Here is a 113,604-nt window from a genome sequence, read left to right on the forward strand (position 1 = left end):
GACGTCGTTCAACAAGTGCCTGGCGTGCCACGCCATCGGCGAAGGCGCCAAGAACAAGGTCGGCCCCGAGCTCAACGGCCTCAACGGCCGCAAATCGGGAACCGCGCCGGACTACAGCTATTCGGATGCGAACAAGAATTCCGGCATCACCTGGGACGAAGCGACCTTCAAGGAATACATCAAGGACCCCAAGGCCAAGATCCCCGGCACCAAGATGGCATTCGCGGGCATCAAGAACGAGACCGAGATCAACAATCTCTGGACCTTCATCGCGCAGTACGACAAGGACGGGAAGATCAAGCAGTAAGCGCGCGAACGGCGACCGCCGGAGCTTCGGTTCTGATCGAATCAGAACCGAAGCTCCGGCTTTTTGTTTTGGCAGGTTTCTTCACGCGAACCGGTATCCCCTTCGCTCGAAAACGCTTTAATCGGCGACGGCCTGCGCCGGGACGATGTTTCCGATCATCGTCTCGATCTCCGCCTTCACCAAATCCGGCACGGCGTTCTGCACCATGTGGCCGAGATCAGGCAGCACGATCAGCTTGGCGTTCGGCACCAATGCTGCGAAGGGGCGCGCGTGGATCTCGGTTTTCACAGTCTTGTCGGGCTCGCCCGCGATGATCGTGACCGGCGCCTTGATCTCGCCATAGCGCGCGACTTGCGCGGCGACCGACTCCTTCAGCGTCACCAGATCATAGGCATTGGCGACGAATTCGCGCGGGCGCAGCAATAGCGGCGTCGCGGAATCCTGCACGAAACCATCCGGCATAACTTGCGGCAAGAACACGTTGCGCGCGCCGGACTCAGTGACGAAATAGCCGAGCGGCAGCGTGATGGTGTAGGCGAGCAGCGGGCCGATCACCGGCGTTGCGATGATCTCGTTGTAGCGCCCGACGCCGCCGCGCCAGGGATGGGTGACGGGCGCCAGCATCACGAGGCCGGCGACACGGGCCGGATGATCGAGTGCGATCCGCGCGCCGAGCGCGCCGCTCCAGGAATGCACGACGAAGACCGCGCGCTCGATTCCGAGCTTTTGAAGCGCCTCGTCGATCATCCGCGCCTGAACCTGCGGCGTCGAATCCTGCCGCCGCGCGCGCGTGCTCCAGCCGTGGCCGGGACGGTCGACCAGGATGACGCGATGGTTTTTCGCGAGCAGATCGCCGAGCGGACGCCGCATCGCTTCGAGATTGGAGCTCGCGCCATGCAGCATCACGATCGGCAGGCCAGCCTCGTGCGGGCCGATGTCGACGACGTGAAGCACTGCGCCGTCGACCTCGATCATGCGGCCCTGCGGCGGAAAGGCGCGCTGCACGGCGACGACACCGGCTTGCGTGACCAGCGCCAGCAGGACCAGCGCCGTCACGACTGACATCACGATCATGGAGAGAATCCGGGCGATCCAGGGCACTTCACAATTACGAGCGTGGCACGTGGCAGTTTCGCCCCGGGCCCTTCGGCACTTCCACAGAAATTAAGGGGCTGTGGATATGTCCACAATTGCCAAACATAAAAAAACAAATGGAATCAATGTTGTTGCCCTGCGACACGCGAGCTTCGGACCAGCTTCATGCGACCGTCATCGCGGCTTCCATATAATCGCCACGGTCGGTTCCGCCATTTAGGCGCGGGTGGGCGCCGATCCTCCTCGCAGCCACGGAGCTGCGGGAAAGACCGGCAGGATTTTGTCCTGGTTTGAACCGGAGGATTTTCGATGAGCTTCAGATCGAACGATACTGCGATCGACGAGATCGTGGCGAGCTGCAACGGCGACCTGCGCGGTGCCGTGCGGGCGCTGCTCCTGATCAACGAGCATCTCGAGGCGGAGCTTGCCAAGGCCTACGCCGCGGCGGCCGATCGCGGCCTCGCCGAGCGCGGCGGCAGCGTCCTGCATTAGCCCTGGTTCGTACCGTCCTCGGCCTTTTCCTCGTCGGGGGCGAGCGCCGGACAGGCGCGAATCGTCGAGCGGGCAAGCTTGGCATCGGCCCTGGACTTGTAGGGACCGTCGCCGAACCAGATATCGCCGATGATGACCGGATTGCTGGTCACGATGTCGCATCTGCCGGTGGCGCGATTGCCGACCACCCAGAACAGTCCGTCGGCGAGACTCATCGTTCCCGACGCGAGCAGCAAGCTACCCGCAAAGATCAAACGCTTCATGGCTTTGCTCCTGCGATGCAGGTAAGCCTGTGGCCGTGCCGGCAATAGACCTCAAAACGCCGCGCATGCGATCTTGGTTAATCCGGAGACGCCGCGATCCCTCAAGAAATGATCGAGTTCTCGGCTAGATGTCGCGACCTTCGACCTTCTCGGTCAGCGCCTTGACCTGATCGGGGATCTTCTCGAGGTGCGGATTGACGGCGAGCGCCTTGCGGTAGGCCTCCAGCGCACGCTTCTCGTCGCCGACCTCCTGCATGATCATACCGAGCCCTGCGAGCGCGCCGAAATGGCGGGGCTCGCGGATCAGCACCTCGCGGATGTCGGCGAGCGAGCGTCCGTAATCGTTCTGCATGTAATGGAGCGTGGCGCGGCGGTTCCAGGCCTCGATGTAATCGGGCCTGAGCTTAATCACCGAATCCAGCAGCTTGATCGCGATCTCGATCTTCTGCGCATCGACCGCGGTCTTGGCCCGCGACATCAAGAGCGCCGCGGTGTCGCTCGGGGTCTGCAGCCAGATCGCCCAGATCCGCGCCTCGACATGCTTGGCGCTGGCCTCATCAGGCGCCGCCTTCAGCGCGCCGAACAGGAAATCGAGATTCTTGCTGCGGTCGACCTTGGGCAGCTTGGGCGGCGCCTCCGGCAGCTTCTTCTGCTTGCCGGGCGGGGGCGGCGGCTCAATCTGCTGTGCCAGGGCCGGAGCGAGGCCCGTGGCGCCCAGAACCAGAGCCAGGCACAGCGTGCGCACGAAAGGGAATCTCACTGCCATGGTGAAAGTCTAAACGCGCAAAGCCGCCCTTGCAAAGCAAAGGCGGCGTCAAACTCGTGTGAGACCGTGGTCTTGCGGGGCGCGCGAAGGCGACCGCGAGGGCAATCAGCCGCTCAGCTCAGCCCTGGCGAGCCTTGAAGCGGCGCTGCACCTTGTTGATCACATAGACCCGGCCCTTGCGGCGGACCAGGCGGTTGGCGCGATGGCGACCGCGCAGCGATTTCAGCGAGTTACGGACCTTCATGGCAGAATCCTGAACGTTCGAAAGGCCGTGTTCGGCACTACCGTTTCGGCACGCGCGAATGTGGCAAAATGAGATCTTTCCCGCTGGCGGACCGACCGCCCGGGACGGGGCGGTTCTTAAGGCATGGCGGGAGGTCATGTCAATGTTAACTGCCCGGTTCCGAACCGGCAATTTCGCGAAAACAACCCCATGCACAGTAGAAGCGGCCGGATCGGCCCGATCTCCTCCTCAGAGGCCAGGCACAACAACGACTTTTGCTGGCTGCGGTTTTGCCTCCAGCGACGCCTTGCCAAATTCGTTATATCATATAATCAATTTGGCAACCCTCGGGAGGAAACCAATGCCGAAGCTGAAGCTGCCTGACATCGACAAAGTCGTCGCCATCGACATCCACACCCATGCCGAGGAGCCCTGCGGCTGTCATCCCGATGACGGCTATGACGACTTCCAGGCGCAGATGGCGGAATACTTCAAGTCGCCGAACAAGCATCCGCCGACCGTGCCGGAGACCGCGGCCTATTATCGCTCCAAGAACATCGCCGCGGTGATCTTCCCGGTCGACGCCGAGCGCGAGACCGGCTTCCGCCGCTACAACAATTACGAGATGATCGAGGCCGCCTCCGACCATCTCGACGTCCTCATCCCGTTCGTCTCGATCGATCCGCACAAGGGCAAGCTGGGGGCGCGCGAAGCACGCAAGCTGATCGAGGAATACGGCGTGCGCGGCTTCAAATTCCATCCGACCATGCAGGGCTTCTACGCCAACGACCGCATGGCCTATCCGCTCTACGAAGAGATCAACAATGGCGGCGCGATCGCGCTGTTTCACACCGGCCAGACCGGCGTCGGCTCGGGCATGCCGGGCGGCATGGGCATGCGGCTGAAATATTCCAACCCGATGTACATGGACGACGTCGCGGCTGACTTCCCCGACCTCAAGATCATCCTCGCCCATCCCTCCTTCCCCTGGCAGGAAGAGGCGCTGTCGGTCGCGACGCACAAGCCGAACGTCTACATCGACCTCTCGGGCTGGTCGCCGAAATACTTCCCGCCGATCCTGGTGCGCTACATCAACTCGATCCTGCAGGACAAGATGCTGTTCGGCTCGGACTGGCCGGTGATCACGCCGGACCGCTGGCTGTCGGATTTTGCCAAGATCGACATCCGCGACGAGATCCGGCCGAAGGTGCTCAAGGCCAACGCGCGCAAGCTGCTGGGGATCTAGGCGCGCCTTCGACGCTGCGCATCGAGGGCTTCGATCCCAATGACCGAAGCCCTCACGCTCACTCAGACTTGCTGCGCCCAGCCGCGGGCCAGATTTGAGACGACGCCGGCTGCTCGCTATCGCAGCTTGCCGAGCCACAGCGCAGCGAGCGCCGACCGGTTGCTCACGCCGAACTTGGCGTAGATCGCCTTGACATGGAAATGCGTGGTGTTCGGACTTTGGTCGAGCTTCTGGGCGATGTGCTTTTCCGTGTGCCCGTCGAGCAGCGCGAGCAGCACCTTGCGTTCAGCAGGCGTCAGGGGGGCGTTGGCGATGAGCAGGCCATGGCTGAGCAGTTGCTCCCGGTGAAACCATCGCAAGGCGCGCATCGCGAAACCCAGACGCTGAGCGTCCTGCGGCGTGAAGCGCGGCGACTGCCCGTCGCGAAATACGAACAGGCGAATCCTCACGTCGGCGTTGAGTGCGATCCGCACGGAAATGCTGTCGGCGAAGCCGACGTCCAGATAGTGCCGGCGATAGTGCTCGCCCGCGAACCATTCCGGCGGCAGTGCTTCGAACAGCAGACGGACGCGGAACGGCTCATCTCCCGACATCGACAGGATCTGAGACAGGTCGACCTTGTTGGACCAGAGCGTCTCGTACTGCTTCTGCACCGAAGCTGCCACCACCGGAATCGGGTCTAGCACGCGGACCAGGCGCGGACGCCAGCCGAGCAAGGGATCGGCCCGCTTCGGCGAGGGCAATCGCACGAGCACACCCCACAGCACATTGCGTGCCGACAACATGGTGCGCAGTGCGGACAGCAGGTGCGTCAGTGCGGCGTCACTGTCGCCAACGGAGAAGTCGGCCAGCTGATCCCAGAGTGCGTAAACTTCTTGATTTTGCGGATCGGTGAGATCCGTGACGAGATGCATGTTTGCCCCGAAGCGTGCGATCCGCCCGAGCATGCATAAAGGACAGCAAGCCACCTTTCCAGGTAGTTTTCAGCTTCATCAACTGGCGCGATATTCACCGCCGGTGCTGGGGAAGACTGGCCTTCTCACTGTCACGATATTCGGAGATTGACGATGCGCACAGCAACGGGCGCGCGCCGACTAGACACGTCCGACGACGACCGAACGGAGGGGCGATGGCGGCTCGGCTTCTTCATTGTCCTCTCATGCGCCGCTTTGATTGCGCTCGTGGCATTCGCGGAAGAGCCCCCCTTCGAAGCGGTGATCCGGCCCTCTGGCCCGCTACCCGCGGTCAACATTCCCTGATCGGATCGCTTGCTGCAGCCAAGATTTTATTTGCATTGGAAATTGTGTGATCCAGACCGCTAGCGAGCAGGCATTTTTGCCCATGCTGATTTCCGGTTGCCTTGGAGCCTGCTTCGTGTGGGCTCTCTGGGAGATCGAAGAAGCCCGCCGTCGCCGAGAGCAGAACCGCGAGCTCGAGCGTGAAGCACGACGCTCGCTCACCCCAAGTCATTAGCCAAATCCGCGAGTTCATCATGCGACCCACTGTCGCTGCAGCGATTGCAGACGCTTTCGTCCGGGTATTCCCCGCATCGTCATCGCGGGCAAACGTCCTCAAGCAGACCGCGTTGTTCTGTGGCGCTGCCCTTCTGGTGTGGCTGCTGTCGCTGACTTATGGGCTGGATCTCAGTGCCGGATTTTTCTAACCGATCAATCAATTTCCACTGCGGGCCAGAAGCCGACCTCGCGATTGGCTTATGGGCCCGGCATCATCATGGTCGGCGTTTCCAGCAGGGAAAAGTCATAGCCCTCGCAGCTAACATTCGGGTTGGTGGGCGCAAACATGCCGAGCGGGTTGTCCTTGAACAACCAGGCATGCAGATCATAATGCACAAACTCCTTTGGAATGAGCGGCTCATGTCCTTCCATCGGGCCCATAAAGGGTTGGTCGAAGAGAGAGGGATGCTGCTTGGTATCTGGCGTTAGAGGCACCAGCCACTCAACAGCTACGAGCTTCAATTCCTTGCCCACGGGCTCGTAGATCAGGACGTTGGGCTTCATCGGATCGGGAGCGCCTCGCACCGTGAGATTGACAAAGTGCACCCCCATAGCGCCTTTGGCATACTCCATGTGGTGGGGTATTTTCTCACCAGAATAATGCACGCAGCCCACCGTCGACAGGTAGCGGTCGCGCACGGCTACCTTGTAGTCCTGGTATTTCTCCAGCGATTTGCGCAACGTGTCGAGTTGAGCCTTGTAAGGCTCTTCTGCCGCAATTGGTCCGAGTGCTGCACCGATAAAGGCAAGCCCTAGCGCGGCGACGAAGGTACCACGAACAGATTTGCGCATGTTCCCTCCCAGCTTTTCATCAATGCTGTGTCGGAATGAGCTGACCTAACCAAGGATGAGCGCTTTTGCCTTTTCCAACAAGGCGGTAACAACCTCGTGGCCCACCAATCGCGATGGAAAAATCGTGGTACTCCGTCTTGGGCGTACATGGGCCTTTGATCGCTCAGCCGACGGACCGCGTTTTTCATCGCCCGACTGTCAAGAGGATGTCTTAATCGGGTCACAAGCCGCCGATCACACTTGCAGTGGCACACTTCCGCTGTGCTTTGGTAAGCTGACGATGATGCGCACTCCCCAATCGGAGTTCTTGCGACCACAACGACCTGGAAGGACAGCCAATGAGCATCAAAGCCGTCGTCTTCGACGCCTACGGAACGCTCTACGACATCCAGTCGGTCGCCGACGTCACCGAGGATGCGTTTCCGGGCTACGGCGAGATCATCACGCAAATCTGGCGCATCAAGCAGCTCGAATACACCTGGCTGCGCTCGCTGATGCAGCGCTACCAGGATTTTTCCGTCGTCACGCGCGAGGCGCTCGCCTATACGCTGCGTGTGCTCGGGCTCGCCCATGACAGCGAGGCCTTCGAGCGCGTGATCGAAAAATATCTGCATCTCGATCTCTATCCGGATGCAACAAGCGCGCTTGCAGCACTTAAGCCGCGACAACTCGCCATCCTCTCCAACGGCAGTCCGGACATGCTGAACGCGCTCGCGCGCAACACCGGGCTCGACCGCCTGCTCGATGCCACCATCAGCGTCGATGCAAAGAAGATCTTCAAGCCGAGCCCGGCGGCCTATGAGCTGATCGGCGAGGTGCTCGGCACCGCACCGGACGAGGTTCTGTTCGTCTCCTCCAATCCCTGGGACGTGGCGGGCGCAAAGTCCTTCGGCCTGAACGTCGCCTGGATCGAACGGGTGACGCCCGAGGCGATGGCACTGGCTTGCGTCGAGAACGAACTCGTGGCACCGCTGACCATGTTTAGGGCGATCCGCACCCAGATGGACGAGCTTGGGTTTGTGCCGGATTATCGTGTCCGCGCACTGTCCGAGCTGCCAGGGATCGCCTGAGGATCGCCGCCCGCCCGTGAGAAGTAAATGAGCCTGGAATCCGTTCGCGCCTTCTTCGCCGAGAAAGCCCCCGACATCTCCGTCATCGAATCCCCGATCAGCTCTGCCACCGTGACGCTGGCGGCGGAGGCCTATGGGGTCGAGCCCGGGCGGATCGCCAAGACGCTGTCCTTGCGGATCGGCGAGCGCGTCATCCTGATCGTCGCCGCGGGCACCTCGCGCATGGACAACAAGAAGGTGAAGGCGCAGTTTGGCGGCAAGCCGAAGATGCTGGGACTGGAAGAGGTCGCCGACATCACCGGCCACGAGGTCGGCGGCGTCTGCCCGTTCGCCAGTCTATTGCGACGTGTCGCTGAAGGCGTTCGACGTGGTGGTGCCGGCCGCGGGCTCGACCCACAGTGCCGTGCGCATCACGCCCGACCGCATGGCCGAGCTGACCGCGGCTGAATGGGTGGATGTTTGCGAGCACAGGCCGTAAGGCGGCTAAAGCGCGATGAGATTTGGATGAATCGTCATCGCGCTTTAGTTTGTTGTTTACGCATGATCTTTTCGGAAAACCGCTTCGCACTTTTCCGGATCATGCTTTAAGGCGCGTCGTCACCGACCGCGGCGCGCAGATCGAGCGCATTTGATGCCTGCCATGGCCCCGACTGCCTGATGCATTTGCCGGTCAGGGAGGCTACCATGGGGGCCATGACCGCGACAAGGTGAAACGACGACTGACCACCGTCCTGTGCGCTGATGTGCACGGCTATTCTCGCCTCATGGAAGCGGACGAGACCGGAACGCTGGAGACGCTCCGCCGCTACCGCACTGCCATTGCGGGATTGGTGGAACGTCATGACGGCCGCATCGTGAATACCTGGGGCGATGCCGTCATCGCCGAGTTCGCCAGCGTCGTCGAGGCCGTGCAATGTGCGGTCGAAATTCAGCAGGAAATTTCCAGCCAGGATTCGGACCCACCACCTCACGCGCCTCCGATGCGGTTTCGCATCGGCATCAACCTCGGCGATGTCATGGTGGACGGCACAGACATCTATGGCGACGGGGTCAACATCGCATCTCGGCTGCAAGAACTCGCGGAGCCCGGCGGCGTCGTGATCTCGAGCTCCGTCTACGATCAGGTGCACAACAAATTATCCGTTGGCTTCGACTGTCTCGGCCAGCGGCCAATGAAGAACGTTGCGCCCATGACCAGTTATCGGGTGACCATGAGCGGCCGGACCGGCCAGGGACGGAGCGTCGCAGTCGACGAAAGCCCAACTCGCCGGGAGGAAGCCGGTCACCTCCAGGTTGGCGACAGGTGCGAGCCATCCTCGTGGATGCATGCCGTCTTGGATGGGCTGGCAAGGCTGCCCCGCCCGGTTGCAGCGGCCCTCACAGTGTCGGCCTTTCTGATTCTGATCAATGTCTTCACCGGCATGCACAAGATCTGGTTCCATTGGCCAGTCGCAGCACTGCTCTTCGCAGTTGTCCTGCGGACAGCGCTCCGACATCGACCTCAGTCGGACAGCAAGGGGGAGCGCTGAACGAAGCGGTGACCGCATCGTCGCGCCTGCTGCTGCGCGCTTTTCCGGATCATGCTTCAGTCGTCGTCATAAGGCCGCGGCGGAGGCGGCGGAGTATTGTAGCGCGGGGGCGGCACAACGCGATTGCGCGGCACCTGCTGCGGCTGCATCTGGTTGTTGGACTGGAACACGGCGCGACAGCCGCTTGAGAGCAGCGGCGTGTTCTGCTGCAAGCAGGCCGTGATGCGGCTCACGTCCGGAATCTGGTCGCTGCACAGGCGCCATACATCCGGTGTGCAGGCCATCTGCTGTTCCATTGTTCCGCGATATTCCTGGGCGGAGGCAGCGCTGTGCGCGACGATGCCGCCGATCGCAAGCGCCACACCCAGCGCAATCCGCTCTGTTCGCATCTTTCGATTCCTTCCCGAGTCTCTCGAATTCTCATCAAACAATGAGACGCGGGGAGGTTCAGAACCAACAACAAAATGTGAAGGCGGAGCTGGAACCTACTCCACCTTGCCGATCTTCTTCACCGCCGCGATCAGCCGCGTGCTGTCGGCGACGACGAATTCGGAGAAGGCCGGCGCGTCCTGATAGGCGACGAGACTGCCTGATGTCTCGAAGGCCTTGAGCACGTCGGGACTCGTCATCACCTGCGCCATGGCCTCGCGCAGGCGCGTCGCAATCGGCGCGGGAAGAGAGCTCTGCGCAAAGAGGCCGGCCCAGATGTACATCTCGACATCCTTGTAGCCGAGCTCCTGGAAGGTCGGCACGTCAGGAAAGCTCGCGATGCGCTTGGCGCCGCAATTGCCGAGCACGCGCAGCTTGCCGTCGTCGACCTGCGGCTTCAGCGTCCCTGGAGCTGCGGCGATCGCCTGCACGGTGCCGCTGAGCAACGCGGTCAGCGCAGGTCCGGCGCCGCGGAACGGCACATGGAGCAGCTTGATGCCGGCGCTGCTGGCGAACATCTCCATCGCCACATGCAGCGTGCCGTAAGGACCGGACGAGCCGTAGGTGATCTGGCCCGGCCGCTTCTTCGCATCCTCGATGAAATCCTGCGCCGTCTTCCACGGCGCCGAGGCCGGCACCGCGAGCAGCGTGGGATCGGCCAGCACGCGCGCGATCGGCATGAACTGCGAGACCTCGTAGGCGACGGGACGGTCGAACAGCCGGTCGGCCTCCGGCAGCACCGCGAGCGAGGACAGCGTCATCAGCAGCGTGTAGCCGTCGGGCTCGGCGCGCGCCGCGGCGGCATTGCCGACCGATCCACCGCCGCCGCCGGCACGATTGTCGACGATGACGGGCTTGCCGAGGATCCGCTCCAGCGCCATGGCCACCGGGCGCGCCGCGAGATCGGCCTGGCCGCCGGCCGGGAACGGTACGATCATGGTGATGTTGCGCGCCGGATAGGCCTGCGCGAAGGCCTTGTCCGGCCAGGCCGCCCGCAGCAGCGGCAATGAAGCAGCGGCGCGCAAGAGATCGCGTCGATCCATGGTGGAGCCTCCCCCTGATTTTCTTTGTTTCTCCGGCCAGCCTAGCTTGGCCGCCGGCAAGAACAAGTCGTTTACGAAGCCTTAACCATGTCCGGCCGGGTGCGGAACGCATCGGCGGACCTGCGGGTTGCCCTTCCCGGGAGGGAGTGATGCACAATCTTCGGACTATCGACGTCGCTCTGGACGAGATGCTGGTCAATCTCGCCGCGATCGTCTTGCGGCTTTCGGAGCCGGACGTGACGCGAACGCCGGAAGCGCGGCGGGCCCTGGCGAAATCCGTCCATCAATACGCGGTTTGCGCAGCCCACTCGACCGACCCGCGTGTCCACGAACTGAAGACACGGCTGGAGGGAACGCTGAAGCCGAGCCTGCGCATCGTCGCGATCAACGGCGTGAAGGTGTCGTAGTCGGGCCCTCGGGCAAAACGCGTGGGCACGCTTCGCTTTGCCCACCCTACGAGAGCTTGCGCGATCGATAGACGAGCGAGATGCCGTAGGGTGGGCAAAGGCGCGAAGCGCCGTGCCCACGATCACTCTCCGAAATGCCCCGGGACGTCGCGCAAATCCCCTCCCCAATCCAACGGAAGGGCCCCCTGCTCCACATAACGATGGAAGCTGCTGAGAGACCAATCGCGCACCCGGGTGACGAGCCCATGCTTCACGGGATTGAAATGTATGTAGTCAACGTGCCGCTCCAAATCCGCGTCATCGCGAATGGCGTGCTCCCAGTAGCGGCGCTGCCAGATGCCCTTCTCGCGCTTGAGCAACTTACTTGCGGAGCGCTCCTGCGGTTCTAATCCTCGCGAAAAGCCGCCTTTGATCAGATTCCAACGCGATGAAAAATCGACGTCTTGGTCCGGAAGCGACCAAATGGCATGGAGATGCTCGGGCAGGATACAAATAGCGACCGTCTCGAATGGCTGGCGCTCAAAGACGGTTCGGTAGATTCGTCTCAGGCGATCAGCTTGATCGACGAGCAGCGTGCTCGACCGATCAGCGAGCACAACGGTGAAGAAGAACATCCTGCCCTGTGCGCGCCGATATCGAGACACTTGGTATCCCCTCAGGCGAAGACGTGGGCACGCTTCGCTTTGCCCACCCTACGATAGCTGCGTTTAGGATAGACTAGCGAGGTCTCGTAGGGTGGGCAAAGGCGCTCTTGCGCCGTGCCCACCAAACATAGTCATGACATCTTCAAACCCTTCTTCGGCCGCCGCTTGCAGGTGCCCGGCAGCTTTGCCGCGAGGAAATCGCCGAGCGCTTCGACGCGTGCGGGACGCGGGCCGCCGGGCGGGGTCACCAGATGCACGGCGCCTTCGGCCTGCTTCCAGTCCTTCAGGATCACTTCGACGGCGCCGGAGGAGATCGCCTCGCCGACGATGAATTCGGGCAGCTCTGCGATGCCGAGGCCGGCGATCAATGACGGCATCACCGCTTCGCCATTGTTGACACGAAGCGGGCCACCCGGACGCACGCTCGCCTGCTCGCCGGCCGAATTGGTGTAGTGCCAGATGTTGGGCGTCGACATGTAGGCGTAGCTGAAGCATCTGTGCTCGGCCAGATGCATCGGATGCGTCGGGCGGCCGTGACGCTTGAGATAGGACGGCGCGGCCACCGTGAAGCGCGGCATGGTGAACAGCCGGCGCGCGATCAGCGAGGAGTCCGGCAGCCGCGCGATCCGCACCGCCATGTCAAAACCCTCGCCGATCAGATCCACGGTCGCATCGCTCAGATGCAGATCGACCGAGACTTCCGGATAGGCCTCGAAGAACTCCGGCAGCAGCGGCGCCACGGCCTTGATGCCGAATGTCATGGGCACGGCGAGCCGCACCAGGCCGCGCGGCGCCACCGACTGCGCCAGCGCCTCGTTCTCGGCCGCCTCGCCGTCGGCGAGCAGGCGCGTCGCGCGGTCGGCAAGCTTGTGGCCGGCATCGGTCAGCGCGAGGCGGCGCGAGGTGCGGTTGAACAGGCGGGCGCCGAGCCGCTCCTCCAGCCGCGTCACCGCTTTCGACACCGTCGCCTTGGACATCGTCAGCTCGCTCGCGGCCCCCGCAAACGACCGTAATTCCACGACTTTTGCGAAGATCGCGAGCGCCTCGAAATCGGGGAGTTTTGCCATGAGAGCCGATCCAATCGGGGTATTTAAGGAAACAATGCGTTTCAACAGTTTCTATTTCTATACCACAGGCGGAGGCTTATCCAAGGGTCAATCACAAACCCACGGAATGGAGAAATCCAATGACCAAGAAGCTCTCAGGCAAGGTTGACCTCGTCACCGGCGGCTCGCGCGGCATCGGCGCGGCCTCCGCCCGCGCACTCGCCGATCAAGGCGCGGATGTCGCGATCAGCTATGTCGCCTCGCCCGACAAGGCGGAGGCCGTCGTCGCCGAACTGAAGGCGAAGGGCGTGAGGGCGCGCGCGTTTAGGGCTGACCAGGCTTCGGCAAAGGATGTGACGCAGCTCGTCAACGATGTCGCCAGGGAATTCGGCCATCTCGACATCCTCGTCAACAATGCCGGCGTCGCCGCCGGCGGCGCGACCGACGATGCCAATGCAGATACAGACGCGCTGGCGCGCCAGGACCAGGTCAACGTGCATGGCGTGATCGCGGCGATCCGCGCGGCCTCGCAGTTGATGGGTGAAGGCGGCCGCATCGTCACCGTCGGCTCGATGCTCGCAGACCGCGCCTCGTTCCCGGGCCTTGCCGACTACGTCGCCACCAAGGCGGCCGTCGTCGGCTACACCAAGGGTGCGGCACGCGACCTCGGACCGCGCGGCATCACGGTCAACGTGGTGCAGCCCGGCTCGATCAACACCGACATGAACCCGGACGACGACCGCGACTTCGCGGAAGCCCAGCGCAAGCAGCACGCGCTGCAGCGCTTCGGCCGCCCCGAGGAAGTCGCCGCAGGCGTGGTCTTCCTCGCAAGCCCGGAAGCCTCCTTCGTCACCGGCACCGTGCTCAATGTCGACGGCGGGTTCGGCGCCTGAACAAGGCGCCACTCGTCCAACCCAGGGAATCACGAAGATGATCGAACTCAGACCTTTCGCAAAGCTCGGCGGCGCCGACCACGGCTGGCTCAAAGCCAAGCACCATTTCTCCTTCGCAAGCCATTATGACCCGAACAACATGGGTCATGGCGCCTTGCGGGTGTGGAACGACGACGAGATCGCTCCGAACACCGGCTTTCCCGCCCATCCCCACGCCAACATGGAGATCATCACCTATGTGCGCGAGGGCGCGATCACCCACCAGGACAGCCTCGGCAATGAGGGGCGGACTGAAGCGGGCGACGTGCAGGTGATGAGCGCCGGCAGCGGCATCCGCCACTCCGAGTACAATCTCGAGCCGACCCAGACGCGGATCTTCCAGATCTGGATCGAGCCGACCACGCGCGGGGGCCAGCCGACGTGGGGCTCAAAGCCTTTCCCGAGGGCCGACCGCTCCGGCAAGCTCGTCACCATCGCGAGCGGCATCGAAGGCGACACCGACGCACTGCCGATCCGCGCCGACGCGCGGGTGCTCGCCACCACGCTGAAGGCGGGCGAGAGCGCGGAGTACGAGCCGCAGAAGTCGCGGCACCTTTATCTGGTGCCCGCGGCGGGTGCCGTCGAGATCAACGGCGTGCGCATCAACGCCCGCGATGGCGCTGCGATCCGCGACGAGGATCGGCTGAAGATCACCGCGCTCGAAGACTCCGAGCTCGTGCTCGTCGACGCGGCTTAACGATCCAAACGACCAATCACCTTAGCAATCCCAACGGAAACCACACATGACCAAAGTTCTCGTCCTCTATTATTCCGCTTATGGCCACATCGAGGCGATGGCCAATGCCGTCGCCGAAGGCGCGCGCGAGGCCGGCGTCACCGTCGACATCAAGCGCGTGCCCGAGCTGGTGCCGGCCGAGGTCGCGAAAGCCTCCTACTACAAAGTCGACCAGACAGCGCCGGTCGCCAAGGTCGAGGACCTCGCCAATTACGACGCGATCATCGTCGGCACCGGCACCCGCTTCGGCCGCATGTCCTCGCAGATGGCGAACTTCTTGGACCAGGCCGGCGGGCTCTGGGCCAAGGGCGCGCTGCACGGCAAGGTCGGCGGCGCCTTCACCTCCAGCGCGACCCAGCATGGCGGCCAGGAGACGACGTTGTTCTCGATCATCACCAACCTGCTGCATTTCGGCATGGTCGTGGTCGGCCTGAACTACGGCTTTGCCGGCCAGATGAAGCTCGACGAGGTTACGGGCGGTGCGCCCTACGGCGCCACCACGATCACCGGCGGCGACGGCAGCCGCCAGCCCAGCGCCAACGAGCTCGCCGGCGCGCGCTATCAGGGGCGGCAGATCGCGGAGACCGCCAGGAAACTTCATGGCTGAGCTGCATGGCTGATGCGACACGGGCGGCATTCTCATTCGGGAATGCCGCCCCATCTTTCGTGCAAGGAATATTTCACCTGAAGCGATACGAATGGCTTTCGAACTCTTGTTGATCGCGCAGATGATCCGCAAGCCCGCACAGGCACTGGCGCGACGATGGTATTGCCGCAGCCTGTTTCGTGCCTCGCGCGGCCGGTTTCACTGCGCCGGGTGCACGGGATCGTGAGACGCGATCCCCATTACACTTGCGTGATGTCGGCGTGAGGCTGAACTAGCCCCGTCGGCATGGGCGCCGGCGCCGTCGACAGCCACCAGCCCCCGCCGGCAAACCAGCATGTCTCGTCGGGAGCGCCGTCTCGCCGCAGCGACTGCACGCTTTCCCATCCCTTTGCGAACGCCTCGGCCAGTCGCCGGGCTGCATCCTCATCCTGCAATCCCGCACAGCCGATGAACTGGGCTCGGCTGAGGAATTTCGCAGGCCAGATCGCGCCGTCATCCGGGCGCGTGATCATCAACATGCCGCCGAGCGTGCCTTCGGGCGCGAGCGGAAACACCAGCCGTCCGCCGGGCCGCAGCGCCTCGAGCCATTCCGCAGCCGGCTGCGCCGCGCCCGCGCAAACATAGATCACATCCGCAGCCGGCAGATCGGAGGCGATGCCCGAACGGTCGCGCACGTCAACATGAGCGATATCCTTGAGATTGTCGCGCGCAAGTCCCGCCAGGCGTTCGTCGATCTCGTAGGCATGAACGCGGCCCCCGGGGCCGACAAGATGCGCGAGGATCGCGGTGTAGTAGCCGCTGCCCGCGCCGATCTGGATCACGATCTCACCTTCCCTGACGGCGCAGCCGGTGAGCCAATAAGCATGTGCACTTGGCATGCCTATATTGAGGCCGCGCGCCGGATCCAGCGCGAGCAGCGCGTTCTGATAGAGGAAGGCGGGATCATCGTCAGGCGTGACCACATAGGGATGACCGCCGAGACAAATCGACCACGGCCCAGGCCCGACGAAAGGTTCGCGCCTGACGGTCCGGAAGGCCTCCTCAAGACGCGGATCCGCAGCTTTCGCCGCGGTGCAGATCAACTGCGCAAAGAATGCGCGATACTTTGCCGAACGATCTTCCATGTCGCCTCCGGGAAACCAAGGCGACGATAACACAACGTGCGCGACAACCGGAAACTACGCAATCGCGGGCATTGTGACGGCGCGGTGAGGTGGCCTCGCCTCAACTGCGCTCGATTTTCCTCCTGACGAGGTCTTTGCCGATCGGCCGCGCCGGTTCGCTCCGCAGCACCAGCGAGGTCGTGACCGCGCCAAAGCCAGCGATGCGATCCACGATCGTCTCGAGGTCCTCCGGGGCAGGAACGAGCACCTTGAGCACGAAGCAGTCGTCGCCGGTGACGCGATGGACTTCGATGATGTGAGGAATCTCGCTGAACCGTTTGAGGCAGGTCTTGATGTGCTCGTGCGAGGTGCGCAGGCGCACCAGCGCCATCAGGCCCAGCCCGAGGGCGCGCGGATTGATCCGGGCGCCGTAGCCTTCGATGATGCCGGCTTCCTCGAGCCGCTTGACGCGTTCGGACACAGCCGGCTGGGACAATCCGACGGAGCGGCCGAGCTCGGACAGCGGCACGCGCGCATTGGCCTGCAGCGCCTCGAGGATCTTCAGATCCTTGGCATCGATGCTTCCGAAGCGATCCAACAAAACTCTCCCTTCCGCCTTGAGATCATCGGCAGATGGTCGATTCCGCCGATGACTTGCCATGTGATGCAGGACCGCGATCGGTCACACTGCGACGTCACCTCAGATATCACGGGACGTTCATGCACGACATCATCACATTGCCCGGGCTCGGCGGCTCGGGAGACACCCATTGGCAGACGCTGTGGGAGCGCACTGATGCGCGCTTCACGCGCTTCCAGCCGGCGAGCTGGGACCAGCCGGATCTCGACGACTGGGAGCAGGCCCTGGAGCGCGCGGTCGCGCGCTGCGCGAAGCCGCCTGTCCTGGTCGCCCATAGCCTCGCCTGCCTGCTGGTGGCGCATTGGGCCGCGCGCTTCCCGTCCGCGATTGCCGGCGCCTTTCTGGTCGCCCTGCCCGATCCGGATGGCGGCAATTTTCCCGCGGAGGCCGTGGCGTTCAAGCCGGTGCCGGACCATCCACTGCGCTTTCCCTCGCTGATCGTCGCGAGCACGAATGATCCCTATGGAGCGCTCGAGGTGACACGGCGGCGAGCGCAGGCCTGGCAGTCCGGCCTGATCGTGGCGGGCGCCCTCGGCCACATCAATGCCGCGAGCGCGCTCGGCGACTGGCCGCAAGGACGCGCGTTGCTCGACGCCTTTCGCGTGGGCCTTTCGAAGTAACGGCGAAACGGGCGACGCCCGTCAGCGCGCCCCCTTGCCCATCGCCCGCGCCGCAAGAGCGGCGAGCCTGGGGTGACGGCGCAGGCCCTGCGCAGCGTGATCGCGCCAGGCAAAGGGTCGTCCGCGCCAGGACAGCGCCACGCTGGCATCGGTCAACGGCACCTGCTCGGCGCCAAGCCGGCGCTTGTAGTCCTGATTGCCGACGCTGAGATCGAAGCGGCGCACGCCCTGCGCATGCAGCGCTGCCATGGTGCGCTCGGTCACGAGCAGCCCCGGAGAAAAGTTCGCCCAGGTTTTGCCGGTATGACTGATGCGCAGCAGGAAATAGGTCGCGCCATGGCGGACGCCGAGCGTGGTCGCCGCGATGCCCTTGTCACAGACCAGGGCCGAGATGACGGCGTAGCCTTCAGCGACACCCCGGCGTGCCACCTCGCGATAGAATCGGGCGTGAACATCGTCGTTCAGGACGAACGGCGAGCCAAGCTGTCTCATCCGCTCCGCCTGCTGCACGTCCATCACATCGAGGAATTCGCGCGCACGCCCGGCATCCGTGGCGATCTCGAACCGCGCATTGCCAAGGCGGCTGAAGACGCGCCAGCACCGCGGCATTTGCAGACGCCTGATCGAGGCCCGATAGGCTTCATAGTCGTCGCCGATGAGCACGAGGTTGCCGTTGACCGAGCAGGATCCGGCGCGGCCGAGCGACACCAGCGGGTTCGGCCTGCCGCCGACCTGCGCCGGCATCTTCTTCAGCCGCAGCAGGTCGAAGCCGTCGGGCAAGGCGCGCAACGCCTCGACCAGCGCCCTGCCGATCGTATCCATCGGCGCCGCATCGAGCGCCAGGATCGGCGCGTTGTTGTCGGAGACACCGAGATCGGCGAATTCGACGATGCGGATGCCACGCCTGACATGGCTGATCATCGGCACGACCGCGAGGTCCTTGCCGGTCGCGACATCGGAGATCACGGCGATCAGCGGCGCGACGTCACCAAACGCTTCGTACCAGGCACCGAGCCAGTAACCATGCTGGAAAGCGGTGCGATGGCCGGCACTCAGGCGCGATGCGGCCTGCCGCCAGTCACGCACGAAATCGACTGCGATTCCCGACGTGCTGGACACAAGACCATCTGGTTGCTCGACGCTGAGAAACGTCATCCCGAGAACATATGATTACTGAATGTTTCGAGATAGATTATGTTTTGCCGCAGACCACAAGTGACGTCGCTGCTTATCGTTAAGCACGTGCAACCACGGCGCCGCGACTGCGACAAGCTGTCAGCACTGGGGTTCCGTCTGGTCAACGCACTGGAACCTGGCGAGGAAGTGCAGGCCGGCGACCGCGAGGGCGAACATGAACCAGATCGGATTCTGCCGTTCGAGCAGGAAGGTCTCGGTGGCGCCGTAGTACAGGCCGAACAGCCAGACGGTCAGGAACAGCTTTGCCAGCGCGCCGCTGCGATTGTGAGCCTGGGCCGACTGGAAATTGCCGAGCGGTGCAAGCACGAAGACGAGGATCACCAGCGCCAGCCCCGGAAGGCCGATGGTGACCGCGAGGTCGAGATAGGAGTTGTGGCTGTGCGCCGCTGACGTCGCCCATTCGGAGCCCTGGGCGGTCTGCCGCGCGGAGACGTCGTCCCAGAACGCCGCATAGCCGTGGCCGATGATCGGCTTTTCGGCGACCGCCGCGAGCGCGAACTCCCAGATGGCGGAACGGCCGGTGAAGGTGGGATCGAGCGGAAGCAGCCGCGTCATCGCTCCGAGCGCCGGGCTCAGCACGCTGCCGACCGTCAGCAGGTTCATCACGATCAGCGGCACGAAGCAGATGAGCCGCTTCAGCCACAGGCTTCGCGTGACATAGACCAGCGACGCCAGCGCGTAGATCGCAAGACACAGCACCGAGGAGGTCTTGCCGCCGGTGAAGATCAGGAAGATGCCGGCGAGTGCGGCGATCGCCGGCCCCATCACGAACGAGCCGACGGCGGACAGGTAAATGCCGACATAGACCAGGATGGTCATGACAGGCGAAGCCACGTTCTTGTGGCCGAAGCTGCCGCGCCAGTCGCCGGCGAGTTGCGGCTCGCTGACGTCGAGCGCGGTGTGGATCGAATATTGCGGGGCGAGGACAACGCCGAGATAGCACAGCGCGAGCAGTGCGAGTGCGGCGGCGCCGAGACATAAATTGAAGCTGCGCTGCGTCGGCGGCAGGAGCGGCAGCAGCACGGCGAGCGAGGTCACGCTGGCCGCGAGCACAAAACGCTGGATCGAGACGCCGCGGCTCTCGGAGAAGACGATGTTGATCATCAACCAGCCGACCAGACACACATGCAGCGGCGTCACCAAGCTCTTCAGCGCGGGTGCATCCGTGACCGCGACGAGCAGCACCGCGACCGAAGCCAGCAGGCCCCAGGCGACGTAGGTGAGCGCCATGCGTCCGCCGACGACGGTCGCCGCGTCCTCGCTGCGCAGATCGGGAAACGGATCGAACGTCACCAGGATGAGAAGCAGGGCCGCGATCGCGACGAGACAGCGCGCCGCCCGCATGGCATTCAGCCCGGCAAGGCCGTCGCGCACGATGTGGCCGAGCGATGGGGCCTCGACGTCGGTCGTGTCAGCGGCGCTGCGATCCATGGCTCAAGGCAGGTGGTGAAGCCGAAGCTTCAGCTCCTAGCTCATCCCCGTTAACCGTCCGTCAACCAGCACGCAGCTCTGCGGCCGCGTGGCCCTGTCGCACTCCTCCATATTTCTGCAGGCTCGACGCCGACGACTTAACGTTACTCGACGAAACCCGCACCGCGCAGGCCTTGTCGGCAACGATTCGCCGGTAATGCGGGTATCATCCGCCGCCAAGTTTGCGATCGCTGAGCACTGGCAGCTCGCCAGATGCGCCCCGGTTAACAGATCATTAAAGACGAGCCGCCGCTTGATTATCGCCGAAGACGTTCTCGAATTGCCGGCCAGCTCACGCGTGGCGGTGGCGCCGCGTCTCCCGCTGCAACCCGGCTCGCCCGGGTCGGTATCCGTCGTCATTCCCGCCAAGAACGTCGCCGCCTATATCGGCGAAACCCTCGCCAGCGCGCTGACGCAGGCGGAGGTGACCGAGGTGATCGTCGTCGACGACGGCTCGATCGACGAGACCGTCGCGATCGTTCACGCCATCCGTGACCCGCGACTGCACCTGATGAGCAACGACTCCGCCGGCGTGTCGGCGGCGCGCAATCTCGGCGCGCGACATGCGAGCGGCGAGTGGCTGCTGTTCCTCGACGCCGACGACCGCCTGCGCCCCGGCGCGGTAGCGGCACTGCTCGCAACGGCGCGCGACGCTCCGCGCGCGGTCCTCGTCTACGGCGACTACAACACCATCGACAGCGAGGGACGGCAGATCGGCCGGCGGGGCCTGCTGAAAGGACGCCGCAAGCCCTCCGGCGACGTGCTGGCACGGCTCGCCAGCGGCAACTTCATCGTCAATGGCGGCATCGCGCTCGCACGTGCCGAGGCCTTCCGCGCCATCGGCGGCTTCGACACCTCGCTCAGGTATTGCGAGGACTGGCATTGCTGGTGCCGCCTCGCCGCGATCGGCGAGTTCGAGTTCGCGCCGAAGCTGCTGCTTGATTATCGCCTGCACACGGCCAACACCATGAACGCGGCAGTGCGGACGCCGAAGGATTTCTTCCCGGCGATCGCGCGTGTCTTCGACGACGGCCTGATCCTGGCGAGATTGCCCGAAGGCACGGCAGCCGGGCTGCGCCTTGCCGCGGAGATTCATCTCGTCACCTATTCAGCGATGCAGGCGGTCCGTTTCGGCAGATATCGCGACGCTCTCGGCTATCTCGCAATGGTTGGCAGGCGCTCGCTCAAGGCGCTGCCGCGCGCCGCGGCCAGGACAGCTCTCGCCCGCTTCGGCATCTAACTCTGCTCTGCAGCGTCAGGATACGATCTTCGAGGCCTTATAGGGCTTCGGCTCGATGCCGAATGCTGCCAGCATGGAACCGAACGCGACCAGCGCAGGATGCATGGCGACGACCGCCTTCGACGTCGCCAGCAGACGCGCCGTACGCAGAAGCGACAGTGGCAGGCGACCGAGCATCTGCGCGAACACACGCAGCCGCGCCGCCACGCTCTGCGCGGCCTTGTACTGCACACGATAATTGATCGCACCGATGCGCAAGCCCCGCTTGGCGATCCAACCGAGGCTGGTGCGGCTCTGCGGTACGGTCTCGGTGATGACCGCTTCCGCCGTCCAGTGAAACAGCATGCCGGCGTCGCGGCACCGCACGAAGAAATCGCAATCGCCGCCGCCGAGGAAGTTGAAGCGCAGATCGAACGCGGGCTTGTCGAACCGCTCGAACGCCGCCCGGGTGATCAGGCAATTGCCGCAGCCATAGATCAGCGGCACTGCGCCGCTGTAATCATAGGCCGGGCAAAAGGCGGGATGACGCGCGAGCCACGGCTTGCTGTCGTCGTCGAAGACCGGCAGCACCGGGCCGCCGACCACGTCGGCGCCGGTCGCTTCCGCGGTGCGGACCATCAGCTCGAGCCAGTCGGGCGAGGCGATCTCGTCGTCGTCGATCATCAGGAAGCGGGTCGCGGCGGGAAACAGCGCCTGCGCCGTCTCGAACGCGGCGTTGATCGCCTGGCAGTTGCCCTGCCGCTGCTCGACGAGGCAGATGCCCTGGAGCCTGCCGTCGGCGAGATATTCCGCGGCGACCGGCGCGCTCTCGCGCTTTGCCGCGTCATTCTCGACCATGACGACGGCAAAGGAACGCGGGGTGCGCTGGTTCACGAGCGAGTCCAGCGTCAGCCGCAGATGCTGCGGGCGGCGGAAGCAGGGAATGCAGACGACGATGCCGACCGACAGGTCGATGACGCGGGAGCTCGCCGCGATCTCCCGATTGGGATCGCGCACGGCATCCGAGATCCGGCTGGCGGAAAGGTCTGTCGGGATCAGCGTCATGACGTTCTAGATGTCCGAGATTTATTGAAAAAGCCCTGCATCAACCGCGCGGATCAGCGTTGTTCTGTGACGGCACATCACCGCGGGACAGATGCGTCCCAAAATGAGCGACCGGCCTGGAAGCGTAGGACGGCAACAAGTCGCCGATCAGCCCGGATACATGCACTTAACCGCTTTCGCGCGTTTCTCCTGTAAATCCTCGCGAACATGATAGTGCAATTCGCAGTCCACTACGCTGCGAACGGGCCAACATGGACAATGCCGTAGTTAACGCCCATCCGCATTAACCCGGCCGTAAGCACCGCGACCGGTGAAACGGCGCGGCATCGGATTTGCTCTTCGGGCATGCGGGATTTTTCCTGTAAATTTGAATAGAACAAGCGCGGTCAGAAAATATGAACAAGCCAGCCACGATCGATTTCGCGACAGCCACGGCGATCGACGCCCCCGCGACTACACTCGTCCAAGCGCTGCATGATCTGGTCCCCGGCGAAGCCCGCGACAGCCTGCTCGCCGTTCACGACCTGCTGCGCCGCGAGCTGCCACAGGGCCGGCTCGCCATCTATGAAGCGGGCGGCGGCTCGTGCAGCGTTCTGCCGCCGGAATTGCTGAGCCGCAGCAAGGTCAGCGTCGTCGACATCGACGAGGACCAGGTCCGCAACAACACCTACGCAGACGAGGCCATCCTCGGCGATGTGCAGACCTACAGCTTCGGGAGCGAAACCTTCGATCTCGTCATCTGCTACAACGTGATCGAACATCTGCCCCATGTCGATGCGGCGCTCCTGAACTTCCGCGATGCGCTCAAGCGCGGCGGGATGATCCTGATCGGCGCGCCCAATCCGCGCTCGCTGTCCGGCGTCGTCACCAAATATTCGCCGCACTGGTTCCACGTCTGGTTCTACCGGCACATCCGCGGCATCAAGGACGCCGGCCTGCCTGGCGAGCCGCCGTTCCCCACCTTCTTTCATCCGCTGGTGACGCTGCCGCGGCTCGAAGCATTCGCGGCCGCCAACGGCCTCGAGATGATCTATCGCCGTGAGGTCGAGAGTCCGCGCTATCCCGAGATGCGCCGGCGCAAGCCTCTGTTCGCCGCGCTCGTCGATGCCGGCGCCGCCGTGCTGAACGCCGTGCTCCCGCGCGGCACCGACGTCCGCCGTGGCGATTATCACGTCATCCTGCGGAAAAGCTGACGACCATGCGCGCGCAATGCACCGCGGGCAACGCGCAGTCTCGCGGCCTCGTTGCGCGCGGTAACGAACCGTTAATCTCTGAGGGACCTCGGCGTCACTGCGACGCGTCAAACGGCGGCCTGCGCTTAAACGCTTTGTTTGCCATTTCGGTGAATAGTCCCTCAATGAGTATGGTTAATTTTCCCTGTTGCGTTGATTGGGCACCTATATCCCGGGTGCGTGGCGTAAAGCGAAGAGTAACCCCTCAGCCCGCGGCCGTTGGAATGAAAGCTGGGGACCATGCTGGACTATAACCAGCCGATCAATCGGGCGAGACCAGAGGCCCCGCAACAGATATCCCAGACCGGCTTCAACGTGCTGGAGCTGGTCAACCTGCTTTGGCGGCGCAAGGTCGCGATTGCGGCGGCCGCCCTGCTCGGCGCGACGCTCGCGGTCACGGTCGGCAAGAGCCTGACACCCCGCTACACCGCCACTGCCCAGCTCTATGTCGACCCGCGCGAACTCCAGCTCGTCGATCGCGAGCTCACGCCCCGCGCGCAGGACGTCTCCGGCATGTCCATGGTGGTGGAGAGCCAGGCGCGCCTGATCACCTCCAACAGCGTGCTGCTCCATGTGATCCAGCAGGCGGGTCTCGACAAGGATCCCGAATTCGGCGGCGGCGACGGCAAGAGCCTGATGTCGTCGCTGCTCGGCCTGATCGGCCTCCAGCCCCGCGCGCCCTCCGCCGCCGAGACGAAGGAAGTGCAGCTTGCAGCGCTCGACGCGCTGAACCGGCACATCACGATCCGCAAGACCGAGAAGAGCTTCATCGTCGACATCGAAGTGTGGTCGACCGATCCGGCGAAGGCGGCGATGCTCGCCAACACGCTGACCAACGCGTACCTCACGGAGTCCCGCAACTCGCAGGCTTCGGCCGCGCGGCGCGCTACCAACGATCTCTCCGGCCGGCTGAAGGAGCTGCGCGAGCGGCTGCGCAATGCCGAGACCGCGCTTGCCACCTACAAGGCGCAGAACAATTTCGTCGGTACCCAGGACTCGCTGATCTCCGACCAGCAGCTCTCCGCCAGCAACCAGCGGCTTTCCGCAGCCCGCGCGGCGACCATGGATGCGCAGGCCCGGCTCGACCAGATCGAGGCAAGCCGCCGCACGGCGGCCGATGCCGGCGCAATTCCCGAAGCGCTGCAATCGCCGACCATCGCCAATCTGCGCGCGCAATATGCCGATGCCCGCAAGAAATATGCGGAGCAGGCCGGCGAGCTCGGCCCGCGCCATCCGGCGCTGCGCCAGACCGAGAAGCAGGTCGAGGATCTCAAGCGCACCATCAGCGAGGAGATCGATCGCTTCGCCCAGTCGGCCAAGAACGATCTGACGCGGGCCCGGGATTACGAGGCGTCGCTGAACCGGGCGCTGGAAGCGCAGAAGCGGCAGAGCGTCCAGCTCAGCCAGGCGGCTGTCCGCCTGCGCGAGCTCGAGCGCGAGGCCGATGCCAGCCGCGACGTCTATCAATCCTTCCTCAAGCGCTCGCGCGAGACCGAGGAGCAGGAGACGCTGAACACCTCGGCCGCCCGCGTCATCGGCGAGGCCACCGTGCCGCAGCGGCGTTCGTTCCCGCCGGCCATGAGCCTGTTCGCCATGATCGGCTTCATCTTCGGCGCCATCGCTGCGTCGGGCTGGTTCGTCGCGGCCGAGCTGTTGTTCGCCGGCGCGACCGCACCGGCGCCGGCTCCGGCCCGCCCCCAGCGCACGCCGGCCCCGGATCCTGCGCGAGCGCCGCAGGTGGCACGAACTCCAGAGACCGAGCAGCCGCAGCAGGTCTCGCGAGCTCCGGAGGTTGCGCAGGCTCCGCCGGAAGTCGCTGCGCCACCGCTGCAACCTTCAATGGTCGAAAGACCCCTGATCGAAAAGCCGCTGATCGCGCGCCTCCAGGAGGCCGACGTCATCCACACGCTCGGTGCCATTCTCGCCACCGGCGGCGGCGTCGACCTGACACGGCTGGGCTGGCCGACGCTGCGCCCCGGCTTCCCCCTGACGAGCCTGCTCAACGCCTGGCGCGACATGCGCGCGGCGGTGGCCCGACGCGCCGAAGGCAAGGCGCTGCCGGTGGTCGCGTTGCTCGGTCCCGGCGAGACCACCGGACGCAGCGTGACCGCGCTGAATTTCGCGCTCGCAGCCGCGCGCGACGGCGCCCGCGTGCTGATGATCGACGCCGACCATCTGGCGCATTCGCTCTCGAACAAGGTCAACCGTAACGGCAAGAGCGAACCGAGCAAGCTCGGCTGGCTCTCGAACGGCAGCAAGGCCGCACGCGAGATCAAGACGGTCAACGGCATCTCGGTGCTGCCTGCCGCTGAAGGTGATGCCGGCAAGGCAACGGAGGCCATCCGCAAGGCGATCGCGCAGGCGCGGTCCGCCGGCGGCTACGACCTCGTGATCCTCGACGGGCCGGTGACTCCGCTCGCGAGCGCGGGCCGCAAGCTGCTCGATGACGTCGATGCGCTGGTGGCGGTGCTGCCGACCAGCATGGACATCAACGACGGCCTCGAAGAGATCCTGAGCACGCTCGGCCGCGCCGAGCGCAAGCTCGTCGGCGTCGTGCTCGACGAGCTCACCCCCGCAACCCAAGCGCGCCAGCGAGGCAGACAATATGCTTGAGCGCCGCGTCAACCTGGACGGACGGGCCGCAACCGCCGAGGTGCCGCGGATCACCGTCGGCGGCCTTCGCATGGCCGCGCTCGACCTGGAAGCGACCGCCGATTTCATGATCGAGGCCACCGATCCCGACAATCGCATCGGCCGTCCGCTGTACCTGACCTCGGCCAATGGCGAGGTGCTGGCGCGCTGCTCGACCGAGCCGCAGACCGAGCGCCTGTTCCGCGCGGCCGACATGATCAATGCCGACGGCCAGCCGCTGGTGGCGGCTTCAAGGCTGCAATCCTGGTTCCCGCTGCCCGAACGCGTCGCGACCACGGACCTGTTCCACGTCGTCGCGCGCAAGGCCGAAGCGATCGGCCGCACCTTCTACATGTTCGGCGCCAGCGAGGCCGAGAACGCCACGGCGGTCGCGAACGTCCGCAGCCTGTATCCGAACCTGAAGATCGTCGGACACAGCCACGGCTATCTGCGCGGCGAAGCCCTGCGCGCGAAAGTCGAGGAGATCAACGCGCTCGCCCCCGATTATCTCTGGGTCGCGCTCGGCGTGCCCAACGAGCAGGCATTCGTCGAGGAATACACGCCGCTGCTCACCAATGTTGGCGTTATCAAGACATCCGGCGGCTTATTCAACTTTTTGTCGGGCAGCCGGTCCCGCGCGCCGCAATGGATGCAGAAATTCGGACTCGAATGGGCCTGGCGCACATGGCTCGAGCCACGCCGCCTGTTCTGGCGCTATTTGACCACCAACCCCCGCGCGCTCTATCTTCTCTTCAGCCGCAAACGGCCCTTCAATCGCTGAGAGAAGAGTAGCATACGACATGACCGATCGACCGACTGTCCTCGTCACAGGAGGCGCAGGCTATATTGGCTCGCATGCCTGCCGCGCACTGACCGCCGCCGGCTATCAGCCCGTCGTTTATGACAATCTCTCGACAGGTCACCGCAGCTTCGTCGCCGGGCCGCTCGTGACGGGCGATCTGCTCGACGGCGCGGCGCTGGCGCGCGCCTTCGCCGAGCACAAGGTCGGCGCCGTGATGCATTTCGCGGCCGCCAGCCTCGTCGGCGAATCCATGACCGACCCGCAGAAATATTACATCAACAACGTACAGGGCACGTTGTCACTGCTGCAGGCGATGCGCAACGCCGGCTGCCATCGCATCGTGTTCTCCTCGACCGGCGCCGTCTACGGCAATGCCGATTCCAAGGAACTCCCGGAAGATTTCCCCTGCGCGCCGATCAACCCCTACGGCGCATCGAAATGGATGATCGAGCGCATGCTCGCCGATTATCGTGCGGCCTATGGCTTCGGTGCCTTCTGCCTGCGCTATTTCAACGCCAGCGGTGCCGATCCCGCCGGCGGCATCGGCGAATTGCGCGACAACGAGACCCATCTCATTCCGCGCGCGATGATGGCGCTGCAGGGCCATGTCGACTTCGCCGTGTTCGGCGACGATTACGACACGCCCGACGGCACCGCGATCCGCGACTACATCCATGTCACCGACCTTGCCGCCGCGCATGTCGCGGCGCTGAAGCTTCTGGAAACCGGACATGCCGGCGGCAGCTTCAACCTCGGCACCGGCGCGGGCTTCTCGGTGCGCCAGATCCTCGACGCGATCAGGCAGGAGACCGGGCGCGAGGTGCCGCACACCGTCAAGCCGCGCCGCGCCGGCGATCCCACCTACCTGGTCGCCGATCCCTCCGCCGCGCGAAAAGTTCTTAACTTCGTGCCGCGGCACTCCGACCTGCCGACGGTGATCCGCACCGCCTGGGCCTGGCACCAGAAGGCCCATCCGCTTAAGGCGCGTTAAGCAACCGTAACATCCGTACCTTGCCTGCCGTGCCTCCAAACGGCTAGAATGGAGGCACGCTGCCGCCGTTGGCGTATCGCCGACGGCCGCATTTTTGGGCATCACCGACGATGAGGTCGGGATGCATGGCTCCCGCCTGTTGCGCGAGCCGATTTTTCCTGATGTCAGGACCACAATCGGATCTGCGTGACGGCCTGTCATCAGGCGCGGATTCAAAGGAGTATCGATCCAATGCATCAGGCTGCACGCCTGGAGTTCGAGCGCGTGATGGATGAGTTCGTCCGCTGGCATGTCGTGCCCGCGGACGAGCGCTCGCCTGCGCCGGCCTGGTGGTGGGGGCCTGCGATGGCGGTGGTCGACGATCAGGAGCCGATGAGCCGCGCATGGTGCGCCGAGCTCGGCTTGCACGAGGGCGCGGGCTTCGCCGACGGCGCGCGCACGATTCTGGCGCTGTTCGTCGAGCAGACCTCGCTGACGGGACCGCAGGACTTTCCGAGCATTGCCGAGGGCGCCGATCACGAGGTCCGCGAGCTGCACCCGCAGCCGTCAGACGACAGCGCGTTTCAGCCGTAGCGCCGCAGCCGCGGTGGCAACCGGATCCGGCTCGGGCTGGAGCGGCGGGGCGACAGGCAGGACCATCGGCCGCAACAGCTCGGCCATCTGCTTCGCCGGCAGCGGCTTCGAGATCAGGAAGCCCTGCATCTCGTCGCAGCCATGGCTGCGCAGGAACGCCTCCTGCTCGGCGTTCTCGACGCCTTCGGCAACGACGGTCATGCCGAGCGCCTTGCCCATGCTGATGATCGCCTGCGCGATCGCCTGGTCCTCCGAATCCTGCGGCAGGTCGCGCACGAAGGAGCGGTCGATCTTGATGGTGTCGATCGGGAAGTGCTTCATCAGCGACATCGACGAATAACCGGTGCCGAAATCATCGATCGCAAGGCGGATGCCGCGGCTCTGGATGGCGTCGAGCACCTTGAGCGCGCGTCCGACATTGCGCATCATCATGCTCTCGGTGACCTCCAGCTGGAGCAGAACCGGCGACATGCCGGACGCCGCCAGCGCCTCGTCGACATCCTGCAGCAGATGCTCGTCGGCGAACTGCCGCGGCGACAGGTTGACCGCCATCGACAGCGGCAGCAGGCCGCGGCGCTGCCAGGCCATGGCCTGCGCGCAGGCCTCGTTCAGCACCCAGCGGCCGATCGGCACGATCAGCCCGGTTTCCTCCGCGAGCGGAATGAACTGGGCGGGCGAGACGCTGCCGAGATCGGGATGGGTCCAGCGCAGCAGCGCTTCCACGCCGGTGATCTGGCCGGTCTCCATGTCCACCTTGGGCTGATAGTTCAGCGAGAACTGCTCGCGCTCCAGCGCCCGGCGCAGCGCGCTTTCCAGCGACAGCCGCTCGATCGACTGGGTCTTCACCTCCTTGGAGAAGAAGCGGTAGCCGTTCTTGCCGTCCTCCTTGGCGAGATACATCGCCATGTCGGCGTTCTTGGTCAGCGTCTGCGCGTCGGAGCCGTTGGCCGGATAGATCGCGATGCCGATCGAGGCCGTGGTGTGGCACTCGTGCCCGGCGAGCTCCATGGGCTCGGCGAGCGCCGTGAGCAGCCCGGTCGCGATGCGCTGGACGTCGTCGATCTCGCCGCACTGGTCGAGAATGACCACGAACTCGTCGCCGCCGAGCCGCGCCACCACGTCGCTTGCCCGCAGCGCGCCGCGCAGGCGGTTCGCCACCTCGAGCAGGAGCAGGTCGCCGGCCTCGTGCCCCAGCGAATCGTTGATGACCTTGAAGCGGTCGAGATCGATGAACAGGACCGCAAAGCGGTGGTCGTGGCGCTGCGCGGTGTCGATCGCCGCGCGCAGCAGCCCGTTGAAGGTCTCGCGGCTCGGCAGGTCGGTCAGGCTGTCGTGCGAGGCGAGATACTCGATCCGCTCGTCCGCCTGGTTCTTCTCGTCGGCCCGATCGAAATTCTCCATCGCGAAGGAGACGTTGTCGGCCAGACGCTGCAACAGCTCGACGAACTCTTCCGTGAAGGCTTCGGGCTCGGTCGACATGTAGATCATGACGCCGACGGCACGGTCGTGCGCGATGAGCGGAAACGCCGCGCCCGACCGCGCGCCGTCGCCGCGCACGATGGCATGGAAGACCCGGACGCGATCGTCGTTGAGATAGTCGTTGCTGATGCAGGGCTGGCGCGTGCGGAACGCCGTGCCGCTCATGCCGCGCCCCTCGGGGCGCTCGGGGTCGATGGAAAGACGGACGTTGCGCGTGGTATCCGCGGACGGTCCGGCCGCCGCCACGATCTCGAGCTGATCGCTGCCTTCCGTTGCCAGCGCGATCGTCGTCGAGGTGAATTTCGCGCCATTCGACGCGGCGAGGCAGACGAGGTCGAAAAGCTCGGCGCGCGACTTGGCCCGCATGATCGCCTCGTTGGTGGCGCTCAGCGCCGCGAACATGCGCGTCAGGCGTTCCTTCTGCGCCTCGGTGCGGGCCTTTTCCTCGGCCCGGTCGAAATTGTCGAGCGCGAACGAGACGTTCTCGGCAAGCCGCCCCAGCAGCTGGATGAGATCCTGGGTGAAGGCGCCCTCGTCCGGCGAGAGGAACAGCAACACGCCGACGGCCTCGCCGCCGTTGCTGAGCAACGGGAAGCAGGCACCCGATTTCGTCCCTTGCGTGCGTGCGATCCGGTGCCAGTGCGCAGTGCGGATGTCGGTGAGAAGATCGTTGGCGATGCAGGGCGTGCGCGTACGGAAGGAGGTGCCGGTGAGCCCGCGTCCCTCCGGGTCATCGGCCGAGGTCGAGAAGCGCCATTCCTTGACGAGGCCGCAGCTCTCGCCCTTGGTCATGGCAATGTCGAGATAGTGTCTCGTTGCATCCACCATGGCGATGGTCGCGGAGGAGAAGGTACCGCCGAGCACCGCCGCCTCGCAGACCACCTCGAACAATTCGGCGCGGGTCTTCACCCGCATGATCGCCTCGTTGGTCGCGCTCAGCGCCTCGAGCATGCCCCTGAGGCGATTGCGCTGCATCTCGGCCTTGGCCTTCGCCTCGGCACGGTCGAAATTCTCCAGCGCAAAGGAGACGTTGGCCTGGAGCTTGCACAGCAGCTCGACGAGTTCGGGCGTGAAGGTGCCGCACTCCGGAGAGTTGAACAGGAATACGCCCTCGACCCGGTCGCCGTTGAACAGCGGCAGCGCCGCGGAGGCCGCGATGCCGTTGCGGCGGGCGCTGGCCTGCCAGGGCACGATGCGGTCGTCGGCGAGCACGTCGTTGCTGACGGCAGGCTGGCGCGTGCGGAACGCGGTGCCGGTCAGCCCGCGTCCTTCCGCCACCTGCTCGGAGATCGAGAACTTGAAGTTGCGAACCTGGTCGGCATTCGGTCCGTAGCTCGCCACCACGCGCAGCAGCTCGGCGCGCTGGTCGACCAGCGCGATGCTGGCCGAGGTGAACTTGGCGCCTTTGGCCGTCGCCTCGCAGACGAGGTCGAACAGCTCGGAGCGCGACCGCGCGCGCAGGATCGCTTCGTTGGTGGCGCTGAGCGCCGCATACATGCGCGCCAGGCGCTCTTCCTCCGCCGCGATCCTGGCCTTCTCGGCCTCGCGGCCGAAATTCTCGATCGCGAACGAGACGTTCTCGGCCATGCGCAGCAGCAGCGCGACGATCTCCTCGTCCTTGGCCCAGGAGCGGCTGATGAAGAACAGGAGCACGCCGACGCTTTCGCCGCGCTTGATCAGCGGCGCGACCACGCAGGCGGCGACGCCGGTGTTGACGTTGGCCTGCTCCCACGGCGAGCCCTTGGTGCGGCTGGCGAGATCGTCCTCGACGATGGCTTTCTGCGTCCGGAACACCTCGCCGGAGATGCCCTTGCCGTAGGGATTTTCCGGGTCGACCGAGTAGCGCGCCTGGGTCACGAGCTCGAGGTTCTGCCCGGTGGCCGCGACAGGCTTCATCCAGTGCGAATCCGCTTCGCGGAGCAGCACGATGGTCGCCAGCGACTTGCCGCTGTGCACGGAGGCGTCGCAGACGAGCTGGTACAGCTCCTGCTCGGTCTTGGCCCGCAGGATCGCTTCGTTGGTGGCGCTGATGGCGCCGAACATGCGGTTGAGCCGGCGTGTCGCCCGTTCGCTGGTCTGCCGCGCGGTCTCGCGCGCGAAATTGTCCAGCGCGTAGGAGATGTTCGCCGACATGCGCTCGAACAGCGATACCATCTGCTCGTTCAGCGAATTGGCTTCGCTCCGCGTCACGTACAGCACGCCGACGCTCTTGCCGTTGCAGAGCAGCGGCAACGCCGCCGCCGCGCCGATATGCGCCTTGGTGGCTCCCTCACGCCACGCCAGCGAGCGCGGATCGTTCAGATAGTCGTTGCTGACGCACAGCTTCTGATCGCGAAATGCCTCGCCGCCGACGCCCGATCCTTCCGGCGTGCCGGCGTCCGTCGTGATCTCGATCGAGCGCAGCCGCGGGATATCGTCGCCACAGCCGGCCGCAAAGCGCAGCCGCCGGCCATCCGGGCCCACCAGGAACACGGCCACGGCCAAAAAGTCCCCGCTCGAAAATCCGGCGTCGCAGACCTTCTGGTACAGCTCGTCCGGCGATCTCGCGTAGAGGATCGCTTCATTGATGGCGCTCAGCGCCGCAAATGTGCGCGCGAGTGTCGTCGGCACGATCTCAGCTCCCGGGCATTTCTGCCTATTTCTCCCGGTGCCTTTATGAACGGCGATCGCCTAAGTGGTCGTTATTCCGCCGGGCAAACCGTCGATCAAAGTGAACGAGCTGCGAACGGCCTCCGCAAAACTGTCGGGAATACCGCCGCACGGGACGAAGCTTCGACGAAAGGCGTGTTCCGTTTACGAATTTGCAGCCCTGTATTGGTTTACGGGAGATTGATATCGCGGCTCTGCTTTGAGACGATGGCCCCCAAGCTGCCTGTTAAGGGCACCAAGCCGGGGAAACGCCATGCCGCTCGTCAGGGCCGACCGCCTCACGCGCATCAGCGCCGCGCTGCTCCAGGCGGCCGGGGCTTCCGAGGAGGAAGCCGACGCCGTCGCGACCGGCTGCGTCAACGCCAATCTCGCCGGCCACGACTCCCACGGCGTGATCGCCGTTCCCACCTATATCGACCGCATCAAGGCAGGGCACATCGTGCCCGGCGCGAAATGGACCATCGTCCAGGAATCTCCGACCACGACCGTGATCGACGGCCATTGGGGGTTTGGCTTCCACGTCAACGCCAAGGCGATGGCGCTGACCATCGAGAAGGCGAAGACGGCGAACGTCGCCGCCTGCACCGTGTTCCGGCAGAGCCATGTCGGCCGCCTCGCCGCCTATCCCTTGATGGCGATGCGCGAAGGCATGATCGGGATTGCGACGGCGGATTCCGGCCGCTCGCCGAAGCACGTGGCGCCGTTCGGCGGCAAGGAGGCGAGGCTCGGCACCAACCCGATCTCGATCGCGGTGCCGTCCGACCTCGATGCGCCGTTCTATCTGGACATGGCGACCTCGGCGGTCGCTGCCGGCAAGATCCAGCTCGCCGTCGCGCGTAGCGAGGAGATCCCGACCGGCTGGATCATCGATGCCGAAGGACGGCACACCACCGATCCGACCCAATATCGCAAGGGCGGCGCGCTGCTGCCGCTCGGCGGCACCGAGGGCTACAAGGGCAGCGGCCTCGCCGCCATGGTCGAGGTGCTGTGCGGCCTGCTCACCGGTCTCGGTTTCGGCGTCGAGCCCACGGGGCGGCACAATGACGGCTGCTTCATGGCCGTGTTCAACGTCGCCGCGTTCCGCCCGCTCGAGGAGTTCAGGCGCGAGGTCGCCGAATTCGCGCGCTATCTGAAGTCGACCCCGCCGTCCGAGGGCAGCGCAGGCGTCTACTATCCCGGCGAGATCGAGGGCGTGCGCGAGCAGCAGCGCCTGCGCGACGGCATCGAGGTCGAGGATGCGACCTGGGAGAAGCTGTGCGCGCTGGCGCGCGACTACCGGCTCGACACCGTCCTTGGCCTCGCCTGACGCTATCAGGAGAACAGCAGCATGAATCGGCAGATGGTATTGGTCGGCTTCCTCCAGGCGCAAAACTGCACCAACTTGCCGAGCTCCTGGCGGCATCCGGACTCGCGCGACGACTCCATGTCCGCGGATTACTATCAGGAGATCGCAAAGATCCTCGAAGCCGGCAAGTTTCACATGGCCTTCTTCGACGATCGCCTGGCGATGCCGGACCGCTACGGCAACGACCACGCCCACACCGTCGAATACGGCATCCGCTGCGTGAAGATGGACCCGCTGATCGTGCTGACGACGATGGGCATGGTCACCGAGAGGCTCGGCCTCGGCGCAACCTGCTCGACCACCTACTACGAGCCCTTCGACGTCGCCCGCCGCTTCGCGACGCTCGATCTGATGTCGGGCGGGCGCGCGGGGTGGAACGTCGTGACCTCGCTCAATGATGGCGAGGCGCTCAACATGGGACGCGACTCCCATCCCGAACATGATTCCCGCTACGACAAGGCCGACGAGTTCATGGAGGTCGTGCTCGGCCATTGGGACACCTGGGAGGACGGCGCGATCATCATGGACAAGACAAGCGGCCGCTTTGCCGATCCCAGCAAGGTGAAGCGGCTCGATCACAAAGGAGCGTCCTTCAAGTCCCGCGGGCCGTTCACCGTGCCGCGGTCGCAACAGGGCCATCCCGTCATCATCCAGGCCGGCGCATCGGGTCGCGGCCAGCGCTTTGCCGGGCGATGGGGCGAGGTGATCTTCACCGCCGCGCGCAACCTCGCCGCCGCCAAGGAAGGCTATGCGGCCGTGCGCAATGAGGCCGCCAAGGCCGGCCGCGATCCCGACCAGATGTTTCTCTGCAATCTGACGACGCCGGTCTGCGCCGCAACCAAGGCGGAGGCCGAGGACAAGATGGCGCTGATCAACAAGCTGCCGCTGCAGATCGACGCGCTGTCGCTGCTCGCCGAAGCGCTCAACTACGACTTCGCCTCCAAGGATCTCGACGAGCCCCTGACGACGGAGGACTTGAAGAGCATGCAAGGCATTCTGGGCATTCGCGACGGCGTGCTGAAGAATTCTGGCAAGAGCAATCCGAGCGCGCGCGACTTCGTCACCTTCTCCGGCCGCGGCCAGGTGCAGGACGCCATGGTCGGCGGGCCGAAGGAGATCGCCGACAAGCTGGAGGAAATGTTCGTCGAGCGCGGCTGTGACGGCTTCGTCATCGCCGCGACCTATGTGCCCGGGTCCTATGCCGACTTCGTGCAGCACGTCGTGCCGGAATTGCAGCGTCGCGGCCTGTTCCAGAAGGACTACCGCGGCAAGACGCTGCGCGAAAATCTCGGGCTCAAGCGGCCGGCCGCCGGGGCCTGGAAGGTGCAGCCGCGCGACGCCGCGGAGTAACGACGAGGACACACTATGCGCTGGCTGAAATTCACCGCCGCGGGCAAGACCTCCTGGGGGATCATTGAGGGCGATCAGGTCATCGCGATCGACGGCGATCCCTTTGGCGAATGGCAACGCAGCTCGCGCACGCATCCGCTTGGCGACGTCAAGATCGAGCTGCCGCTGATCCCGCGCACCTTCTATTGTGTCGGCCTGAATTACCTCAAGCACCTGAAGGAAGCCGCCGACAAGCGCGGCGAGGTGCCGGCCGTGCCTGATAGGCCCGAGATCGGCTACCGCGCGCAGAACGCGCTGATCGCCCATGATGAGGAGGTCGTGATCCCGTCCCTGGCGACGGACAAGATCCACTATGAAGGCGAGCTCGTCGTCGTCATCGGCAAGAAGGTGAAGCATCTCACCAAAGAAAACGCGATGGATTGCGTGTTCGGCTACACCATCGGCAACGACGTCAGCGAACGCAGCTGGCAGAAGGCAGATCGCAGCCTGTGGCGCTCGAAAAACGCCGACACCTTCAAGCCGATGGGCCCGTGGATCGAGACCGAGGCGAATCTTGCCAGGATGGAGACCATCGTCCGGGTCAACGGCAAGGAGACCAACCGCTTCTACACCAACGACATGATCTTCGGCGTGGTGCCGTTCCTGGTCGAGTTGACCAAATATTTCACGCTATGGCCCGGCGACGTGATCTGGATGGGCACCGATGGTGCCTCGCCCGACATCAAGCACGGCGATGTCGTGGAGATCGAGATCACCGGTGTCGGCACGTTGCGGAACAGGTTCGTGCGGGAGCAGCGGTGACAAAAGTGCCGTAGGGTGGGCAAAGCGTAGCGTGCCCACCAACCTTCGCAGATCGAGCGAGATGGTGGACACGGCGCAAGAGCGCCTTTGCCCACCATCTTTCCGACGTCGTGAAAGAAATCGTGGGCACGCTTCGCTTTGCCCACCCTACGAGAGCGGTGCGAGCACACGGCACTTCCCGTGCCTCAAAACGGCAGCGCCACGCTCGTCTTGATCTCCTTCAGCACCACGTTGCTGCGGACGTAGCGGATGCCGGGAATGCGGAACATGAACTCGTCGAGGAAGCGGTTGTAGGCCGCCATGTCCTGCACCACGACGCGCAAATGATAGTCGGCATCGCCCGTGGTCGCGAAACATTCCAGCACCTCGCGGCGCGTCGTGACCCTGGCCACGAATTCGTCGACGAACTTCGCATCGTGCCGCTCCAGCGAGACGTGGAGGATGGCCGACATCGTAAATCCCGCCTGCTCGCGCGCGACCAGCGCCGCGTAGCCCTGGATGACACCGCTCTCCTCCAGCGCCCGCACCCGGCGCCAGCAGGCCGAGGTGGACATGCCGACCTCGTCTGCGAGTTGCTGGTTGGTGGCGCGGCCGTCCTTCTGGAGGTGGGCGAGAATCCGCGTGTCCTGCTCTTCGATCATGGAAGCCTCCCAAGTCGGGAATCTCTACCAGATTTGATCGCCCTGCGCAAAATTCTACCGAATTCGTGATCATGACGGGATAAATAGGTAAGACCTACCAGCCTCCCAGGCATAACCTTCCATCATTAGGGCAGGATGCCGCGCGAGGTCCGCCATGGACGTCATTCCGTCACTCGACACTTACGATCTCTCCGATCGCTATGATCGCGAGGAGGGCCGCGTGTTCCTCACGGGCACGCAGGCCATCGTCCGCATCGCGCTCGACCAGGCGAGGCGCGACCGGGCGAACGGACTCAACACCGCGGGCTTCATCTCCGGCTATCGCGGCTCGCCGCTCGGCGGCGTCGATCTCGAGCTGTGGCGCATCCAGGAGCGGTTGAAGCGGGACCGCATCGAATTCCTCCCCGCAGTGAACGAGGACCTCGCGGCCACGGCGGTGCTCGGCTCGCAGCAGGTCGAAACGCAAGCCGACCGCGAGGCCGATGGCGTGTTCGGTCTCTGGTATGGCAAGGGCCCCGGCGTCGATCGTTCCGGCGACGCGCTCAAGCACGGCAATGCCTACGGCTCCTCGCCGCATGGCGGCGTGCTGGTGGTCGCCGGCGACGACCACGGCTGCGTGTCATCGTCGATGCCGCACCAGTCCGACGTCGCCTTCATGAGCTGGTTCATGCCGACGCTGCACCCGGCCGATGTCGGCGAATATCTGGCGTTCGGCGAATATGGCTACGCGCTGAGCCGCTTCTCCGGCATGTGGGTCGGCTTCAAGGCGATCTCGGAGATTGTGGAATCGGGCGCATCCGTCGCGCTGCGCCCGCCACGCCCCTTCCGCGCGCCCGACTTCACGCCGCCGCCGGGCGGCCTGCATTATCGCTGGCCCGATTTGCCGGGTCCGCAGATCGAGGAGCGGCTGGAAGCGAAGAAGCACGCGGTCTATGCCTTTGCAAAGGCCAACCCGATCGATCGCCACATCTACGACATCCCCGGCGCGACCTACGGCATCGTCACGACAGGCAAGGCGCATCTCGATTTGATGGAAGCGCTGCGGCTGATGGGCCTCGATGAAACGACCTGCCGCAGCATCGGCATCGACGTCTACAAGGTCGGCATGGTCTGGCCGCTGGCGTTGCATGACGCCATGGACTTCGTGAAGGGCAAGCGCGAGATCCTCGTGGTCGAGGAGAAGCGCGGCATCATCGAGAGCCAGTTCAAGGAATATTTTTACGATTATCCCGGCAGCAAGCCGGAGCGCATGGTGGGCAAGCATGACGAAACCGGCGCTAGGCTGATCTCCTGGATCGGCGAATTGTCGCCGCGCGCGCTGGCGAGCGTGCTGGCGCGCAGGCTTGATCCGATGTTTCCGGGACTCAATCTTGCCGCCCGCGCAGCCGCCTTGATGCCGGAGGCCGCGCGCACGATCAACGTCGCGGGCGCAACGCGCACGCCCTATTTCTGCTCCGGTTGTCCGCACAACACCTCGACAAAGGTGCCGGAGGGATCGAAGGCGCTGGCCGGCATCGGCTGCCATTTCATGGCGAGCTGGATGGACCGCGAGACCTCGTCGCTGATCCAGATGGGCGGCGAGGGCGTGAACTGGGCGGCGTCATCACGCTTCACCGGCCACAAGCATGTTTTCCAGAATCTCGGCGAAGGCACCTATTATCATTCGGGCTCGATGGCGATCCGGCAGGCGATCGCCGCCAAGGCCAACATCACCTACAAGATCCTGTTCAACGACGCCGTCGCGATGACCGGCGGCCAGCCGGTCGACGGTCCCGTCAGCGTGCACGCCATCGCGCACAGCGTCCGCGCCGAAGGCGTTGAGCGCATCGCGCTCGTCTCGGACGATCCCGCGCATTTCAACCCGACGGACCTGCCCGGCGGCGTCACCATCCACCCCCGCGAGGAGATGGATGCCGTGCAGCGCGAGCTGCGCGACATCCCCGGCGTTTCGGTGCTGATCTACCAGCAGACCTGCGCCACCGAGAAGCGACGCCGGCGCAAGCGCGGCCAGATGACTGACCCGAAACGCTTTGCCTACATCAACGACCTCGTCTGCGAGGGCTGCGGCGACTGCTCGGTGGAATCCAACTGCCTCAGCGTCGAGCCGAAGGAGACGCCGTTCGGCCGCAAGCGGCAGATCAACCTGTCGGCGTGCAACAAGGATTTTTCCTGCCTCAACGGCTTTTGCCCGAGTTTCGTGACGGTCGAAGGCGCGACGCGGCGAAAGAAGAGCGCGAGCCAGATCGATGCGGCCGGCCGCGCCGCCACGCTTCCGTTGCCCACGCCCGCCACGCTTGACCGGCCTTACGACCTGCTGGTGACCGGCGTCGGCGGCACCGGCGTGATCACGGTCGGCGCGCTGATCGGCATGGCCGCGCATCTCGAACGCTTTGGCGTCTCGGTGCTGGACTTTACGGGCTTCGCGCAGAAGTTTGGGCCTGTGCTGAGCTATATTCGCCTCGCCGCGAGCCCTGAAGCGCTGCATCAGGTCCGCATCGACCAGGGCGCGGCCGACGCGCTGATCGGCTGCGATCTCGTCGTCAGCTCCTCGCCAAAGGCGTCCGGCACCTATCGCCGCAGCACGCGTGCCGCCGTCAACACCGCGGAGATGCCGACCGGCGACGTCGTTCGCTTCCGTGACGCCGATCTCGCTTCGCCAGCCCGCCTGCGCGCGATCCGGCAGGTGATTGGCGACGGCAACCTCGACACCATCAACGCCAACGCGCTGGCCGAACGGCTGCTGGGCGACGCCGTCTATGCCAACATCATCATGCTGGGTTTTGCCTGGCAGCACGGACTGGTTCCGGTCTCGCTGTTGGCGCTGCTACGTGCGATCGAGCTCAATGGCGTCGCGGTCGAACGCAACAAGCAGGCCTTTGCCTGGGGCCGGATCGCCGCCGCCGATCCGGACTTTCTGCCGAAGGCGGACGATGCGCCGGAAGCCGAGACGCTCGACCAGCTCATTGCCCGGCGCGGCGAGTTCCTCACGGCCTATCAGAACGAGGCCTATGCGACGCGTTACCGGGCGATGGTCGCAAGAGTCCGCAATGCCGAAGCCGGCCTGAACAGCGAGGCGCTGACCGAAGCGGTTGCCCGCGCGCTGTTCAAGCTGATGGCCTACAAGGACGAGTACGAGGTGGCGCGTCTGCACATGCGAAGCGGTTTTCTCGACGCGTTGAAGCGCGAGTTCGAGGACGGCTTCAGCGTCCAATATCACCTTGCCCCACCGTTCCTGTCCTCGCGACGCGACGCTCGCGGCCGGCCGCGCAAGCGCGCCTTCGGCCAGTGGATCCAGATGCCGCTCGCCGCGCTCTCGCGATTGAAGGGATTGCGCGGGACGCCGTTCGATCCGTTCGGCTACACCGCGGAACGGCGCGCCGAGCGAGAGCTGATTGCTTGGTATGAGGGCCTGATCGAACGGATGCTGCGGAACCTCGACGCGACGCATCTGCCAAATCTCGTGGCGATTGCCAAAGGTCCGATGGATATCCGGGGCTATGGCCCGGTCAAAGATGCCGCGATCGTGAAGGTGAAGAGCGAGGTCGAACGGCAGTTCGCTGAACTCGACACACCCTCGCCGGCAAGGATGCACGCCTACGGTTGACGTGGCGTCGCCGAGGCTTCAGCCTCTGAACCCAAGGGGGCGCCCTGATGGCGCCCTTGCAATCGCGGGTGACGCATCATGGATTTCGACCAGTTGACGCTGACCGAGGCCGCGGCCGGCCTCAGCGCCGGGACAATCACGAGCACCGCGCTCACCCGGGAAGCCCTGGCCCGCGCCAAGGCCAACGCCGAGCTCAATGCCTTCGTCACCCTGGACGAGGCCGGTGCCTTGAAGGCGGCAGCGGCGTTCGACGCGACGGGTGATAAGACAAAACCGCTCGGCGGTGTGCCGATCGTGATCAAGGACAATATCGAGGTCGCGGGACTGCCATGCAGCGCCGGCACCCCGGCGCTGAAGGATTACATCCCGAAGGCCGATGCGCCTGTTGTGGCCAAGCTGCGCGCCGCGGGCGCCGTCATCATCGGCAAGACCAGCATGCACGAGCTGGCCTTCGGCATCTCCGGCTACAACACCGCATTCAAGAGCGGTGCCGAATACGGCGTGCGCAACGCCTATGATCGCGCCCTGATCGCCGGCGGCTCCTCGTCAGGCACGGGCGCGGCGATCGGCGCGCGGATCGTCGCGGGCGGGCTCGGCACCGACACCGGCGGATCGGTGCGGGTCCCCGCCGCCCTGAACGGATGCGCCTCGCTGCGTCCGACCGTCGGCCGCTATCCGCAAGAGGGGATCGCGCCGATCTCGCACACCCGCGATACCGCAGGTCCGATGGCCGCGACCATGGCCGACGTCGCCCTGCTCGATCGCGTGATCGCGGGTGGCGATGCGCTTGCGCCGGCCGATCTGAGGCAGGTTCGCGTCGGCATCGTGAAATCGATGCTGGTCAATCTCGATGCCGACACCGAGGCCGCGTTTCAGGCGGCAGTCGCAAAAATGAAGGCGCAAGGCGTCACGGTCATCGAGATCGAGATGCCACGGCTGGCCGAGCTCGACGGCCAGGCCAGCTTTCCCATCGCGCTGTACGAAGCCCATGACGATCTGGTCGCCTATCTCAAGCACACCGGCACCGGCCTCACCATCGAGGCAGTGGCGGAGAAGATTGCCAGCGCCGACGTCAAGGGCACCTATGATGGCCTGGTGATCCCGCGCAAACTGCCCGCGCCCGATAGCTCGCTGGTTGACGCCAAGCCGATCTATGATGCCGCGATCAAGACCGTTCGGCCCGCGCTGCAGGCGTTGTACGCAAGGAGCTTTGCCGACAACCGGCTCGATGCGATCGCCTTCCCGACCACGCCGCGCGTCGCCATTCCCTCCGACCCCGAGTCCAGCAGCCTCGAGAATTTCGGCCTGTTCATCCAGAACACCGATCCAGGCAGCAATGCCGGCATTCCCGGCATCCAGATCCCGATCGCGCTCGGTGCCAGCAGCAGATTGCCGATCGGGCTCGAGCTGGATGGCCCCGCGGGCAGTGATCGCCGGCTGCTCGCGATCGGAATGGCGCTCGACGGAGTGTTTGGACGGCTGCCGCCGCCGCGACTGATGAGATCGTAGGGTGGATTAGCCGAAGGCGTAATCCACCTCTTCTGCTTCCGCGGAGAGAGGCAGTGGTGGGTTACGCCCTGCGGTCTGCGCTTCGCGCAGTTCGCAAGGCTAACCCACCCTACGGCTCTGCCGCCGCGTCGCTCACGAATACGGGTTGATCAGTTTCTGCTGCTCGGCGCTGTGGTGCGCGAGCATGTCGATGAAGGTCCTGACCTTCGCCGACAGATGATGGCGGTGCGGATAGACCGCATTCATGGACAGCTCGACCGTCCGATATTCCGGCAACAGGCGCACGAGGCGGCCGGCTTCGAGGTCGTCCTGAATGAGAAACCCCGCCATCAGGCACACCGCCGCCCCCTCCAGCGCGACCTTCCGCAGCGCTTCACCGCTGTTGGTGACGAAGCTGCCGGAGATGCGTACCGAAGCCGGCGCGCCCTTGCGATCGAGGAAACGCCATTCGTCGCCAAACGGATAGTTCAGGTGACGACCGCAATTATGCGCGGTGAGCTCGTCGAGCTTCTGCACCCGGCCGTGCTTCTCGATGTAATCATGGGAGCAGCACAGCACGTGACGCCAGGTGGCGAGGCTCCGCACGATCAGGCTCGAATCCGGCGGCGGCGTCATGCGCAGGGCAACATCGTAGCCTTCCTCGATGAGATCGACATCGGCCTCGCCCATGCGCAGATCGATCTTGAGCTCCGGATAGGCCGACAGCAGTTTCGCCACCACCGGCGCCACGAACGGCACCATGTGGGTGGCAACGTGAATGCACAGCGTGCCTCGGGGCACCGACTGCAACTCGCTCGCGATGTCGTCGGCCTGTTCGAGATCGGCGAGGATCTGGACGCAGCGATCGTAATAGGCCTTGCCGATTTCGGTCAGGTTGACCTTGCGCGTGGTGCGGTGAAGCAGCCTGACCCCGAGCCGGTCTTCCAGCGCCTGAACGTGATTGCTCACCATGGTGGTCGACATGTTGAGCTTGCGGGCTGCTGCGGAGAAGCCGCCGGTCTCGACCACCCGGCTGAACACTTCGAGGCTCGTCAATCGATCCATGGCCGCCTGATTATCCGCTTCGGATCGATAATCGCGAGAATTCCTCCCGGATCATCAGTTCACACACATGGCGCGTCCCCGCTTGCAGCTTGGCCTGGCAGAGGACGCACGTCTCGGCAGCAATCGCGCGACAGAGGCGGCAATCGCTCTGGGGCAGCCGCGGCCTCGGCCCGGTAGACATCACAAACCAAAGTGACGGCTCCGATTATCCACCCCCAATGGATAATCCTTCCAGAATTTAGCCAATTATCACTGGAGCCGGCAAGACCGATAGTCTCAGCGAGCCGACAGGAGACCGCAATGTCCGAGATGCCCCGCACCGAGACCTTCCAGCAAGCAACTGAAATCACTCGCGATTACGCCAAGGCGCCGGCTGTCCCGGCCCGGAACATGGTCCGGCGCGCGGCCCTGGTGCTCGCCCTCCTCGCAGGCACGGCCACCATGGTCTACTACGGCCACGATTACTGGACCTACGGCCGCTACCTTGAGACCACCGACGACGCCTATGTGAAGGCGGACTCCACGATCATCGCGCCAAAAGTCTCCGGCTACATCGCCAAAGTGCTGGTCGGCGACAACGAGAAGGTCAGGGCGGGCCAGCTCCTCGCCAGGATCGACGACCGCGACTTCAAGGCGGCGCTGGATCAGGCTCGCGCCGACGTCGCCGCCGGCGAAGCCTCGGTGCGTAACATCGATGCCCAGCTCGAACTGCAGCAACCGATCATCGAACAAAGCACGGCCGACGTCGCGGCTGCGGACGCCAATCTGAAATTCGCGCAGGAGGAGCGCGCCCGCTACGACGACCTCATGAAGTCGGGCTCCGGCACGATCCAGCGCGCGCAGCAGACCGATGCGGCGCTGCGCGCCAGCAACGCGCAATTGCAGCACGCGAAATCTGGCCTCGTGGCCGCGCAGCGCAAGGTCGACGTGCTCACCACCCAGCGCGCCCAGGCCACCGCCCAGCTCGAACGCGCCCGCGCGGTCGCGCAGCAGGCGGCACTGAACCTGTCCTATACCGAAATCACCGCGCCGGTGGACGGCACGGTCGGCGCCCGCTCCTTGCGCGTCGGCCAATATGTGCAGGCCGGCACGCAGTTGATGGCGGTGGTGCCGCTCGATGCGGTCTATGTCGTCGCCAACTTCAAGGAGACGCAGCTGACCCATGTGCGTCCCGGCCAGCCGGTCGAGCTGCACGTCGACAGTTTTCGCAACCAGACCCTGCGCGGCCATGTCGACAGCCTGTCGCCGGCCAGCGGACTTGAATTCGCACTGCTGCCGCCGGACAACGCCACCGGCAACTTCACCAAGATCGTGCAGCGCGTGCCCGTGAAGATCGTGCTCGACGATCACAGCCTCACCGGCTTGCTGCGGCCCGGCATGTCCGCGGTGCCGACGGTCGACACGAAGGCGACGGTGCTGGCCGAACGCGAGACGGCCAAGCGTCTCGCCGACAATACGACGCGCCCGAACGGCGGCTGAGGCCGGGAAGCCTCCGCCGGGATTATCAAATCCTGCCGGATGATCTTTCCAGGACTTTCTCGATTATCGAAACCACCCGCCTAACGCATCCTGTCTCCGTACCCGAGACGAGGCTTCCATGAGCACGCTTCAACCAGCCTTCAACGCCGCCGCCACCATCCCCGCCCCTGCCGCTCCCGCGACTCCGGCGGTGCCCGCCAAAACCTGGATCGCGGTGATCGGCGCGACGCTCGGCGCCTTCATGGCGGTGCTGAACATCCAGATCGTCAACGCCTCGCTCGCGGACATCCAGGGCGCGATCGGCGCCGGCATCGACGACGGCGGCTGGATCTCGACGTCCTACCTGATCGCGGAGATCGTGGTGATCCCGCTCTCGGGCTGGCTGGCGCAGGTGTTCTCGATCCGCATCTATCTGCTGACCAATGCGGTCCTGTTCCTGCTTCTGTCCGCGGCCTGCGCGCTGGCGCAAGACCTGCCGCAGATGATCGTGCTGCGCGCCGTGCAGGGTTTTACCGGCGGCGTGCTGATCCCGATGGCCTTCACGCTGATCATCACGCTGCTGCCGCGCGGCAAGCAGCCGGTCGGACTTGCGCTGTTCGCTCTGTCGGCAACGTTCGCGCCGGCGATCGGCCCGACCATCGGCGGCTATCTCACCGAGAATTTCGGCTGGCAGTACATCTTCTACGTCAACCTCGTGCCCGGCGCGATCATGGTCGGCATGCTCTGGTACGCGCTCGAAGCCAGGGAAGCTTTCGCTGCTGCGCGAGGGCGACTGGGCCGGCATCATCACCATGGCGATCGGGCTCTCCGCGCTGCAGACCGTGCTGGAGGAAGGCAACAAGGACGACTGGTTCGGCTCGCCCTTCATCGTCAAGCTCTCGATCATCGCAGCCGTGACGCTGACCGCCTTCCTGGTCATCGAGCTCACGGTGAAGAAGCCGCTGCTCAATCTGCGCCTGCTGGTCCGCCGCAATTTCGGCTTCGGCATGCTCGCGAACTTCCTGCTCGGCATCGCGCTGTACGGCTCGGTGTTCATCCTGCCGCAATATCTGGCGCGCATCCAGGGCTACAATGCCGAGCAGATCGGCATGGTGCTGGCCTGGACCGGACTGCCGCAGCTCCTGCTGATCCCGCTGGTGCCGCGCCTGATGCAGAAATTCGACGCGCGGATCATCATCGGCATCGGCTTCGTGCTGTTCGCGGCCTCGAACTTCATGAACATCTACATGACCAACGACTACGCCGCAGACCAGCTGTTGTGGCCCAACGTCGTTCGCGCCATCGGCCAGGCGCTTGTGATGGCACCATTGTCGGCGGTCGCAACCGCCGGCATCGAGGCGGAGAATGCCGGCTCGGCCTCCGGCCTGTTCAACATGATGCGCAATCTCGGCGGCGCCGTCGGCATCGCGCTGTTGCAGACGCTGCTGACCAAGCGCGAGCAATATCACTCCAACGTGCTGATGCAGTCGGTCTCGGTGTTCGAGCAGGCCACCCGCACGCGGCTCGAGCAGCTCACGCAATATTTCATCAATCACGGCATCCTCGACCGTGCGGACGCGTCGCATCGCGCCTATGTTGCGATCGGCCACATCGTGCAGAAGCAGGCCTATATCTTCGCCTTCAGCGACACTTTCTATCTGCTCGGCATGGCACTGATCGTCGCTCTGATCGCCGTATTCTTTCTGATGAAGCCCGGCCAGGTCTCGGCCGGCGGAGCCCACTGATCCCAACCGGAGAAAAGGAGAACGACCATGAAGCCCCGCATGAATTTCTACCAAGCCGCTCCCGACACCATGAAGGCGCTGATGGCGCTGGAAGAGCAGATCCAGTCGACGGGCCTCGAGAAATCGCTGATCGAGCTGGTCAAGATCCGGGCCTCACAGATCAACGGCTGCGCCTTCTGCATCAACATGCACACCGAGGACGCCCGCAAGCGCGGCGAGACCGAGCAGCGCATTTACCTGCTCAACGCCTGGCGCGAATCCCCGCTCTATTCCGACCGCGAGCGCGCTGCGCTGGCCTGGACGGAAGCCGTGACGCTGATCTCTGAGACGCATGCGCCCGATGACGTCTACGAACAGGTCCGCGCGCAATTCTCCGACGCGGACACGGTGAACCTGACCATGCTGATCGGCGCCATCAATGCCTGGAACAGGATCGCGATTGCGTTCCGCGCGGTGCATCCGGTGAAGGTGAAGGCATCGGTGGCGTAGGCCACAGTATCGCCTTACGCACAGCCTCGTAGGGTGGGCAAAGGCGCACTTGCGCCGTGCCCACGTCTTCTCACGCATTCGCTGAAGGAATGGTGGGCACGCTTCGCTTTGCCCACCCTACGATAGCGGAGTATGACGCTCAGACCGCCGTCGCCTTGGCGAACTCCACATAAATCTCGCGCAGCCGCGTCGCCATCGGGCCGGGCTTGCCGTCGCCGATCTTCTTGCCGTCGAGCGCGACCACCGGCTGCACGAACGAAGATGCGCTGGTGATGAACGCTTCCTTGGCGGAAAGCGCTTCGGCGACGGTGAAGGAACGCTCCTCGACGCGGAGCTGGCGTTCCTCCGCGAGCGCGATCACGGCTTTGCGGGTGCAGCCCGGCAGGATCGCGTTGGAGTTCTGGCGGGTGACGATGACATCGTCCTTGGTCAGGATGAACGCCGTGGACGAGCCGCCTTCGGTCACATAGCCATCCTGCAGCATCCAAGCTTCGCCGGCTCCGGCTTCGGCCGCGGCCTGCTTCGCCAGCACCTGCGCCAGCAGCGCGACGCTCTTGATGTCGCGCCGCTCCCAGCGGATGTCGGGCACCGTAATCACGTTGATGCCGGTCTTTGCCACGGGGGCGTTGATGATGTCCTTCTCCGAGGTGAACATCACCAGGCTCGACTTGACGTCACACTTGGGGAACGGGAAGTCGCGGCCCTTGTCGGCGCCACGCGTGACCTGGAGGTAGACGAGGCCGCTTCCGACCTTGTTGCGCGCGATCAGCTCCTTCTGGATCTCGGTGATGCGCTCGATCGTCTCCGGCAGCTTCAGGCTGATCTCGCCGACCGACCGCTCCAGCCGCGCCAGGTGCGAGGCGTTGTCGACCAGCTTGCCGTCCAGCACGGCCGAGACCTCGTAGATGCCGTCGGCGAACAGGAAACCGCGGTCGAGGACCGAGATCTTGGCTTCCGAGAGCGGGACGAATGAGCCGTTGACATAGGCGAGCGGGTCCAAGGCAGGTCTCCTGGGAGGGGATGGGGATTTGCGCGTGTATACGCCAGTTGGGGGCGCCGATCACCCCTCGTTTCGTCATTCCGGGGCATTCGCAAAGCGAATGAGCCCGGAATCTCGAGATTCTCAGGTGCGCAATTGCGCACCATAGTTCGCCTCTACGAGGCGCCCCGGAATGACGGCGGAGGTCAGTGCGACAGGATCTTCGACAAGAACTTCTGCGCGCGGTCGCTGCGGGGCTTGCCGAAGAAGTCGTCCTTCGGGGCGTCCTCGACGATCTCGCCGCGGTCCATGAAGATGACGCGGTTGGCGACCTTGCGGGCGAAGCCCATCTCGTGGGTGACGACCATCATGGTCATGCCTTCACGGGCGAGGTCGACCATGACGTCCAGCACCTCGCTGACCATTTCGGGATCGAGCGCCGAGGTCGGCTCGTCGAACAGCATGACGATCGGATCCATCGCCAGCGCGCGTGCAATCGCAACGCGCTGCTGCTGGCCGCCGGAGAGCTGCGCCGGAAATTTCTGCGCCTGCTCCTTCAGGCCGACGCGCTCCAGCAGCTGCATGCCCTTGGTGACCGATTTGTCGTGCCCACGGCCCAGCACCTTCTCCTGCGCGAGGCAGAGATTGTCGATGATCTTGAGGTGCGGAAACAGCTCGAAATGCTGGAACACCATGCCGACGCGCGAGCGCAGCTTCGGCAGATTGGTCTTGGGATCGTTGACCTTGGTGCCGTCGACCGAGATGTCGCCGCTCTGGAACGGCTCCAGCGCGTTGACGCATTTGATCAGCGTCGACTTGCCCGAGCCCGAGGGGCCGCAAACGACGACGACCTCGCCCTTGGTGACGCTGGTGGTACAGTCGGTCAGCACCTGGAAGGTCGGGCTGTACCATTTGTTGACGTGGCTGATTTCGATCATGACCGACACGCTCTAGCGAATGATGGCGATGCGCGACTGCAGGCGACGAACGCCGAAAGACGCGATACAGGAAATGGTGAAGTAGACGACGGCGGCGAACAGATACATTTCGACGAGACGCCCGTCGCGCTGCGCGACCTTGCTGGCCGCGCCCAGGAAATCCGGGATCGACAGCACGTAGACCAGCGAGGTGTCCTGGAACAGCACGATGGTCTGGGTCAGCAGCACGGGGAGCATGTTGCGAAACGCCTGCGGCAGCACGACGTAGCGCATGGTCTGGGCGTAGCTCAATCCCAGCGCGCTCGCCGCGGCCGGCTGGCCGCGCGAGATCGACTGGATGCCGGCGCGCATGATCTCGGAGAAATACGCCGCCTCGAACATGATGAAGGTGATGAGCGAGGAGGCGAACGCGCCGACGCTGATCGGACGCGAGGCGCCGGTCACCCACTGCCCGATATAGGGCACCAGGAAGTAGAACCAGAAGATCACCAGCACCAGCGGCAGCGAGCGCATGAAGTCGACATAGAGGCCGGCGATGCGCCCGAGGGTCTTGTAGCCGGACAGCCGCATCAGGGCGATCGCCGTGCCAAAGATCAGGCCGCCGAGCGCGGCGAGCGCGGTCAGCGTCAGCGTGAAGGTCATGCCCTCGTAGAACAGGTAGGGCAGCGACCTGCGGATGACGTCGAAATCGAAACTCCCGAGCATGGCGCTATTTCCCCGTGATGTAGCCGGGGATCGCGACGTAGCGCTCGAGATAGCGCATCGCGGTCACGACGACGGCGTTGACGAGGAGATAGAGGAGCGTCGCGGCCGTGAAGGCCTCGAACACCTGGAACGAGAATTCCTGCATCGAGCGCGCCTGTCCGGTCAGCTCGATCAGGCCGATGGTGATGGCGACCGCCGTGTTCTTGATGGTGTTGAGGAACTCGGAGGTCAGCGGCGGCAGGATGATGCGGAACGCCATCGGCAGCAGCACGTAGCGGTAGCCCTGCACGGTGGTGAGCCCGAGCGCGGTCGCGGCCATCTTCTGCCCGCGCGGCAGCGAACCGATGCCCGCCTGCAATTGCACCGCGACGCGCGCCGACATGAAGAAGCCGACGCCGATCGCCGCCGTCCAGAACGGCGCGTTCGGCAATTGCTTCAGCCACAGGCCGGCGGCCTTCGGCAGCAGTTCCGGCAGCACGAAGAACCACAGGAAGAGCTGCACCAGCAGCGGCATGTTGCGGAAGAACTCGACCCAGCAGAAGCCGAACCAGTAGGAGCCCCGCGACGGCAACGTGCGCATGACGCCGACGATCGAGCCGAAGATCAGCGCGATCACCCAGGCGAGCAGCGCCGTCTTGATGGTCAGCGCCAGGCCCGACAGCAGCATGTCGAGATAGGTGCCGGTCCCCATCGGGTTCGGCTCGAAGAAAATTCCCCAGTTCCAGTGGTAGTTCACGTGTCCCCCGCGCGAACGCGCCCATATTGTCCCGGGCGCCTATGCAAATGTCCGGCCACTCCCTCCAGAATGGCTGGAATTCTTCCCTCTCCCCGCAAGCGGGGAGAGGGAACAGCATATCTTACTTGTAGTCGTCCGGATTCGGCGAATCCGTCGGCTTGGCGAACTCGTTCTTCAGCTCGGCCGAGATCGGCGTGTTCAGGTTCAGTCCCTTCGGCGGGATCTTGGTCGTGAACCACTTGGCGTAGATCTTCTCGCCCTCGCCGGAGGTATAGACCGCAGCGGTCGCAGCATCGACCACCTTCTTGAACGGCGCATCGTCCTTGCGCAGCATGATGCCGTAGGGCTCGGGCTTGGAGAACGCGTCCTTGGAGATCGCATAGTCATCCGGCGACTTCGAGCCGGCGACGAGGCTGGCGAGCAGGATGTCGTCCATGACGAAGGCGACCGCGCGGTCGGTCTCGACCATCAGGAAGGCTTCGGCGTGGTCCTTGGCCGGGATGATGTTGGCGCCGAGACCCTTCGCGACATTAGCTTCGGTGAGCTGCTTGATGTTGGTGGTGCCGGCGGTCGAGACCACCGTCTTGCCCTTGAGGTCGTCGATCGACTTCAGGCCGCTCGACTTCTTGAAGACGTAGCGGCTGGCGGTCAGGAAGTGGGTGTTGGTGAAGGCGACCTGCTTCTGGCGCTCGGCATTGTTGGTGGTCGAGCCGCATTCGAGATCGATCGTGCCATTGGCCATCAGCGGGATGCGCGTCGCGGAGGTCACCGGGTTGAGCTTCACCTCGAGCTTGTCGAGCTTGAGCTCCTTCTTCACGGCGTCGACGATCTTGTAGCAGATGTCCATCGCGAACCCGACCGGCTTCTGGTTGTCGTCCAGATAGGAGAACGGGATCGAGGAGTCGCGGAAGCCCAGCGTGATGGCGCCGGTGTCCTTGATGTTCTTCAGCGTCCCGGTCAGCTCCTGGGCCCCGGCCTGGCTGACGGCGAAGGTCGCGACAAGCGCGAGCCCGATGTGACGGAAATGTTTCACTTTTTTCTTCCCCTTTCAGGATGATGCGGCCGAATGCAAGCACAAATCGGGCCGGATTAGAATGTGACTTTCGGCTGGATGGCGGCTCCAGGTTAACGGCTCAGGCCAGTGGCTTTGGCAATTCCCCGAGATCCCAGAACAGCCCGGCCATCACCGTCAAGGCCTCTTCGGTCAATGGCAGCAGGATGTGCTCATTGGGCGCATGCTGGGAGCAGCCGGGATAGGAGTGCGGGACCCAGATCGTCGGCAGGCCCAGGATCTCGGAAAAGACGTCGTTGGGCAGTGAGCCGCCGAAATTCGGCAAAACAGCCGGCGCCTTGCCGGTGGTCTCCTGCACCGAATCCGCGGCCCATTTGATCCAGGGGCTGTCGAAATCGGTGCGTGAGGCGGCAAAGCTCTGGGCCGCCCGAACCTCGACCATCGGAAAGCCGCGTCCCACCAGATGCGCACGGATGGCGTCGATCAGGCCGTCGATCTTGGTGCCGACCACGAAACGCAGTTGCAGCACGGCATTGGCATGGCCGGGAATGGCGTTGGCCGGCTTCTCGATATTGCCCGAGGACATCGCCAGCACTTCGAGCGTGTTCCAGGCATAGAGCCGCTCGGCCGCCGACAAGCCCTCCTCGCCCCAGTTCTCGGCCAGCGCCGGCTCGTCCGCGGTCGGCACCACCTCGACGTCCGCAAGATAGCTGCGGATCTGGTTGGTGAGCCGCGGTGGCTTCAGGGCCTCGAGCTGGAGGCGGCCGTGACCGTCGACCAGCGTCGAGATCGCGTTGACCAGGATGGTCGCGGGGTTGGCGAGCACGCCGCCCCAATTGCCGGAATGATGGCCGCCATCGCGCAGGTTCACGTCGAGGTGGATGCGGATGCCGCCGCGGCAGCCGAGGAAGAGTGTGGGGCGATCTGCGGACAAGCGCGGGCCGTCGGAGGCCATGAACAGGTCGGCCTTGAGCGCGTCGCGATTGAGATCGCAGACCTTGCCGAGATCGGGCGAGCCGATCTCCTCACCCATCTCGACGATGAACTTGGCATTGAAGCCGAGCTTGCCGCCGCGCGCGTCGCGTACCGCACGCAGCGCTGCCATGTTGATGCTGTGCTGGCCCTTGTTGTCGGCGGTGCCGCGACCATAGAGCCGCGTGCCCGCAACCGTCGTGCGCCAGGGATCGCGGCCGTCGCGCCACTCGCCTTCCATGCCATCGACGACGTCGCCATGGCCGTAGACCAGCACGGTCGGCGCGGACGCACTTTCGTGGTACTCGGCGAACAGGAACGGTGCCTTGCCGCTCGGGGATTCGACGATGCGGCTGGTGAAGTCGAGCGCAGCGAAAGCCGGCTGCATCTCCTGTTCCAGATAGGCGCGCAGCTCGGGGCCACGCGAGGGATTCTGGCTCTCGGTCTTGTAGGCGACGCGACGGTCGAGTTCAGCGAGGAACGCGCCGGATTTGAAATCGTCGCGGGCGCGGGCGATGGCGTCGGCTCTGGTCATTGCTTTCATTTTCAAGGTTTCGACGCGGGCGAACGTAGCGGGCTACATAGGCCGTCGAAAGTGGCGGGGAGTTGGATCGTTCTTGGGTAGTTCTTGTGATTTCGTTCTTGCTCTCTTGAGATTGGCTTGCCAAGCGCGGCAGCACCGCTGATTTTGACCTTGCCAATATCCCAACATATGCAAGAACTTCGCCAGATTGGGGCGCACATCTATCATTCGAAGAGCGCTCAGTACAGGGCGCCGAGGGACCAGCATGGCCAAAGAGATCAGGCTCAACGCCTTTGCGATGAATTGCGTCGCACACCAGTCACCGGGCCTTTGGACCCATCCTCGCGACCGCACAGCCGAATATAACCGCCTGCCCTACTGGATCGATCTGGCCAGGACGCTGGAGCGCGGCCGCTTCGACGGGTTGTTCCTGGCCGACGTGCTCGGCGTCTACGACGTCTATGGCAACAGCCCTGACGCAGCCTTGCGCAATGCAGCACAGACGCCGTCGAACGAGCCGCTGCTGCTGCTGTCGGCAATGGCCGCGGTGACGAAAAATCTCGGCTTCGGCGTCACCAGCAATCTGTCGTTCGAGCCGCCCTACCCGTTCGCGCGGCGGATGTCGACGCTGGATCATCTCACCGAGGGGCGGATCGGCTGGAACGTCGTCACCGGCTATCTCGACAGCGCCGCGCGCGGCGCCGGCAAGGACAAGCAGACCGGACATGACGATCGCTACGACATCGCCGACGAATATATGGAGGTCGTCTACAAGCTCTGGGAAGGCAGCTGGGAAGACGACGCCGCGCTGCGCGACCGCAAACGCGGCATCTTCACCGATCCCGCAAAAGTCCATCGCGTCAATCATGAGGGCGCGAACTACCGCATCAACAACACCATTCACCTCAGCGAGCCGTCGCCGCAGCGCACGCCCGTGCTGTACCAGGCCGGCACCTCGCCGCGCGGCCGGCAGTTCGCCGCGCGCCACGCCGAATGCGTGTTCATGTCGGGCCCATCGGCCAAGGTGATCGCGCCGCGCGTCTCCGCGATCCGCCAGGAGGCTGCCGCGCTCGGCCGCAACCCGGCCGAGATCCTGATGTTCTCGATGATGACGATCATCCTCGGACGGACGGAAGACGAGGCGAAGGAAAAATACGCCGACTATCGCCGCCATATCAGCGCTGAAGGGGCGCTGGCGCTGATGTCGGGTTGGACCGGCGTCGACTTCTCCGGCTACGACCTCGACCAGCAGGTGCGTCACGTCCAGAACGATGCCGGCCGCAGCGCGATGGACAACGTCACCCGCGCGGACCCCGATCGGGTCTGGACCGTGCGCGACGTCATCGAGCATGTCGGCATCGGCGGCGCCGGTCCTGTCGTGGTCGGCACGCCCGAGATGGTCGCGGACAAGATCGAGCAATGGTTCGAGGCCACCGACGTCGACGGCCTCAACGTCGCCTTCGCGATCTCGCCCGGCGATTTCGAGGACATCGCCGACATGCTGGTGCCGGAGCTGACCAAGCGCGGACGGTATAAGCCGGAATATGCGAAGGGCACGCTGCGGGAGAAGCTGTTCGGCGGCGGACGCGCGCGGCTCGATGCGCCGCATCCGGCGGCGGGGTATCGCGTGGGGAAGACGGGGTAGCTGCTGCTTGCCGCTTTTCCGGATCGTCGCTGCGAGCTGCGCTTCATTGCGCGATCTGCCGAACTGCACCCGCGGACACCGCTGCGTTCCCTCCCCCCTTGCGGGGGAGGGTTAGGGAGAGGGGTGCCACACGGGGACTCTCTCTGCAGCGCACGACCTGTTCTCGACGACGGCGACACCGCCTCCTGGGCTACCCCTCTCCCCCGCCCTCCCCCACAAGGGGGGAGGGAGCAGAGCGGAGCGCGCGGCGCCCTACACCTTCCCGTCCACCATCACCTCGATCAGCTTCGTCCCCGGCCGATTGAACGCCGATGACAGCGTCGCCTTCAGCTCGCGGGGATCACTCACCTTGATTGCCTCGCAGCCGAGCGCCCTGGCGACGCCCGCAAAATCCACGGGCGGATCGACAAAGTCCATGCCGACGTAATTGTCATCGCCATGGAAGGCGAGGAGGCGCTGCTTGATGATGCGGTAGCCGCCATTGTTGGCAATGACGGCGTTGAGCGGCAGCTTGTGATGCGCCGCGGTCCACAGCGACTGGATCGAATACATCGCGCTGCCGTCGCCGGAGAAGCACACCACGGGACGATCCGGATTGGCGATGCTGGCACCGACGGAGGCCGCCAGGCCCCAGCCGATGCCGCCGGAAGCAAGCCCGTGATAGCCGTAGCGATCACGGTGCGGACGTAGCGCCGTGACCTGGCGGCTGGAGGTGAGTCCTTCATCGACGAGGATGGCATGGTCGGGCATGGCCTCGACCATTTGCAGCACCAGAAAGTCGGGATCGATGGGGTTGCGGCCCGCACTCTTGCCGATCTGCTCGACCAGTGCGGCGCGGCGCGCGCTCCAGTTCTTCGGCGCAAGCTCGGCGAGACGCTGTTTCGCGCGGCTCGTAAGTGTTGTGCCGCCCATCTCCTTCAGCACCGGAATCAATGCGCGCAGCGTTTCCTTAACGTCAGCCTTCAGCGCGATCTCGGCGCCGTAATTCTTGGCGATCTCCCAATCGACGAGGCCGATCTGCACGATGCCGAGACCGTCAGGCAGCGCATCGACCTCGCTATAGACCGACATCCGCAAGGGATCGCCACCCAGCGCGATCAGGAGATCGTAAGGCGCGAGCGTATCGCGCGCCGCCTTCTGCACGCGCGCCAGCGTGCCGACGAAGCTCGGGCTCTCCGAGAGGAAATGCGAGCCATAGGGCGTCGAGGATTGATAGGCGGCCGCGCCGAGCAGCTCGGCCAGTTCAGCGGCCTCCTTCAGCGCGTCGCTCTTCACCACCTCGTCCATGGTGACGACCACGGGGCGCTCCGCCCTAAGCAGCCGTGCTGCGAAAGCCCGGAGCGCTTCGTCCGATGGTTTGGTGCGCGCATCGATGCGAGTGGACCGGCCGAGATCGATCCCGGCTTCGCTGTTGAGGATGTCGCCGGGCAGCGAGATGAACACCGGCCCGGTCGGCGGCGTCATCGCGACCTTGGCGGCGCGGCGCACGATGCGCGGCAGGTCCTCCAGCCGCGTCACCTCGACCGCCCATTTCACCAGCGGCTCGGCCATGCGCACCAAGGGGCCATAGAGCACCGGCTCCATCAGGCCGTGGCCCTGCTCCTGCTGGCCCGCGGTCAGGATCATCGGCGTTCCCGTGAACTGGGCGTTGTAGAGCGAGCCCATGGCATTGCCGAGGCCGGGCGCGACATGGACGTTGCAGGCGACGAGCTTTCCCGAGGCGCGGCTGTAGCCATCGGCGATCGCGACCACCAGGCTCTCCTGCATCGCCATCACATAGGTGAGATCGGGATGATCCTTCAGCGCATGCATGATCGGCAATTCGGTGGTGCCGGGATTGCCGAACAGGTGCGTGATGCCCTCGTCCTTGAGCAGCGCGAGAAAGGCGGAGCGGCCGGTGATCTTGTTCTTCATGTTTCCTCCAGGAGCGGTCGTTGCCGCAAGGACTGAAAGCATGATGGCCGAAGTCTTGGGATACGCGCAAGGAAGCGCGGTCATGGCTGCGTTGCGCGGGAGCGGAGCTACATCTCCTCGCGCCCGAGCTCGAACGGATCCTCGCCGCTTCCGCGCTTCTTCTTTTTCGAGCGCTGCCAGACCACGCCGGGAAAGCCCTTCAGCGGCACCAGGGGCTCGCCGGTATAGGCCCATTCCTGCAGCTCCTCGATCGCGATGTGATAGAGCGGCTGGCGTCCGGTGCGTTCTTTGAATAAGGCACGCGGGATGTTGACCATGTGCGGGCCGCGCGGGCGTTCGTACATGACCGGCGTGCCGCAATGCGAGCAGAAGCTGCGCGCGGTCTTCGTCGCCTTGTCCTCGTAACGGGTCAGCGCGGTCTTGCCGGAGGTGATGCGAAAGCGCTTCTTCCAGCTGCCGATATAGGTCGCGTAAGCCGCGCCGTGGGCGCGGCGGCTACCGGCAGAATGATCATGCCACGCCCAGCGCGCGGGGACGTCGATTTCGAACGTGACCTTGCCGCAGAGGCACTGGCCGGTGGCTGTTCCTGCGGCGGCTGCGGCTTTGGCCATGGAAGTCTCTCCGTCGTCATTGCGAGGAGCGACCATACACGATTGTCATTCCGGGGCGCGACGAAGTCGCGAGCCCGGAATCCATTGGGCGGCAAGCGAAGACGTGAGATGGATTCCGGGTTCGATGCTGCGCATCGCCCCGGAATGACGGGAGAGGTCAGGCCGGCGTCAGTTCGTCATACACCGGATAATCCGTATACCCCTTCTCCTCGCCGCCGTAGAACGTCGCGCGGTTGTACGGCGTGATCGGATAGTCGTGCTCCAGGCGCCGCGGCAGATCGGGGTTGGAGATGAAGATGCGGCCGAACGCGATGATGTCGGCGTGTCCCTCGGCAATCGCCGCATTCGCGGTCTCGCCGGTGAAACCGCCGGCGGTCATCAGCACGCCGCTGTAGTGCGGGCGGAACAGCACCATCGCGGAGGGCACGTTCTCCCAGTGGACGTCGGCGCGGCCGGCGCCGCTGGAGCGCGGCTCGATGAAATGCAGATAGGCGAGACTGAGCTTGTCGAGCGCCTTCACCACGTGCGTGTAGAGCGGCATCGGATCGGGCTCGCCGGAATCATTGGCGATGCCGTGGGGCGACAGCCGCACGGCGACGCGGTTGGCGCCCCAGACGTCGATCGCGGCCTGCGTGACCTCGAGCAGCAGCCGCGCGCGGTTCTCGATTCCGCCGCCATATTGATCGGTGCGCTGGTTGCTGCGCGATTGCAGGAACTGCTCGAGCAGATAGCCGTTGGCGCCGTGGATCTCGACGCCGTCGAAGCCGGCGGCGAGCGCGTTCTTCGCGCCCTGCCTGAAAGCCTCGACGATGTCCTTGACCTCCTCCATCTCCAGCGCGCGCGGCGTCTCGTAATCGGCGATCTTGCCGTCGGCCGTCATCGCCTTCATGCCCTCGGCCTTGATCGGGATCGCCGAGGCCGAGACCGGCAACTCGCCGCCGTGGAAGGAGGAATGCGAGACGCGGCCAACATGCCAGAGCTGGAGGAAGATGATGCCGCCCTTGGCGTGCACGGCATCCGTCACCTTGCGCCAGCCGGCAATCTGCGCCTCCGAATAGATGCCGGGCGTCGCCGGATTGCCGCGGCCGTGCGAGAGCACCGGCGAGGCTTCGGCGATCAGCAAACCGCCCTTCGTCGCGCGCTGGCCGTAATATTCGGCGTTGAGCGGCCGCGGCGAAAAGCTCTCGCGCTCGGCCCGCATGCGCGTCAACGGCGCCATCGCGACGCGATGCGCGAGCTTGTACGGACCGACCTGCAACGGTCTAAACAACGCCTCGAATTTCATGCGGACCCCGGATGGCTATGGAAGGATGCGGATCATATAGCGAGGGGCGGCCCCTCGAAAAGGCGCCGCCCCTGCAAAAAGTAGATATTCCCTCTCGCGGAACGCGGGAAGGAATGGATGTTACGCCGTCTTGATCCAGACGGCCTTCACGTTGAGATATTCCTCGACGTGCTGCTTGCCGGACTCGCGGCCGTAGCCGCTCATCTTGTAGCCGCCGAACGGCACGGCCGGGTCCATCGCCTGGTAGCAATTGACCCACACCGAGCCGGCGCGCAGGCGCTTCGCGACCGCATGCGCCTTGGTGACGTCGCGCGTCCACAGGCCGGAGCCGAGGCCGAACGTGGTGTTGTTGGCACGCTTGACCAGCTCATCCATGTCCTTGAACGCGATCGCGGAGATGACGGGACCAAAAATCTCCTCCTGCGCGATGCGCATGTTGTCCTGGACGCCGGCGAACACGGTGGGCGAGACGAAGAAGCCCTTCGATAGCGCGCCTTCGGTGACGCGGCCGCCGCCGGCGAGCGCACGCGCGCCTTCCTTCTGGCCGATGTCGAGATAGCCGGTGACGCGCTCGAGCTGCTGCTCGGACACCAGCGGGCCGATCTGCACGTTGGGATCGAGGCCGTTGCCGACCTGCAGCTTCTTGCCGAACTCGGCGACGCGGCCGACGAACTCCTCGTAGATCGCCTGCTCGACGAACAGGCGCGTGCCGGCGCTGCAGATCTGACCCGAGTTGGCGAACACCGCCATCGCGGCACCCGGCACGGCGGCGTCGAGATCGGCATCCGCGAACACGATGTCCGGCGACTTGCCGCCGAGTTCGAGCGAGACGCGCTTGAGGTTGCCGGCCGAGGCCCGGATGATCGACTGCCCCGTGATATGCGAGCCGGTGAAGGCGACCTTGTCGACGTCGTGGTGCGAGGCGAGCGCGGCGCCCGCGGTCTCGCCATAGCCGGGCACGACATTGACGACGCCGGGCGGAATGCCGGCCTCCATAGCCAGCTCGGCGATGCGCAGCGAGGTCAGCGGCGCCTCTTCGGCGGGCTTGAGCACGACGGTGCAGCCGGTCGCGATCGCAGGCCCGATCTTCCAGATCGTCGCGCTGAGCGGACCGTTCCAGGGAATGATTGCGCCGACGACGCCGATCGGCTCTTTCAGCGTATAGGAGAAGATTTCGCCGGGCAGCGAGTTCTCGATGGTCTCGCCATGGATCGCCGTGGTCTGGCCGGCATAGTAGCGCAGCATGCCGATGGCGCGCAGGCGATAGGCGCGGGTGCGGCTGAGCGGCGCGCCCATGTCGAGCGTATCGAGCTGCGACAATTCGTCAAAATTCTTCTCGACGAGGTCGGCGAGCCTGAGCAAGAGGTTCTGCCGCTCGAACGGTTTCACCTTGCTCCACGGACCCTCGAAGGCGCGGCGGGCGGCGGCGACCGCACGGTCGATGTCTTCCTTGTCGCCCTCGGCGACCGTCGCGAGCAGCTCGCCGGTCGCGGGATTGCGGGTCTCGAAGCGCTTGCCGGAGGCGGCGTCGACCCACTTCCCGTCGATCAGCATCTGCTTGTAGGACCCGTTGGCGAACGGGTGGCGCGTGATCGGAATAGCCTGCGACACAGCCATGGCCGCACTCCCTGTCAGGTCATTGATTGGTTCGATCTCGGTGGGACCGTTAGGCCTGGAAGAATACAGCGGTGCCGGAGGGGCGTAAAGGCGGCGTGGAACGAAGACCTCCCATGCCGACTTGTGCAGGGTCGCGCCAGCGCCATGCTATAGCTCGACCGAGCCCCATCCTGCGGAGACGAGCCATGTCACATCCAGCCATCATCAAGGACAATGTTGCCGTGATCACCGGCGGCGCGTCCGGCATCGGATTTGCCGCCGCCATGGCTTTCGCGCGTGCCGGCATGAAGGTATGCATCGCTGACGTCGACGAGGCGCGGCTGGCGGAGGCCGCCACAAAACTGTCATCCGTCGCGTCTGCCACACATGTGATGACGTTCGCCGTCGATGTCAGCCGTGCCGAAAGCGTGATGGAACTGGAACGCGCCGTGGGCGCGCATTACGGCGGCACCGACGTCCTCATGAACAATGCCGGCATCCAGCCCGGCAGCACGCTGTTCGGCGTATCAGACAATTGGCAGCGCATCATCGGCGTCAACATGTGGGGCATCATCAACGGCTCCCGAATCTTCGCGCCGAGCATGATCGCACGCGGCAAAGCCGGCCTCATCATCAACACCGGCTCCAAGCAGGGCATCACCACGCCGCCCGGCGATCCCGCCTACAACGTCTCCAAGGCCGGCGTGAAGGCCTTCACTGAGGCGCTGCAGCACGAGCTGCGCAATACCGGCGATTGTCACGTCACCGCACATCTGCTGATTCCAGGTTTCGTCTTCACCGGCCTCACCGCAAAGGGCCGCACCGAAAAGCCGGCCGGCGCCTGGACGCCGGAGCAGACCGTGGATTTCATGCTGGCACGGCTGGAGGCCGGCGACTTCTACATCCTGTGCCCCGACAATGACGTACCGCGCGCGCTGGACGAAAAGCGCATGCTCTGGGCGGCCGGCGACATCGTCGAGAACCGCCCGCCGCTGTCGCGCTGGCATCCGGACTATGCGGATGCGTTCGCGCGGTTCGTGAAGGGGGAGTGACTATTTGACCCTCATGGTGAGGAGCGCGCCCTTGCGCGCGTCTCGAACCATGCAGGCCCGTCTCGGGCCTCGATCCTTCGAGACGCCCGCTTTCAGCGGGCTCCTCAGGATGAGGAGTTACAGCGTCTCTTGCTGGTGCCCGCAATTCTTGCAGGCGAACTTGACGCGGGTCTGGCCTTTTTCCGCCTGCACCCGGTTCGGCGCGCCGCACTTGCCGCAGACGGCCTCGATGCGGGTCGTGCCCTGCTTGACGACGATGGTCTTCTTTTCCATCGATTCGCGGATCAGGCGCTCGGCCTCTTCACGCAGGGATTGTTTCGACAAAGCTCGTCTCCGCCTCTGAAAGCGCGAGAGCCATATCGCACCTGCGTTGGAATCTCAATGCGCAAAGCCCGCTCAGACCTCGACGATCACATAACTGTCCTCGACATGCACCGGAAACGTCTCGGCAACATAGGGGCCCTTCTGCAATTCCTCGCCGCGCTCCACCGCAACCGGATATGACCGGATCCTGACGCGATTGGGATCGAACCAGGATTGGCCGTTGCGCATGTCGAACTCCCAGCCGTGCCAGGGACAGCGCAGCATCTCGCCGACGCGCGAACGCTCGTAGACGCCGGGCTCGGGCGAGGTCAGCCGCGCCACGCAGGCGGCCTTCTCCAGCGGCGCGCCTTCATGAGGGCAGCGGTTCAGAAGCGCGAAGAACTCGCCATTGACGTGGAACACGACGATGTCGCGGCCGGCGATAGCGACGACCTTGTTGCCGCCGGGCGGGATCTCCGAGATGGTGGCGACGATGTGACGGGCCATACAGGTCTCAGAACTTGTAGACCGCGCGGGCGTTGGTGCTGAAGATCTTCTTCCGCTCTGCCTCGGTCAGCGGCGTCTTGAAGGCGAACCGCGGATCGTCGAAGTCCCAGTGCGGATAGTCCGACGAGAACAACAGACGGTCGACACCGACCCATTCGATCAGCGCGCGCAGATGCCGTGCCTCGTCCGGCTCGTCGATCGGCTGGGTCGTGAACCAGAAATGCTCGCGGACATATTCGGACGGCTTGCGCTTGAGATGCGGCACCTCGCTGCGGAAGCGCTCGAAATGCTGGTCCATGCGCCACACCGCCGACGGGATCCAGCCGAAGCCGCCCTCGATAAAGACGATCTTCAGTCTTGGGAAGCGCTCCGGCACGCCCTCGGTGACGAGGCTCGCGAGCTGCGCGGCGATGGTGTGCGCGTTGGACTGGTGCTCCTCGACATAATAGGACGGCCAGCCGCCGCCGGTCGGCGCATGCCCACCATAGCCGCCGACATGGATGCCGAGCGGCAGGTCGAGCTCCTGGGCACGTTCATAGATCGGCCAGTAGCGGCGGCGGCCGAGCGGCTCGTTGGCGCGCGGCGAGACGTTGATCTGGATGTACTCGCCGATTCTGGCGCAGCGCTCGATCTCGGCGATCGCGAGGTCCACCCCGTCCTGCCCGACCAGGATCGAGGCCTTCAGGCGGGGATCGCGATGCGACCAGAACGCCAGCTGCCAGTCGTTGATGGCGCGCTGGATCGCCGCGCCGAATTCCAGGTTCTGCTGCGAGAAGATGAAGAGATCGAGCACCTGCAGGATACCGAACTCGACGTCGAGCGGATCGAGATGCTGCTTCTGCATGAAGGCGAGATCGGAGCCGGGCGGCCCGCCGGTTGGCGGCCAGGCATCACGTCGCGCGATCAGCGGCGATGAACGCGGATAGGGCGTGGTGAAGAGATAGGGCGTGCGCAGATGGCTGCCATATTCCTTCAGATGCTGCTGCCAGCGCTTTGGCAGGAACGCGTTGAGATCCTCGACCGAGTGCAGGCTCGGATGCACGTCGCAATCGACGATGCGCAACCGCGATGCCGCGGGTTTCTCGTCGTCACGCAGCGGGCGGTCGATGACCTCACTCATGCGAACCTCCAGAATTAGTTGACTGACAACCGCGGAAACGTCTCCAGCGGATTGTCGACACACATCTTCTCGATGATGCTCTTCGGCAGGTTCGGCGGAATCGGATCGTCGCCGTCGAACTGCCAGTGCGGATAGTCGGACGCGAACAGGAACATCTTTTCAGAGCCGATCTGGTCGATGATCTCCTCGACGCTCCTGGCATCGCCGGGCGCATCGAACGGCTGCATGGTGACGCGAAAATTGTCGCGGATGATCGCGGCCGGCTCGCGCTCGACCCAGGGCACCTCGACGCGCACGCCGCGCCAGGTCTTGTTGGCGCGCCACATGAAGGCCGGCAGCCAGCTCACGCCTGACTCCATCAGCACGACCTTGAGGTCCGGGAACTTGCCGAATACGCCCTCGTAGATCAGGCTGAGGATCTGCGCCTGAAAGGCCTGCGCCTCGACGAAGTAATATTCGTAGCGATGCGACGGCCAGCCGGCCGAGCTCGGCGCCTGCCGGTATTGCGTGCCGGCGTGGATCGCGAGCGGCAGCTTGTACTTCTCCGCGAGCTGGTAGACCGGCCAGAAATGCCGCCGCCCCAGCAGCGTCTCGCCCTGCGCCAGCACCAGGATGGAGACGAAGCGATTGTCGCCGGCGCGGCGCTCGATCTCCTCGATCGCCAGATCCGGCGCCTGCATCGGCACCACGATGGACGCACGCAGGCGCGGATCGCGCGACAGCCACTCGGCGGCGATCCAGTCATTGATGGCCTTGCAGAAGTCGGCCGCCATGTAGGCGTCGAATACGGCCTGCGCGCCGTAGAGCACGTTCAGGATGGCGTGGCTCGCACCCAGCTGATCGAACGCGCCCTTCTGAACCATCGCGAGATCGGAGCCGGGTTTCGAACCATTCATCGGCCGCCAGTCGGCGCGGCCCGAAAGGGGCATGCCCGGTGGATAGGAGGTGAGATCGAGCCCGTCGATGGCGCGGCTCACCACCTGCTCTTTCCAGTGATCGCTGAGATAGGGAAGCAGCGTCGTGCGGGTGCCACCAACCGCAGGATGGATGTCGCAGTCGATCCGCGTCGCCGCCATGCAGGTTTCCTCGCACAGTCTTTATTGGCGGCGTTCTTCGCGCCGCCTGGGCAGAGTGCGCCGGTCGCCGCCACCACGCAAGGGTGCGCGCCCGCGCGATCCGTCATGGCTCGGTTGCATTTCGCAGGCGCGATATGCGGATCAGATGCGGTGGATGCTCCCGCACCCACCGCGTCAGACTGCAAGCCGCTGCGCCTCAAGCCGCCTTGGAAACCTCCATCAGCAGACGCTCGGCCTTGGCATCCTCGATGCGGTTCACCAACCGGCTGCTCTCGTGATTGTCGCGCACGGTCTTGGTCAGCGTGATGCAGGTCTGGATCAGCATCACGATGCCCATGGCGAGATAACCTTTCATCCAGAGGTCGATCGGCAGGAAGAAGACGCCGATGGCGACGAGGAAGGCGGAGGCTGCGAAGGACGCATAAGTGAAGCTCACCCAGGCGCTGCTATGGGGCTGGCCGTTCTGGTTCATGATGGTCTCCTGTTGGTTCGAATGATGATGAAATCCGAGTTCAGGCCGGCTGGGTGCGCTTGGACTTCAACCGCGCCAGCACGTCGTCCGCGGTCGTCTTAAGCCGGGGGCCAAAGCCCTGCTCGGCAAGTCTCTCGGCGGTGGCGAGCGGTCCGGTCGCCGCATCGAGCTCGACCAGCGCGTCGTCGGCGGCCTGGGCTTCCACCTGCCGCTCGCGCAGACGCTTCAAGGTGCTCTCGGCTTCCGGCAGTGTGGATTCGTAGGGACGCGCCGCATCGATGCCGCTGCGGCGGAGCGAGCGCACTGCTTCCGAGGCACGGGCGAGGCGCCGGCCGCGATCGAGTTCGGTGATGCGGGCTTGCGCGTTGGTCACGTGGCGCTTCAGCCGCGCGATCTCGGTCGCGAACAGCGCGCGTGCTGTCATCGCCGCGTCGCGGTCGGCTTCGAGGCCTGCGATGGCCTCGGCGGCCTCCTTCGCGAGGTCCTCGCGGCCGCCATCGAGCGCGGCAACTGCGCGAGTTTCGAGATCGGCGATCCGGGCGCAGGTCGCCTCGAGCTTGCGGCCCTCCTGCTGGTCCTGCGCAATCGCCAGCGCCAGCGTGCGCTTGCTGCGCTCGAGGGCGGCGGCGGCATCGCGCATCTGCTGGTCGAGGATCAGTAGGGCGGTGCGGTCCTCCAGCTCCTCGCCCGCGGCGGCCACGCTGCCGCGGAAAAGCGTCACGACGGTCTTGAACATGGTCTGCTCCCTGTTTATGAGCGTTGCTCACAAATGCTTTGTAGCAGGAAACTTGAACAACGTTCAATGAATATTTGAGCGACGCTCAGGAATTTGGTCGATGATGTCTAAAGCCCTGGAACGGCGAGAGAAATTACGAGTCGATCTGGTCGAGGCGGCCGAGCGGATGATCGCTGAGCGGGGTTTGGCGGGTCTGAAAACCCGCGATTTGGCGCGCGAGATCGGCTGCGCCAATGGCGCGGTCTACAATCTCGTCACTGATGTGGACGAGCTGGTTCTACGCGTCGGCTCGCGCACGCTGCATCGCCTCGACGAGGCACTCAGCGCGGCGGAAAGCGCGGGTGAATCTTCGCCACAGGAGACGCTGGTCCGCATCGCCATCGCCTATTGCGATTTCGCCGCCGAAAATCTCGAGCTCTGGCGCGCGCTGTTCGAGCACCGCATGGCGGCCGACAAGGTCCTCCCCGACTGGTCGGTCAACGACCAGCTGCAGCTGTTCCGCCACATCTATCATCCGCTGGCGCAGCTGTTTCCCAAGCGCAGCCAGGAGGAGCTCGGCGTCACCGCACGCAGCCTGTTCTCGGCCGTGCACGGCATGGTGGCGCTGGGGCTGGAGCAAAGGCTGGTCGCGGTGCCGCTGCCGGCGCTGCGCAAGGAGATCGCGAACCTCGTACGCGCGATGATCGACGGGCTGGTCGCGCGCACGAAGTAAGAAGGATCGGCGGCGACTGACTAAAATTTCGCCTGTCGCATCGCGGGTGGTGCGCTTAGCTTCACGGCGAAACGTCCCCCCACCTCCCCCCGGAGCCTCTCATGCCCCTCCTCATCCGCGGCGGCACCGTCGTCAATCACGATCATTCGCGCCGCGCGGACGTGCTGATCGAAGGCGAGACCATCGTCGCTGTGGGCCCGTCGATCGAGGCGCCCACCGGCACCGAGATCGTCGATGCCGGCGGCGCCTACGTCATTCCGGGCGGCATCGATCCGCACACCCATCTCGAAATGCCGTTCATGGGCACCGTCACCGCGGACGATTTCGAATCGGGAACCAAGGCGGCGCTGAGCGGCGGCACCACCATGGTGGTTGATTTCTGCCTGCCCGATCCCGGCCAGTCCATGCTCGCGGCCTATCAGGAGTGGCGGCACAAATCCGAGAAGGCGGCCAGCGACTACGGCTTCCACATGGCGGTGACGTCGTGGTCGAAGCAGATCTATGACGAGATGGAGACCGTGGTCAAAACCTACGGCATCAACACCTTCAAGCATTTCATGGCCTACAAGGGCGCGCTGATGGTGAACGACGACGAGCTCTACAACTCGTTCGCGCGATGCGCCCATCTCGGCGCCATGCCTGTCGTCCATGCGGAGAACGGCGACGTCGTCGCCCTGATGCAGGAGGCGCTGATCGCGCGCGGCGTCACCGGCCCGGAGGGCCACGCCTATTCGCGGCCGCCGGAGGTCGAGGGCGAAGCCACCAACCGCGCCATCATGATCGCCGACATGACGGGCACGCCGGTCTATATCGTGCACACCAGCTGCCGCGAGGCGCATGAGGCGATCGCCCGCGCGCGGGCTGCGGGAAAGCGCGTCTATGGCGAGCCGCTGATCCAACATCTGCTGCTCGATGCCGGCGAGTACCAGAACAAGGACTGGGATCATTCCGCGCAACGCGTGATGTCGCCGCCGTTTCGCGACAAACAGCACCAGGACAGCCTCTGGGCCGGCCTGCAATCCGGCTCGCTCCAGGTGGTCGCGACCGACCACTGCGCCTTCACCACCGAGCAGAAGCGGTTCGGGCTCGGCGATTTCAGGAAGATCCCGAACGGCACCGGCGGCCTCGAAGACCGCCTTGCGCTATTGTGGACCGCGGGCGTCGCCACGGGACGGCTGACCAAGGAAGAATTCGTCGCGGTGACCTCGGCGAACATCGCCCGCATCCTCAACATCTATCCGCGCAAGGGCGCGGTCGCCGTCGGCTCGGATGCCGATGTCGTGGTGTGGGATCCCAAGGCGAGCAAGACCATCAGCGCCAAGCGGCAGATGAGCAAGATCGATTACAACGTGTTCGAAGGCTTTTCCTGCACCGGCGGGCCGGCCGCAACTTTATCGCGCGGCCGCATCGTCTGGAAGGACGGCGATCTGCGCGCCGAGGCCGGCGATGGCCGTTACGTCGAGCGCCCCGCCTTCTCGCCGGTGCATGTGGCGAATTCGACGTGGAAGGAATTGACGGCCCCGCGGGCCGTCAGCCGCGGAGCAGTGACGCCGTAACGCCGCTCCCACCTCGGTCAGAAGCGATAGTTCACACCGGCGGTCACGGTGTGGACCCTGTCCTTCAGGCTGCCGCTGACGGTCACCGGGGGGATGGAATTGGTCAGAACGAAATCGTTGGCGCCGAAATCGTAATAGTCGTACGCAAAGTTCGCCGACCAATGCGACGCGAATGCCCAGTCGAGACCGACGCCAGCAGTCCAGCCGGTCCGCGTCATGGTCCCCTTGGGATCGACAGGAACTCCCAGAAGCGGAGGCGTGAGAACGATGTCCGCCTTTTCCCGCGTCCAGGCGACGCCGCCGCGGCCATAAGCAAGCCAGTTGCCGGCGAAGCTGTAGCCGAGCCGTGCGGTCGCCGATGCCAGGAAGTCGTTGCTGACCGTGAATTGCGTCGGGACGGTCAAGGGAACGACCACACCACCGAAGACGGGGTTGAAGGTGGCGGTGCCGGGCGTCTTGCTTGTCAGGCTTGACCACGCGGCTCGACCTTCGACACCGATAACCCAGGCCGAGGCAAACTGATAGTCGCACCCGATCTGTCCGCCGCCGATGAAACCGGCGGAGCTGAAGTCGCCCGAGCTTCTGATCTTGTCGTAGCTGAAATCGCCTCCGGCATGAACGCCGATGAAGCAGCCGGTCCAGCTGAATTGCTTGGCCGCCACCGGAGCCTTGACCGCCAGATCGGCGGCACCTGCCGCGCTTCCAAATCCCAAAATCGAAACCAACCCAACGCCAACCGCCGCAAGACGACGCATTCCCAGTCCCCGCCAATTCCGAAAACAACGACGCTCTTGTTACAGGAAACCGGTTGCCGCGACAGGCGGACGCATCCCTCCGGTTGATTATTGTGTGGACGTGTGGCCAAAGGGCTACATCGACGAGTAGGCTGCGTGATCTCAGCACAGCGACAACGCCACCATCGCCAGTAACACGGTGCGCTGCCGCAGCCTCATGGCATGTGCCTTGCCTCTTCCCGCAAGAAGCGCTGTCAGGAGACCCTCATGAGCATGTCATCATCCCATATGGATCGTCGTAGCGTTCTGCTTGGCGGTCTCGGTATCGCGACGACGACCATGCTCGCGCCTCCCTCCGCCTGGGCGCAGGGCCGAGCCGAGACGCTGCTGGTGGTGCAGGAGCTCGGGCCGAATTCGCTGGACATGCAGGGCGTCGGCTCCAACCAGACGGTCAATGGCCTCTCCTGGAATTGCTACGACCGCCTGCTGACCTACGCTTCCAAGACGCTGCCCGATGGGACGACTTCGTACGATCGCGAGAAGCTCGCGCCTGAGCTCGCCGAGAGCTGGGAGGTCGCGGCCGACGGCATGTCCTGTACCTTCAGGCTTCGCAAGGACGCGAAATTCCACGACGGCACGCCTGTCACCGCCAAGGACGTCAAATGGTCGTTCGACCGCGCCGTGAAGGTCGGCGGCTTCCCGACCTTCCAGATGTCGGCGGGATCGCTGGAGAAGCCCGAGCAGTTCGTGGTGGTCGACGATTACACCTTCCGCATCGACTATGTCCGCAAGGACAAGATGCTGCTGTTCAACGTCGCCGTCGTCGTGCCCTTCATCATCAACTCCGAGCTCGCCAGGAAGAACGCGACGGCGGAAGACCCGTGGGCGCTGGCGTGGCTCAGGAACAACGAGGCCGGCGGCGGCGCCTACAAGATCGAGAGCTGGAAGCCCGGCAGCGAGACCGTGCTGGCGCGCTTCGACGACTGGAAGAGCGGACCGCTACCGAAGGTCAAGCGCGTGATTGCGCGCGACGTCCCCTCCGCCGGCACCCGCCGCGCCATGCTGGAGCGGGGCGATGCGGATATTTCCAGCGGCTTTGCGCCGCGTGATTTCGAGCAGATCATCAGGGAGGGCAAGGTCAAGGTCTCCGGCGTGCCGATCCCGAATGCGCTCTGGTACGTGGCGCTGAACACGGCGAAGCCGCCGTTCGACAATGCCAAGCTGCGCCAGGCCATCGCCTGGGCGATGCCGTATGAGCAGATCCAGACCAGCGCCTTCTTCGGCCGCGCCGTTCCGATGTATGGCGGCGCGGCGGAGGTCTCAAAACCGGTCTGGCCACAGCCGTTTCCCTATGTCACCGATCTCGACAAGGCCAAGGCCTTGATGAAGGAAGCAGGATTCGAATCCGGCCTGGAGACGACGCTGTCGCTGGACACAGGCACGGCCACGGTCGGCGAGCCGACCGCCATCCTGATCCAGGAGAACCTCGCCAAGATCGGCATCAAGGCGGGAATCGAAAAGATCCCCGGCGCGAACTGGCGCACGACGCTGAACAAGAAGGAGCTGCCGCTCGCGCTCAACCGCTTCAGCGGCTGGCTGGATTATCCCGAGTATTACTTCTACTGGAATTTCCACGGCAACAACTCGATCTTCAACATCTCCTCCTACCAGAACAAGGAGATGGACGCGCTGATCGACAAGGCACGCTTCACCACGGATGCCGCGGAGTACGACAGATGCGTGAAGGCTTTCATCGCGCTCTGCATGCGCGACGTCCCCGTCATTCCGCTTAACCAGCCGATCCACGACGTTGCCATGCAGAAGAGCGTCAGCGGCTACGAATTCTGGTTTCACCGCGAGCCGGACTACCGCCAGTTCGCGAAGGGCTAGTTCCGGCGAGCGACGTTGATTGCGCCCGAAGAGGCGCGCGCCTGCGCGGTCGGAAAGCCACGCTCCAGCCGCGCCGCGCTCGCATGCAACATCGCCGCATCGAGCCTGCCCTGCCGCGATCCCTCCAGGGCGCAGGCAAACACCCGATAGAACTGTGCACCGTCATAGGCGACCAGCAGCAAATCGACGCCTGCATTGATCGCCTCGACGACGGCCTTGCAGACGTCGTTCTGGTAGATCGCGCCCATCACGAGATCGTCGGTCATCACCATGCCCTGGTAGCCCCATTTGCCGCGGACAATCCCGTCGACGACGCGCTTGGAATGCGAGGCGGCGCGATCGGGATCGACGGCGGTGAGCGTGACATGGCCAACCATGAGGGCGCTGCGCGAATGCGACAGCACTTCGCGGAACGGGAGCCAGTCGGTCGCCTCCAGCTCCTTCACCGGCGTGTTGAGACTGGCGCTGAAATGATGCGTATCGGTGCGCACGCGGCCGATGCCGGGAAAATGCTTGAGCGTGGCGCCGACGCCTGACCCTTCCAGTCCGCGGACATAGGCGCTCGCGATCGTGCTGACAACGACGGGATCGGTGGCGATCGCGCGCTGGCCGATCAGGGTGTGGAAATCGAGGCGGTTGCGCCGCTGCGGCGGCTTGAGGTCGAGCACCGGCGCAAGGTTGAGGTTGACGCCGAGCCCCGCGAGTTCGCGGCCGTGGATGCGGCCGAACTCTTCCGCCTTGGCCTGCTGCTCGTCCGGAGCAAGCCCGGTGAGCGTCGCCAGCGCCGGCACCTTCGTCAGCGGCGGCGCGAGATGTCCGACGATGCCGCCCTCCTGGTCCGCCGCCACGACCAGCGGCGGCAGGCCAGCCGCACGGCGCTTGTCCTGGAGCGCCGCGATCTCGGTCCGCAGCGCCTCGATGGTCCGGCCGCGGATGTTGTGCCGGGTGACATAGACGCCGCCGATCAGGCCCTGCTCGGCCAAGCGCGCAACCTCGGGAAAAGAGAAATAGCCGACCATGAAGTGAGGCCCGAGCTGCCGCGTCTCGGCGGCGCTGGCGGCAAGGACATCGCGCTTGCGCAGCTCGAACTTCAGATGCGCCGCCGACATCAAGAGCGGCGGCAGGCACCACAGCATGACGAGCAGCTTGCCCGCGATGCTGCGCCAACGACCTCGGCGCAGCAGAAGGATGACGATCGCGATGCTTGCAGCGACAAGCACAAAGTTTCCGGCGCCGCGCAGCGGGACCAGATAGGGATCGTTCTTGTTCGCGGCCGCGAATGCGACGATAGGCGCGGCCAACCAGAGCAGGATGAGACCGATACGGCGAAGGAATTGCATGATGCGCCACATGCGATGGTGATGAATGCTTCGCACCTATCAAGGCGATCTGCGCTGCGCGAGAGGCAAAAGCGCGCCTGCACGAAATCTGCAAAAGACTCCTGAAACCATGCAGACGATGATCCCGCCGTCTGCACAAGTGCCGTTCAGATTTCGTGATGCCACCCATCACGAAAGGTCTTCTGCACATGACGAGCCTGGCTTCGACGATCGTAGCGGAAATCAAGCCGACCAGTCACTCCTCGATCCCAGCCAAGGTCGGGCTTGCGCTGGTGCTGGCCGCGCTCGCCGACTGGCTGTTCTACGGCCCGCGGATCGGACTGTCGCTGACGCTCTTTGCGATCGCGATGGCTTGCGTGTCGGTGCTGTTCAATCATGCATCCCTGGATCTGCGGCGCGCGATGATCAGCGGGGCCATTTTCGTCGCCGGCCTCGCGCCGGCCGTCGAGGAGCTCAACATGCTGTCCTTCCTGATCCTCACCATGGCGCTGGCCGTTGCGCTCCTGGTCGCGACCAATCCTGATGCGACCGAGCTGACAGAGCGCGCCCGTGCGCTGCGCAATTTCTTCCTGCTCGGTCCCTTCAGGTTCTTCCTCGATGCGCTCCAGGTGTTCAACATGTCGGCGTTCACCCGCGGCATCGCGCTCTGGCTGATGCCTGCGGCGCTGAGCACCGTCTTCGTCGCGCTGTTCGCCGCGGCCAATCCGGTGATCGAGCAGTGGGTGTCCCTGCTCAATCCAAAAATCATCCTCGAATATATCAGCATCCCGCGCGTGCTGTTCTGGACCATAATGCTGACGCTGGTCTGGCCGTTCATCCATGTGCGTTGGCGGCGCAAGACGATTGTCACCACTGATGTCGCCAATGGCCCCGTACCGCCGCCGCTGCCGCCGATGGTCTCAGCGGAGTTTCTCGGTCCCTCGACGATCCTGCGCTCGCTGATCCTGTTCAATCTGCTGTTCGCGGCGCAGTCCATCCTCGACGGGATCTATCTCTGGGGCCATGTGGCCCTGCCCGATAACATGACTTATGCGACCTACGCCCATCGCGGTGCCTATCCGCTGATCGTCACTGCTCTGCTCGCCGCCGCCTTCGTGCTGGTGGCGATGCGTCCGGGCGGCCCGGCGGAGAAATCGAAGGTGATTCGGCCGCTGGTCTATCTCTGGGTCGGCCAGAACGTCCTGCTGGTCGCCTCCTCCATCCTGCGGCTCGATCTTTACGTCGGCATCTACATGCTGACCTATTGGCGCATCGCGGCCTTCATCTGGATGGGGCTGGTGGCACTGGGACTGATCCTGATCGTCACCCGCATCGCACTCGACCGCTCCAACCGCTGGCTCGTCGGCGCCAACCTGATCGCGTTAACGATCGTGCTGTACAGCGTTTCGCTGGTGAACTTCGATGCGTTCATTGCCGACTACAATGTTGCCCACAGCCGGGAAGCATCGGGCAATGGCGTGCAGATCGACATCAACTATCTCCTGACCCTTGGGCCGCAGGCGCTCCCCGCCATCGACAAGGCGATTTTGCTCCGGCCCGGCACCCCCGAGAGCTGCCTTGTGTCGCGCCGCGACCGCCTTGTAGAACAGCAGCGTCAGGATCTGGCGTGGCGGAGCTGGGGCTTTCGGAACTGGCGGCTCCAGCGTCGACTGAACGCACAGGCGAAAGATCGGACCAGCGGCCAATCGGCAGGCTGACGAGGAAGCGGAGAGTTTCTTGGCGCATCGCATTCTCATCGTCGACGACGAAGGCCACATCCGCGAGGTCATCCGCGTCGCCCTGAAGAAGGCCGGCATGGACGTGATCGAGGCGCGCGACGGCAAGGAGGCGCTCACCCGCTTTGCCGCCGACCGGCCCGATCTCATCGTGCTCGACATCGGCATGCCCGAGTTCGACGGTCTCGACGTCTGCCGCGAGATTCGCAAGAGTTCGGACGTGCCGATCCTGTTCCTGTCGGCGCGCGACGAGGAGATCGACCGCATCCTCGGCCTCGAGATCGGCGGTGACGATTACGTGACCAAGCCGTTCAGCCCGCGCGAGCTGGTGGCGCGGGTCAATGTCATCCTGCGCCGCCTCAGCCCGCGCAACGGCGAGGCCAAAACAAGTCCGGCCGCGCTGGTGCAAGGCGGCCTCCTCATCGATCCCGAACAGCACGTGGCGTCGTTCGCCGGCACGCCGCTGAAGCTCACCGCGATCGAGTTCGGCATCCTGCGCGCGTTCCTGACCCGGCCGACCTCGGTGTTCAACCGCGAGCAGCTGATGCGGGCGGCCTATCAGCTCAACATCCAGGTCTCCGACCGCACCATCGACAGCCACATCCGCAACATCCGCGCCAAGCTGGCGGCACAGAATTGCGAGAGCGTGATCGAGACCATCCACGGCGTCGGCTTCAAGCTCGGCCGCTGCGAGAAAGAGGCATGAGCGCGGCGCCCGACAAATGGCGGCCGTCGCTGGGGCTGGTGATCTTCGCGGTGCTGGCGACCGTCGCGGTGCTGCCGCTGGTCGGCCTGTTCTTCTTCCGCCTCTACGACAACCAGCTGATCCGCCAGACCCAGGCCGAGCTGATCGCGCAGAGCCGCGTGCTCGCGACGATCTATGCGCAGGAGGTCACGGCACGGCTCGACAGGGGCCTGGTGCTTGGCCCCGAGGTGCCGCCGAACGTGCTGCCCGATCCCGGCGATCAGGTCACGCCGATCCGTCCGGCGCTGGATCTGACCGCGAACGACCTCTTGCGGCGGCGGCCCGATGCGCTGCCCGCGTCCCAGCCGGCGCAAGCAGCCTATGTCGAGATCGGCGCAAAACTGACGCCGATCATCCGCGAGACCCAGAAGGTGACACTGGCAGGCTTTCGCATCCTCGATCCGCAGGGCGTGGTGATAGCCGGGCGGCAGGAGGTCGGGCAATCGCTCGCCCATATCGAGGAGGTCGCGGATGCGCTGCACGGGCAGTACCGGGCGACCTTGCGCAACCGCGTGCCGGACAAGCCACCGCCGCCGATCTATTCCTTCAGCCGCGGCCTCGGCGTGCACGTGTTCTCGGCGATGCCCGTCATCGTCAACAACCGCGTCGCGGGGGTGATCTACACCACGCGAACGCCGAGCAACATCTTCGACCATCTCTACCAGGAGCGCGGCAAGTTCGTGCTGGCCGGGCTCGCCGTGATCCTCGGCACCATCGCGATTGGCCTCGTGTTCTCGCGTACGATCACGCTGCCGATGCGCGAGCTGATCGACCGGGCCGCGCGGATCGGCCGCGGCGACCGCGAGGCGTTCAGGCCGCTCCGGCATTACGGCACGCGCGAGTTCGCCCAGCTCTCGCACAGCTTCCTCGGCATGGCCGAGCAGCTGGCACGGCGCTCCGACTACATCGCGACGTTCTCGGCCCACCTCACCCACGAGCTGAAATCGCCGCTGACCTCGATCAAGGGCGCGGCCGAGCTGTTGCAGGACTCGGTGCAGGGCAAGGCCGGCAGCCTGACGCCTGCCGAGCAGAATACGTTCATCGCCAACATCCTGTCCGATACGCAGCGGCTGGAGGCGATGGCGCAGCGGCTGCGCGAGCTCGCCCGCGCCGAGAGCCTGCCGCAGAACGAGCGCACCGAGCTTGCGCCCGTGATCGCCGATCTCAGGAACAGGTTTCCGGCAAGCTCGATCGAGGCCAGCGGCAGCCTCGACAGGACGATCGGCATGTCCTCGGAGAAGGCGCTGATCGTGCTGTCGCATCTCGCTGATAACGCGGTGCGGCACAAGGCGAAGTCGATCCGGCTGGAAGCGGTGGACGAGCGGACGACCCTGCTGCTGACGATGAGCAATGACGGCGAGCCGATCTCGGCGCCGAACCGCGACAGGATCTTCGATGCGTTCTTCACCACCCGCCGCGACCAGGGCGGTACCGGGATGGGGCTGGTGATCGCACGTGCGGTGATGGCGAGCCATGGCGGCTCGATCAGGCTGAAGCCCACTGACCAAGGGGCCGCCTTCGAACTCCAGTTTCCAGTCGCCTAGATCGCGAACACCCAGGCGGCGACAATGGTGCCGATGGTGACGAGACCAGCGATGGTCCAGCCAGCGGCGTATTCCAGTTCGGGATGACCGGTGGCCCGCATGATCTCTGCCGGATCGGCGGTATGCTTCTCTGCCATGACAGCCTCGCACGCTTCTTCCCGCGTCATAGATAAGTCGCACCAGCCGCCATTAGGTTCCATCACGGAAATGCGAGGCATGACGCAGCTAGGTTTGTTCGCCGATCCGCAGGAAGGTCCGACCGGCCTTCGCTATGCGGACAATTTTATCGATGCCGCGGTCGAGCAGGAGCTGATCGGCCGCATCGCAACATTGCCGCTCCAGCGATTCCAGTTCGGCGCGTTCGAAGGCAACCGGCGCGTGGCCTCCTTCGGCTACCGCTATGACTATTCGCTGCAACGGCTCACCGAGGCCGAGCCGATCCCCGTGTGGGTGCTGCCGGTCGCGCGCGAGGTCGAGACCTGGGCGGGGCTCACCGAGGGCAGCGTGCGCCAGGTGCTGTGCACCGAATACGAGGTCGGCGTCGGCATCGGCTGGCACCGCGACAAGCCGCATTTCGACAAGGTCCTCGGCCTGTCGCTGGGCTCGCCTTGCAAATTCCGCTTCCGCCGCCGCAGCGGCGACAGATGGGAGCGCCACACGCTCGAGGCTCTGCCGCGCTCGCTGTACCTGATGGATGGCGAGGCGCGCTCGCAATGGGAGCACAGCATCCCGCCGGTCGAGGCACAGCGCTACTCCATCACCTTCCGGACGATGAAGCAGCGGTAGGCGGGCCCTCCAAACAAAAACTGCGAAAACAACCCCATGCACAGTAGAAACCGCTTTGCTGCGTGAGGCGGGGACGCGCGACGCAACGGTTTGACACACCGGTGCAAAACGGCCGCTTCGCGCAATCGTCGGGCGGGTGGCGTCTTGCCTTCCGAATCCGGTTGCATGCTAGACTGGGTGCCATCCACGGCAGGAGGGAAGCATGGCCGACAATAAGGCGAAGCGGGGCGGCGCCGATCGCGCCCTGATCGCGCTCACCGAGAAATACGAAGTCGCCTACTGGTCGAAGAAGTTCAAGGTGACCCCCGCGAAGCTGAAATACGCGGTCAAGAAGGTCGGCCGCTCCGCCAAGAAGGTCGAGGAATACATCCAGCTCCAGAAGCACCGCGCATCCGACAAGAGCCGGATCGCGCTCAGCGAGGCCTACGAGGTCCGCTACTGGTCGAAGAAATTCAAGATCACTCCGGCCAGGCTGAAGGCCGCCGTGGACGCTGCCGGCCATTCCGCCAAGAAGGTCGAGGCCTACCTCGCGGCCCAGAAGGCGGCGAAGAAGGCCAAGAAGGCCGTCAAGAAGACCGCGAAGAAGACCGTGAAGCGCAAGAAGGCCGCCTGAGAGCCCGGGGGAAAGGGATGAGATCCGGTCCAGCGATCCTCGCCTGCGCCCTCGTCGTTGCCGGGGCGTCCCACCTCCCCGGTGCCTCCGCAGCCACGCCCGCAAAGGTCTCGGGCGCGACCGCGCTGGCGCTCGCGGGGGTGATCGCGCCGCTGTCACCGGACCTGACCGGCGCCGAGAGGAAGGCGGTGGCGATGCTGTTCGCCGCCAATGCCGACATCCCCTACAAGAAGGCCATCGTGGTGACCGCCGACCGGATCGTCTGCCGCACCGGCAATGTCGACATCACCGTCCGCAATTGCGAGGTGACCTTCGGCAAGAAGGTGAAGACCGTGAACGGCTCCACCGCCAACGAGATCTTCGCCACCGAAGCTTTGGCCGGCGTGCCGCCCGACGGCGCGGCGGGATCGAACTTCGAGAGCCTCTCCAAGCTGAGCTGCACGATCGATCCCAACGCGATCAGGCGGAAGGACGGCAGCGGGGCGGATTGCACGTTCCTGCCGGGGAATTGATTGCGGCCGGGCACGCGAGGCGCAGGTGCCGTGAAATCGCCTCAAGGCCAGCCAACTAATAAGGCGAAATGAAAAGACAGGCCCAGGGAGCGCGCCAATATCGGGCGCGCAAGGCCGGCACCATGATGAAGAATTACCTCGCATTTTTCCTGTTTTTGACCGTGACGGCCGCCTCCGCGCATGGCCCGCTGCCGGCACGTTTGACGGCGCTGTCCGATCTTGTCCCGGCAGGCCTCACCGATTCCGACACCACCGCGGGCGGCACCGCGCGGCTGTGCGAGCAGGTCAGCTTCTCGCGCGGCCTGCGCTACGGCGAGAACGAGGCCAATGTGCTCGATGTCGCCACCAGCACGACCAAGGCGGACACGCCGCGGCCGGTGCTGCTCTTCGTGACCGGCGATACCTTTACCGGCGACCGCGGCGCGCCGGAGCTGGCGCGCCAGATCCAGGACCAGGCCATGTGCTTTGCCGCGCGCAACGACATGATCGGGGTCCGGGTCAACTATCGCCTGGCGCCGGCGGCCACCTGGCCCACCGGGGCAACCGACGTGGCGGCGGCGCTATCCTGGATCCACGGCAATATCGACCTGTTCAACGGCGATGCCCGCGAGATCGTCGCGGTCGGCTACGGCGCCGGCGCCTTTCACGTCGCCACCCTGCTGGCGCATCCGGAGTTGCAGACCGACCGTGCCGACGTCGCCGGTGTCGTGCTGGTGTCCGGGATCTACCGCGTCGGCAAGGACGCCAGCGACAGCGAGAAAGCCTATCTCGGCACGGACGCCACCCAATACGACAAGCGATCGGTCTTTCCCGGTATCCTCAACGTCGATGTGCCAATCGTCCTGGCCTGGGCCGCGGACGATTCCGCCGGCCTCGTGGCGCAAGGCGAGACGCTGAAGAAGACGCTCTGCGGCGCCGGCCACTGTCCGCGCAGCGCAATGCTCCGCAGTCGCGACGGCATCGCCGCCGCGTTCGGCCTCGACGGTTCCGGCGACAGTCTTGCCGAGCCGACGCTGCTGCTGGTGCATCAGTTGGAGGCACGAGGGCTGCCGTAGGGTCGCACGACGAGGCGTGCGGTCGGGCGTTGCCAGAAGTCACGAGCGATCGTCGGCGCGTCAGCACGTCTGCCGCTTTCGGCCGCGCCGCTTTGAAGCGGGCGCCCAGCCACACGATTGCCAAACGCTTGACCTAGATCAAGCAGCCTTGGTGCGGATTGAGCCGACCTCGTTGGGGGCTAACGACAAGGGTTCGAGCATGCGCGTCATCGGCAGGATGCTGTTCGTTTCCGTGATTGCCGTCGCATCGCTCGGCGCGATGTCGCAGCAGCAGCAGCACTCGGAGCAACAGCCGAGCGACAAGGAAATCCGCATCGGCAATGTCATGCCGTATTCGGGACCGCTGTCCGAGTTCGGCGCGATCGGCCAGGCGGAGGCCGCCTATTTCGACATGGTCAACGCGCGCGGCGGCATCAACGGCCGCAGGATCCGCTTCATCACGCGCGACGACAATTCCGATCCTGCAAGCGCGCTGGAGCTGACGCGCAATCTGGTCGAGAAGGACGACGTGCATGTGATGTTCGGCTCGTTCGGCACGCCCGGCAATCTCGCCACGCGCTGGTACCTGAACGAGAAGAAGGTCCCGCAGCTGTTCGTCGCCTCCGGCGACGAGGAGCTGAGCCAGGCCAGGGCGTTTCCCTGGACCATGGGCTGGCAGCCGTCGTTCCGCTCGGAGGGACGCATCTACGCCAACTACATCCAGGCCTATTATCCCAGGAAGAAGATCGTCGTGCTCTGGCAGAACGACCAGTTCGGGCGTCAGCTCTACAAGGGCATTCAGGAAGGCCTCGGTGACCTGAACCGTCATGTCCTCGTCGACATCGCCTTCGACATCAACGACGAGCATCTCGAAGGACACGTCTCGATCCTCAAGCGCGCCGGCGCCGACATCTTCGTCTTTCTCGGCGTTCCCTCGACCGCGTCCAAGGTGATCAAGCTGGCGGCGTCGCTCAAATGGCGCCCGGTCTTCATCGTGAACGATGCCTCGGCCACGATCGCCAATGCGATGGCGCCGGCGGGCCTGGAGAATTCCGCCGGCGTGATCTCGGCGGCCTTCCTGAAGGATCCGAGCGATCCCGCCTGGAAGGACGATCCCGCCATGAGGGAATGGTTCACCTTCATGGACAGGTACCATCAGGTCGAAAGCACCAACAGCAGCGCGGCGGTCTACGGTTACGCCGCGGCCGAGGCGCTGACGCAGGTGTTGAAGCAATGCGGCGACGATGTCTCGCGCGAGAACATCATGCGCCAGGCGGCCTCGCTCAAGGACTACCAGCCTTCCGTCGCCTTGCCCAACATCAGGATGAACACCTCGCCGGAGCGCTATCTGCCGATCAGGCAGATGCGGCTGGTCCAGTTCGACGGCCGCTCCTGGCAGCCGTTCGGCGATGTGATCGAGACGGCGTTTACGGAGGGTGCGGCGCGGTGAGAGTTGGGCTCTTACCCTCCCCTGGAGGGGGAGGGTCGATCGCGCACAGCGCGAGCGGGGTGGGGTGATCTCTCCCCACGAGCAGCATTCGATGCGGAGCGACCGTCACCCCACCCCGTCTCACATTGCGCTACGCTTCATGTGAGCCGACCCTCCCCCTCCAGGGGAGGGTAAGAGAGCGGCATCACGCCGGCTTCAGCGAGGCCAGAGCATTCTCCAGCAGCGAGCGCACGCGGGCGGCGTCGCCGGACTTCACCACGGCCGGATCGAGATAGAGCTCGAGCCCCGGCGCGCGCTCGGTGATGATGCCGCTCTTCTCTGCCGCGGCATCGTTCAGCGCGTCCACTGAGTAAGGAATCACCTCGCGGCTGATGCCCTTCATCGTGATGGCGGGTAGCGCGTGGGCGCGGACGATGTCGCTGACCAGCGCAAAAGTCTCGTAGCTCAGCACGATGCCGCCGGGCTCGGCGATGGATTGCAGGCGCGCGGCGAGGTTCGCTTCGGCGCCGATGATGGTGTAGTCCATGCGGTCGGTGCTGCCGAAATTACCGACATTGCAATAGCCGGAATTGATGCCCATGCGCGAGCGGAACGGCTGCTCGATGCCGGACGCCCGCCATTTCGCGTTGAGCTCGGCAAGGCGCTGCTGCATGCGCCAGGCCATCTGCAGGCAGGCCTCTGCATCGGCGCGATCGCCCTTGGTCTCGGGATCGCCGAAGAAGATCAGCATGGCGTCGCCGATGAACTTGTCGATGGTGCCGCCATATTCGTGGGCGATCGCCGACATCTCGGTGAAATATTCGTTGAGCAGCTGGGTCAACTGCTCCGGCTGCAGCCGCTCGGCGGTGGCGGTGAAATTCTGGATGTCGGAGAAGAAGATGGTGAGCTTCTTGCGCTCGGTGTGGATGGTGACGTCCTTCTGGCCGGAGAAGATGCTCTTGTAGACCTGCGGCGGAATGTAGCGCGAGATCTTCATCGACAGCGAGGCCAGGAAGTCGTTGGCGGATTCGAGCTCCTTGTTCATGGTCTTGATGCGGCGCGCCTGGCGGCGCTGCAACGACAGGAACGACAGCCCGCTGCCGGCGGCGATCAGGAAATAGGCCAGCAGGAACTTGAACGAGAAGATGTTGGCGGCGATCGGCTGGGCGATGATCACCTCCTGAATGCCCCTGACATCGCCGACCTTCCAGTCCTTCTTCGGGCTTTCGGGGTGGCTGTTGTGGCAACTGACGCAGGCCGGGCCCATGGTCACCGGCGCAACCAGGCGGACCTTGTCGTTGAACAGCGAAGTCTCGGTCTCCACGATCTTCTGCTCGGGGTCCTTGCGCAGCGCATCCAGCGCGTCCTTCTCGAACTTGTCGAGCTGGTGCGGGGCGCGGTTCTGGAACGGGAAATCCGAGACGAAGCGGTAGGTGATGTTCTCCTGCTGCGCGCCGATCACCCGTCCGAGCTCGAGCGACAGCGTCGCCGGGATCGGGATCGCGCCGGGAACGGATTCGTAATTGTGCACCACCCTGGTGGTGCCGTTCGGATTGGCGAGCACCCGCCCGACCACATTGGTCGCGTAATAGCTGCGCACGCTCGTGATCACCGAATTGAGATCGGCGGCCTGCCGGCGCAGCGCGGTCTTGGAGAGCTCGGTCAGGTCCAGCCACACCGCGAGCGGCAAAGCGAGCAGCAGGAAAGCGATCGCGGCACCGGTCAGGACGCCGCTCTTGCGCTGTTCTTCGGAGATCTCTTGTTTCACCCTGTGGCTCCGTTGTGTCCGATCTTGTCGCAGATCCCTCGGATTTGCGGCGCAGCCTGCGGCGGCACAGAGCCAATAAAAGCAGGCCCGCGCAACCCCATTTTATGGTGGTCACTCCAGGTGACTTTTCGTTTCATGACGAATGTTTAAGATCGACACGAACCTGTGTTCACTCCGCCGGGAGACATCGAGATGACCGAGACCATCCGCATCAAGCGCTTCAACGCGCGGCCCGTGATTGTGCCGATGAACCTGCCGCTCCAGACCTCGACCGGGGCGGTCGCGAAGGCGCCGCTGGTGTTGATCGACTGCGAGACCGACCAAGGGGCGGTGGGGCATGCCTACCTGTTCTCGATCACGCCATCGGCCTTGAAGCCGCTGACGGCGATGGTCACCGAAATGTCGGAGCTCGTCGCCGGCGACGAGCTGCTGCCGTTCGAGATCGAGCGCAAGCTGACCCAGCGCTTCACCCTGCTCGGCCTCGCCGGCCTGCAGCGGCTGGCGCAATCCGGTATCGACATGGCCGCGTGGGATGCGCTGGCGCGCACACGCGGCCTGCCGCTGGCGCGGCTGCTCGGCGGCGCGCCGAAGCCGGTCAGGGCCTACAATTCGAAGGGCCTCGGCATCATGCCGGCCGGCGCTGCGGTGGACGAAGCGCACAAGCTGCTGGCCGAGGGTTTCCACGCCGCAAAGATCCGCGTCGGCCGGAGCGATGCGCGGGAGGACCTTGCCGTGGTGCGCGCGGTGCGCAAGGCCGTCGGCGACGAGGTGACGCTGATGTGCGACTACAACCAGGCGCTCACGGTCACCGAGGCGATCCGTCGCGGCGAGATGCTCGACGACGAGGGCCTGAGCTGGATCGAGGAGCCGATCCGCCACGATGACTACGCCGGGTGCGCCCGCATCGCGGATACGCTGCGCACGCCGGTCCAGATCGGCGAGAATTTCGACAGTGCGTTCGCGATGCAGTCCGCGCTGTCGGCGGAAGCCTGCGACTACGTCATGCCCGACGTGCAGCGCATCGGCGGCGTCACCGGCTGGCTCCGCGCCGCTTCGCTGGCGCACGCCGCCGGCATCGAGATGTCGACGCACCTGTTCTCGGAAGTCAGCGCGCATCTGCTCTGCGTGACGCCGACCGCGCACTGGCTGGAATATGTCGACTGGGCCGACGCAGTGCTGGCGAGCCGGCTGACGATCAAGGACGGCTTTGCGCTGCCGAGCGAGGAGCCCGGGAACGGGATCGCGTGGGATGAGGCGGCGGTCGCCAAATATCTCGTGACATAAGGCCGCCCGTCGCCGCGTCGATCACCGATCGACTGGCTACGACCGAACAGCAGCAATCATATTCAGCTCGACCGGCGCTCCCCGCGGCAATTCGGCGACGCCGACGGACGTGCGCGTGTGACGACCGCGATCGCCGAGGCGTTCGATCAGCCGGTCGGAGGCACCGTTCATGACTTGCGACTGTTGGGTAAATCCAGGCGCTGAAGCGACGTATCCCACGACCTGCAGGACCTGGACGATCCTGTCCGCTCCGCCCGTTGCGTGGTTGATGGCCGCAATACAGAGATCGGCGCAGAGCGCCGCAGCCTCTTGTGCGGCCGCGATATCGACATTTGCGCCGACCTTGCCCGCATACATCAGGTCTTCGCCGCGACGCGGAAGCTGACCGCTGACATACGCAATCCCACCATGGATGATCACCGGCAGGTAGTTACCGCCGGGCTTGTTCACGCTGCTCATCTCGCCAACCTGTCTTCCTTTTGCATCCGGCAAAGCGACACATCTCGCCGAACGCCGCAAGCTCGATCGTGCCAGGCGCGTCGCCGGGCGGATGAGCAGACAATGGCAGGCGGCGAGTCTCGGATCAAGGCTGCGAGGCTTTTGCATACCGAAGACTGTGTCGATCCAGTCGCACAAGATCGCGCCTGCGCGCATTGCACAGCGGCGGCGCGCGCGATAACGATCCCCCATGACCAGATGGCGCCCACATCCCCACATCCGCGTCGTCGCGATCGGCCTGCACTGGCGGGACGGGCGGCTGCTGGCGGCCGAGGTTCGCGACGATGCGGGGCGCATCAAGGGCGTGCGTCCGCTCGGCGGCGAGATCGAATTCGGCGAGAGCTGGCGGACCGCGCTGCTGCGGGAATTCAACGAGGAGCTCGGCATCGACGTCACCATCACCGGCGCGCCGCTGATGCTGGAGAACATCTTTGTGCACGAGGGATCGACCGGCCACGAGGTGATGTTCATCGCGGAGGTCGCGTTTCCGGACGGCGCTTTCGCCGGCCGGGACCGCATCGATTTCCGCGAGGACAACGGAGAAGAGATCGTCGCCCGCTGGTTCGACCTTGCCGAGCTCGACGTGGACGGCGGGCCGAGCCTCTATCCGACCGGGCTGAAAGACTTGCTGCTCCGACCAGCGAGCCAGTTCGTTTGACGGTCGCTGTCTACCATACCTCCGCGCCCGGGATTTTCTTGCGCACCGCCATGCGCTGGATCCAGATGCAGCGCCGGACGGATCTGTTGGAGCGGCCGACGGCGGAGATGCCTTCGCCGGCCTGAAGCAGCGGCACCACGTTTTCGCGAAGCGTGCGGCAGCGCTGGAGCTCAGCCTGCCAGTCGATGATCGCGGCATCGGCGCGCGATGCCATCAGTACCAGCACCACCATGGCAAGGCAGCTCGCTCGCATCCGCATTCCCTTCATCGCGCTCCCCCGTCATTACGCCGGTAGCGGAAGTCGCAATGCGACGCGCCCTGCATGATCGTCTGCGTGCGCGTGAGCTTGATATCTGGACCGAACCCTTCCACGACTGCGAAGTCCGAGGTGCAGACCAGGAGGAAGCCGAGCTCCGGCTCGCCGAGCGCCTTGTAGAACTCGGCATAGGCGCAATGCGTGACGTCGACCGCAAAGGCGTCCGCCGTCTGCTCGATGACGTCATAGGCGAGCGCGTCGTCGCTTCCATAGGTCCTGAAGGCCGACGAGACGGCTTTGCCGAGATCGGGATCGTGCTTGTCTCTGTTCTTCGCCTTCCAGAATTCCTCGCCGAAGCCGCGATAGAGATCGCCAAGCGCCTTGCGGACCAGCGCATTGGCGCGGGCCTCGCCGAGCTCGGCCTGCAATGTCTTGACCAGCGGCACCAGCACCTGGGCCTGGATTTTTGCCTGTTCGATGACGGACACGCTCATGGGCGGCCTCGTGTCTGAAAGGGAGATCGTAGCCCGGATGGAGCGCAAGCGTAATCCGGGAAGACGCCCGTGAGGATATACCCCGGATTGCGCTACGCTTCATCCGGGCGACGGGTCGCTATTGAAAGGCGAGATCGTGGCTTGCCTAGCCGAAGCTCGCGGCTGCAAGCCCGCCTGCGCCCCTTGGGGCTTCGGCGCGGCATCCTTCTCTCGCTATCGCGAGCGAAGGATGGTGGGCACGACAGGGATCGAACCTGTGACCCCTACCATGTCAAGGTAGTGCTCTCCCGCTGAGCTACGTGCCCTAGAGGTCATTTCATCGGTGGGGTCCCTATAACGGCTCAGGGGACCCGGCGCAAGGACGGAACGGGACCGATTTAGGCCGCCAGCATCTTGTTCACTTCACTGACCAATTCTCGCAGATGCACGGGCTTGGACAGCACCTTGGCGTTCTTGGGGGCGTCCGAATCCGAGTTCAGGGCCACCGCGGCAAAGCCGGTGATGAACATGATCTTGATGTCGGGGTCGAGTTCCGAGGCCCGGCGGGCGAGCTCGATGCCGTCCATTTCCGGCATCACGATGTCGGTCAGCAGCATCTCGAACGGCTCTTCCCGCAGCCGCTGATAGGCGGCCATGCCGTTGTCGTGGGACGAGACCTGAAAACCGGCGTTTTCCAGCGCCTTGACCAGGAAACGGCGCATGTCGTTGTCGTCTTCGGCGAGCAGGATCTTTGGCATGGCAGGAAACGTCGAATCCCCAGAGGATATCAGCAGAGGTTACTAAGCCCGACAGAGGGTAAATTTGGGGTGAAAATCTTTACCATGGGCCGGCTGCGCTGCCGGCTCTTTGTGGACCCGAACGGGCTCCGAATCAATCGAGCCGGACGAGCCGGTCCCCACCCCGATGTCCGCACGGTTAAGACTGGTTCCAACGTCCATCACATCTTTTCGCTTGGCAGAATGGTTGCGATTCCGGACAATGACGACACATAAGAGCCGCTCGAACCGGCCGAATCATTTCGATCCGGAGCCCATGCCGGATCGTGCGGCGCCAAAGGGGGCGAAGCCTGAGTAAGGGACGAAGCCTGAGAAGATGACCCGGTTTGACGGCGAGATGTCGCCAGCGTTCGAGATCTTCGAGCCCGCCGAATGGCGCGCGCCTGTCATCTTCAACTCGCCCCATTCCGGCTCGACCTATCCGGACGAATTTTTGGCGGCCTCGCGGATCGACCTGCCGCAGCTGCGCCGGTCCGAAGATTCCTTCATGGACGAGCTGATCGGCCATTTGAGCGCACGCGGCTTTCCGACCGTGCGGGTCAACTTCCCGCGCTCCTATGTCGACGTGAATCGCGAGCCCTATGAGCTCGACCCCCGCATGTTCAGCGGGCGCCTGCCGAGCTTTGCCAATACCCGCTCGATGCGGGTTGCCGGCGGCCTCGGCACCATTCCGCGCGTGGTCGGCGACGGCCAGGAGATCTATCGCGAGCGCATCCTGGTCGACGATGCGCTGGAGCGGATCGAGACGCTCTACAAGCCCTACCATCGCGCGCTGCGCCGGCTCATCAACAAGGTGCACCAGATGTTCGGCACCGTGGTGCTGGTCGACTGCCATTCGATGCCATCGGTCGGCGTCAGCAGGGACGAGCCGCGGCGGCCCGACGTCGTGATCGGCGACCGCTACGGCACCAGCTGCACGCCGCTGCTGCCCGACAGGGTCGAGGAGACCATGGGCGGGCTCGGCTATTCCATCGGCCGCAACAAGCCCTATGCCGGCGGCTTCATCACCGAGCATTACGGCAACCCCGCGAGCGGCCTGCACGCGGTGCAGCTCGAGCTCAACCGCGCGATCTACATGGACGAGCGGCGGCGCGAACGCGGTCCCCGCTTTGCGCAAGTCGCCGCCGACTTCGCGGTGCTCGCCGACGTGCTGGCCACCACGATCCCGTTCGGAGATCTCGGCCCGTTCCAGGCCGCGGCGGAATAGACGACAAATTTTTCTTCGCGCGCCCGGCGCGCGTATCGAGCGCGAACGCATTTGCGCTTCGCGTCGCTATGCGCCTTGAAATGAAAACAGAGGGCCAAAGAAAAAAGGGCCGCTTCTGATGAAGAAGCGGCCCAAGTCTAGGGAGGAAACGCCCAAGGAGGGCAGCGGTAACGCAGAGCGCTACCGCACCGCAACAATATGCGGCCGCGACGCACAAAGTGCAAGGGCTTTTGCGCCGATTCCCATGCAATATGCACATGGCTCAATTGCTATAAGAGAAACCCAGATTCAGTTTCTTTGATAAGGAAATTCAATGGGTTGATAGTCATTTGCATACGAACAAGGCATATTCGGAACTAAGTTTTCAACTCTGTGATCGATATTTGGCCAGCATATGACTGACCTGGGGCAGCCACGTCCGGCATCCAAAATACCAGGGTGCAAATCAAGACAGCGCTGCACGCCGGAGGCGATTTGAGCTAGGCAGGAGCGAGCTTCACACTGACTTTCGTTTTGAGGAACTCACCGTGACGGTGATCGACTTCTCCGCCTTCATCGGACGGCTCGCCACCGCCTCCGGCGAAACCATCCTGCCGTTCTTCCGCACCTCGCTGTCGATCGACGACAAGAGCAAGACCAAGGATTTCGACCCGGTGACGGAGGCCGACCGCGCCGCCGAGGCGGTGATGCGGCGGCTGATCAAGGCGAGCTTCCCCCAGCACGGCATCGTCGGCGAGGAATTCGGCAATGAGCGCGAGGACGCCGACTATGTCTGGGTGCTCGATCCCATCGACGGCACCAAGTCCTTCATCGGCGGCTTTCCGATCTGGGGCACGCTGATCGCGCTGCTGCACAAGGGCACGCCGGTGTACGGCATGATGCACCAGCCCTTCATCGGCGAGCGCTTCTCCGGCGACAACGGCTCGGCCAATTACAAGGGCCCCTCCGGCGAGCGCCGGCTCCAGGTCCGCCGCTGCGCCTCGCTGTCGGAGGCGACGACCTACACCACCTCGCCGCTGCTGATGAACGAGCGCGACCGCGCCATCTTCGGCCGGATCGAGCAGGGCGCGCGGCTGTCGCGCTATGGCGGCGACTGCTACTCCTATTGCATGCTGGCGGCAGGTCACGTCGATCTCGTGGTCGAGACCGAGCTGAAGCCTTACGATATCGCGGCCCTGATCCCGATCGTGACCGGCGCCGGCGGCGTCGTCACCACCTGGGAAGGCAAGCCGGCCCAGGGCGGCGGCCGCATCGTTGCCGCCGGCGACGCAAGAGTTCACGAAGAAGCGCTGAAGCTGCTCAACCAATAACAAACGCGAGCGGGAGGCTTGCATGACCATCTCACGCAGGCTTCTACTCGGATTGTTTCTGCTGCTGCCTTCAGCGGTGGCGGCGCAGAATTTTCCCGCAAAACCGATCAAGCTGATCGTGCCGTTCCCGGCCGGCGGGCCCAACGACATCATCGCCCGCGTGATCGGGCAGCGCATGTCGGAACTATCCGGGCAGCCGGTGCTGATCGACAATCGCGGCGGCCAGGGCGGCGTGCTCGGCACCGACGCGGTCTCGAAGGCCCCGCCCGACGGCTACACCATCGCGATCTCCTCCGCCGGCGCGCTCGCGATCAGCCCGAGCATGGAGCGGGTCGCCTATGACACGCAGGTCGATCTCACGCCGGTGACGCTGGTTGCGACCGTGCCGGAGATGCTGGTGGTCGCCACCAATGTGCCCGCGAAGGACATCGGCGAGCTGATCGCGCTGGCGAAAGCGCAGCCGGGAAAGCTCAACTTCGCCTCCTCCGGCCCCGGCAGCCTGCCGCATCTCGCCGGCGAATTGTTCAAGCTGACGGCCAAGATCGACATCGTGCACGTGCCCTATCGCGGCGCCGCGCCCGCGGTGAACGATTTGCTCGGCCAGCAGGTGCAGATGACCTTCCTCGATCTCCCGGTGCTGCTGCCGCAGGTCAAGGCGGGCGCGCTGCGACCGATCGCGGTCGGCTCTGCCGAACGCGCACCGACCGCGCCCGAGGTGCCGACTCTTTCGGAAGCAGGTTTTCCCGATCTGCGCGTCGAGAACTGGTACGGCATGGTGGCACCGAAGGGCACGCCGAAGGAGATCGTCACGGCGCTGCATGCCCTCGCGACCAAGGCGATGGCGGATCCCGCAGTGAAGGAGAAGCTCGCTGCGCAAGGCGCGACGCTGATCGGCGACGACCCGGAGCATTTTCGCTCATTCATCGCCGATGAGACCAGGAAGTGGGCGAAGGTGATCAAAGACGCCGGGGTCGAGACCGCGAAGTAGTCGTGCTTACCCTCCCCTGGAGGGGAGGATAAGCGAAGAGCTCACACCGCCTCTGCCCTTAGATGCTCCACCAGCATCTTGGCCGGCCGCGGCAGCGTCTTGAAGCTGCGCGCGCAGATCACGAGCTTGCGGTTGGCCCAGGCGTCGCGCAGGCGGACCATGGCGAGCGGCATCAGCTTGGCGCAGCGGCGGGCGGCGGATATCGGCACCAGCGCGATGCCGACGTCGGCGGCGACCATCTGGCAGATCGCGTCGAAGTCGCGCAGGCGCGCGCGGTAATGCGGGCGCATGCCGAGCCGGGCGGCGTGCTTCGAAATGTGCATCTGCAGCGCCGTGGCGCTGGTGAGCCCGACGAAGTCGCAAGCGCCCGTCTCCTGGAAATCGATCTGGCGGCGGCCGGCGAACGGGCCGCGGCGCGACGTCACCAATGTCAGGTGATCCTCGCTGAACACGAAGCGCTCGATATGGTCGGGCAGCGCGTGCTCGGCGGCGAAACCGAGATCGGCGGCGCCCGCGGTGATCGCGGCCGCGATGTCGGTGCTCTCGCGCTCCTCGATGTCGACGGCGACGTCGCGATGCTCGTGCAGGAATCCGGCCAGTGCCTTCGGCAGGTGCTCCGACAGACCGGAGGTGTTGACGAGGAAATGCACGCTGGCGCGCACGCCGCTGGCAAAGCCGGCGAGATCGCCGCGCATGGCGTCGATCTGGTGAAGCACGAGCCTGGCATGATCGAGCAGGCTCTCGCCGGCCGCGGTCAACTCGACGCCGCGGCGCCCGCGCTTGAGCAGCGCGACGCCGAGCGCGTCCTCGAGCCCCTTGATGCGCGCGCTGGCCGAGGCCAGCGCCAGATGCGACCGCTCCGCGCCGCGCGTGATGCTGCGCTGGTCGGCGACCGCGATGAAGAGCTGGAGATCGACGAGATCGAAGCGCATGGCAGATTTCTCCTCAGCCTTCGTTCTGCACGAAGGCTGTCTCCGTAACCTTCAGATTGTGCCCGGGCGCGGCTTCGGTCAATGTGCCGGCATGATCGACCCGCTTCTTCTCATCATCATCGCCGCCGTGTTCCTGATCGCCGGATTCGTCAAGGGCGTGGTCGGGCTCGGCCTGCCGACCGTCTCCATGGGCTTGCTCGCGGTGAGCATGGCGCCGAGCCGCGCCATCGCCATCGTGATCGTGCCGGCCATCGTTACCAACATCTGGCAGACTTTTGTCGGCCCGTATTTGCGCGACATTCTCAAACGACTGTGGCCGCTGATGATCGGCACCGTGATCGGCTGCTGGCTCAATGCCGGCGCGCTGACCGGCCCGCATGCGCGCTACGGCACCGTGGTGCTCGGCATCCTGCTGGTGATTTACGCGATCATTGGCCTCAGCAAATTCCAGTTTCGCGTCGCGCCTGGCAACGAGAAATGGGTCGGCGGCGTGGTCGGCGTCATCACCGGCGTGATCTCGGCCTCGACAGGCGTGCAGGTGATCCCGTCGATGCCTTTCATGCAGGCGATCGGCATGGAGAAGGACGAGCTGGTGCAAGCGCTCGGCGTGTTCTTCACCACCGCGACGCTGGCGCTCGCCTTCAACCTCACCGCCGGCGGATTGCTGACGCCGGCCAATGCCGTGCCCGGCGCCGTGGGCCTCGCCATGGCCTTTGCCGGCATGTTCATCGGCCAGTCGGTGCGGGCGCGGATGCCGGCCGAAGCGTTCCGCCGCTGGTTCCTGATCGCGATGATCCTGCTCGGCCTCTATCTCGCCGGCACCGCGCTGGCGAAGGAGTTCGCGTAGGACGAACGTAGGGTGGGTTAGCATCGCGGATTGCGCGCAGCGCAAACCGTGAGGCGTAACCCACCAACTTCGTTCGGCATTCGAGGAGGCATGGTGGGTTACGCCTACGGCTAACCCACCCTACGCAGGGTCACGTCATCCGTTCGAACGAGCTACCGCGTCTCCAGCATGGCGACGCGGATGCCGAGATAGATGAAGAGGCCGCCGAGCGCGCGGTTGATCCAGGCGACGGCGCCCTCGGACTGCCGCAGCCGGTTGGCGGCCTTGGCCGCGAACGCGGCGAGCACCAGGCACCACAGCGTCCCCGTAAAGATGAAGATCAGGCCGAGCGTCAGGAAGGCGAGCGGCTTGTGCGGCGCATCGGCTGCGACGAATTGCGGCAGGAACGCCAGGAAGAACAGCGCGACCTTGGGATTGAGCGCGTTGGTGAAGACGCCCTGAAGGAAGACCCGGCGCAGCGAGCTCCGCTCGCCCTGGTCCCGGACCGCCGCCAGCACCGGGCGCGACCACAGCATCTGGAGGCCGGTGACGACCAGATAGGCCGCCCCGACCAGCTTCAGGATCGAGAAGGCGGTCGACGAGGCCATCAGCAGGGCCGAAAGCCCGATCGCCGCGCCCGCGACATGGAAAAAGCAGCCGCAACTGATGCCCAGGGCGGCGGCGGCCCCGCCCCGCCAGCCCATCTGCATGCTGCGGCCGATCACATAGACCGAATCCGGCCCCGGCGTGATGTTGAGCAGTATGCCCGACAGGATGAAGAGCCAGATTTCGTGAATGCCCAGCATGCGTGAGGTACCCAGGTCAGCCTTGAGAAGCCGGCTTATTCGGTTCGCTCCTCCCCGTCCACCACCGGGATTGCGTAGGATTTACCTTGAATTTGCAATGCGATCATACTTCCGCTCGGCCCCATCTGCTTTATAAAGGCAGGGTTCTTGAAATGCGGGATTCGAGGCGACTGCCACGCCGTGGCCGGTCCCCCCTCCCTTGGAGCTCCGAGGATATGGAAAGACGTCTGGCAGCCATCGTCTGCGCCGATGTCGCCGGCTATTCGCGCATGATGGGCAGCGACGAAGCCGGCACCCATGCCGCCTTCAAGGCCCATCGCGCCGCGATTCACCCCATCATCCTCAATCACGGCGGCCGCGTCGTGAAGAACACCGGCGACGGCTTCCTGCTGGAGTTCGCCTCCATCGTCGGCGCCACCGAGGCGGCGGTCGCGATGCAGACGCTGATGGCGGAGCGCAACCATCATCTGCCGGCCGATCGCGCCATGCAGTTCCGGCTCGGCATCCACATGGGCGACGTCATCGCCGACGAGGACGAGGTCTTCGGTGACGATGTCAACATCGCCGTCCGCCTCGAATCCGTGGCGAGCCCCGGCGGCTTCGCCATCTCGGCCAAGGCCTACCGGGAGGCGAGCAAGCATCTCACCGTGCCCCTGACCGATGCCGGCAACCACCGCTTCAAGAACATCAAGGATGCGGTCGGAGTCTTTACCTGGACGCCCGAGGGCGCGCCGGCGCTCGCGCCCGAGCTGCGAGAGGCATCCGCCCTCTCGCAGCAGTACCGCACGGCGATCGTCGGCGTGCTGCCCTTCGCCAATCTCAGCGACGCCCAGGACGAATATTTCTCCGACGGCCTCACCGAGGATCTGATTCACGCGCTGTCGCTGCAATCCTTCTATCGTGTGCTGAGCCGCAACTCGACCTTCGCCTTCAAGGGCAAGAATTTGAGCACGCGCCTGATCGCGCGCGAGATCGATGCCACCTATCTGATCCAGGGCTCGGTGCGCCGCGCCGGCGCCAAGATCCGCGTCACCGCCGAGCTGATCGCGCCGGAAACCGGCGAGCAGCTCTGGACCGGGCGCTACGACCGCGACATCGGCGATCTGTTCGCGATGCAGGACGAGATCACCACCAATCTGTCCGCCGCCATCGCCACCGAGATCGTCCGTGCCGAAGCCTCGGCGCCGGCGCGGCTCTCGACCGACGTCACCGCATGGGACCGCTTCCTCAAGGGACTGTCCCATTACTACCGGCAGACCAAGGAAGACCTGGCCACCGCGGTCGACCTGTTCCGGGAAGCCATCAGGCTCGATCCCAAGCTATCGATCGCGCATGCCTATCTCGCCACGATCCAGATCCAGAGTATCCAGTTCGGCTGGGTCAAGGGCACGCGGGAGATGTGGGCCGAGGCGATGCATCTCGCCGAGACCAGCGTCCGGCTCGATCCGCGCTCCTCCTTCGCGTTCTCGATCCTGTCCTGGGCCCACGGCATGGAAGGCCATTACGAGGCCGCGATGGACGCCGCCAAGCGTGCGGTCGCGCTCAACCCCTACGACAACGGCGCGCGCGGGGTACTCGGCATCTGCCATTTCATCATCGGCGAGCATCGCGAGGCGATCGAGCTGTTCTCGATGGCCTCGCAGCGCGACAACAGCGACCCGCGCTATCAATGGGCCGCGCTGAACGCCTTCAGCCATTATCTCCTAAGACAATATGACGCGACCCTGTCGTGGGCCCGCGAGCAGCTCTACATCAACCCGAACCACATGCAGGCGCTGGCGATCCGCGCCGCAGCGCTGGCGCAGTTGGGGCGGGACGATGAGGCAAGCGAGGCGACCCATGTGCTCATGGGCAATTACCCGACCCTGAACGTCGACCGTCACCTGCGCAATTTCCACTGGAAGCGGCCCGAAGACCTCACCCATTATCGCGAGGGTCTGCTGAAGGCCGGCGTGCCGCTCGGCAAGCTGACCCTGGTCCAGAGCGACCTCAAACGCGCCGCCGAGTCCTGACGGCCGCGGTCCCACCCTTCGCGGCAAGCTGCGCGCGCCCGCTGTTGTTGACAGGACAGTGAAATCAGCCACACTTCATTGCACGTTGAAGTAGTATAGTCTGCTGTCGGTTTGTTAGGACTTTCCGCGCTTGATCGGCGCGTCCTTTTTTGCGATTCGCCGTTTTCAGGATTCGGGCCATGCATGACCGCTCTTCGAAGCCGCCCTTCGACCCTTCGATCCAGGTCTCGCCGAACAATCCCTGTCCATTCCTGCGCGGCCTCGTCGGCGAAGGCTTCGTCGATGGCGGGACCGTGCCGCTCCGGACGCTGTCACAGACCATCGCGAATGCAAGCGGCGAGACGGGGCTGAAGAAGACCTCGGCCCGCATCCAGGTCCGCGGCGTCGCGCTGATCGCCAACGGCGCCTGTCACATCCTGCAGAGCATCTTCTGGGGCGCGCAGCTCAATGGCTTGCGCGGCGGCCCGCTCGACAAGCTCGGTGCCGGCTCGCGCATCCTCGGCGTCGACGGGTGCGTCAACGAGGACGAGATCGCGCGGCTCGCCGGTTTCGGCAGCACCTATGCCGATCCCGATGGCGGCACAGAGACCGGGCTCAACGCCTCGCAAATCCAGACCTTCATGAAGGACAACCTCAAGCGCGCCGGCAAGCAAGCGCGCTGGTACTACCCGATCCTGATGAAGTTCGAATGGCCGATCCTGCTCAAGATCATGGGCAAGGGCCAGGGTGACGACCGCTATCTCAGCGTGGCCGAGGTGAGGACATTGTTCAACGAGCGCAAATTCCCTGACAGGATCACCCAGCGGGTCGTCAGCCAGCCGGTCACTCCGCCCTCGCTGATCTTGCGCGCTGCCGGCGGACTGGTCGCCGCGCTTCTCGTCTTCGGCATCGTGGCGCTGCGCTTTCCCGATCAATTCCAGCCGATGCTGCCCGGCATCCTCGGGGACCTCGTAGCGCCGCCATTGCCCACGCAAGTCGAACCGCGAGCCGCGTACTGGCTCGAGCAGAACTGGGCGCTGGAGGACCGGCACTGGTTTCATCACGCCAGCCAGGGCACCGCGACCTTCCCTGTGCCCTATAGCTGGTTTATGGCGCTCGAGCAGCCGCGGCTTCATTTCTTCGCCAAGCCCGGGATGCTGCACGACAGCGACCATCTGCAGCGCTTCGGCTTCATCCCGAGCCCGCAGACGATCAACACCGACGACGCCACACTGCGTCGGTTCGGCTATGCCAACGTCTACGACAAGACGAAGCCGGTGCCGGCGCGACTCTGGGATCCGCCGGTGAACTGGGGCGCCCAGGCCGAAAACGTCGACGGCCTGCCCGTCGGCTTTGCGCGCATGACCGGCGTCGCCGATCCCGCAACCGGCCAGCTCGGCGAGGACCGGATCGGCCTGACCTGCGCCGCCTGCCACACCGGCCAGATCCATTACAAAGGCATCGACATCCGTTTCGACGGCGGTCCGGCGATGACCGATTTGAGGAAGCTCGAGGTCACGACCGGCCTGTCGATCGCCTACACGCTCTACGTCCCGGGTCGCTTCACGCGCTTCGCCGACCGTGTGCTCGGCTCCTCCGCCAGCGATGCGGACCGCGATGCGCTGAAGCAGAAGCTGAGCGCGATCGGCACGTTCCTGGTCGACTGGGAGAAGACCTACGCGAAAACCATCGCCGGCAAGACGAGGCTCAATCCGAAGACAAAGCGGGAAGAGCCGCAAGAGAACACCGAGGAAGGATACGGCCGTCTCGACGCGCTCAACCGCATCGGCAATCAGGTCTTCGCCCAGGACATGACGCTCAGCGGCCTCAGCGGCTTCGAAAAGAACCTGCATGCCCAGGACGCGCCGGTCAGCTTCCCGCCGATCTGGACCGTACCCTGGCTCAAATACGCGCAATATGATGCGTCCATCGAACAACCGCTGATCCGCAACGCCGGCGAAGCGCTGGGCGTGACCGCGCTGCTCAATCTGTCCGACAACACCCCCAAGGACAGGCTGTTCAGCTCGTCGATGGACGTCAAGAATCTGAACTGGATCGAGGACCTGCTGAAGGGCTCGCCGCCCTATCCGAAGAAGCAACTCTCCGGACTGACATCGCCGAAATGGCCGTCGGACATCTTCGGCGATGCTGCCTGGAAGATCGATGACGAGCGCGTCAAACGCGGCCGCAGGCTCTATGCGGAGATCTGCGTTGAATGCCATCTCGGTCCGGTCAACGATCGCAAGTTCGACGACGAATTTCCGGCCCAGAGCATCTGGTCATCGCCCCGCTGGGAGACCATCGGCAACGACAAATTCCTGAACGAGGTCCAGAAGAGCGTCAAAGGCATGGGGACCGACCCCGCCCAGGCCGGCGTGCTGGCGACGCGGACGGTTCAGGTACCGGGCTTCCTCCAGCTCAACCCCACGCAGAAACTCAATGCCTGGTGGAACTGCAATCTGCCGGATATTTCTTCGACCGACATGCCGTACTCGCTTGGCCTGATGGTGCTCGTCGACATCGTCGCCCGCAAGGCAATGGACGATGCGAAGATCGACCCGAAGGTTCAGGATGCCTGGTGGGGCAAGCGCAAGAACTGCCCGAATCCCGGTCCGCAGCCGGCCGAGAAGAACGAGCCGGGGCCCTGGTATCGCGCGCGCCCGCTCAACGGCGTCTGGGCCACAGCGCCCTACCTGCACAACGGATCGGTCCCCTCGCTGTACTGGATGCTGAGCCCCGCGGCCGAGCGGCCGAAATCGTTCTGCATGGGTGGTGGCCGCGACTACGATCCGAAACAGGTCGGCTTCGCGGTCTCCGACGGCGAGAGCTGCAAGACCGGGCAGTCGCGCTTCTCGACGCGGGCGTCTGATGGCACCGACATGTATGGCAACAGCAATGCCGGCCACTCGTTCGACGGCACGCCGGGGCCCGGCAAGGACGGCACCATCGGCCGCGTGCTCAAAGAGCAGGAGCGCTACGACCTGATCGAGTATCTGAAGACGCTGTAGCGCGCTGGTTCGTACGCGCCCGGCTCCTCATCCTGAGGAGCCCGCTGAAAGCGGGCGTCTCGAAGGATGGCCGCGGGCGAGATCCGGGCCTTCATGGTTCGAGACGCGCGTTCCGCGCTCCTCACCATGAGGGGCTTGCGACGAAGCGGGGCGAGGGAGCGACCGCCCTCGCGGATACACGTCACTTGAACAGCGGCGTGCCCGGCACGAAGGCGTCGAAGGCGGCCCAGAACTGGGAGCGGTAGCGATCCTGCTCCTGGAGGATCTCGTGCTTGGCCCCTGCGATCACGAGATGCGAGCCGGCGCGCAGATGGTAGGCGAACTCCTCGATCGCCGCGGTCGAGACCACGGTGTCGTTGGAGGCCGCCAGCATCAGGATCGGCTGGCGGATCTCGGAGGGGTAGTTCATGCCCTTGAAGGTGTTCATCGCGCGGAACGCGGTGTCGGCCCAGGCGACCGTCGGCGACGCCAGTCCCAGCGTCGGATCCTCCTCCAGGATCGCGGCATTGCGCGCATAGCGGACGGGATCGCTGGTCAGCGGATTGTTGATGAAGGGATTGAGCCCGGTGATGTGATCGCTGCCGCCGGGGACATAGCGGCCGCCCATGCCCATCAGGCGCATCGTCTTCAGCAGCGTCCGCGCCGGCAACGAGGTGGCGCGGCCAGGCAGGTCGATCATCGGCGCCGACAGCACCATGCGGTCGAACCAGCGCTTGCCCGCATGCGCGACCCGCAGCATCACCGTGCCGCCCATGGAGTGGGCAAGCGCGAAGAAGGGTGGCGGGCAATCCGGCAGCACCACCTGCTGCACGAAGGTCTCGACGTCGATCTCGAAATCGGAGAAGTCGCGCACATAGCCCTTGCGCGGATCGCGCAGGCGCCGCGAGGAATGGCCCTGCCCGCGCCAGTCGATCATCGCCACCGCAAAGCCGCGATCGCGCAAATCGCGTACGGTCTCGAAATATTTCTCGATCTGCTCGCTGCGGCCGGTGAAGACGCAGACCGTGCCTTTGCGGCCCGCCGGCGGCGCCCAGCGCGCGAAGCGCAGCTCGGCGCCGTCGGGGGTCTTGATGGTGCCGCTGACGACGTTTTCGGGAACGGGGTTGGACGGTATCGAGAGCAGCGTCATGATTGGGAGGGCTGGGCGCGAAGTGCTGCAAATCAAGGGGCGGGAGCGCCGAAAAGGCGCTGTTGCCGCCCTCTTGAACGCCGTCTCACCCCACCCATATCACCTTCGTGCAGGCCGCTACCAGTGTTTCGGAACCGGAACATCAGGCTGCACACAGACTAAAGCCCGGCCCGATGGCGGGCGGGTTACCCAACAGTCGCTCAATGGAGGACTTGACCATGCGTACCTACGATCTCACCCCCTTCTATCGTTCCACCGTCGGCTTCGACCGTTTGTTCAACCTGCTCGACCAGGCCAGCTCTGACGGCAGCCCCGGCTATCCCCCCTACAACATCGAGCGCACCGGCGATAACGCCTACCGCATCACCGTCGCGGTCTCGGGCTTCGCCAAGGACGAGCTCTCCATCGTCGCGAAGGAAAACACGCTGACGATCAAGGGCGAGAAGGTCGCCAACGAGAACTCGAAATCCGAAGTGCTCTATCGCGGCATCGCCGCGCGTGCCTTCGAGCGCGCCTTCCAGCTTGCCGACTTCGTGCAGGTGAAGGACGCCTCGCTCGAGAACGGCCTGCTTCACGTCGATCTCGTCCGCGAAATTCCCGAAGCCAAGAAGCCGCGCCAGATCGCGATCAACACCAGCGCTCCGAAGGCGCAGGTGATCGAGAGCTCGGTCGCCGCCTAAGCACGGCACGCCACTTCCAGGTTTGAGAAAACGCCCCGGTGCCCCGGGGCGTTTTTTTATTTGTCCAGCTGTGCTCGTGAAACGCCGCGAGTAGCCCCGCGGCTACTCCTCCGTCGATATATTTCGTACCGACCAGCTGTCTTGTCAGTGCCGCAGAATCCAGCGGCAGTTTTCGGTTGAAATGGAAATACAGGTTGGGCCTGTCATTCTACGTTACCCCGCACACCGCGTAAGTTCGCCCACGCGTCCCGCACATGCCCGACCAAGACGCTTCTCACAGGTAAGTGACTGAGCGTAACGCCGCTGCCCCGCGCTCCGTCCTTTGGACATCGAACACAAAACGAGACGGAGAACGATCATGTCACTTTGGCGCAGCCTTTTCGTCGCCGCGAGCCTGCTGGCGGCCCCCCTCAGCCTTGCTCACGCGCAGACACCGCAGGCCGTGAAGGCGAAGAACGTCGTGCTGGTGCACGGCGCCTGGGCCGACGGCTCGAGCTGGTCGGAAGTGATCCCGATCCTCCAGGCGGCAGGCCTGCATGTCACCGCCGTGCAGAATCCGCTGTCGTCGCTCGCCGACTCCGTCGAAGCCACCAAGCGTGCGCTGGCCGAGCAGGATGGACCGACCGTGCTGGTCGCGCATTCCTGGGGCGGCACGGTGATCAGTCAGGTCGGCACCGACCCGAAGGTCACCGGCCTCGTTTACGTCGCCGCACGTGCGCCCGATGCCGACGAGGATTTCGTCGCGCTGTCGAAGCAGTTTCCGACCGGCCCCGTGCGCGCCGGCATCGTCGAGCGCGACGGCTACACCAAGCTGTCGGAGGAGTCCTTCCTGAAGTATTTCGCCAATGGCGTGAAGCCGGAGCAGGCCAAGGAGCTCTACGCGGTGCAGTGGCCGACGGCGGCCTCGATCTTCGCCGGCCGCACCACGGAAGCGGCATGGCATAGCAAGCCGAGCTGGTACGCGGTGTCGAAGAACGACTACACCATCAACCCCGATCTCGAACGCTTCCTCGCCAAGCGCATGAACGCCACCACGATCGAGCTCGATGCCGGCCACCTCTCGCTGGTGTCGCATCCGAAGGAGGTGGCGAATCTGATCCTGGAAGCGGCCGGGTATCCGCGGAGCTGAGGATGGTTGCGTGAATGCAAAAGGCGCCTGAGTTGCTCGGGCGCCTTTTGTTTTACTCAACTCCCTCCCTGTCGTCGTCCCGGCGAAGGTGTGATGACCGCCGTCGCGTCAAACAAGCGGCGTAGTAGCCTGCGCGCTAATCCAGCCCCTGCGCGGCCGGCATCTCCTGCGTCGGCTGGATCGTCGGAGCAGGCTTGGCCTCGCCGACAGCTGGCGCGGGGGCCTGCGGCGCGGCCTCGGCGGGCTTTGCCTGCACGGCGGCGGTCTGCTGCGGAGCTTGTGCCTGTGCAGGCTGAGTCTGCGGCGCCCGGGCCTGCGCCACCGGCTCGGCCGGCTTCACCGCCGCGACCGGCGTCTCGCCGCGCTGCGGAGCCGCCTTGGGCAGCGGCACGGTACGCTTGGCGACATGCGGGATTGGAGCGGGCGGGCGCGGCGGGCCGCTGCGGATCATGGTCGGCGGCGGCAGCGCGCTTTGCGGGCCGTAAGGGCCGACCGCGCGCTCCTCATAGGGCGGCGCCATGCCGTAGGCATCGGCCGCCGGCATGAAGCGGATGATCCGGCCGTCGCGGGCATCGATCACCAGCCGGCCGTCGTCGCCGCGGCGGTCGATCACGGCGATGGTGTAGACGCTGCCGCGCAGCCGCGGGATGCCGAGCGGCGAGAAGCCGTTGTCGCGCAACACCGCGTAAACCTCGGTCGACGGCAGCAGTGCCGGGGCCGGGCCACGCTCGTCGTAGCCATAACCGTAACCGTAGCGCGGCGGCGGGGGCGGTGCGGCTTCCGGCGGCGCATAGGGCCCGTCGAAATCCGAGACCGCGATCATGGCCCCTCCCGCAATACCGTTTGCGGGAACTTGCGCTTGAGCCGTGCTAGCGGCCAGTGCCAGCGCGGCGGCGGCGGCGACACATCCTGTGAAAAACTTCATGGTCGAGACGCTCCTGTCAGGCCCCGAACGGAGTGCGCTCTTTCGCTTCTTGCGGCGTGACGCGCCGTCCGAAGGGCCGATCCGAAGCTTCATCGGGGATTTCGGCGTCCACAGGGCCGGATCAGGGCGCGTTTGCTTCAAAACCGGGGCTGCGCAACTTTCGGAAAGCGATTGATTGACATATCGGGAATCGGGACTTCCGCGCGCTTGTGTGCTAGACAAAAATTTGGCACAGTGATGGTTAGGACAGGAAAGCTGTCTCAATTTTGCTTGCGGTTCCGGCATAGGGATTGCAACGAAAGTCGGTGCTTCCGAGCGCCAAGAAGGCAACAGGCAAAGCCGTTCTCGGGGACGAAGAACGCCTAGGCCTGAATTTAAGAAAATGCGGCTCGCAGCGGACGAGCGGTGACCCAGAGGCGGGTGCCGCGGAACGCCCAAGGTGCGCCGAAGATGGCGGTGAGACAGCTTGCCGCATGGAGAGGATTGGAACAATGAACGGGTCGCAATTCGAGCGCGCAAACATCGTGGCAGAAGAGCTGTCGGCGACGGTCGCCTCGAAAACGACCGATCCGATTCAGGAGCACAATTCGCGGCCCAAAGCCGAAGGCCTCTACGAACCGAGCCTGGAGAAGGACTCTTGCGGCGTCGGCTTCATCGCCAACATCAAGGGCAAGAAGTCGCACGAGATCGTCTCGGACGCGCTCAGCATCCTCTGCAACCTCGAGCATCGCGGCGCCGTCGGCGCCGACCCGCGCGCCGGTGACGGCGCAGGCATCCTGGTGCAGATCCCGCACGCCTTCTTCAGCCGCAAGGCCAAGGAGATCGGCTTTACGCTGCCCGCGCCCGGCGAATACGCCATCGGCGCGCTGTTCATGCCGCGCGACACCGCCTGGCGTAACGTCATCAAGAGCATCATCGCCGACCAGATCAAGGAAGAGGGCCTGACCCTGCTCGGCTGGCGCGACGTGCCGACCGACAATTCCTCGCTCGGCGTCACCGTGAAGCCGACCGAGCCTGCCTGCATGCAGGTGTTCATCGGCCGCAACGGCGTCGCCAAGACCGAGGACGAGTTCGAGCGCCGGCTCTACATCCTGCGCAAGTCGATCTCGCAGGCGATCTACCAGCGCCGCGACCGCGGCCTCGCCGGCTATTACCCGTGCTCGATGTCCTGCCGCACCGTGATCTACAAGGGCATGTTCCTCGCCGACCAGCTCGGCAAGTACTATCCCGATCTGCACGAGGCTGACTTCGAGAGCGCGCTTGCCCTCGTTCACCAGCGCTTCTCGACCAACACCTTCCCGGCGTGGTCGCTGGCGCATCCCTACCGCATGATCGCGCATAATGGCGAGATCAACACGCTGCGCGGCAACGTCAACTGGATGGCGGCGCGCCAGGCTTCGGTCAGCTCCGAGCTCTACGGCAAGGACATCAACCGGCTCTGGCCGATCTCCTATGAGGGACAGTCGGACACGGCGTGCTTCGACAACGCGCTCGAATTCCTGGTGCAGGGCGGCTACTCGCTGCCGCACGCCGTCATGATGATGATTCCGGAAGCGTGGGCCGGCAATCCCTTGATGGATGAGAAGCGCCGCGCCTTCTACGAATATCATGCCGCGCTGATGGAGCCGTGGGACGGCCCCGCCGCGATCGCCTTCACCGACGGCCGCCAGATCGGCGCCACGCTCGACCGCAACGGCCTCAGGCCCGCGCGCTATCTCGTCACCAAGGACGACCGCATCGTGATGGCGTCCGAGATGGGCGTGCTGACGATCCCCGAGGACCAGATCATCACCAAGTGGCGCCTGCAGCCCGGCAAGATGCTGCTGGTCGACCTCGAGCAGGGCCGCCTGATCCCGGACGACGAGATCAAGGCCGAGCTCGCCAAGAGCCATCCCTACAAGGAGTGGCTGGAGCGGACCCAGATCGTGCTGGAAGAGCTGCCGAAGGTGCCGACCACCGGCGTGCGCTCGAACCTGTCGCTGCTCGATCGCCAGCAGGCGTTCGGCTACAGCCAGGAAGACATCACCATCCTGATGACGCCGATGGCGGCCACGGGCGAAGAAGCCGCGGGCTCGATGGGCAACGACACGCCGATCTCGGCGCTGTCGGACAAGGCCAAGCCGCTGTTCACCTACTTCAAGCAGAACTTCGCGCAGGTCACCAACCCGCCGATCGACCCGATCCGCGAGGAGCTGGTGATGAGCCTCGTGTCCATCATCGGACCGCGGCCGAACCTGTTCGACCTGCAGGGCCTCGCCACCACCAAGCGCCTCGAAGTGCGCCAGCCGATCCTGACCGACGCGGACCTGGAAAAGATCCGCTCGATCTCCGACGTCGCCGAGTCGCACTTCAAGTCGCGCACGCTGGACACCACCTTCCACGCCGGCCTCGGCGCGGCCGGCATGGACCAGGTGCTCGACGAGCTCTGCGCGCGCGCTGAAAGCGCGGTGCGCGAGGGCGTCAACATCATCATCCTGTCCGACCGCATGGTCGGTACCGACCGCGTGCCGATCCCGGCACTGCTGGCCTGCGCCGCCGTGCATCATCATCTGATCCGCGTCGGACTGCGCACGTCGGTCGGTCTCGTCGTCGAATCCGGCGAGCCGCGCGAAGTACATCACTTCGCCTGCCTCGCGGGCTACGGCGCTGAAGCGATCAATCCGTACCTCGCGTTCGAGACCATCATCGCGATGAAGGACCGCCTGCCCGGCTCGCTCGACGACTACGAGATCGTCAAGCGCTACATCAAGTCGATCGGCAAGGGCCTGCTCAAGGTGATGTCCAAGATGGGCATCTCGACCTACCAGTCCTATTGCGGCGCGCAGATCTTCGACGCCGTCGGCCTCAAGGCCGACTTCGTCTCGAAGTTCTTCGCGGGCACGCATACCCGCGTCGAGGGCGTGGGTCTTGCCGAGATCGCGGAAGAGGCCGTGCGCCGCCATGCCGACGCGTTCGGCGAGGCGCAGGTCTACAAGAGCTCGCTCGACGTCGGCGGCGAATATGCCTATCGCAGCCGCGGCGAGGACCATGCCTGGACCGCCGAGTCGGTCTCGCTGCTCCAGCACGCCGCGCGCGGCAATTCGCAGGAGCGCTACCGCGCCTTCGCGAAGATCCTCAACGAGCAGTCGGAGCGGCTTCTGACGCTGCGCGGCCTGTTCCGGATCAAGAACGCGGACGAAGAGAAGCGCAAGCCTGTACCCCTCGACCAGGTCGAGCCGGCCAAGGACATCGTCAAGCGCTTCGCCACCGGCGCGATGAGCTTCGGCTCGATCTCGCGCGAAGCGCACACCACGCTGGCGATCGCCATGAACCGGATCGGCGGCAAGTCGAACACCGGCGAAGGCGGCGAGGAAGCCGACCGCTTCAAGCCGATGCCGAACGGCGATTCCATGCGCTCGGCGATCAAGCAGGTCGCCTCGGGCCGTTTCGGCGTCACCACGGAGTATCTCGTCAACTCCGACATGATGCAGATCAAGATGGCGCAGGGCGCCAAGCCCGGCGAAGGCGGCCAGCTGCCCGGCCACAAGGTCGACGCGACCATCGCCAAGGTGCGGCACTCGACGCCGGGCGTCGGCCTGATCTCGCCGCCGCCGCACCACGACATCTACTCGATCGAGGATTTGGCGCAGCTGATCTACGACCTCAAGAACGTCAACCCGACGGGCGACGTCTCGGTCAAGCTCGTCTCCGAGATCGGCGTCGGCACGGTCGCGGCGGGCGTCGCCAAGGCGCGCGCCGACCATGTCACCATCGCGGGCTTCGAGGGCGGCACCGGTGCTTCGCCGCTGACCTCGATCAAGCACGCGGGATCACCGTGGGAGATCGGCCTCGCCGAAACCCACCAGACACTGGTGCGCGAGCGGCTGCGCAGCCGCATCGTGGTCCAGGTCGACGGCGGCTTCCGCACCGGCCGTGACGTCGTGATCGGCGCGCTGCTCGGCGCCGACGAGTTCGGCTTCGCCACCGCGCCGCTGATCGCGGCCGGCTGCATCATGATGCGCAAGTGCCATCTCAACACCTGCCCGGTCGGCGTCGCAACGCAGGACCCCGTCCTGCGCAAGCGCTTCACCGGCCAGCCCGAGCACGTGATCAACTACTTCTTCTTCGTCGCGGAGGAAGTCCGCGAGATCATGGCTTCGCTCGGCTTCCGCACCTTCAACGAGATGGTCGGCCAGGTGCAGCTGCTCGACCAGACCCGCCTGGTCGCGCACTGGAAGGCCAAGGGCCTCGACTTCTCCAAGCTGTTCGTCAAGCAGAAGGAAGAGAAGGGCCAGAAGATCTATCACTCCGAGCGCCAGAACCATCATCTGGAGGCGGTGCTCGACCGCACGCTGATCGAGAAGGCGACCCCCGCCCTCGACCGCGGCGCGCCGGTGAAGATCGAGGCTGCGATCAACAGCACCAACCGCTCCGCTGGTGCGATGCTGTCGGGCGCGGTCGCCAAGATCTACGGCCATGCCGGCCTGCCGCAGGACACCATCCATGTCAGCCTCAAGGGCACTGCCGGCCAGGCCTTCGGCGCGTGGCTTGCCAATGGCGTCACCTTCGAGCTCGAGGGTGAAGGCAACGACTATGTCGGCAAGGGCCTGTCGGGCGGCAAGATCATCGTCAAGCCGCCGGCGAACTCGGCCATCGTGCCCGAAGAATCGATCATCGTCGGCAACACCGTGATGTACGGCGCGATCCAGGGCGAGTGCTACTTCCGCGGCATCGCCGGCGAGCGCTTTGCCGTGCGCAACTCGGGCGCGGTCGCCGTGGTCGAGGGCGCGGGTGATCATTGCTGCGAATACATGACCGGCGGCATCGTGGTCGTGCTCGGCAAGACCGGGCGCAACTTCGCGGCCGGCATGTCGGGCGGCATCGCCTACGTGCTGGACGAGACCGGCGACTTCGACAAGCTGTGCAACATGGCGATGGTCGAGCTCGAGCCGGTGCTGTCGGAAGAGCTGATCAACGCCGGCACCTATAACCACTCCGGTGACCTCGAGGCGCACGGCCGGGTCGACGTGTTCAAGAACCTGCTCGCCTCCGACGTCGAGCGGCTGCACGTCCTGATCTCGCGCCACGCCAAGGCGACCGGCTCCAAGCGCGCCACCGAGATCCTTGCCAACTGGAAGGACTGGCTGCCCAAGTTCCGCAAGGTGATGCCGGTCGAGTACCGGCGCGCGCTGCGCGAAATGGCCGCCAACGCGGACGCCGAGCCGAAAATCGCGATCGGGGCGTAGGAAGAAGCCTCATGGTGAGGAGGCGCGTAGCGCCGTCACGAACCATGAGACCACCATCCGGGCCTCCATCCTTCGAGACGCGGCGCGAAAAGCGCGCCGCTCCTCAGGATGAGGGGTGAGAGAATAAAACGAATTAAGCGGCAGGGACTTCGGGTTTAATGGGCAAGATCACGGGTTTTCTGGAAATCGAACGGCACGACCGCAAGTACACCCCGGTCGCCGAGCGCGTGAAGCATTACAACGAGTTCGTCGTTCCCTTGAGCGAGAGGGAAGTGCGCGACCAAGCCGCGCGCTGCATGAACTGCGGCATTCCCTATTGCCACGGCACCGGCTCGGTTGCGCCCGGCACGCCCGGCTGCCCGGTCAACAACCAGATCCCCGACTGGAACGACCTCGTCTACCAGGGCAACTGGGAAGAGGCCTCGCGCAATCTGCACTCGACCAACAATTTCCCTGAGTTCACCGGGCGCATCTGCCCTGCGCCGTGCGAAGCGTCCTGCACGCTCAACATCGACGACAACCCCGTCACCATCAAGACCATCGAATGCGCGATCGTCGACCGCGCCTGGGACAATGGCTGGCTGAAGCCGGAAGTGGCCGCGGAGAAGACCGGCAAGAAGGTCGCCGTGATCGGATCGGGCCCGGCCGGCATGGCCTGCGCGCAGCAGCTCGCGCGCGCCGGCCACGACGTGCATGTCTACGAGAAGTACGCCAAGGCCGGCGGCCTGCTGCGCTACGGCATCCCCGACTTCAAGATGGAGAAGGGCGTCATCGACCGCCGCGTCAAGCAGATGGAAGGCGAAGGCGTAACCTTCCACTATAACAGCCATGTCGGCGCCGACGGCAATGTCGATCCGCGCGAGATGCTCAACGAGTATGACGCGGTGGCGCTGACCGGCGGCGCGGAAGCCCCGCGCGACCTGCCGATCCCCGGCCGCGACCTCGCGGGGATTCACTACGCCATGGATTTCCTGCCGCAGCAGAACCGCCGCGTCTCCAGCGAGCCCTTGAACGGCGTCCAGGAGATCCTGGCCGGCGGCAAGCATGTCGTCGTCATCGGCGGCGGCGACACCGGCTCGGACTGCATCGGCACCTCGCTGCGCCAGGGCGCGCTGTCGGTGACCCAGCTCGAGATCATGCCCGCTCCGCCCGAGCGCGAGAACAAGGGTCTCACGTGGCCGAACTGGCCGCTGAAGATGCGCACCTCCTCCAGCCAGGCCGAAGGCGCGGTCCGCGAATACGCCGTGCTGACCCAGAAGTTCTCGGGCGAGAACGGCCAGGTCAAGAAGCTGCACTGCGTCCACGTCGACGACAAGTTCAAGCCGATCGCCGGCACCGAGTTCGAGCTCGATGCCGAGCTCGTCCTGCTCGCGATGGGTTTTGTGCACCCCGTGCACGAGGGCCTGCTCAAGCTGCTCTCGGTCGAGCTCGACTCGCGCGGCAACGTCAAGGCCAACACGCTGGACTACCAGACCTCGCGTCCGAACGTGTTCACCGCCGGCGACATGCGCCGCGGCCAGTCGCTGGTGGTCTGGGCGATCCGCGAGGGCCGGCTGTGCGCCCGGTCGATCGATACGTTCCTGATGGGGAAGACGGATCTGCCGCGCTGAGTGAGGCGCGAGCTGACCGCTACAACTGAGACTGTCATCGCCCGCGAAAGCGGGCGATCCAGTATTCCAGAGACGTCAAACGTATACGGATAAGCCGCGGCGTACTGGATGCCCCGGTCAAGCCGGGGCATGACAGCGGAGTGGGTGGCGAGAGCGAAGCCAACTCAGCCGCATACGCTCCAACGCGACTCACGCCACGCTAGTTCTGCAGCCTCACCCCGACCATCACCACCGTGCCCTGCGAGCTCGATCCCGCCTGGTTCGAATCCAGGATGTCGTGGCGCAGCGTGCCCTTGATCCAGACGTTGCGGTTGAGCTTGTAGATCAAATTGCCTTCGAGCGAGTAGGTTTTGTCGTTGCGGTTCTGGTTCTGGTAGTCGTAGGTGCCGTAGGTGAACTTGCCGATGGCGGTGAGCCAGCGGCGGAAGTCGTGATCGACTTCGGCGGCATAGGTGTGCACGAGCACGCCGGATGAGCCGGGGACCGTGGTCTCGTTGATCTGCGTGTCGGTGAAGAATTTCACCGTGGTGAGGCCGCTCGCATTCCAGATCAGCGAGCCCGCGGTGAGGAAGCCGGCGAGCTGGCTGAGTCGCGGATCGACATAGTTGCGCGCGGAGTAGCCGACCGAGATCTCGCCGGTGAGGATGCGCGAGAATTCGAAGGACGAGCCGACCTTGGCGTAACCGCCGTTCGAATCGCGGAAATAGCCGTTGCGGTCGGCGGCCTGGTCGTGGACGCGGGTGTCGCCCTGGATCTCGACGAACGGCTTCAGCCCCGGCTTCAGATCGTAGGAGAAGCGGCCGACGCCGCCATACTGGTTGAAGTCGCGGTCGTTGTTGCTGAAGGTCGAGCCGTCGGTGAGCTTCGAGTCGGTATAAGCCGTGCGATCCACCGTCGCGCCGGCAGCGACCTGGAAGCGATTAAAAGTCTGGTCGAAGCCGAGGGTCGTGCCGTAGGTGGCGTAGACCGGATACTTCTGCAAGCCGGCCTGCACGTTCGGGCTGCCGGGATTGTCGGTGGCGAGCCGCAGGCGCAGCTGCGAGGTCAGCTTGAAATCGCGGTCGACGTCGAGGCGGCCGTCGACATGGCCGGTGAAATCAGGACGGTTGATCTCGACCGGCGAGGGCGAGGCAAAGCCGTCGATCGTTGCCGGCATGTTGTTGGTGTAGCCGGAGAACGAGCCGCGCAAATCCGCGACCAGCGCGTGGCGCTCCCAGTCGGACGCGACAAGGAGATCGGGCGCGACGACGTAGACCGGCGATCCCACCGGCTTGTTCAGGCGCGCCGGGTTGGTGTCGTAGCCGGTGGAGAGCTCGAGCCCGCCCTTGATCAGGAAACTGCCGGCGTAATCGCCGACCGCGCCGAACGCGTCGTCATCGGCCTTGAGGCGACGGCGCAGCGGCTGGCCGGGCACGTTGCCGGCCATCGCCGGGGGGACCGGTGTCTTGTGCGCATTCTCGGACGGCGGCGGCGCGATGCGCGGAGGGCCCAGCGTCCTGACCGGCGTTGCCGGCGGCGGCGACGAGCCGGGGCCGAGCGGGCGCTTCGGCTTGGCCTGACCGGGATAGAGCTTTGGCTGCTGCCGCTTGCGGTTGAGCGAGTCGTAGCCGGAGCCGCTGGCGCCGTTGGCGGCCGGCAAGCCGTAGGTCGGGACCTGGCCGACACGGGAGGTCGCCGGTGCCTGCTGGCTCCTGCGCGGATCGGCATTGGGATCAGGCAGCGTCGGCAGCGCGTCCGAGGGCGCCTGCGGCATGGCCGCCGTGCGGCGTGTCGGCAGCGTGTCGGGCGAGGCAAAGCCGCCGCGGTTGGGATTGAACAGGTCGGGCGTAAGGCTCTGGGCGGCCGCCGGGGCGCTGCCGAGGACCGTCAGCGCCAGGCACGGCAAAGCGGCGCGCAGGAAATACGCGCGTTTGCTCCGGCCCATGCCTGGAGACGACCCCACGATGGAATAACTCCAACGAAATCAAACACTTTCAAGACGGCCTCCAACCGGCTGGCGGGAACCCATCGTTAATGGAGTTAAAACAATTATGGTTAATGACCGGTTGAGGGCATAAGGGCTCTCGTCGCCTCCAAAGCGGCGGCATGCTAAGCAGGCACCAACGGGCGAACGCCCCTCCTCCCTGGACCTGAGCATGCCGAGTTCGAAACCGCTGATGACCCAATCATCCGGCTCCATCCCCGATAGCATCGAATCCGCGCTCCGCACGCTGGAGACGGAGAGCGGCGGCATCAACGCCCTCGCCGCGGCGCTGCGCGGCCCGCTCGGCGCGACCTTCGCCAGGGCGGTCGACCTGATCCGCAACGCCAAGGGCCGCGTCATTGTCACCGGGCTCGGCAAATCCGGCCACATGGCGCGCAAGATCGCGGCGACGCTGGCCTCGACCGGTACGCCCGCCTTCTTCGTCCACACCGCGGAAGCCGCCCATGGCGACCTCGGCATGATCACCACCGACGACGTCATCATGGCGCTGTCCTGGTCCGGCGAGCAGCCGGAGATGAAGACGCTGGTGAACTATTCGGCGCGCTTTGCGATCCCCATGATCGCGGTGACCTCGAACGCTTCGTCCTCCCTCGGACAAGCCGCCGACATCGTGATCGAGCTGCCCAAGGCGCGCGAAGCCTGCCCGCACAATCTGGCGCCGACCACCTCGACCATGATGCAGGTCGCGATCGGCGATGCCATCGCGATCGCGCTGCTCGAGGGCCGCGGCTTCACCGCGCTGGAGTTCGCGCATTTCCACCCCGGCGGCAAGCTCGGCGCGATGCTGAAATTCGTCCGCGACTACATGCGCACCGGCGCGGAGATCCCGGTCAAGCCTGAAGGCACCAAGATGTCGGACGCGGTGGTCGAGATGTCCGCGAAGGGCTTGGGGTGCGTCTGTATCGTCAACGATGCGGGCGAGGCCGTCGGCATCATCACCGACGGCGATTTGCGCCGCCACATGCGGCCCGATCTTCTGACCGTGACGGTCGACGAGATCATGACGAAGCAGCCGAAGTCGGTGCCGCCCTCGATGCTGGCGAGCGAGATGATCGAGGTGCTGAACACCCGCAAGATCACGACCCTGCTGGTGACCGAGGCGAACAAGGTGGTGGGCATCGTGCACCTGCACGATCTGCTGCGCGCGGGCGTGGCGTAAGGCGCGCGCAGCTCTCCACTCGTCATTGCGAGCGCAGCGAAGCAATCCAGAAGACCCTCACCCTGAGGAGCGCGCCCTTTCGCGCGCGTCTCGAAGGGCGAGGCCACCAGCCGGGCCTTCATCCTTCGAGACGCGCGAAGACGCGCTCCTCAGGATGAGGAATTAGACCGGAAACCGCGCCGCCTTCTCCTCCAGCGGCAGCCGCAGCCCGTTCGCCAGATACGACACCGTGCGATAGAAGCCGCACAAGAGCATGATCTCCAGGATCTGCGGCTCGTCGTAATGCGCGGAGAGCGCGGCGAACTCCTCGTCGCTCAACGTCGCGCGGTGATGCAGCGCGTCGACGGCGGCGATCAGCGCCTGCTCGGCCGGTGACCAGCAGGCAGACGTTGCATCGCCCAGGACCGTGGCGCGCACCTCCTCCGCGCCGAGCTTCGCCGGCCCGGCAAAAATCGCGACATGCACGCCCCATTCATATTCGCATGTGTTTAGCGCGCAGGTGCGATCGATGACGATCTCGCGCTGGCGCAACGACAGCGGTCCGGGATCGAGCAGGCCGCCGGCGCGGAACTTGTCCCAGGCGCGGGCGTGGCCCGCCATCACCCTGAACAGCAGCAGCGGCGGCGCGCCGCGCATGATGCGGTCGAACTGCGCCTGGATCTCCGGGGGATAAGGCGGGGTGAGCGGCGCGATGCGCGGCGAAGCCTCGGACATGGCGGAAGACATCGGCGCTCTCCATTGCTACAATTATCGTAGCAATACGCTACACTATTTGTAGCACTACGCAAGGGACCACCGATGGCGAAACAGGCCGACTCAAAGACACGCAGCGTCCGCGGCTCGCGCACGGGCCGGCCGGTCATGGCGCTGCTCGACCTGCTCGGCCGGCGCTGGGCCTTGCGGATATTGTGGGAGTTGCGCGAAGAGCCCCTCACCTCGCGCGCGCTTCGCAGCGCCTGCGACGAGGCCTCGCCCACGGTGCTGCAAGCGCGGCTGACGGAGCTGCGCGAGGCGGGATTCGTGGAGCTCGGCGACGGTGGAGGCTACGGGCTGACGGCGCTGGGGCGCGAATTGTGCGAGACCTTCATGCCGCTACACCGGTTTGCGGAGAGGTGGAAGTCTTCTCCCTCGCCCCGCTTGCGGGGAGAGGGTCGGGGTGAGGGGGAGTCTCCGCGCAAACGGTGAAAGATGGACTCGCGGAGAGTCCCCCTCACCCGGATTGCATCTGCGATGCAATCCGGCCTCTCCCCGCAAGCGGGGAGAGGCGAAGAATCCTACGCCGCTGCGACCGTCAGGTTGGCGCCGTCGACCTGCACCACCTTGACCCGCGTCCCCGCCGGCGTATCGGGGCCGGCGACGCGCCAGACAGTGTCGCCGATGCGCACGGTGCCGCTGCCGTCGATGATCGGTTTCTCCAGCGTGAACTCGCGGCCCAGAAGCGCCTCGGTGCGCTTGTTGAGGAACGGGCTTGCGCTTTCGTCGGGCTTCGGCCGGGCTAGCCGGCGCCAGACCGGGACGGCTGCTACCGCGAACACTGCGAACATCACAAGCTGGATCTGCCAGGACAGATGGATGGCGAACGAGAGCAGGCCCACCAGCAAAGCAGCGAGCCCAAGCCAGAACAGGAACACGCCCGGCGCGATCGTCTCCAGCGCCATCAGGATGAAGCCGAAGATCAGCCAATTCCAGGTGCCGAGCGATACGAACATGTCGGTCATGACACGACCTCTGAATATTGGCGCATGCCCTTGTCGCAAGGCATGCGCCGGTGACTATCCCTGCCGCGGCGGTACCGCCGGCGGCGTGCCGCCGGTCGGCGGCACCGATCCGGTGCGGCGCGCGGCGGCAGCCGCAGACGCTGCGCTTTCGCCGAACGTTGCCTTCGCGATCTCGCCGATGCCGGCGAGCGAGCCGAGCATGCTCGTCGCCTCCATCGGCAGCATGATGATCTTCTGGTTCGGCGCCTCCGCGAACTGGCCGAATGCCTTGATATATTTGTCGGCGATGAAATAGTTCAACGCGGCGACGTCGCCCTTGGAAATGGCTTCCGACACCGCCTGCGTCGCCTTGGCTTCCGCCTCGGCCAGACGCTCGCGCGCCTCGGCGTCGCGGAAGGCGGCCTCGCGGCGGCCTTCGGCCTGGAGGATCTGGCCCTGCTTGGCGCCCTCGGCGCGCAGGATTTCGGACTGGCGCTGGCCCTCGGCGGCGAGGATGTCGGCGCGCTTGACACGCTCGGCCTTCATCTGCCGGCCCATGGCCTCGACGAGGTCGGCCGGCGGCACGATGTCCTTGATCTCGATGCGGTTGACCTTGACGCCCCAGGGCGAGACCGCGGCATCGACGACGCGCAAGAGACGCTCGTTGATCTCGTCACGGTGCGACAGCACCTGGTCGAGATCCATCGAGCCCATCACCGAGCGGATGTTGGTCATGGTCAGGACCGTGATGGCCTGGTTGAGGTTGGCGACCTCGTAGCTCGCTTTCGCGGCATCGAACACCTGGAAGAAGGCGACGCCGTCCACCGTCACCGTGGCGTTGTCCTTGGTGATGACCTCCTGCTCGGGAATGTCGATCACCTGCTCCATCATGTTGATCTTGCGCCCGACGCGATCGAAATAGGGCACGATCAGGTTGAGCCCGGGGCTCAGCGTCTGGGTGTATTTGCCGAACCGCTCGATGGTCCAGTCATAGCCCTGCGGCACCGTCTTCACGCCGGCAACCAGCGTGACGATGACGAGCAAGACCAGAACAATCGCGAAAATGTCGAAACCGCTCATAGCTCCTCCAAGGTGGAAAGAAGCCGGGAAAGGCCCTTTCCGGCGCTGTCATTGGTCGGGATCACGACCCTACCGGTTCAGCGGTCGCAATTCACGTCGGTATCGGCGCAATTCCACACAAGACGTTGGGGGAGAGAACGATCGCGATATGTATTTGCGGGCGGCTCTTGAAAGCGCGCGGACGCAAACCTAGCGGCGGAAATTAACGAATTCGGCCCAGGCGTCCGCCACGGACGGCGTCATTCGATGACCTCATTCGCGATTGCGAGCAGGCCGGGGGAAAGCGTGACGCCGAGCGCCCTCGCCGCCTTGAGGTTGACCGCCAGCTCGAACTTGGTGGGGTTCTGGACCGGCAGGTCGGCCGCCTGCGCGCCCTTGAGGATGCGGTCGATGTAGCCCGCCGCGCGCCGGAGCTGCTCGGCGCTGTCGGTGCTGTAGGACATCAGCCCGCCCTCCTCGACGAAGGTGCGGCTCCAGAACACCGCCGGCACATGGGCTTCATTGATCGCTGCCAGCAGATGCACGCGGTTGGCCATGGTGAAGAAGTCCGGCAGGATCAGCAGGCCACCGTCCTGCCGCGAAGCCAGCGCCGCG

Annotated in this window: 102 protein-coding genes, 1 tRNA gene and 2 pseudogenes (2 of these 105 only partly in view); 53 read left to right on the top strand and 52 right to left on the bottom strand. The window is 64.9% G+C overall.

The features are described 5' to 3' along the window. Window positions 1-307, top strand: the 3' portion of a protein-coding gene (gene cycA / locus XH79_RS28650) for a cytochrome c-550 CycA (protein ID WP_212341942.1). Its footprint begins 104 nt before the window's first position; the window shows 307 of its 411 coding nt (coding positions 105-411); its start codon lies off the left edge, out of view; its stop codon occupies window positions 305-307. Window positions 308-424: 117 nt separating this feature from the next. On the opposite strand, the gene XH79_RS28655 is transcribed toward cycA, so the two are convergent. Next, window positions 425-1,381: an alpha/beta fold hydrolase gene (locus XH79_RS28655; RefSeq protein ID WP_271583767.1), complete on the bottom strand. Its 957-nt coding sequence runs from the start codon at window positions 1,379-1,381 to the stop codon at window positions 425-427. Between the two features lie 330 nt (window positions 1,382-1,711). On the opposite strand from XH79_RS28655, the gene XH79_RS28660 reads away from it, so the two are divergent. Next, window positions 1,712-1,894, top strand: coding sequence for a hypothetical protein (locus XH79_RS28660; protein WP_018648440.1), 183 nt, complete (start codon window positions 1,712-1,714; stop codon window positions 1,892-1,894). On the opposite strand, the gene XH79_RS28665 is transcribed toward XH79_RS28660, so the two are convergent. From XH79_RS28665 to ykgO, 3 genes are all read right to left on the bottom strand, one after another. Beyond that, entirely contained in the window at window positions 1,891-2,157 is a 267-nt protein-coding gene (locus tag XH79_RS28665) for a hypothetical protein (RefSeq protein WP_212341946.1), read from the bottom strand. The genes XH79_RS28660 and XH79_RS28665 overlap by 4 nt on opposite strands. Window positions 2,158-2,281: 124 nt before the next feature. Further along, on the bottom strand, window positions 2,282-2,923 hold the full coding sequence (locus tag XH79_RS28670; RefSeq protein WP_271583768.1) for a tetratricopeptide repeat protein: 642 nt from the start codon (window positions 2,921-2,923) through the stop codon (window positions 2,282-2,284). Between the two features lie 118 nt (window positions 2,924-3,041). After that, window positions 3,042-3,167: a type B 50S ribosomal protein L36 gene (gene ykgO, locus XH79_RS28675; RefSeq protein WP_006611362.1), complete on the bottom strand. Its 126-nt coding sequence runs from the start codon at window positions 3,165-3,167 to the stop codon at window positions 3,042-3,044. Window positions 3,168-3,507: 340 nt separating this feature from the next. Between ykgO and XH79_RS28680 the strand changes: the two genes are divergently transcribed. Further along, a complete protein-coding gene (locus tag XH79_RS28680) occupies window positions 3,508-4,392 on the top strand; it encodes an amidohydrolase family protein (RefSeq protein WP_271583769.1) in 885 nt (294 codons plus the stop codon). Between the two features lie 116 nt (window positions 4,393-4,508). Here XH79_RS28680 and XH79_RS28685 read toward each other — a convergent pair whose 3' ends face one another. Beyond that, on the bottom strand, window positions 4,509-5,339 hold the full coding sequence (locus XH79_RS28685; RefSeq protein ID WP_271583770.1) for a helix-turn-helix transcriptional regulator: 831 nt from the start codon (window positions 5,337-5,339) through the stop codon (window positions 4,509-4,511). A gap of 491 nt (window positions 5,340-5,830) precedes the next feature. On the opposite strand from XH79_RS28685, the gene XH79_RS28690 reads away from it, so the two are divergent. Next, window positions 5,831-6,055: a hypothetical protein gene (locus tag XH79_RS28690; protein ID WP_271583947.1), complete on the top strand. Its 225-nt coding sequence runs from the start codon at window positions 5,831-5,833 to the stop codon at window positions 6,053-6,055. A gap of 49 nt (window positions 6,056-6,104) precedes the next feature. Here XH79_RS28690 and XH79_RS28695 read toward each other — a convergent pair whose 3' ends face one another. Further along, a complete protein-coding gene (locus XH79_RS28695; protein WP_271583771.1) occupies window positions 6,105-6,698 on the bottom strand; it encodes a hypothetical protein in 594 nt (197 codons plus the stop codon). 338 nt (window positions 6,699-7,036) lie between these two features. Between XH79_RS28695 and XH79_RS28700 the strand changes: the two genes are divergently transcribed. The 3 genes and pseudogenes from XH79_RS28700 (at window position 7,037) to XH79_RS28710 (ending at window position 9,297) form a co-directional block, all read left to right on the top strand. Further along, a complete protein-coding gene (locus XH79_RS28700) occupies window positions 7,037-7,768 on the top strand; it encodes a haloacid dehalogenase type II (protein ID WP_271583772.1) in 732 nt (243 codons plus the stop codon). Between the two features lie 27 nt (window positions 7,769-7,795). Continuing rightward, window positions 7,796-8,246: pseudogene (locus XH79_RS28705) on the top strand (YbaK/EbsC family protein). Between the two features lie 229 nt (window positions 8,247-8,475). Continuing rightward, window positions 8,476-9,297 (top strand): adenylate/guanylate cyclase domain-containing protein, encoded by an 822-nt coding sequence (locus XH79_RS28710; protein WP_271583773.1) that lies wholly within the window; start codon window positions 8,476-8,478, stop codon window positions 9,295-9,297. A 56-nt stretch (window positions 9,298-9,353) separates the two neighbouring features. On the opposite strand, the gene XH79_RS28715 is transcribed toward XH79_RS28710, so the two are convergent. Next, entirely contained in the window at window positions 9,354-9,686 is a 333-nt protein-coding gene (locus XH79_RS28715) for a hypothetical protein (protein WP_271583774.1), read from the bottom strand. Window positions 9,687-9,782: 96 nt separating this feature from the next. Next, window positions 9,783-10,769 (bottom strand): Bug family tripartite tricarboxylate transporter substrate binding protein, encoded by a 987-nt coding sequence (locus XH79_RS28720; RefSeq protein WP_271583775.1) that lies wholly within the window; start codon window positions 10,767-10,769, stop codon window positions 9,783-9,785. 149 nt (window positions 10,770-10,918) lie between these two features. Here XH79_RS28720 and XH79_RS28725 point away from each other — a divergent pair, with 149 nt between their 5' ends. Then, window positions 10,919-11,176, top strand: a complete 258-nt coding sequence (locus XH79_RS28725; protein ID WP_271583776.1) for a hypothetical protein — start codon at window positions 10,919-10,921, stop codon at window positions 11,174-11,176. A gap of 122 nt (window positions 11,177-11,298) precedes the next feature. On the opposite strand, the gene XH79_RS28730 is transcribed toward XH79_RS28725, so the two are convergent. Beyond that, complete coding sequence (locus tag XH79_RS28730; protein ID WP_442869976.1) at window positions 11,299-11,820, bottom strand: REP-associated tyrosine transposase; 522 nt, start codon at window positions 11,818-11,820, stop codon at window positions 11,299-11,301. 131 nt (window positions 11,821-11,951) lie between these two features. Further along, on the bottom strand, window positions 11,952-12,887 hold the full coding sequence (locus XH79_RS28735; protein ID WP_212341966.1) for a LysR family transcriptional regulator: 936 nt from the start codon (window positions 12,885-12,887) through the stop codon (window positions 11,952-11,954). 119 nt (window positions 12,888-13,006) lie between these two features. Here XH79_RS28735 and XH79_RS28740 point away from each other — a divergent pair, with 119 nt between their 5' ends. The 3 genes from XH79_RS28740 to wrbA are packed head-to-tail and all read left to right on the top strand — an operon-like array spanning window position 13,007 to window position 15,141. Further along, window positions 13,007-13,759, top strand: a complete 753-nt coding sequence (locus XH79_RS28740) for an SDR family NAD(P)-dependent oxidoreductase (RefSeq protein ID WP_271583778.1) — start codon at window positions 13,007-13,009, stop codon at window positions 13,757-13,759. Between the two features lie 37 nt (window positions 13,760-13,796). Continuing rightward, window positions 13,797-14,495, top strand: coding sequence for a pirin family protein (locus XH79_RS28745; RefSeq protein WP_271583779.1), 699 nt, complete (start codon window positions 13,797-13,799; stop codon window positions 14,493-14,495). A gap of 46 nt (window positions 14,496-14,541) precedes the next feature. Beyond that, window positions 14,542-15,141 (top strand): NAD(P)H:quinone oxidoreductase, encoded by a 600-nt coding sequence (gene wrbA / locus XH79_RS28750; protein WP_271583780.1) that lies wholly within the window; start codon window positions 14,542-14,544, stop codon window positions 15,139-15,141. Between the two features lie 239 nt (window positions 15,142-15,380). On the opposite strand, the gene XH79_RS28755 is transcribed toward wrbA, so the two are convergent. Beyond that, window positions 15,381-16,265, bottom strand: a complete 885-nt coding sequence (locus tag XH79_RS28755; RefSeq protein WP_271583781.1) for a protein-L-isoaspartate O-methyltransferase family protein — start codon at window positions 16,263-16,265, stop codon at window positions 15,381-15,383. Between the two features lie 100 nt (window positions 16,266-16,365). Further along, complete coding sequence (locus XH79_RS28760; protein ID WP_212341974.1) at window positions 16,366-16,842, bottom strand: Lrp/AsnC family transcriptional regulator; 477 nt, start codon at window positions 16,840-16,842, stop codon at window positions 16,366-16,368. A gap of 122 nt (window positions 16,843-16,964) precedes the next feature. Between XH79_RS28760 and XH79_RS28765 the strand changes: the two genes are divergently transcribed. Then, complete coding sequence (locus XH79_RS28765) at window positions 16,965-17,504, top strand: RBBP9/YdeN family alpha/beta hydrolase (protein WP_271583782.1); 540 nt, start codon at window positions 16,965-16,967, stop codon at window positions 17,502-17,504. 21 nt (window positions 17,505-17,525) lie between these two features. On the opposite strand, the gene XH79_RS28770 is transcribed toward XH79_RS28765, so the two are convergent. Beyond that, window positions 17,526-18,659: a GNAT family N-acetyltransferase gene (locus tag XH79_RS28770; protein WP_271583783.1), complete on the bottom strand. Its 1,134-nt coding sequence runs from the start codon at window positions 18,657-18,659 to the stop codon at window positions 17,526-17,528. 120 nt (window positions 18,660-18,779) lie between these two features. Next, on the bottom strand, window positions 18,780-20,132 hold the full coding sequence (locus XH79_RS28775) for an O-antigen ligase family protein (RefSeq protein ID WP_271583784.1): 1,353 nt from the start codon (window positions 20,130-20,132) through the stop codon (window positions 18,780-18,782). A gap of 292 nt (window positions 20,133-20,424) precedes the next feature. Here XH79_RS28775 and XH79_RS28780 point away from each other — a divergent pair, with 292 nt between their 5' ends. Next, window positions 20,425-21,411 carry a glycosyltransferase gene (locus tag XH79_RS28780; protein WP_271583785.1) on the top strand — a complete coding sequence of 329 codons (987 nt, stop codon included), beginning with the start codon at window positions 20,425-20,427 and terminating at the stop codon, window positions 21,409-21,411. Between the two features lie 15 nt (window positions 21,412-21,426). Here XH79_RS28780 and XH79_RS28785 read toward each other — a convergent pair whose 3' ends face one another. Continuing rightward, window positions 21,427-22,455 (bottom strand): glycosyltransferase family 2 protein, encoded by a 1,029-nt coding sequence (locus XH79_RS28785; RefSeq protein ID WP_271583786.1) that lies wholly within the window; start codon window positions 22,453-22,455, stop codon window positions 21,427-21,429. Between the two features lie 395 nt (window positions 22,456-22,850). Between XH79_RS28785 and XH79_RS28790 the strand changes: the two genes are divergently transcribed. The 5 genes from XH79_RS28790 (at window position 22,851) to XH79_RS28810 (ending at window position 28,684) form a co-directional block, all read left to right on the top strand. After that, entirely contained in the window at window positions 22,851-23,648 is a 798-nt protein-coding gene (locus XH79_RS28790) for a class I SAM-dependent methyltransferase (RefSeq protein WP_271583787.1), read from the top strand. Window positions 23,649-23,927: 279 nt separating this feature from the next. Then, window positions 23,928-26,300 carry an exopolysaccharide transport family protein gene (locus tag XH79_RS28795; RefSeq protein WP_271583788.1) on the top strand — a complete coding sequence of 791 codons (2,373 nt, stop codon included), beginning with the start codon at window positions 23,928-23,930 and terminating at the stop codon, window positions 26,298-26,300. Continuing rightward, window positions 26,293-27,099 (top strand): WecB/TagA/CpsF family glycosyltransferase, encoded by an 807-nt coding sequence (locus XH79_RS28800; protein WP_271583789.1) that lies wholly within the window; start codon window positions 26,293-26,295, stop codon window positions 27,097-27,099. Before XH79_RS28795 ends, XH79_RS28800 begins: the two co-directional genes overlap by 8 nt. A 19-nt stretch (window positions 27,100-27,118) precedes the next feature. After that, entirely contained in the window at window positions 27,119-28,111 is a 993-nt protein-coding gene (gene galE / locus XH79_RS28805; protein WP_271583790.1) for a UDP-glucose 4-epimerase GalE, read from the top strand. Window positions 28,112-28,342: 231 nt separating this feature from the next. Beyond that, window positions 28,343-28,684 carry a hypothetical protein gene (locus XH79_RS28810; RefSeq protein WP_271583791.1) on the top strand — a complete coding sequence of 114 codons (342 nt, stop codon included), beginning with the start codon at window positions 28,343-28,345 and terminating at the stop codon, window positions 28,682-28,684. Here the strand turns inward: XH79_RS28810 and XH79_RS28815 are convergent. Beyond that, on the bottom strand, window positions 28,658-32,773 hold the full coding sequence (locus tag XH79_RS28815; protein ID WP_271583792.1) for a bifunctional diguanylate cyclase/phosphodiesterase: 4,116 nt from the start codon (window positions 32,771-32,773) through the stop codon (window positions 28,658-28,660). The genes XH79_RS28810 and XH79_RS28815 overlap by 27 nt on opposite strands. A 292-nt stretch (window positions 32,774-33,065) precedes the next feature. Here XH79_RS28815 and XH79_RS28820 point away from each other — a divergent pair, with 292 nt between their 5' ends. Genes XH79_RS28820 through XH79_RS28830 form a run of 3 tightly spaced genes read left to right on the top strand, consistent with a single transcriptional unit; the run spans window position 33,066 to window position 36,308 of the window. After that, window positions 33,066-34,118, top strand: a complete 1,053-nt coding sequence (locus tag XH79_RS28820; RefSeq protein ID WP_271583793.1) for an Ldh family oxidoreductase — start codon at window positions 33,066-33,068, stop codon at window positions 34,116-34,118. 21 nt (window positions 34,119-34,139) lie between these two features. Continuing rightward, window positions 34,140-35,507: an LLM class flavin-dependent oxidoreductase gene (locus XH79_RS28825; protein ID WP_271583794.1), complete on the top strand. Its 1,368-nt coding sequence runs from the start codon at window positions 34,140-34,142 to the stop codon at window positions 35,505-35,507. Window positions 35,508-35,522: 15 nt separating this feature from the next. Then, the gene (locus tag XH79_RS28830) at window positions 35,523-36,308 is read left to right on the top strand and encodes a fumarylacetoacetate hydrolase family protein (protein WP_271583795.1); all 786 of its coding nucleotides are present in this window, start codon (window positions 35,523-35,525) and stop codon (window positions 36,306-36,308) included. A 185-nt stretch (window positions 36,309-36,493) separates the two neighbouring features. On the opposite strand, the gene XH79_RS28835 is transcribed toward XH79_RS28830, so the two are convergent. Then, the gene (locus tag XH79_RS28835; RefSeq protein ID WP_130365525.1) at window positions 36,494-36,949 is read right to left on the bottom strand and encodes an Lrp/AsnC family transcriptional regulator; all 456 of its coding nucleotides are present in this window, start codon (window positions 36,947-36,949) and stop codon (window positions 36,494-36,496) included. 154 nt (window positions 36,950-37,103) lie between these two features. On the opposite strand from XH79_RS28835, the gene XH79_RS28840 reads away from it, so the two are divergent. Together XH79_RS28840 and iaaH are read left to right on the top strand one after the other, a co-directional pair. Then, window positions 37,104-40,553: an indolepyruvate ferredoxin oxidoreductase family protein gene (locus XH79_RS28840; protein WP_271583796.1), complete on the top strand. Its 3,450-nt coding sequence runs from the start codon at window positions 37,104-37,106 to the stop codon at window positions 40,551-40,553. A gap of 78 nt (window positions 40,554-40,631) precedes the next feature. Beyond that, window positions 40,632-42,062, top strand: coding sequence for an indoleacetamide hydrolase (gene iaaH, locus XH79_RS28845; RefSeq protein WP_271583797.1), 1,431 nt, complete (start codon window positions 40,632-40,634; stop codon window positions 42,060-42,062). Window positions 42,063-42,194: 132 nt separating this feature from the next. Here iaaH and XH79_RS28850 read toward each other — a convergent pair whose 3' ends face one another. Continuing rightward, complete coding sequence (locus XH79_RS28850) at window positions 42,195-43,106, bottom strand: LysR family transcriptional regulator (RefSeq protein WP_212341998.1); 912 nt, start codon at window positions 43,104-43,106, stop codon at window positions 42,195-42,197. Between the two features lie 300 nt (window positions 43,107-43,406). On the opposite strand from XH79_RS28850, the gene XH79_RS28855 reads away from it, so the two are divergent. The 3 genes and pseudogenes from XH79_RS28855 to XH79_RS28865 all read left to right on the top strand — a co-directional run bounded on the left by XH79_RS28855 (window position 43,407) and on the right by XH79_RS28865 (window position 46,798). Next, entirely contained in the window at window positions 43,407-44,585 is a 1,179-nt protein-coding gene (locus XH79_RS28855) for an HlyD family secretion protein (protein ID WP_271583798.1), read from the top strand. A 118-nt stretch (window positions 44,586-44,703) separates the two neighbouring features. Then, a pseudogene (locus XH79_RS28860) lies at window positions 44,704-46,309 on the top strand (MDR family MFS transporter). 27 nt (window positions 46,310-46,336) lie between these two features. Next, window positions 46,337-46,798, top strand: coding sequence for a carboxymuconolactone decarboxylase family protein (locus tag XH79_RS28865; RefSeq protein WP_212342004.1), 462 nt, complete (start codon window positions 46,337-46,339; stop codon window positions 46,796-46,798). Between the two features lie 139 nt (window positions 46,799-46,937). Here XH79_RS28865 and XH79_RS28870 read toward each other — a convergent pair whose 3' ends face one another. From XH79_RS28870 to XH79_RS28895, 6 genes are all read right to left on the bottom strand, one after another. Next, complete coding sequence (locus XH79_RS28870) at window positions 46,938-47,798, bottom strand: D-amino-acid transaminase (protein ID WP_271583799.1); 861 nt, start codon at window positions 47,796-47,798, stop codon at window positions 46,938-46,940. Between the two features lie 185 nt (window positions 47,799-47,983). Further along, on the bottom strand, window positions 47,984-48,715 hold the full coding sequence (locus XH79_RS28875; RefSeq protein ID WP_018648485.1) for an amino acid ABC transporter ATP-binding protein: 732 nt from the start codon (window positions 48,713-48,715) through the stop codon (window positions 47,984-47,986). Between the two features lie 12 nt (window positions 48,716-48,727). Then, window positions 48,728-49,420 carry an amino acid ABC transporter permease gene (locus XH79_RS28880; RefSeq protein ID WP_018648486.1) on the bottom strand — a complete coding sequence of 231 codons (693 nt, stop codon included), beginning with the start codon at window positions 49,418-49,420 and terminating at the stop codon, window positions 48,728-48,730. 4 nt (window positions 49,421-49,424) lie between these two features. Next, the gene (locus XH79_RS28885) at window positions 49,425-50,156 is read right to left on the bottom strand and encodes an amino acid ABC transporter permease (RefSeq protein WP_271583800.1); all 732 of its coding nucleotides are present in this window, start codon (window positions 50,154-50,156) and stop codon (window positions 49,425-49,427) included. 121 nt (window positions 50,157-50,277) lie between these two features. Then, the gene (locus XH79_RS28890; RefSeq protein ID WP_271583801.1) at window positions 50,278-51,189 is read right to left on the bottom strand and encodes an amino acid ABC transporter substrate-binding protein; all 912 of its coding nucleotides are present in this window, start codon (window positions 51,187-51,189) and stop codon (window positions 50,278-50,280) included. A gap of 100 nt (window positions 51,190-51,289) precedes the next feature. After that, window positions 51,290-52,675, bottom strand: coding sequence for a M20 family metallopeptidase (locus tag XH79_RS28895; protein WP_271583802.1), 1,386 nt, complete (start codon window positions 52,673-52,675; stop codon window positions 51,290-51,292). 253 nt (window positions 52,676-52,928) lie between these two features. Between XH79_RS28895 and XH79_RS28900 the strand changes: the two genes are divergently transcribed. After that, the gene (locus XH79_RS28900; protein ID WP_271583803.1) at window positions 52,929-54,308 is read left to right on the top strand and encodes an LLM class flavin-dependent oxidoreductase; all 1,380 of its coding nucleotides are present in this window, start codon (window positions 52,929-52,931) and stop codon (window positions 54,306-54,308) included. Between the two features lie 252 nt (window positions 54,309-54,560). On the opposite strand, the gene XH79_RS28905 is transcribed toward XH79_RS28900, so the two are convergent. The 4 genes from XH79_RS28905 to XH79_RS28920 form a co-directional block, all read right to left on the bottom strand. Further along, window positions 54,561-56,222: a thiamine pyrophosphate-binding protein gene (locus XH79_RS28905; RefSeq protein WP_271583804.1), complete on the bottom strand. Its 1,662-nt coding sequence runs from the start codon at window positions 56,220-56,222 to the stop codon at window positions 54,561-54,563. Between the two features lie 107 nt (window positions 56,223-56,329). Continuing rightward, complete coding sequence (locus XH79_RS28910) at window positions 56,330-56,833, bottom strand: GFA family protein (RefSeq protein WP_212342018.1); 504 nt, start codon at window positions 56,831-56,833, stop codon at window positions 56,330-56,332. Between the two features lie 157 nt (window positions 56,834-56,990). Then, a complete protein-coding gene (locus XH79_RS28915) occupies window positions 56,991-58,118 on the bottom strand; it encodes an alkene reductase (protein ID WP_271583805.1) in 1,128 nt (375 codons plus the stop codon). 120 nt (window positions 58,119-58,238) lie between these two features. Continuing rightward, window positions 58,239-59,735 carry an aldehyde dehydrogenase family protein gene (locus XH79_RS28920; protein WP_271583806.1) on the bottom strand — a complete coding sequence of 499 codons (1,497 nt, stop codon included), beginning with the start codon at window positions 59,733-59,735 and terminating at the stop codon, window positions 58,239-58,241. 185 nt (window positions 59,736-59,920) lie between these two features. On the opposite strand from XH79_RS28920, the gene XH79_RS28925 reads away from it, so the two are divergent. After that, on the top strand, window positions 59,921-60,766 hold the full coding sequence (locus tag XH79_RS28925) for an SDR family NAD(P)-dependent oxidoreductase (RefSeq protein WP_271583807.1): 846 nt from the start codon (window positions 59,921-59,923) through the stop codon (window positions 60,764-60,766). 117 nt (window positions 60,767-60,883) lie between these two features. Here the strand turns inward: XH79_RS28925 and XH79_RS28930 are convergent, their stop codons facing one another. The 6 genes from XH79_RS28930 to XH79_RS28955 all read right to left on the bottom strand — a co-directional run bounded on the left by XH79_RS28930 (window position 60,884) and on the right by XH79_RS28955 (window position 64,980). Continuing rightward, window positions 60,884-61,090: a hypothetical protein gene (locus XH79_RS28930; RefSeq protein WP_183242680.1), complete on the bottom strand. Its 207-nt coding sequence runs from the start codon at window positions 61,088-61,090 to the stop codon at window positions 60,884-60,886. Window positions 61,091-61,162: 72 nt separating this feature from the next. Then, a complete protein-coding gene (locus XH79_RS28935; RefSeq protein ID WP_212342026.1) occupies window positions 61,163-61,576 on the bottom strand; it encodes a Rieske (2Fe-2S) protein in 414 nt (137 codons plus the stop codon). Window positions 61,577-61,583: 7 nt separating this feature from the next. Beyond that, window positions 61,584-62,696, bottom strand: a complete 1,113-nt coding sequence (locus XH79_RS28940; protein ID WP_271583808.1) for an amidohydrolase family protein — start codon at window positions 62,694-62,696, stop codon at window positions 61,584-61,586. A 14-nt stretch (window positions 62,697-62,710) separates the two neighbouring features. Continuing rightward, entirely contained in the window at window positions 62,711-63,772 is a 1,062-nt protein-coding gene (locus XH79_RS28945) for an amidohydrolase family protein (RefSeq protein ID WP_271583809.1), read from the bottom strand. A gap of 196 nt (window positions 63,773-63,968) precedes the next feature. Further along, the gene (locus XH79_RS28950) at window positions 63,969-64,244 is read right to left on the bottom strand and encodes a YiaA/YiaB family inner membrane protein (protein WP_212342032.1); all 276 of its coding nucleotides are present in this window, start codon (window positions 64,242-64,244) and stop codon (window positions 63,969-63,971) included. Between the two features lie 40 nt (window positions 64,245-64,284). Beyond that, the gene (locus tag XH79_RS28955) at window positions 64,285-64,980 is read right to left on the bottom strand and encodes a PspA/IM30 family protein (RefSeq protein WP_271583810.1); all 696 of its coding nucleotides are present in this window, start codon (window positions 64,978-64,980) and stop codon (window positions 64,285-64,287) included. A gap of 103 nt (window positions 64,981-65,083) precedes the next feature. On the opposite strand from XH79_RS28955, the gene XH79_RS28960 reads away from it, so the two are divergent. Next, window positions 65,084-65,692, top strand: a complete 609-nt coding sequence (locus XH79_RS28960) for a TetR/AcrR family transcriptional regulator (RefSeq protein WP_271583937.1) — start codon at window positions 65,084-65,086, stop codon at window positions 65,690-65,692. A gap of 101 nt (window positions 65,693-65,793) precedes the next feature. Next, window positions 65,794-67,248 carry a dihydropyrimidinase gene (hydA, locus tag XH79_RS28965; protein ID WP_271583811.1) on the top strand — a complete coding sequence of 485 codons (1,455 nt, stop codon included), beginning with the start codon at window positions 65,794-65,796 and terminating at the stop codon, window positions 67,246-67,248. 17 nt (window positions 67,249-67,265) lie between these two features. On the opposite strand, the gene XH79_RS28970 is transcribed toward hydA, so the two are convergent. After that, complete coding sequence (locus XH79_RS28970) at window positions 67,266-68,003, bottom strand: outer membrane protein (RefSeq protein ID WP_271583812.1); 738 nt, start codon at window positions 68,001-68,003, stop codon at window positions 67,266-67,268. Between the two features lie 252 nt (window positions 68,004-68,255). Between XH79_RS28970 and XH79_RS28975 the strand changes: the two genes are divergently transcribed. Next, window positions 68,256-69,872 (top strand): ABC transporter substrate-binding protein, encoded by a 1,617-nt coding sequence (locus XH79_RS28975; protein ID WP_442869978.1) that lies wholly within the window; start codon window positions 68,256-68,258, stop codon window positions 69,870-69,872. Here the strand turns inward: XH79_RS28975 and XH79_RS28980 are convergent. Next, window positions 69,869-71,212: a glycoside hydrolase family 3 N-terminal domain-containing protein gene (locus XH79_RS28980; protein WP_271583814.1), complete on the bottom strand. Its 1,344-nt coding sequence runs from the start codon at window positions 71,210-71,212 to the stop codon at window positions 69,869-69,871. The two genes, XH79_RS28975 and XH79_RS28980, sit on opposite strands and share 4 nt — an antisense overlap. Before the next feature lie 188 nt (window positions 71,213-71,400). Here XH79_RS28980 and XH79_RS28985 point away from each other — a divergent pair, with 188 nt between their 5' ends. Genes XH79_RS28985 through XH79_RS28995 form a run of 3 tightly spaced genes read left to right on the top strand, consistent with a single transcriptional unit; the run spans window position 71,401 to window position 75,216 of the window. Beyond that, window positions 71,401-72,909, top strand: a complete 1,509-nt coding sequence (locus tag XH79_RS28985; RefSeq protein ID WP_271583938.1) for a DUF4153 domain-containing protein — start codon at window positions 71,401-71,403, stop codon at window positions 72,907-72,909. A 19-nt stretch (window positions 72,910-72,928) separates the two neighbouring features. Then, window positions 72,929-73,633 carry a response regulator transcription factor gene (locus XH79_RS28990; RefSeq protein WP_271583815.1) on the top strand — a complete coding sequence of 235 codons (705 nt, stop codon included), beginning with the start codon at window positions 72,929-72,931 and terminating at the stop codon, window positions 73,631-73,633. Further along, entirely contained in the window at window positions 73,630-75,216 is a 1,587-nt protein-coding gene (locus XH79_RS28995) for an ATP-binding protein (RefSeq protein WP_271583816.1), read from the top strand. The genes XH79_RS28990 and XH79_RS28995 overlap by 4 nt, the downstream gene beginning before the upstream one ends. Here the strand turns inward: XH79_RS28995 and XH79_RS29000 are convergent. Continuing rightward, window positions 75,213-75,353 (bottom strand): hypothetical protein, encoded by a 141-nt coding sequence (locus XH79_RS29000; protein ID WP_007597071.1) that lies wholly within the window; start codon window positions 75,351-75,353, stop codon window positions 75,213-75,215. The two genes, XH79_RS28995 and XH79_RS29000, sit on opposite strands and share 4 nt — an antisense overlap. A gap of 79 nt (window positions 75,354-75,432) precedes the next feature. Between XH79_RS29000 and XH79_RS29005 the strand changes: the two genes are divergently transcribed. From XH79_RS29005 to XH79_RS29025, 5 genes are all read left to right on the top strand, one after another. After that, a complete protein-coding gene (locus XH79_RS29005) occupies window positions 75,433-76,002 on the top strand; it encodes an alpha-ketoglutarate-dependent dioxygenase AlkB (protein WP_271583817.1) in 570 nt (189 codons plus the stop codon). 202 nt (window positions 76,003-76,204) lie between these two features. Then, window positions 76,205-76,615 carry a DUF3606 domain-containing protein gene (locus tag XH79_RS29010; RefSeq protein WP_271583818.1) on the top strand — a complete coding sequence of 137 codons (411 nt, stop codon included), beginning with the start codon at window positions 76,205-76,207 and terminating at the stop codon, window positions 76,613-76,615. A 17-nt stretch (window positions 76,616-76,632) separates the two neighbouring features. Next, a complete protein-coding gene (locus tag XH79_RS29015) occupies window positions 76,633-77,127 on the top strand; it encodes a hypothetical protein (protein ID WP_271583819.1) in 495 nt (164 codons plus the stop codon). A gap of 125 nt (window positions 77,128-77,252) precedes the next feature. Further along, the gene (locus XH79_RS29020; protein WP_333938907.1) at window positions 77,253-78,182 is read left to right on the top strand and encodes an alpha/beta hydrolase; all 930 of its coding nucleotides are present in this window, start codon (window positions 77,253-77,255) and stop codon (window positions 78,180-78,182) included. Window positions 78,183-78,381: 199 nt separating this feature from the next. After that, entirely contained in the window at window positions 78,382-79,611 is a 1,230-nt protein-coding gene (locus tag XH79_RS29025; RefSeq protein ID WP_271583821.1) for an ABC transporter substrate-binding protein, read from the top strand. 184 nt (window positions 79,612-79,795) lie between these two features. Here XH79_RS29025 and XH79_RS29030 read toward each other — a convergent pair whose 3' ends face one another. After that, on the bottom strand, window positions 79,796-81,358 hold the full coding sequence (locus XH79_RS29030) for an adenylate/guanylate cyclase domain-containing protein (protein WP_212342048.1): 1,563 nt from the start codon (window positions 81,356-81,358) through the stop codon (window positions 79,796-79,798). A gap of 192 nt (window positions 81,359-81,550) precedes the next feature. Between XH79_RS29030 and XH79_RS29035 the strand changes: the two genes are divergently transcribed. Then, the gene (locus tag XH79_RS29035) at window positions 81,551-82,642 is read left to right on the top strand and encodes an enolase C-terminal domain-like protein (protein WP_271583822.1); all 1,092 of its coding nucleotides are present in this window, start codon (window positions 81,551-81,553) and stop codon (window positions 82,640-82,642) included. Window positions 82,643-82,678: 36 nt separating this feature from the next. Here the strand turns inward: XH79_RS29035 and XH79_RS29040 are convergent, their stop codons facing one another. Further along, window positions 82,679-83,101, bottom strand: coding sequence for a RidA family protein (locus XH79_RS29040; RefSeq protein ID WP_271583823.1), 423 nt, complete (start codon window positions 83,099-83,101; stop codon window positions 82,679-82,681). A 229-nt stretch (window positions 83,102-83,330) separates the two neighbouring features. Between XH79_RS29040 and XH79_RS29045 the strand changes: the two genes are divergently transcribed. Further along, entirely contained in the window at window positions 83,331-83,798 is a 468-nt protein-coding gene (locus XH79_RS29045; RefSeq protein ID WP_271583824.1) for an NUDIX hydrolase, read from the top strand. A gap of 10 nt (window positions 83,799-83,808) precedes the next feature. Here XH79_RS29045 and XH79_RS29050 read toward each other — a convergent pair whose 3' ends face one another. The 4 genes from XH79_RS29050 to cpdR all read right to left on the bottom strand — a co-directional run bounded on the left by XH79_RS29050 (window position 83,809) and on the right by cpdR (window position 85,285). Then, complete coding sequence (locus XH79_RS29050; protein WP_271583825.1) at window positions 83,809-84,051, bottom strand: hypothetical protein; 243 nt, start codon at window positions 84,049-84,051, stop codon at window positions 83,809-83,811. Between the two features lie 11 nt (window positions 84,052-84,062). After that, the gene (locus tag XH79_RS29055; protein WP_271583826.1) at window positions 84,063-84,548 is read right to left on the bottom strand and encodes an L-2-amino-thiazoline-4-carboxylic acid hydrolase; all 486 of its coding nucleotides are present in this window, start codon (window positions 84,546-84,548) and stop codon (window positions 84,063-84,065) included. Window positions 84,549-84,778: 230 nt separating this feature from the next. Next, window positions 84,779-84,853: transfer RNA gene (locus tag XH79_RS29060), tRNA-Val, on the bottom strand. 72 nt (window positions 84,854-84,925) lie between these two features. Next, window positions 84,926-85,285, bottom strand: coding sequence for a cell cycle two-component system response regulator CpdR (gene cpdR / locus XH79_RS29065; RefSeq protein WP_007597092.1), 360 nt, complete (start codon window positions 85,283-85,285; stop codon window positions 84,926-84,928). Window positions 85,286-85,640: 355 nt separating this feature from the next. Here cpdR and XH79_RS29070 point away from each other — a divergent pair, with 355 nt between their 5' ends. From XH79_RS29070 to XH79_RS29080, 3 genes are all read left to right on the top strand, one after another. After that, the gene (locus XH79_RS29070) at window positions 85,641-86,531 is read left to right on the top strand and encodes an N-formylglutamate amidohydrolase (RefSeq protein WP_271583827.1); all 891 of its coding nucleotides are present in this window, start codon (window positions 85,641-85,643) and stop codon (window positions 86,529-86,531) included. Window positions 86,532-87,058: 527 nt separating this feature from the next. Next, window positions 87,059-87,841 carry a histidinol-phosphatase gene (gene hisN / locus XH79_RS29075; RefSeq protein ID WP_212342058.1) on the top strand — a complete coding sequence of 261 codons (783 nt, stop codon included), beginning with the start codon at window positions 87,059-87,061 and terminating at the stop codon, window positions 87,839-87,841. Between the two features lie 22 nt (window positions 87,842-87,863). Next, window positions 87,864-88,829, top strand: a complete 966-nt coding sequence (locus XH79_RS29080) for a Bug family tripartite tricarboxylate transporter substrate binding protein (RefSeq protein WP_271583828.1) — start codon at window positions 87,864-87,866, stop codon at window positions 88,827-88,829. A 41-nt stretch (window positions 88,830-88,870) separates the two neighbouring features. On the opposite strand, the gene XH79_RS29085 is transcribed toward XH79_RS29080, so the two are convergent. Beyond that, window positions 88,871-89,761 (bottom strand): LysR substrate-binding domain-containing protein, encoded by an 891-nt coding sequence (locus XH79_RS29085; protein WP_271583829.1) that lies wholly within the window; start codon window positions 89,759-89,761, stop codon window positions 88,871-88,873. Window positions 89,762-89,852: 91 nt separating this feature from the next. Between XH79_RS29085 and XH79_RS29090 the strand changes: the two genes are divergently transcribed. Next, window positions 89,853-90,608 carry a sulfite exporter TauE/SafE family protein gene (locus XH79_RS29090; protein WP_212342063.1) on the top strand — a complete coding sequence of 252 codons (756 nt, stop codon included), beginning with the start codon at window positions 89,853-89,855 and terminating at the stop codon, window positions 90,606-90,608. A gap of 152 nt (window positions 90,609-90,760) precedes the next feature. Here XH79_RS29090 and XH79_RS29095 read toward each other — a convergent pair whose 3' ends face one another. Continuing rightward, the gene (locus XH79_RS29095; RefSeq protein ID WP_271583830.1) at window positions 90,761-91,393 is read right to left on the bottom strand and encodes a LysE family translocator; all 633 of its coding nucleotides are present in this window, start codon (window positions 91,391-91,393) and stop codon (window positions 90,761-90,763) included. Window positions 91,394-91,608: 215 nt separating this feature from the next. Between XH79_RS29095 and XH79_RS29100 the strand changes: the two genes are divergently transcribed. Beyond that, window positions 91,609-93,405 (top strand): adenylate/guanylate cyclase domain-containing protein, encoded by a 1,797-nt coding sequence (locus tag XH79_RS29100; protein ID WP_271583831.1) that lies wholly within the window; start codon window positions 91,609-91,611, stop codon window positions 93,403-93,405. A 179-nt stretch (window positions 93,406-93,584) separates the two neighbouring features. Then, on the top strand, window positions 93,585-96,392 hold the full coding sequence (locus XH79_RS29105; protein WP_271583832.1) for a di-heme-cytochrome C peroxidase: 2,808 nt from the start codon (window positions 93,585-93,587) through the stop codon (window positions 96,390-96,392). 181 nt (window positions 96,393-96,573) lie between these two features. Here the strand turns inward: XH79_RS29105 and XH79_RS29110 are convergent, their stop codons facing one another. Continuing rightward, window positions 96,574-97,521 (bottom strand): alpha/beta fold hydrolase, encoded by a 948-nt coding sequence (locus XH79_RS29110; RefSeq protein WP_212342067.1) that lies wholly within the window; start codon window positions 97,519-97,521, stop codon window positions 96,574-96,576. 218 nt (window positions 97,522-97,739) lie between these two features. Between XH79_RS29110 and XH79_RS29115 the strand changes: the two genes are divergently transcribed. Next, window positions 97,740-98,201, top strand: coding sequence for an Hsp20 family protein (locus XH79_RS29115; RefSeq protein ID WP_212342068.1), 462 nt, complete (start codon window positions 97,740-97,742; stop codon window positions 98,199-98,201). A 358-nt stretch (window positions 98,202-98,559) separates the two neighbouring features. Then, window positions 98,560-99,330, top strand: coding sequence for an alpha/beta fold hydrolase (locus XH79_RS29120; RefSeq protein WP_212342069.1), 771 nt, complete (start codon window positions 98,560-98,562; stop codon window positions 99,328-99,330). 136 nt (window positions 99,331-99,466) lie between these two features. Here the strand turns inward: XH79_RS29120 and XH79_RS29125 are convergent, their stop codons facing one another. Next, the gene (locus tag XH79_RS29125) at window positions 99,467-100,255 is read right to left on the bottom strand and encodes a hypothetical protein (RefSeq protein WP_271583833.1); all 789 of its coding nucleotides are present in this window, start codon (window positions 100,253-100,255) and stop codon (window positions 99,467-99,469) included. A 491-nt stretch (window positions 100,256-100,746) separates the two neighbouring features. Between XH79_RS29125 and gltB the strand changes: the two genes are divergently transcribed. Continuing rightward, complete coding sequence (gene gltB / locus XH79_RS29130) at window positions 100,747-105,480, top strand: glutamate synthase large subunit (protein ID WP_271583834.1); 4,734 nt, start codon at window positions 100,747-100,749, stop codon at window positions 105,478-105,480. A 158-nt stretch (window positions 105,481-105,638) separates the two neighbouring features. Beyond that, window positions 105,639-107,090 (top strand): glutamate synthase subunit beta, encoded by a 1,452-nt coding sequence (locus tag XH79_RS29135; RefSeq protein WP_271583835.1) that lies wholly within the window; start codon window positions 105,639-105,641, stop codon window positions 107,088-107,090. Between the two features lie 199 nt (window positions 107,091-107,289). On the opposite strand, the gene XH79_RS29140 is transcribed toward XH79_RS29135, so the two are convergent. After that, window positions 107,290-109,032, bottom strand: coding sequence for an outer membrane beta-barrel protein (locus tag XH79_RS29140; RefSeq protein WP_271583836.1), 1,743 nt, complete (start codon window positions 109,030-109,032; stop codon window positions 107,290-107,292). A gap of 193 nt (window positions 109,033-109,225) precedes the next feature. Between XH79_RS29140 and XH79_RS29145 the strand changes: the two genes are divergently transcribed. Further along, a complete protein-coding gene (locus tag XH79_RS29145; RefSeq protein ID WP_271583837.1) occupies window positions 109,226-110,233 on the top strand; it encodes a KpsF/GutQ family sugar-phosphate isomerase in 1,008 nt (335 codons plus the stop codon). 162 nt (window positions 110,234-110,395) lie between these two features. Here the strand turns inward: XH79_RS29145 and XH79_RS29150 are convergent, their stop codons facing one another. Beyond that, window positions 110,396-110,947 carry a carboxymuconolactone decarboxylase family protein gene (locus XH79_RS29150; RefSeq protein WP_271583939.1) on the bottom strand — a complete coding sequence of 184 codons (552 nt, stop codon included), beginning with the start codon at window positions 110,945-110,947 and terminating at the stop codon, window positions 110,396-110,398. 84 nt (window positions 110,948-111,031) lie between these two features. Between XH79_RS29150 and XH79_RS29155 the strand changes: the two genes are divergently transcribed. Continuing rightward, window positions 111,032-111,418 (top strand): winged helix-turn-helix transcriptional regulator, encoded by a 387-nt coding sequence (locus XH79_RS29155; protein ID WP_271583838.1) that lies wholly within the window; start codon window positions 111,032-111,034, stop codon window positions 111,416-111,418. Window positions 111,419-111,507: 89 nt separating this feature from the next. Here XH79_RS29155 and XH79_RS29160 read toward each other — a convergent pair whose 3' ends face one another. The 3 genes from XH79_RS29160 to XH79_RS29170 form a co-directional block, all read right to left on the bottom strand. Then, entirely contained in the window at window positions 111,508-111,951 is a 444-nt protein-coding gene (locus XH79_RS29160) for an NfeD family protein (RefSeq protein ID WP_271583839.1), read from the bottom strand. A gap of 54 nt (window positions 111,952-112,005) precedes the next feature. Next, window positions 112,006-113,010, bottom strand: coding sequence for an SPFH domain-containing protein (locus XH79_RS29165; protein WP_271583840.1), 1,005 nt, complete (start codon window positions 113,008-113,010; stop codon window positions 112,006-112,008). 239 nt (window positions 113,011-113,249) lie between these two features. Next, on the bottom strand, window positions 113,250-113,604 hold the end of the coding sequence (locus tag XH79_RS29170) for an ABC transporter substrate-binding protein (protein WP_212342084.1). Its footprint extends 623 nt past the window's final position; only the last 355 of its 978 coding nucleotides appear in the window; its start codon lies off the right edge, out of view; it ends in the stop codon at window positions 113,250-113,252.

It is taken from the genome of Bradyrhizobium sp. CCBAU 45389 (genome assembly GCF_028128625.1).
In the GTDB taxonomy this organism is placed as follows: Bacteria; Pseudomonadota; Alphaproteobacteria; order Rhizobiales; family Xanthobacteraceae; genus Bradyrhizobium; species Bradyrhizobium liaoningense_B.

Excerpts from the sequence above, each read along its gene's own strand:
- XH79_RS28655 (WP_271583767.1), bottom strand. The coding sequence starts at position 1,381 with ATGATCGTGATGTCAGTCGTGACGGCGCTGGTCCTGCTGGCGCTGGTC.
- XH79_RS28660 (WP_018648440.1), top strand. The coding sequence starts at position 1,712 with ATGAGCTTCAGATCGAACGATACTGCGATCGACGAGATCGTGGCGAGC.
- XH79_RS28665 (WP_212341946.1), bottom strand. The coding sequence starts at position 2,157 with ATGAAGCGTTTGATCTTTGCGGGTAGCTTGCTGCTCGCGTCGGGAACG.
- XH79_RS28670 (WP_271583768.1), bottom strand. The coding sequence starts at position 2,923 with ATGGCAGTGAGATTCCCTTTCGTGCGCACGCTGTGCCTGGCTCTGGTT.
- ykgO (WP_006611362.1), bottom strand. The coding sequence starts at position 3,167 with ATGAAGGTCCGTAACTCGCTGAAATCGCTGCGCGGTCGCCATCGCGCC.
- XH79_RS28680 (WP_271583769.1), top strand. The coding sequence starts at position 3,508 with ATGCCGAAGCTGAAGCTGCCTGACATCGACAAAGTCGTCGCCATCGAC.
- XH79_RS28685 (WP_271583770.1), bottom strand. The coding sequence starts at position 5,339 with ATGCTCGGGCGGATCGCACGCTTCGGGGCAAACATGCATCTCGTCACG.
- XH79_RS28695 (WP_271583771.1), bottom strand. The coding sequence starts at position 6,698 with ATGCGCAAATCTGTTCGTGGTACCTTCGTCGCCGCGCTAGGGCTTGCC.
- XH79_RS28700 (WP_271583772.1), top strand. The coding sequence starts at position 7,037 with ATGAGCATCAAAGCCGTCGTCTTCGACGCCTACGGAACGCTCTACGAC.
- XH79_RS28715 (WP_271583774.1), bottom strand. The coding sequence starts at position 9,686 with ATGCGAACAGAGCGGATTGCGCTGGGTGTGGCGCTTGCGATCGGCGGC.
- XH79_RS28720 (WP_271583775.1), bottom strand. The coding sequence starts at position 10,769 with ATGGATCGACGCGATCTCTTGCGCGCCGCTGCTTCATTGCCGCTGCTG.
- XH79_RS28725 (WP_271583776.1), top strand. The coding sequence starts at position 10,919 with ATGCACAATCTTCGGACTATCGACGTCGCTCTGGACGAGATGCTGGTC.
- XH79_RS28735 (WP_212341966.1), bottom strand. The coding sequence starts at position 12,887 with ATGGCAAAACTCCCCGATTTCGAGGCGCTCGCGATCTTCGCAAAAGTC.
- XH79_RS28740 (WP_271583778.1), top strand. The coding sequence starts at position 13,007 with ATGACCAAGAAGCTCTCAGGCAAGGTTGACCTCGTCACCGGCGGCTCG.
- XH79_RS28745 (WP_271583779.1), top strand. The coding sequence starts at position 13,797 with ATGATCGAACTCAGACCTTTCGCAAAGCTCGGCGGCGCCGACCACGGC.
- wrbA (WP_271583780.1), top strand. The coding sequence starts at position 14,542 with ATGACCAAAGTTCTCGTCCTCTATTATTCCGCTTATGGCCACATCGAG.
- XH79_RS28755 (WP_271583781.1), bottom strand. The coding sequence starts at position 16,265 with ATGGAAGATCGTTCGGCAAAGTATCGCGCATTCTTTGCGCAGTTGATC.
- XH79_RS28765 (WP_271583782.1), top strand. The coding sequence starts at position 16,965 with ATGCACGACATCATCACATTGCCCGGGCTCGGCGGCTCGGGAGACACC.
- XH79_RS28770 (WP_271583783.1), bottom strand. The coding sequence starts at position 18,659 with ATGACGTTTCTCAGCGTCGAGCAACCAGATGGTCTTGTGTCCAGCACG.
- XH79_RS28775 (WP_271583784.1), bottom strand. The coding sequence starts at position 20,132 with ATGGATCGCAGCGCCGCTGACACGACCGACGTCGAGGCCCCATCGCTC.
- XH79_RS28785 (WP_271583786.1), bottom strand. The coding sequence starts at position 22,455 with ATGACGCTGATCCCGACAGACCTTTCCGCCAGCCGGATCTCGGATGCC.
- XH79_RS28790 (WP_271583787.1), top strand. The coding sequence starts at position 22,851 with ATGAACAAGCCAGCCACGATCGATTTCGCGACAGCCACGGCGATCGAC.
- XH79_RS28795 (WP_271583788.1), top strand. The coding sequence starts at position 23,928 with ATGCTGGACTATAACCAGCCGATCAATCGGGCGAGACCAGAGGCCCCG.
- XH79_RS28800 (WP_271583789.1), top strand. The coding sequence starts at position 26,293 with ATGCTTGAGCGCCGCGTCAACCTGGACGGACGGGCCGCAACCGCCGAG.
- galE (WP_271583790.1), top strand. The coding sequence starts at position 27,119 with ATGACCGATCGACCGACTGTCCTCGTCACAGGAGGCGCAGGCTATATT.
- XH79_RS28810 (WP_271583791.1), top strand. The coding sequence starts at position 28,343 with ATGCATCAGGCTGCACGCCTGGAGTTCGAGCGCGTGATGGATGAGTTC.
- XH79_RS28820 (WP_271583793.1), top strand. The coding sequence starts at position 33,066 with ATGCCGCTCGTCAGGGCCGACCGCCTCACGCGCATCAGCGCCGCGCTG.
- XH79_RS28825 (WP_271583794.1), top strand. The coding sequence starts at position 34,140 with ATGAATCGGCAGATGGTATTGGTCGGCTTCCTCCAGGCGCAAAACTGC.
- XH79_RS28830 (WP_271583795.1), top strand. The coding sequence starts at position 35,523 with ATGCGCTGGCTGAAATTCACCGCCGCGGGCAAGACCTCCTGGGGGATC.
- XH79_RS28835 (WP_130365525.1), bottom strand. The coding sequence starts at position 36,949 with ATGATCGAAGAGCAGGACACGCGGATTCTCGCCCACCTCCAGAAGGAC.
- XH79_RS28840 (WP_271583796.1), top strand. The coding sequence starts at position 37,104 with ATGGACGTCATTCCGTCACTCGACACTTACGATCTCTCCGATCGCTAT.
- iaaH (WP_271583797.1), top strand. The coding sequence starts at position 40,632 with ATGGATTTCGACCAGTTGACGCTGACCGAGGCCGCGGCCGGCCTCAGC.
- XH79_RS28850 (WP_212341998.1), bottom strand. The coding sequence starts at position 43,106 with ATGGATCGATTGACGAGCCTCGAAGTGTTCAGCCGGGTGGTCGAGACC.
- XH79_RS28855 (WP_271583798.1), top strand. The coding sequence starts at position 43,407 with ATGTCCGAGATGCCCCGCACCGAGACCTTCCAGCAAGCAACTGAAATC.
- XH79_RS28865 (WP_212342004.1), top strand. The coding sequence starts at position 46,337 with ATGAAGCCCCGCATGAATTTCTACCAAGCCGCTCCCGACACCATGAAG.
- XH79_RS28875 (WP_018648485.1), bottom strand. The coding sequence starts at position 48,715 with ATGATCGAAATCAGCCACGTCAACAAATGGTACAGCCCGACCTTCCAG.
- XH79_RS28880 (WP_018648486.1), bottom strand. The coding sequence starts at position 49,420 with ATGCTCGGGAGTTTCGATTTCGACGTCATCCGCAGGTCGCTGCCCTAC.
- XH79_RS28895 (WP_271583802.1), bottom strand. The coding sequence starts at position 52,675 with ATGACCAGAGCCGACGCCATCGCCCGCGCCCGCGACGATTTCAAATCC.
- XH79_RS28900 (WP_271583803.1), top strand. The coding sequence starts at position 52,929 with ATGGCCAAAGAGATCAGGCTCAACGCCTTTGCGATGAATTGCGTCGCA.
- XH79_RS28905 (WP_271583804.1), bottom strand. The coding sequence starts at position 56,222 with ATGAAGAACAAGATCACCGGCCGCTCCGCCTTTCTCGCGCTGCTCAAG.
- XH79_RS28910 (WP_212342018.1), bottom strand. The coding sequence starts at position 56,833 with ATGGCCAAAGCCGCAGCCGCCGCAGGAACAGCCACCGGCCAGTGCCTC.
- XH79_RS28915 (WP_271583805.1), bottom strand. The coding sequence starts at position 58,118 with ATGAAATTCGAGGCGTTGTTTAGACCGTTGCAGGTCGGTCCGTACAAG.
- XH79_RS28920 (WP_271583806.1), bottom strand. The coding sequence starts at position 59,735 with ATGGCTGTGTCGCAGGCTATTCCGATCACGCGCCACCCGTTCGCCAAC.
- XH79_RS28925 (WP_271583807.1), top strand. The coding sequence starts at position 59,921 with ATGTCACATCCAGCCATCATCAAGGACAATGTTGCCGTGATCACCGGC.
- XH79_RS28935 (WP_212342026.1), bottom strand. The coding sequence starts at position 61,576 with ATGGCCCGTCACATCGTCGCCACCATCTCGGAGATCCCGCCCGGCGGC.
- XH79_RS28940 (WP_271583808.1), bottom strand. The coding sequence starts at position 62,696 with ATGAGTGAGGTCATCGACCGCCCGCTGCGTGACGACGAGAAACCCGCG.
- XH79_RS28945 (WP_271583809.1), bottom strand. The coding sequence starts at position 63,772 with ATGGCGGCGACGCGGATCGACTGCGACATCCATCCTGCGGTTGGTGGC.
- XH79_RS28950 (WP_212342032.1), bottom strand. The coding sequence starts at position 64,244 with ATGAACCAGAACGGCCAGCCCCATAGCAGCGCCTGGGTGAGCTTCACT.
- XH79_RS28955 (WP_271583810.1), bottom strand. The coding sequence starts at position 64,980 with ATGTTCAAGACCGTCGTGACGCTTTTCCGCGGCAGCGTGGCCGCCGCG.
- XH79_RS28960 (WP_271583937.1), top strand. The coding sequence starts at position 65,084 with ATGTCTAAAGCCCTGGAACGGCGAGAGAAATTACGAGTCGATCTGGTC.
- hydA (WP_271583811.1), top strand. The coding sequence starts at position 65,794 with ATGCCCCTCCTCATCCGCGGCGGCACCGTCGTCAATCACGATCATTCG.
- XH79_RS28970 (WP_271583812.1), bottom strand. The coding sequence starts at position 68,003 with ATGCGTCGTCTTGCGGCGGTTGGCGTTGGGTTGGTTTCGATTTTGGGA.
- XH79_RS28975 (WP_442869978.1), top strand. The coding sequence starts at position 68,256 with ATGTCATCATCCCATATGGATCGTCGTAGCGTTCTGCTTGGCGGTCTC.
- XH79_RS28980 (WP_271583814.1), bottom strand. The coding sequence starts at position 71,212 with ATGCAATTCCTTCGCCGTATCGGTCTCATCCTGCTCTGGTTGGCCGCG.
- XH79_RS28985 (WP_271583938.1), top strand. The coding sequence starts at position 71,401 with ATGACGAGCCTGGCTTCGACGATCGTAGCGGAAATCAAGCCGACCAGT.
- XH79_RS28995 (WP_271583816.1), top strand. The coding sequence starts at position 73,630 with ATGAGCGCGGCGCCCGACAAATGGCGGCCGTCGCTGGGGCTGGTGATC.
- XH79_RS29000 (WP_007597071.1), bottom strand. The coding sequence starts at position 75,353 with ATGGCAGAGAAGCATACCGCCGATCCGGCAGAGATCATGCGGGCCACC.
- XH79_RS29005 (WP_271583817.1), top strand. The coding sequence starts at position 75,433 with ATGACGCAGCTAGGTTTGTTCGCCGATCCGCAGGAAGGTCCGACCGGC.
- XH79_RS29010 (WP_271583818.1), top strand. The coding sequence starts at position 76,205 with ATGGCCGACAATAAGGCGAAGCGGGGCGGCGCCGATCGCGCCCTGATC.
- XH79_RS29015 (WP_271583819.1), top strand. The coding sequence starts at position 76,633 with ATGAGATCCGGTCCAGCGATCCTCGCCTGCGCCCTCGTCGTTGCCGGG.
- XH79_RS29020 (WP_333938907.1), top strand. The coding sequence starts at position 77,253 with ATGAAGAATTACCTCGCATTTTTCCTGTTTTTGACCGTGACGGCCGCC.
- XH79_RS29025 (WP_271583821.1), top strand. The coding sequence starts at position 78,382 with ATGCGCGTCATCGGCAGGATGCTGTTCGTTTCCGTGATTGCCGTCGCA.
- XH79_RS29035 (WP_271583822.1), top strand. The coding sequence starts at position 81,551 with ATGACCGAGACCATCCGCATCAAGCGCTTCAACGCGCGGCCCGTGATT.
- XH79_RS29040 (WP_271583823.1), bottom strand. The coding sequence starts at position 83,101 with ATGAGCAGCGTGAACAAGCCCGGCGGTAACTACCTGCCGGTGATCATC.
- XH79_RS29045 (WP_271583824.1), top strand. The coding sequence starts at position 83,331 with ATGACCAGATGGCGCCCACATCCCCACATCCGCGTCGTCGCGATCGGC.
- XH79_RS29050 (WP_271583825.1), bottom strand. The coding sequence starts at position 84,051 with ATGCGAGCGAGCTGCCTTGCCATGGTGGTGCTGGTACTGATGGCATCG.
- XH79_RS29055 (WP_271583826.1), bottom strand. The coding sequence starts at position 84,548 with ATGAGCGTGTCCGTCATCGAACAGGCAAAAATCCAGGCCCAGGTGCTG.
- cpdR (WP_007597092.1), bottom strand. The coding sequence starts at position 85,285 with ATGCCAAAGATCCTGCTCGCCGAAGACGACAACGACATGCGCCGTTTC.
- XH79_RS29070 (WP_271583827.1), top strand. The coding sequence starts at position 85,641 with ATGACCCGGTTTGACGGCGAGATGTCGCCAGCGTTCGAGATCTTCGAG.
- XH79_RS29080 (WP_271583828.1), top strand. The coding sequence starts at position 87,864 with ATGACCATCTCACGCAGGCTTCTACTCGGATTGTTTCTGCTGCTGCCT.
- XH79_RS29085 (WP_271583829.1), bottom strand. The coding sequence starts at position 89,761 with ATGCGCTTCGATCTCGTCGATCTCCAGCTCTTCATCGCGGTCGCCGAC.
- XH79_RS29090 (WP_212342063.1), top strand. The coding sequence starts at position 89,853 with ATGATCGACCCGCTTCTTCTCATCATCATCGCCGCCGTGTTCCTGATC.
- XH79_RS29095 (WP_271583830.1), bottom strand. The coding sequence starts at position 91,393 with ATGCTGGGCATTCACGAAATCTGGCTCTTCATCCTGTCGGGCATACTG.
- XH79_RS29100 (WP_271583831.1), top strand. The coding sequence starts at position 91,609 with ATGGAAAGACGTCTGGCAGCCATCGTCTGCGCCGATGTCGCCGGCTAT.
- XH79_RS29105 (WP_271583832.1), top strand. The coding sequence starts at position 93,585 with ATGCATGACCGCTCTTCGAAGCCGCCCTTCGACCCTTCGATCCAGGTC.
- XH79_RS29110 (WP_212342067.1), bottom strand. The coding sequence starts at position 97,521 with ATGACGCTGCTCTCGATACCGTCCAACCCCGTTCCCGAAAACGTCGTC.
- XH79_RS29115 (WP_212342068.1), top strand. The coding sequence starts at position 97,740 with ATGCGTACCTACGATCTCACCCCCTTCTATCGTTCCACCGTCGGCTTC.
- XH79_RS29120 (WP_212342069.1), top strand. The coding sequence starts at position 98,560 with ATGTCACTTTGGCGCAGCCTTTTCGTCGCCGCGAGCCTGCTGGCGGCC.
- XH79_RS29125 (WP_271583833.1), bottom strand. The coding sequence starts at position 100,255 with ATGAAGTTTTTCACAGGATGTGTCGCCGCCGCCGCCGCGCTGGCACTG.
- gltB (WP_271583834.1), top strand. The coding sequence starts at position 100,747 with ATGAACGGGTCGCAATTCGAGCGCGCAAACATCGTGGCAGAAGAGCTG.
- XH79_RS29135 (WP_271583835.1), top strand. The coding sequence starts at position 105,639 with ATGGGCAAGATCACGGGTTTTCTGGAAATCGAACGGCACGACCGCAAG.
- XH79_RS29145 (WP_271583837.1), top strand. The coding sequence starts at position 109,226 with ATGCCGAGTTCGAAACCGCTGATGACCCAATCATCCGGCTCCATCCCC.
- XH79_RS29150 (WP_271583939.1), bottom strand. The coding sequence starts at position 110,947 with ATGTCCGAGGCTTCGCCGCGCATCGCGCCGCTCACCCCGCCTTATCCC.
- XH79_RS29155 (WP_271583838.1), top strand. The coding sequence starts at position 111,032 with ATGGCGAAACAGGCCGACTCAAAGACACGCAGCGTCCGCGGCTCGCGC.
- XH79_RS29160 (WP_271583839.1), bottom strand. The coding sequence starts at position 111,951 with ATGACCGACATGTTCGTATCGCTCGGCACCTGGAATTGGCTGATCTTC.
- XH79_RS29165 (WP_271583840.1), bottom strand. The coding sequence starts at position 113,010 with ATGAGCGGTTTCGACATTTTCGCGATTGTTCTGGTCTTGCTCGTCATC.